General features: G+C 73.5%; 104 protein-coding genes and 1 tRNA gene (2 of these 105 only partly in view). 28 read left to right on the top strand and 77 right to left on the bottom strand.

Features of this window, described 5'->3' with window-relative positions; all coding sequences use genetic code 11:
• Positions 1-664: the 5' portion of a response regulator transcription factor gene (locus ACH436_RS06965; protein ID WP_430559466.1), read on the bottom strand. 53 nt of this gene lie to the left of the window's left edge; 664 of the gene's 717 nt are visible here — the first part of the coding sequence; the start codon lies at positions 662-664; its stop codon lies off the left edge, out of view.
• On the bottom strand, positions 661-1,908 hold the full coding sequence (locus tag ACH436_RS06960) for a sensor histidine kinase (RefSeq protein ID WP_430559465.1): 1,248 nt from the start codon (positions 1,906-1,908) through the stop codon (positions 661-663). The genes ACH436_RS06965 and ACH436_RS06960 overlap by 4 nt, the downstream gene beginning before the upstream one ends.
• A gap of 172 nt (positions 1,909-2,080) precedes the next feature.
• Here ACH436_RS06960 and phoU point away from each other — a divergent pair, with 172 nt between their 5' ends.
• Positions 2,081-2,746 carry a phosphate signaling complex protein PhoU gene (gene phoU, locus ACH436_RS06955; RefSeq protein ID WP_430559464.1) on the top strand — a complete coding sequence of 222 codons (666 nt, stop codon included), beginning with the start codon at positions 2,081-2,083 and terminating at the stop codon, positions 2,744-2,746.
• A gap of 85 nt (positions 2,747-2,831) precedes the next feature.
• Here phoU and ACH436_RS06950 read toward each other — a convergent pair whose 3' ends face one another.
• The 23 genes from ACH436_RS06950 to dacB form a co-directional block, all read right to left on the bottom strand.
• Positions 2,832-3,572, bottom strand: a complete 741-nt coding sequence (locus ACH436_RS06950; RefSeq protein WP_429766794.1) for a phosphoglyceromutase — start codon at positions 3,570-3,572, stop codon at positions 2,832-2,834.
• A 146-nt stretch (positions 3,573-3,718) separates the two neighbouring features.
• A complete protein-coding gene (locus tag ACH436_RS06945) occupies positions 3,719-4,159 on the bottom strand; it encodes a nitroreductase family deazaflavin-dependent oxidoreductase (RefSeq protein ID WP_430559463.1) in 441 nt (146 codons plus the stop codon).
• Positions 4,160-4,334: 175 nt separating this feature from the next.
• Positions 4,335-5,684: a D-inositol-3-phosphate glycosyltransferase gene (gene mshA / locus ACH436_RS06940; RefSeq protein WP_430559462.1), complete on the bottom strand. Its 1,350-nt coding sequence runs from the start codon at positions 5,682-5,684 to the stop codon at positions 4,335-4,337.
• Positions 5,684-6,787 carry a lactonase family protein gene (locus tag ACH436_RS06935; protein WP_430559461.1) on the bottom strand — a complete coding sequence of 368 codons (1,104 nt, stop codon included), beginning with the start codon at positions 6,785-6,787 and terminating at the stop codon, positions 5,684-5,686. The genes mshA and ACH436_RS06935 overlap by 1 nt, the downstream gene beginning before the upstream one ends.
• Positions 6,788-6,882: 95 nt before the next feature.
• Entirely contained in the window at positions 6,883-7,218 is a 336-nt protein-coding gene (locus ACH436_RS06930; protein WP_430559460.1) for an Lsr2 family protein, read from the bottom strand.
• A 100-nt stretch (positions 7,219-7,318) separates the two neighbouring features.
• Positions 7,319-7,489: a hypothetical protein gene (locus ACH436_RS06925; protein ID WP_430559459.1), complete on the bottom strand. Its 171-nt coding sequence runs from the start codon at positions 7,487-7,489 to the stop codon at positions 7,319-7,321.
• A 14-nt stretch (positions 7,490-7,503) separates the two neighbouring features.
• Positions 7,504-9,063: a lysine--tRNA ligase gene (gene lysS, locus ACH436_RS06920; protein WP_430559458.1), complete on the bottom strand. Its 1,560-nt coding sequence runs from the start codon at positions 9,061-9,063 to the stop codon at positions 7,504-7,506.
• Between the two features lie 64 nt (positions 9,064-9,127).
• The gene (gene nadC / locus ACH436_RS06915) at positions 9,128-10,063 is read right to left on the bottom strand and encodes a carboxylating nicotinate-nucleotide diphosphorylase (RefSeq protein ID WP_430559457.1); all 936 of its coding nucleotides are present in this window, start codon (positions 10,061-10,063) and stop codon (positions 9,128-9,130) included.
• Between the two features lie 87 nt (positions 10,064-10,150).
• Entirely contained in the window at positions 10,151-11,845 is a 1,695-nt protein-coding gene (locus ACH436_RS06910) for an L-aspartate oxidase (protein WP_430559456.1), read from the bottom strand.
• A 49-nt stretch (positions 11,846-11,894) separates the two neighbouring features.
• The gene (gene panD, locus ACH436_RS06905) at positions 11,895-12,308 is read right to left on the bottom strand and encodes an aspartate 1-decarboxylase (RefSeq protein WP_429734367.1); all 414 of its coding nucleotides are present in this window, start codon (positions 12,306-12,308) and stop codon (positions 11,895-11,897) included.
• A gap of 34 nt (positions 12,309-12,342) precedes the next feature.
• Positions 12,343-13,287, bottom strand: coding sequence for a pantoate--beta-alanine ligase (panC, locus tag ACH436_RS06900; protein WP_430559455.1), 945 nt, complete (start codon positions 13,285-13,287; stop codon positions 12,343-12,345).
• Positions 13,284-14,276, bottom strand: coding sequence for a Rossmann-like and DUF2520 domain-containing protein (locus ACH436_RS06895; RefSeq protein WP_430559454.1), 993 nt, complete (start codon positions 14,274-14,276; stop codon positions 13,284-13,286). Before ACH436_RS06895 ends, panC begins: the two co-directional genes overlap by 4 nt.
• The gene (locus ACH436_RS06890; RefSeq protein ID WP_430559453.1) at positions 14,273-15,973 is read right to left on the bottom strand and encodes a PH domain-containing protein; all 1,701 of its coding nucleotides are present in this window, start codon (positions 15,971-15,973) and stop codon (positions 14,273-14,275) included. The genes ACH436_RS06895 and ACH436_RS06890 overlap by 4 nt, the downstream gene beginning before the upstream one ends.
• Entirely contained in the window at positions 15,970-16,503 is a 534-nt protein-coding gene (locus ACH436_RS06885; protein ID WP_430559452.1) for a PH domain-containing protein, read from the bottom strand. Before ACH436_RS06885 ends, ACH436_RS06890 begins: the two co-directional genes overlap by 4 nt.
• Before the next feature lie 133 nt (positions 16,504-16,636).
• On the bottom strand, positions 16,637-17,125 hold the full coding sequence (locus ACH436_RS06880) for a DUF3180 domain-containing protein (RefSeq protein WP_430559451.1): 489 nt from the start codon (positions 17,123-17,125) through the stop codon (positions 16,637-16,639).
• Position 17,126: 1 nt separating this feature from the next.
• Positions 17,127-19,163 carry a 2-amino-4-hydroxy-6-hydroxymethyldihydropteridine diphosphokinase gene (gene folK, locus ACH436_RS06875; protein WP_430559450.1) on the bottom strand — a complete coding sequence of 679 codons (2,037 nt, stop codon included), beginning with the start codon at positions 19,161-19,163 and terminating at the stop codon, positions 17,127-17,129.
• A complete protein-coding gene (gene folP, locus ACH436_RS06870) occupies positions 19,160-20,134 on the bottom strand; it encodes a dihydropteroate synthase (RefSeq protein ID WP_430559449.1) in 975 nt (324 codons plus the stop codon). Before folP ends, folK begins: the two co-directional genes overlap by 4 nt.
• Positions 20,135-20,141: 7 nt before the next feature.
• Positions 20,142-20,729 (bottom strand): GTP cyclohydrolase I FolE, encoded by a 588-nt coding sequence (gene folE, locus ACH436_RS06865; protein WP_430559881.1) that lies wholly within the window; start codon positions 20,727-20,729, stop codon positions 20,142-20,144.
• 23 nt (positions 20,730-20,752) lie between these two features.
• A complete protein-coding gene (gene ftsH, locus ACH436_RS06860; RefSeq protein WP_430559448.1) occupies positions 20,753-22,825 on the bottom strand; it encodes an ATP-dependent zinc metalloprotease FtsH in 2,073 nt (690 codons plus the stop codon).
• Between the two features lie 136 nt (positions 22,826-22,961).
• Complete coding sequence (gene hpt, locus ACH436_RS06855) at positions 22,962-23,513, bottom strand: hypoxanthine phosphoribosyltransferase (RefSeq protein ID WP_430559447.1); 552 nt, start codon at positions 23,511-23,513, stop codon at positions 22,962-22,964.
• A 2-nt stretch (positions 23,514-23,515) separates the two neighbouring features.
• A complete protein-coding gene (tilS, locus tag ACH436_RS06850; RefSeq protein ID WP_430559446.1) occupies positions 23,516-24,736 on the bottom strand; it encodes a tRNA lysidine(34) synthetase TilS in 1,221 nt (406 codons plus the stop codon).
• 15 nt (positions 24,737-24,751) lie between these two features.
• Positions 24,752-25,846, bottom strand: a complete 1,095-nt coding sequence (locus ACH436_RS06845; RefSeq protein WP_430559445.1) for a zinc-dependent metalloprotease — start codon at positions 25,844-25,846, stop codon at positions 24,752-24,754.
• Between the two features lie 51 nt (positions 25,847-25,897).
• Positions 25,898-27,310 carry a D-alanyl-D-alanine carboxypeptidase/D-alanyl-D-alanine-endopeptidase gene (gene dacB / locus ACH436_RS06840; RefSeq protein WP_430559444.1) on the bottom strand — a complete coding sequence of 471 codons (1,413 nt, stop codon included), beginning with the start codon at positions 27,308-27,310 and terminating at the stop codon, positions 25,898-25,900.
• 244 nt (positions 27,311-27,554) lie between these two features.
• Between dacB and ACH436_RS06835 the strand changes: the two genes are divergently transcribed.
• Positions 27,555-28,055, top strand: a complete 501-nt coding sequence (locus ACH436_RS06835) for an inorganic diphosphatase (RefSeq protein ID WP_416344998.1) — start codon at positions 27,555-27,557, stop codon at positions 28,053-28,055.
• A gap of 135 nt (positions 28,056-28,190) precedes the next feature.
• Here ACH436_RS06835 and ACH436_RS06830 read toward each other — a convergent pair whose 3' ends face one another.
• A complete protein-coding gene (locus ACH436_RS06830; RefSeq protein WP_430559443.1) occupies positions 28,191-29,723 on the bottom strand; it encodes a hypothetical protein in 1,533 nt (510 codons plus the stop codon).
• A gap of 140 nt (positions 29,724-29,863) precedes the next feature.
• On the opposite strand from ACH436_RS06830, the gene ACH436_RS06825 reads away from it, so the two are divergent.
• Positions 29,864-30,925, top strand: a complete 1,062-nt coding sequence (locus tag ACH436_RS06825; RefSeq protein WP_430559442.1) for a zinc-binding dehydrogenase — start codon at positions 29,864-29,866, stop codon at positions 30,923-30,925.
• Positions 30,926-31,008: 83 nt separating this feature from the next.
• On the opposite strand, the gene ACH436_RS06820 is transcribed toward ACH436_RS06825, so the two are convergent.
• Positions 31,009-32,445, bottom strand: coding sequence for an NlpC/P60 family protein (locus ACH436_RS06820; RefSeq protein ID WP_430559441.1), 1,437 nt, complete (start codon positions 32,443-32,445; stop codon positions 31,009-31,011).
• 396 nt (positions 32,446-32,841) lie between these two features.
• On the opposite strand from ACH436_RS06820, the gene ACH436_RS06815 reads away from it, so the two are divergent.
• The 3 genes from ACH436_RS06815 (at position 32,842) to ACH436_RS06805 (ending at position 36,058) form a co-directional block, all read left to right on the top strand.
• Complete coding sequence (locus ACH436_RS06815; RefSeq protein ID WP_430559440.1) at positions 32,842-34,221, top strand: bifunctional o-acetylhomoserine/o-acetylserine sulfhydrylase; 1,380 nt, start codon at positions 32,842-32,844, stop codon at positions 34,219-34,221.
• Positions 34,218-35,510 (top strand): homoserine O-acetyltransferase, encoded by a 1,293-nt coding sequence (locus ACH436_RS06810; RefSeq protein ID WP_430559439.1) that lies wholly within the window; start codon positions 34,218-34,220, stop codon positions 35,508-35,510. Before ACH436_RS06815 ends, ACH436_RS06810 begins: the two co-directional genes overlap by 4 nt.
• A gap of 119 nt (positions 35,511-35,629) precedes the next feature.
• Complete coding sequence (locus ACH436_RS06805; protein WP_430559438.1) at positions 35,630-36,058, top strand: VOC family protein; 429 nt, start codon at positions 35,630-35,632, stop codon at positions 36,056-36,058.
• A 3-nt stretch (positions 36,059-36,061) separates the two neighbouring features.
• Here the strand turns inward: ACH436_RS06805 and ACH436_RS06800 are convergent, their stop codons facing one another.
• A complete protein-coding gene (locus ACH436_RS06800; protein WP_430559437.1) occupies positions 36,062-37,003 on the bottom strand; it encodes a hypothetical protein in 942 nt (313 codons plus the stop codon).
• Between the two features lie 77 nt (positions 37,004-37,080).
• On the opposite strand from ACH436_RS06800, the gene ACH436_RS06795 reads away from it, so the two are divergent.
• Positions 37,081-38,040 carry a zinc-binding dehydrogenase gene (locus ACH436_RS06795; protein WP_430559436.1) on the top strand — a complete coding sequence of 320 codons (960 nt, stop codon included), beginning with the start codon at positions 37,081-37,083 and terminating at the stop codon, positions 38,038-38,040.
• 19 nt (positions 38,041-38,059) lie between these two features.
• Here the strand turns inward: ACH436_RS06795 and ACH436_RS06790 are convergent, their stop codons facing one another.
• Complete coding sequence (locus tag ACH436_RS06790; RefSeq protein ID WP_430559435.1) at positions 38,060-39,430, bottom strand: flavin monoamine oxidase family protein; 1,371 nt, start codon at positions 39,428-39,430, stop codon at positions 38,060-38,062.
• A 121-nt stretch (positions 39,431-39,551) separates the two neighbouring features.
• Here ACH436_RS06790 and ACH436_RS06785 point away from each other — a divergent pair, with 121 nt between their 5' ends.
• Both ACH436_RS06785 and ACH436_RS06780 read left to right on the top strand, forming a co-directional pair.
• Positions 39,552-41,108, top strand: coding sequence for an MFS transporter (locus ACH436_RS06785; RefSeq protein WP_430559434.1), 1,557 nt, complete (start codon positions 39,552-39,554; stop codon positions 41,106-41,108).
• Between the two features lie 96 nt (positions 41,109-41,204).
• Complete coding sequence (locus tag ACH436_RS06780) at positions 41,205-42,032, top strand: hypothetical protein (RefSeq protein ID WP_430559433.1); 828 nt, start codon at positions 41,205-41,207, stop codon at positions 42,030-42,032.
• Here ACH436_RS06780 and ACH436_RS06775 read toward each other — a convergent pair.
• From ACH436_RS06775 to ACH436_RS06755, 5 genes are all read right to left on the bottom strand, one after another.
• Positions 41,963-42,880, bottom strand: coding sequence for an ABC transporter six-transmembrane domain-containing protein (locus ACH436_RS06775; RefSeq protein WP_430559432.1), 918 nt, complete (start codon positions 42,878-42,880; stop codon positions 41,963-41,965). The genes ACH436_RS06780 and ACH436_RS06775 overlap by 70 nt on opposite strands.
• A gap of 48 nt (positions 42,881-42,928) precedes the next feature.
• Complete coding sequence (locus ACH436_RS06770; RefSeq protein ID WP_430559431.1) at positions 42,929-43,483, bottom strand: TetR/AcrR family transcriptional regulator; 555 nt, start codon at positions 43,481-43,483, stop codon at positions 42,929-42,931.
• Positions 43,484-43,592: 109 nt separating this feature from the next.
• Positions 43,593-44,777, bottom strand: a complete 1,185-nt coding sequence (locus ACH436_RS06765; protein ID WP_430559430.1) for an FAD-dependent oxidoreductase — start codon at positions 44,775-44,777, stop codon at positions 43,593-43,595.
• Positions 44,778-44,912: 135 nt separating this feature from the next.
• Positions 44,913-46,529: a hypothetical protein gene (locus ACH436_RS06760; RefSeq protein ID WP_430559429.1), complete on the bottom strand. Its 1,617-nt coding sequence runs from the start codon at positions 46,527-46,529 to the stop codon at positions 44,913-44,915.
• 162 nt (positions 46,530-46,691) lie between these two features.
• Positions 46,692-47,009, bottom strand: a complete 318-nt coding sequence (locus tag ACH436_RS06755; protein ID WP_429733876.1) for an MTH1187 family thiamine-binding protein — start codon at positions 47,007-47,009, stop codon at positions 46,692-46,694.
• Between the two features lie 122 nt (positions 47,010-47,131).
• Between ACH436_RS06755 and cofD the strand changes: the two genes are divergently transcribed.
• A complete protein-coding gene (gene cofD / locus ACH436_RS06750; RefSeq protein WP_430559428.1) occupies positions 47,132-48,082 on the top strand; it encodes a 2-phospho-L-lactate transferase in 951 nt (316 codons plus the stop codon).
• On the top strand, positions 48,079-48,828 hold the full coding sequence (gene cofC, locus ACH436_RS06745) for a 2-phospho-L-lactate guanylyltransferase (RefSeq protein ID WP_430559427.1): 750 nt from the start codon (positions 48,079-48,081) through the stop codon (positions 48,826-48,828). The genes cofD and cofC overlap by 4 nt, the downstream gene beginning before the upstream one ends.
• A gap of 13 nt (positions 48,829-48,841) precedes the next feature.
• Here cofC and ACH436_RS06740 read toward each other — a convergent pair whose 3' ends face one another.
• The 3 genes from ACH436_RS06740 to ACH436_RS06730 all read right to left on the bottom strand — a co-directional run bounded on the left by ACH436_RS06740 (position 48,842) and on the right by ACH436_RS06730 (position 51,044).
• Positions 48,842-49,222: a MerR family transcriptional regulator gene (locus tag ACH436_RS06740; protein WP_430559426.1), complete on the bottom strand. Its 381-nt coding sequence runs from the start codon at positions 49,220-49,222 to the stop codon at positions 48,842-48,844.
• Positions 49,223-49,238: 16 nt separating this feature from the next.
• On the bottom strand, positions 49,239-49,973 hold the full coding sequence (locus ACH436_RS06735) for an SDR family oxidoreductase (protein WP_430559425.1): 735 nt from the start codon (positions 49,971-49,973) through the stop codon (positions 49,239-49,241).
• Between the two features lie 90 nt (positions 49,974-50,063).
• A complete protein-coding gene (locus ACH436_RS06730; RefSeq protein ID WP_430559424.1) occupies positions 50,064-51,044 on the bottom strand; it encodes an aldo/keto reductase in 981 nt (326 codons plus the stop codon).
• Positions 51,045-51,141: 97 nt separating this feature from the next.
• Between ACH436_RS06730 and ACH436_RS06725 the strand changes: the two genes are divergently transcribed.
• A complete protein-coding gene (locus ACH436_RS06725) occupies positions 51,142-52,584 on the top strand; it encodes a PLP-dependent aminotransferase family protein (RefSeq protein WP_430559423.1) in 1,443 nt (480 codons plus the stop codon).
• 10 nt (positions 52,585-52,594) lie between these two features.
• Here the strand turns inward: ACH436_RS06725 and ACH436_RS06720 are convergent, their stop codons facing one another.
• The 3 genes from ACH436_RS06720 to ACH436_RS06710 all read right to left on the bottom strand — a co-directional run bounded on the left by ACH436_RS06720 (position 52,595) and on the right by ACH436_RS06710 (position 56,525).
• The gene (locus ACH436_RS06720; RefSeq protein WP_430559422.1) at positions 52,595-53,200 is read right to left on the bottom strand and encodes a nitroreductase family protein; all 606 of its coding nucleotides are present in this window, start codon (positions 53,198-53,200) and stop codon (positions 52,595-52,597) included.
• 104 nt (positions 53,201-53,304) lie between these two features.
• On the bottom strand, positions 53,305-55,485 hold the full coding sequence (locus ACH436_RS06715; RefSeq protein ID WP_430559421.1) for a YhgE/Pip family protein: 2,181 nt from the start codon (positions 55,483-55,485) through the stop codon (positions 53,305-53,307).
• Complete coding sequence (locus ACH436_RS06710) at positions 55,482-56,525, bottom strand: hypothetical protein (RefSeq protein WP_430559420.1); 1,044 nt, start codon at positions 56,523-56,525, stop codon at positions 55,482-55,484. Before ACH436_RS06710 ends, ACH436_RS06715 begins: the two co-directional genes overlap by 4 nt.
• Before the next feature lie 93 nt (positions 56,526-56,618).
• Here ACH436_RS06710 and ACH436_RS06705 point away from each other — a divergent pair, with 93 nt between their 5' ends.
• Positions 56,619-57,263, top strand: coding sequence for a TetR family transcriptional regulator (locus tag ACH436_RS06705; protein ID WP_430559419.1), 645 nt, complete (start codon positions 56,619-56,621; stop codon positions 57,261-57,263).
• 144 nt (positions 57,264-57,407) lie between these two features.
• On the opposite strand, the gene ACH436_RS06700 is transcribed toward ACH436_RS06705, so the two are convergent.
• From ACH436_RS06700 to ACH436_RS06685, 4 genes are all read right to left on the bottom strand, one after another.
• Positions 57,408-60,455 carry an FAD-binding and (Fe-S)-binding domain-containing protein gene (locus tag ACH436_RS06700; RefSeq protein ID WP_430559418.1) on the bottom strand — a complete coding sequence of 1,016 codons (3,048 nt, stop codon included), beginning with the start codon at positions 60,453-60,455 and terminating at the stop codon, positions 57,408-57,410.
• A gap of 132 nt (positions 60,456-60,587) precedes the next feature.
• Positions 60,588-61,658, bottom strand: coding sequence for a TetR/AcrR family transcriptional regulator (locus ACH436_RS06695; RefSeq protein ID WP_430559417.1), 1,071 nt, complete (start codon positions 61,656-61,658; stop codon positions 60,588-60,590).
• A gap of 104 nt (positions 61,659-61,762) precedes the next feature.
• Positions 61,763-62,584 (bottom strand): ABC transporter permease, encoded by an 822-nt coding sequence (locus ACH436_RS06690; protein ID WP_430559416.1) that lies wholly within the window; start codon positions 62,582-62,584, stop codon positions 61,763-61,765.
• Complete coding sequence (locus ACH436_RS06685; protein WP_430559415.1) at positions 62,581-63,573, bottom strand: ATP-binding cassette domain-containing protein; 993 nt, start codon at positions 63,571-63,573, stop codon at positions 62,581-62,583. The genes ACH436_RS06690 and ACH436_RS06685 overlap by 4 nt, the downstream gene beginning before the upstream one ends.
• 137 nt (positions 63,574-63,710) lie before the next feature.
• Here ACH436_RS06685 and ACH436_RS06680 point away from each other — a divergent pair, with 137 nt between their 5' ends.
• The gene (locus tag ACH436_RS06680) at positions 63,711-64,772 is read left to right on the top strand and encodes an NAD-dependent epimerase/dehydratase family protein (RefSeq protein ID WP_430559414.1); all 1,062 of its coding nucleotides are present in this window, start codon (positions 63,711-63,713) and stop codon (positions 64,770-64,772) included.
• On the opposite strand, the gene ACH436_RS06675 is transcribed toward ACH436_RS06680, so the two are convergent.
• On the bottom strand, positions 64,752-65,309 hold the full coding sequence (locus ACH436_RS06675) for a MarR family winged helix-turn-helix transcriptional regulator (RefSeq protein WP_430559413.1): 558 nt from the start codon (positions 65,307-65,309) through the stop codon (positions 64,752-64,754). The genes ACH436_RS06680 and ACH436_RS06675 overlap by 21 nt on opposite strands.
• A gap of 119 nt (positions 65,310-65,428) precedes the next feature.
• Between ACH436_RS06675 and ACH436_RS06670 the strand changes: the two genes are divergently transcribed.
• Positions 65,429-66,061, top strand: a complete 633-nt coding sequence (locus tag ACH436_RS06670) for an FMN-dependent NADH-azoreductase (protein ID WP_430559412.1) — start codon at positions 65,429-65,431, stop codon at positions 66,059-66,061.
• Between the two features lie 91 nt (positions 66,062-66,152).
• Here ACH436_RS06670 and ACH436_RS06665 read toward each other — a convergent pair whose 3' ends face one another.
• The 4 genes from ACH436_RS06665 to ACH436_RS06650 all read right to left on the bottom strand — a co-directional run bounded on the left by ACH436_RS06665 (position 66,153) and on the right by ACH436_RS06650 (position 69,516).
• A complete protein-coding gene (locus ACH436_RS06665) occupies positions 66,153-66,596 on the bottom strand; it encodes an OsmC family peroxiredoxin (protein WP_430559411.1) in 444 nt (147 codons plus the stop codon).
• A 106-nt stretch (positions 66,597-66,702) separates the two neighbouring features.
• On the bottom strand, positions 66,703-67,404 hold the full coding sequence (locus ACH436_RS06660; protein ID WP_430559410.1) for a hypothetical protein: 702 nt from the start codon (positions 67,402-67,404) through the stop codon (positions 66,703-66,705).
• Positions 67,401-68,861, bottom strand: coding sequence for a hypothetical protein (locus ACH436_RS06655; RefSeq protein WP_430559409.1), 1,461 nt, complete (start codon positions 68,859-68,861; stop codon positions 67,401-67,403). Before ACH436_RS06655 ends, ACH436_RS06660 begins: the two co-directional genes overlap by 4 nt.
• Positions 68,862-68,922: 61 nt before the next feature.
• Positions 68,923-69,516 carry a sigma-70 family RNA polymerase sigma factor gene (locus tag ACH436_RS06650; RefSeq protein ID WP_430559408.1) on the bottom strand — a complete coding sequence of 198 codons (594 nt, stop codon included), beginning with the start codon at positions 69,514-69,516 and terminating at the stop codon, positions 68,923-68,925.
• A gap of 149 nt (positions 69,517-69,665) precedes the next feature.
• Here ACH436_RS06650 and ACH436_RS06645 point away from each other — a divergent pair, with 149 nt between their 5' ends.
• Both ACH436_RS06645 and ACH436_RS06640 read left to right on the top strand, forming a co-directional pair.
• On the top strand, positions 69,666-71,552 hold the full coding sequence (locus ACH436_RS06645; RefSeq protein ID WP_430559407.1) for a DUF4012 domain-containing protein: 1,887 nt from the start codon (positions 69,666-69,668) through the stop codon (positions 71,550-71,552).
• Between the two features lie 125 nt (positions 71,553-71,677).
• On the top strand, positions 71,678-72,430 hold the full coding sequence (locus ACH436_RS06640) for an LPXTG cell wall anchor domain-containing protein (protein ID WP_430559406.1): 753 nt from the start codon (positions 71,678-71,680) through the stop codon (positions 72,428-72,430).
• Between the two features lie 62 nt (positions 72,431-72,492).
• Here ACH436_RS06640 and dtd read toward each other — a convergent pair whose 3' ends face one another.
• From dtd to ACH436_RS06605, 7 genes are all read right to left on the bottom strand, one after another.
• Positions 72,493-72,918, bottom strand: coding sequence for a D-aminoacyl-tRNA deacylase (gene dtd, locus ACH436_RS06635; protein WP_430559405.1), 426 nt, complete (start codon positions 72,916-72,918; stop codon positions 72,493-72,495).
• Positions 72,915-73,949 (bottom strand): asparaginase, encoded by a 1,035-nt coding sequence (locus tag ACH436_RS06630; RefSeq protein ID WP_430559404.1) that lies wholly within the window; start codon positions 73,947-73,949, stop codon positions 72,915-72,917. Before ACH436_RS06630 ends, dtd begins: the two co-directional genes overlap by 4 nt.
• Position 73,950: 1 nt before the next feature.
• Complete coding sequence (locus ACH436_RS06625) at positions 73,951-74,295, bottom strand: DUF2516 family protein (RefSeq protein ID WP_430559403.1); 345 nt, start codon at positions 74,293-74,295, stop codon at positions 73,951-73,953.
• A 10-nt stretch (positions 74,296-74,305) separates the two neighbouring features.
• The gene (locus ACH436_RS06620) at positions 74,306-74,731 is read right to left on the bottom strand and encodes a type II toxin-antitoxin system VapC family toxin (protein WP_430559402.1); all 426 of its coding nucleotides are present in this window, start codon (positions 74,729-74,731) and stop codon (positions 74,306-74,308) included.
• A 46-nt stretch (positions 74,732-74,777) separates the two neighbouring features.
• Positions 74,778-75,074: a type II toxin-antitoxin system Phd/YefM family antitoxin gene (locus ACH436_RS06615; RefSeq protein WP_430559401.1), complete on the bottom strand. Its 297-nt coding sequence runs from the start codon at positions 75,072-75,074 to the stop codon at positions 74,778-74,780.
• Positions 75,075-75,343: 269 nt separating this feature from the next.
• A complete protein-coding gene (locus ACH436_RS06610) occupies positions 75,344-76,285 on the bottom strand; it encodes a permease prefix domain 1-containing protein (RefSeq protein WP_430559400.1) in 942 nt (313 codons plus the stop codon).
• Complete coding sequence (locus tag ACH436_RS06605; RefSeq protein WP_430559399.1) at positions 76,282-76,683, bottom strand: PadR family transcriptional regulator; 402 nt, start codon at positions 76,681-76,683, stop codon at positions 76,282-76,284. The genes ACH436_RS06610 and ACH436_RS06605 overlap by 4 nt, the downstream gene beginning before the upstream one ends.
• 149 nt (positions 76,684-76,832) lie before the next feature.
• Here ACH436_RS06605 and ACH436_RS06600 point away from each other — a divergent pair, with 149 nt between their 5' ends.
• Positions 76,833-78,839, top strand: a complete 2,007-nt coding sequence (locus ACH436_RS06600) for a DHA2 family efflux MFS transporter permease subunit (RefSeq protein WP_430559398.1) — start codon at positions 76,833-76,835, stop codon at positions 78,837-78,839.
• A gap of 77 nt (positions 78,840-78,916) precedes the next feature.
• Here ACH436_RS06600 and ACH436_RS06595 read toward each other — a convergent pair whose 3' ends face one another.
• The 3 genes from ACH436_RS06595 to ACH436_RS06585 are packed head-to-tail and all read right to left on the bottom strand — an operon-like array spanning position 78,917 to position 81,896.
• Positions 78,917-80,146, bottom strand: a complete 1,230-nt coding sequence (locus ACH436_RS06595; protein ID WP_430559397.1) for an aromatic acid exporter family protein — start codon at positions 80,144-80,146, stop codon at positions 78,917-78,919.
• Positions 80,147-80,170: 24 nt separating this feature from the next.
• A complete protein-coding gene (locus ACH436_RS06590; protein WP_430559396.1) occupies positions 80,171-81,322 on the bottom strand; it encodes a YgfZ/GcvT domain-containing protein in 1,152 nt (383 codons plus the stop codon).
• A gap of 10 nt (positions 81,323-81,332) precedes the next feature.
• A complete protein-coding gene (locus ACH436_RS06585; RefSeq protein ID WP_430559395.1) occupies positions 81,333-81,896 on the bottom strand; it encodes an FABP family protein in 564 nt (187 codons plus the stop codon).
• A 194-nt stretch (positions 81,897-82,090) separates the two neighbouring features.
• Here ACH436_RS06585 and ACH436_RS06580 point away from each other — a divergent pair, with 194 nt between their 5' ends.
• A complete protein-coding gene (locus ACH436_RS06580) occupies positions 82,091-82,474 on the top strand; it encodes a DsrE family protein (protein WP_430559394.1) in 384 nt (127 codons plus the stop codon).
• Between the two features lie 211 nt (positions 82,475-82,685).
• The gene (locus ACH436_RS06575; protein ID WP_430559393.1) at positions 82,686-83,363 is read left to right on the top strand and encodes a YceI family protein; all 678 of its coding nucleotides are present in this window, start codon (positions 82,686-82,688) and stop codon (positions 83,361-83,363) included.
• Positions 83,364-83,370: 7 nt separating this feature from the next.
• On the opposite strand, the gene ACH436_RS06570 is transcribed toward ACH436_RS06575, so the two are convergent.
• Positions 83,371-84,117: a hypothetical protein gene (locus ACH436_RS06570; protein ID WP_430559392.1), complete on the bottom strand. Its 747-nt coding sequence runs from the start codon at positions 84,115-84,117 to the stop codon at positions 83,371-83,373.
• 230 nt (positions 84,118-84,347) lie between these two features.
• Here ACH436_RS06570 and ACH436_RS06565 point away from each other — a divergent pair, with 230 nt between their 5' ends.
• Together ACH436_RS06565 and ACH436_RS06560 are read left to right on the top strand one after the other, a co-directional pair.
• Entirely contained in the window at positions 84,348-85,106 is a 759-nt protein-coding gene (locus tag ACH436_RS06565) for a winged-helix domain-containing protein (protein ID WP_430559391.1), read from the top strand.
• Positions 85,107-85,165: 59 nt separating this feature from the next.
• Positions 85,166-86,098 (top strand): alpha/beta fold hydrolase, encoded by a 933-nt coding sequence (locus tag ACH436_RS06560; RefSeq protein WP_430559880.1) that lies wholly within the window; start codon positions 85,166-85,168, stop codon positions 86,096-86,098.
• Positions 86,099-86,114: 16 nt separating this feature from the next.
• Here the strand turns inward: ACH436_RS06560 and nth are convergent, their stop codons facing one another.
• Positions 86,115-86,864 carry an endonuclease III gene (nth, locus tag ACH436_RS06555; RefSeq protein ID WP_430559390.1) on the bottom strand — a complete coding sequence of 250 codons (750 nt, stop codon included), beginning with the start codon at positions 86,862-86,864 and terminating at the stop codon, positions 86,115-86,117.
• A gap of 175 nt (positions 86,865-87,039) precedes the next feature.
• Here nth and ACH436_RS06550 point away from each other — a divergent pair, with 175 nt between their 5' ends.
• Positions 87,040-87,717 (top strand): Crp/Fnr family transcriptional regulator, encoded by a 678-nt coding sequence (locus tag ACH436_RS06550; RefSeq protein ID WP_416345052.1) that lies wholly within the window; start codon positions 87,040-87,042, stop codon positions 87,715-87,717.
• A 679-nt stretch (positions 87,718-88,396) separates the two neighbouring features.
• Here the strand turns inward: ACH436_RS06550 and ACH436_RS06545 are convergent.
• Together ACH436_RS06545 and ACH436_RS06540 are read right to left on the bottom strand one after the other, a co-directional pair.
• Positions 88,397-88,879, bottom strand: coding sequence for a RidA family protein (locus ACH436_RS06545; RefSeq protein ID WP_430559389.1), 483 nt, complete (start codon positions 88,877-88,879; stop codon positions 88,397-88,399).
• A complete protein-coding gene (locus ACH436_RS06540; RefSeq protein ID WP_139820690.1) occupies positions 88,879-89,043 on the bottom strand; it encodes a DUF4177 domain-containing protein in 165 nt (54 codons plus the stop codon). Before ACH436_RS06540 ends, ACH436_RS06545 begins: the two co-directional genes overlap by 1 nt.
• A 131-nt stretch (positions 89,044-89,174) precedes the next feature.
• Here ACH436_RS06540 and ACH436_RS06535 point away from each other — a divergent pair, with 131 nt between their 5' ends.
• From ACH436_RS06535 to ACH436_RS06525, 3 genes are all read left to right on the top strand, one after another.
• A complete protein-coding gene (locus tag ACH436_RS06535) occupies positions 89,175-91,601 on the top strand; it encodes a transglycosylase domain-containing protein (protein WP_430559388.1) in 2,427 nt (808 codons plus the stop codon).
• Positions 91,586-92,536, top strand: a complete 951-nt coding sequence (locus ACH436_RS06530; protein ID WP_430559387.1) for a metallophosphoesterase — start codon at positions 91,586-91,588, stop codon at positions 92,534-92,536. Before ACH436_RS06535 ends, ACH436_RS06530 begins: the two co-directional genes overlap by 16 nt.
• A gap of 93 nt (positions 92,537-92,629) precedes the next feature.
• Positions 92,630-92,706 (top strand) — tRNA-Pro (locus tag ACH436_RS06525).
• Between the two features lie 97 nt (positions 92,707-92,803).
• Here the strand turns inward: ACH436_RS06525 and xerC are convergent.
• The 6 genes from xerC to ACH436_RS06495 are packed head-to-tail and all read right to left on the bottom strand — an operon-like array spanning position 92,804 to position 98,066.
• Positions 92,804-94,024 carry a tyrosine recombinase XerC gene (gene xerC / locus ACH436_RS06520; RefSeq protein WP_430559386.1) on the bottom strand — a complete coding sequence of 407 codons (1,221 nt, stop codon included), beginning with the start codon at positions 94,022-94,024 and terminating at the stop codon, positions 92,804-92,806.
• The gene (locus tag ACH436_RS06515) at positions 94,021-94,230 is read right to left on the bottom strand and encodes a helix-turn-helix domain-containing protein (RefSeq protein ID WP_430559385.1); all 210 of its coding nucleotides are present in this window, start codon (positions 94,228-94,230) and stop codon (positions 94,021-94,023) included. Before ACH436_RS06515 ends, xerC begins: the two co-directional genes overlap by 4 nt.
• Positions 94,231-94,262: 32 nt before the next feature.
• On the bottom strand, positions 94,263-95,777 hold the full coding sequence (locus ACH436_RS06510) for a replication initiator (protein ID WP_430559384.1): 1,515 nt from the start codon (positions 95,775-95,777) through the stop codon (positions 94,263-94,265).
• Positions 95,777-97,252, bottom strand: a complete 1,476-nt coding sequence (locus tag ACH436_RS06505; protein ID WP_430559383.1) for an FtsK/SpoIIIE domain-containing protein — start codon at positions 97,250-97,252, stop codon at positions 95,777-95,779. Before ACH436_RS06505 ends, ACH436_RS06510 begins: the two co-directional genes overlap by 1 nt.
• Positions 97,252-97,638 (bottom strand): hypothetical protein, encoded by a 387-nt coding sequence (locus ACH436_RS06500; RefSeq protein ID WP_430559382.1) that lies wholly within the window; start codon positions 97,636-97,638, stop codon positions 97,252-97,254. The genes ACH436_RS06505 and ACH436_RS06500 overlap by 1 nt, the downstream gene beginning before the upstream one ends.
• Positions 97,638-98,066: a plasmid replication, integration and excision activator gene (locus ACH436_RS06495; RefSeq protein WP_430559381.1), complete on the bottom strand. Its 429-nt coding sequence runs from the start codon at positions 98,064-98,066 to the stop codon at positions 97,638-97,640. Before ACH436_RS06495 ends, ACH436_RS06500 begins: the two co-directional genes overlap by 1 nt.
• A 184-nt stretch (positions 98,067-98,250) precedes the next feature.
• Here ACH436_RS06495 and ACH436_RS06490 point away from each other — a divergent pair, with 184 nt between their 5' ends.
• Positions 98,251-98,997: an XRE family transcriptional regulator gene (locus ACH436_RS06490; protein ID WP_430559380.1), complete on the top strand. Its 747-nt coding sequence runs from the start codon at positions 98,251-98,253 to the stop codon at positions 98,995-98,997.
• A 222-nt stretch (positions 98,998-99,219) separates the two neighbouring features.
• On the opposite strand, the gene ACH436_RS06485 is transcribed toward ACH436_RS06490, so the two are convergent.
• The 3 genes from ACH436_RS06485 to ACH436_RS06475 all read right to left on the bottom strand — a co-directional run bounded on the left by ACH436_RS06485 (position 99,220) and on the right by ACH436_RS06475 (position 109,579).
• Entirely contained in the window at positions 99,220-99,651 is a 432-nt protein-coding gene (locus tag ACH436_RS06485; protein ID WP_430559379.1) for an SUKH-3 domain-containing protein, read from the bottom strand.
• Positions 99,648-106,250 (bottom strand): RHS repeat-associated core domain-containing protein, encoded by a 6,603-nt coding sequence (locus ACH436_RS06480; protein WP_430559378.1) that lies wholly within the window; start codon positions 106,248-106,250, stop codon positions 99,648-99,650. The genes ACH436_RS06485 and ACH436_RS06480 overlap by 4 nt, the downstream gene beginning before the upstream one ends.
• A 140-nt stretch (positions 106,251-106,390) precedes the next feature.
• Entirely contained in the window at positions 106,391-109,579 is a 3,189-nt protein-coding gene (locus ACH436_RS06475) for a DNRLRE domain-containing protein (RefSeq protein ID WP_430559377.1), read from the bottom strand.
• A gap of 224 nt (positions 109,580-109,803) precedes the next feature.
• On the opposite strand from ACH436_RS06475, the gene ACH436_RS06470 reads away from it, so the two are divergent.
• Positions 109,804-110,274, top strand: a complete 471-nt coding sequence (locus tag ACH436_RS06470) for an NUDIX hydrolase (protein ID WP_430559376.1) — start codon at positions 109,804-109,806, stop codon at positions 110,272-110,274.
• Here the strand turns inward: ACH436_RS06470 and ACH436_RS06465 are convergent.
• From ACH436_RS06465 to ACH436_RS06445, 5 genes are all read right to left on the bottom strand, one after another.
• Positions 110,224-110,802 (bottom strand): HD domain-containing protein, encoded by a 579-nt coding sequence (locus ACH436_RS06465; RefSeq protein WP_430559375.1) that lies wholly within the window; start codon positions 110,800-110,802, stop codon positions 110,224-110,226. The two genes, ACH436_RS06470 and ACH436_RS06465, sit on opposite strands and share 51 nt — an antisense overlap.
• A gap of 67 nt (positions 110,803-110,869) precedes the next feature.
• A complete protein-coding gene (locus ACH436_RS06460; RefSeq protein WP_430559374.1) occupies positions 110,870-111,205 on the bottom strand; it encodes a hypothetical protein in 336 nt (111 codons plus the stop codon).
• 9 nt (positions 111,206-111,214) lie between these two features.
• Positions 111,215-111,880, bottom strand: a complete 666-nt coding sequence (locus tag ACH436_RS06455) for a hypothetical protein (protein ID WP_430559373.1) — start codon at positions 111,878-111,880, stop codon at positions 111,215-111,217.
• A complete protein-coding gene (locus ACH436_RS06450; RefSeq protein WP_430559372.1) occupies positions 111,880-113,199 on the bottom strand; it encodes a M23 family metallopeptidase in 1,320 nt (439 codons plus the stop codon). Before ACH436_RS06450 ends, ACH436_RS06455 begins: the two co-directional genes overlap by 1 nt.
• A gap of 16 nt (positions 113,200-113,215) precedes the next feature.
• Positions 113,216-113,307: the 3' end of a hypothetical protein gene (locus ACH436_RS06445; RefSeq protein WP_430559371.1), read on the bottom strand. It continues 508 nt past the right edge of the window; only the last 92 of its 600 coding nucleotides appear in the window; the start codon falls outside the window, past its right edge; its stop codon occupies positions 113,216-113,218.

Raw genomic sequence — 113,307 nt, 5'->3', positions numbered from 1 at the left:
GCTGCGGGGAGCCGGGGTCGGCCTCGATCTTCGACCGGATGCGCTTCACGTGAACGTCGAGCGTCTTGGTGTCGCCGACGTAGTCCGCTCCCCAGACCCGGTCGATGAGCTGCCCGCGGGTGAGCACGCGGCCGGCGTTGCGCAGCAGCAGCTCCAGCAGGTCGAACTCCTTGAGCGGCAGCGAGACCGTGTCACCGCCCACGGTCACGGTGTGACGCTCCACGTCCATGCGCACGGGCCCGACCTCGAGCACGGGCTCGCCGTCGTCGTCGTGCCCGTTCGACGACACCTCCGACGCCACCGGGCTGCGCCGGCGCATCACCGCGCGCATGCGCGCCAGCAGCTCGCGGAACGAGTACGGCTTGGTGACGTAGTCGTCGGCGCCGAGCTCGAGCCCCACGACCTTGTCGATCTCCGAGTCCTTCGCCGTGAGCATGATGACCGGCACGTCGCCGCGCTGACGCAGCTCCCGGCACACCTCCGTGCCGGACAGCCCGGGCAGCATGAGGTCGAGCAGCACCAGGTCGGCGCCGCCGTCGTCGTAGGCGGCCAGCGCGTCGACCCCGTTCGAGGCCTCCACGACCTCGAAGCCCTCGCGGGTGAGCTGATACGTCAGGGGGTCCCGGTAGGACTCCTCGTCCTCGACCACCAGGATGCGCGTCACGCACCTACCTCCTCGTCCGTCGTGCCATGGGTGTGCTGCTTGGTCTGCTGCTGGGTGTGCTGATGGTGGTGCTGCGGGGCGTCCTCCGGGGCCTCCCGCGGCAGCTCCTGCGGTACGTCGGCCGCCGGGATGCGCAGGGTGAACGTCGACCCCTTGCCGGGCTCGGACCAGATCTGCACGTCGCCGCCGTGGTCGGCCGCCACGTGCTTGACGATGCTCAGGCCGAGCCCCGTGCCGCCCGTGTCGCGGGAGCGCGCCGGGTCGACGCGGTAGAAGCGCTCGAAGACGCGGTCCTGCTCGTCGGCGGCGATGCCCACGCCCTGGTCGACCACGTCGATCTCGACCAGCCCCCGGCGCACGCGCACCCCGACGCCCACCCGGGTGTGCTCCGGGGAGTACGCGACGGCGTTGTCGAGCAGGTTGCGCACCGCGGTGACGAGCAGGTTGTGGTCGCCGAACACGAGGACGTCGGTCGACCCGCCCACCGTGATGGCGATGTTCTTGGCCTGCGCCGTGGTCCGCGCGCGGTCCACCGCCTCGGCGACGACGTCGCGCACCGGGATGGTCGTGACCTCCTGCAGCGCGCCCGCCACCTGCAGCCGGGACAGCTCGATGATCTCGTGCACCAGGGCGGACAGGCGCTGCGCCTCTGCCTGCATCCGCTGGGTGAACCGCCGCACCGCGACGGGGTCGTCCGCGGCGTCCTGCACCGTCTCCGCCAGCAGGGCGAGCGCCCCGACCGGCGTCTTGAGCTCGTGCGAGACGTTGACGACGAAGTCGCGACGGATGGCCTCCACCCGCCGGGCCTCCGTGCGGTCCTCGGCCAGGACGAGCAGCTTGTCCGGCCCGACCGGTGCCACCCGGACCTGCAGCAGCACCGTGCCGGACCCGATCGGCCCGCGCGGCAGCTCCAGCTCCTTCTCGCGGATGACCCCGTCGCGCCGGACCTCGCGCACCAGGTCGACGATCGCGGGATGCTGCAGCGCGTCGTTGCGCACCACCCCCAGCGCGTAGGCCGGCGGCGACGCCCGCACGACGTCGTCCTCCTCGTCCAGGACGACCGCGGCGGACCGCAGCACCGCGAGCACGCGGACGAGGCCCTCGTCCAGCTCGGCGGGGGCTGCCTCGGGCGACCGGCGCTGGACACGCTCGGAGAAGCGGAAGGCGACGGTCGCGACCACGCCCACCACGACGCCGAAGATGCCCGCGACGATCGCGGTCACGCCCTGGATGATTCCGTCCACGGGGCCAGCGTAGGTCGCGACGCCCCGGGAATCCGTCGCGGAGCGGAACTGCTCAGCGAGCCGTCGCCCACTGTTCACCTGCGACCCGCCCGGAGTTCACCTGGGCGCCCCCGGACCGTCCACGTGCCGTGTCAGGCTGGCAGCAGACCACATTTGACCCGAGAGGACAGCGATGCGAGAGATCTTCGAGGCCGAGCTGCGCCAGGTCGGTGACGACCTCATCGAGATGAGCCGGCTCGTCGAGTCCGCCATCCGACGTGCGGGCGACGCCCTGCTCGAGGCCGACCACCAGCTGGCGCAGGAGGTGATCGCCTCCGACCACGCGATCGACCGGCTCGAGAGCGAGCTCGACGAGCGCTGCGTGCACCTGCTCGCGCAGCAGGCCCCCGTCGCCACCGACCTGCGGGTCGTCATCTCGGCGCTGCGCATCAGCGCCTCGCTCGAGCGCATGGGCGACCTCGCCCGGCACGTCGCCGAGATCGCCCGTGGCCGGTACCCGGCGGAGGCCGTCCCCGCGCCGGCGCGCGAGACGTTCGTCAAGATGCACGGCGCGGCGGTGCACGTCGCCCAGCGCACGACGGCGCTCCTCGCCACGCGCGACGTCGCCCTCGCCGCCGAGGTGCAGCAGGACGACGACCTCCTCGACGCCCTGCACCAGGACACGTTCGCCGCGACGCTCGACCCCGAGTGGCCCGGCACGACCCAGCAGACCGTCGACGTCACGCTGCTCGGCCGCTACTACGAGCGGTTCGGCGACCACGGCGTCTCCGTCGCCCGCCGCATCACCTTCCTCGTCACCGGCAACTTCGACGACGAGCACGCGCGCACCGACGCCTGACCCGCCGCGACGACCGCGCCCGCGGGAACGACGAACCCCCGGCCCCTTGCGGGACCGGGGGTTCGTCGTCGTCAGCGGACGGGCGTCACTTGCCCTGGTTCGCGACCGCGGCGATGGCGTCCTTCGCGGCCTCGGGGTCGAGGTACGTGCCGCCCGGGTTGGTGGGCTTCAGCGTCTCCTCGTCGAGCTCGTACACCAGCGGGATGCCGGTCGGGATGTTCAGCCCGGCGATGGTCTGGTCGTCGACGCCGTCGAGGTGCTTGACGATGGCGCGCAGCGAGTTGCCGTGGGCCGCGACGAGGACGGTCTTGCCGGCCTGGAGGTCCGGCACGATCTCGCCGTCCCAGTACGGCAGGGCCCGGTCGAGCACCTGCTTGAGGGCCTCGGCGCGCGGGATCGGCTCGCCGGCGTAACGCACGTCGGAGTCCTGCGAGAACTCCGAGCCCAGCTCGATCTCGGGCGGCGGCACGTCGTACGAGCGGCGCCAGAGCATGAACTGCTCCTCGCCGTACTGGTCGCGCACCTGCTTCTTGTCCTTGCCCTGCAGGTCGCCGTAGTGGCGCTCGTTGAGACGCCAGTTGCGCTTGACCGGGATCCAGTGGCGGTCGGCGGCGTCGAGCGCCAGGTTCGCCGTGTTGATGGCGCGGCGCAGCAGCGACGTGTGCACGACGTCGGGGGTGACGCCGGACTCCTTGAGCAGCTCGCCGCCGCGCTTCGCCTCCGCGGTGCCCTTCTCCGAGAGCGGCACGTCCACCCAGCCGGTGAAGAGGTTCTTCGCGTTCCACTCGCTCTCGCCATGGCGGAGCAGCACGAGGGTGTAGGTCATGGGTCCATCCTGCCTTCTCCCCCGCGGGGGCCGCACCGCGGGCCGGATCCCGGACTCGCACCGTCCGGATCTGGAGGCCGGATCTGGAGGCCGGATCTGGAGGCCGGACCGTGAGGCCGGACCGTGAGGCCGGACCGTGAGGCCGGTCAGGAGTCCGCGCGCTCCAGCACGAAGACGGGGATCTCGCGGTCCGTCTTGCGCTGGTAGTCGGCGTAGTCCGGGTACGCGGCCACGGACCGCTCCCACCACAGCGCCTTCTCGTCCCCGGTGACCTCGCGCGCGACGTACTCGTGCTTCTCGGGGCCGTCCTGCAGCTCCACGCGCGGGTTCGCCAGCACGTTGTAGTACCAGACCGGGTGCTTCGGGGCACCGCCCAGCGACGCGACGACCGCGTACGCGCCGTCGTGCTCCACGCGCATCAGCGGCGTCTTGCGCAGCTTGCCGCTCCTGGCCCCCACCGTGGTGAGGATGACGACGGGCATGCCGCGCATCGTGGTGCCCTTCGTCCCGCCCGAGCTCTCGTACTGCTCGACCTGCTTCGCGGCGTGGGCGGACGGGCTGGGGACGTACTCTCCGGTGATCGGCATGCCACGTGCAATCCCTCGCCCGGGCGATCCATTCCCGGCCCCCGCGGGTCGCCGGACCATCTCGTGGGGCCCGAACTACCTCGCCGAGTCTCGAACTACCTCGCGGGGTTTCGCACTACCTCGGCGGGTGCTGAACTACCTCGCCGGGTGCTGAACTACCTCGCGGGGTCTCGCACTACCTCGGCGAGCGGGCGCGGTGCACCTTCGCCGCCTGGGCGTACACGTCGAGCATGGCGGCGGCGGCGCGGTCCCAGCTGAACCGCTCGCTGGCGCGACGCGCCCCGGCGGCCAGGCGGGCGCGGCGGTCGTCGTCGGCGAGCAGGTCGCCGAGCTCGCGCGCCCAGGTCCACGGGCTGTGGTCGGGCACGAGGACGCCGGAGGTGCCGTCCACGACGACGGTCTGCAGGCCGCCCACCGCGGCGGCGACCACCGGCGTGCCCGCGGCCTGCGCCTCGGCGGCCACCAGCCCGAACGACTCGTTGTGCGACGGCACCGCCACGACGTCCGCCGCACGCAGGTAGTCGACCAGCTCCTCGCGGGGCACCGGCGGGCGCACGTCCAGGTGGTCGGTGACGCCCACCTGGTGGGCCAGCGCCTCGAGCTCGCGCACCGCGGTCGCCCGACCGCTCGCCCCGCCCAGGACGACGAGCGTCGGCACGCGCGACCCGCCGCCGTCGCACCACGCCTCGGGCTCGCCGGCGGCGGCGGAGCTGGCGTGGTCGGCCAGCACGCCGAGGGCGCGGACCAGGACGTCCGGGCCCTTGAGGAGCTGGACGCGCCCGGCGAACAGCACGATCTTCCGGTCGGTGGGCAGGCCGAGCCGCTCGCGCAGGGCGCGCCGGGCGGCGTCGGTGTCCTGCCCGGGAGCGGGCTCGAGCGGGCGGAAGACGTCGAGGTCGACGCCGGGCGCGACGACGTGCACCCGGTCCGGGTCGGCCCGGTACTCCTGCTCGAGGTCGCGGGCCTCCTCGCGGGTCGAGGCGACGAGCCCGTCGGAGGCCTCGACCACCTGCTCCTCCCCCACGACCCGGCCCACGGGCTCCGGCGTGTCCCCGGGGGCGAGCGCCGCGTTCTTCACCCGCGCCATCGTGTGCATGGTGTGCACGAGCGGGACGTCCCACCGCTCGGCGGCCAGCCACCCGACCTGCCCCGACAGCCAGTAGTGGCTGTGCACGACGTCGTACCAGTGCGGCGGGCGGTGCGCCTCCGCGCGCAGCACCCCGGCGGTGAACGCGCAGAGCTGCCCCGGCAGGTCGTTCTTGTCCAGGCCCTCGTACGGGCCGGCGGACACGTGCACCACGCGGATCCCCGGCTCGACGTCGACGCATCGCGGCTGCGCGGACGCCGTCGCCCGCGTGAAGATCTCGACCTCCGCGCCCCGGCGGGCCAGCGCGCGGGCCAGCTCCATGACGTAGACGTTCATGCCGCCCGCGTCACCGGTCCCGGGCTGGTCGAGGGGCGACGTGTGCACCGACAGCATCGCCACCCGCGGCCCGGGGCGTGCGCCGTCGCCGGAGGTGGTCATCAGGACTCCAGCACGCAGGCGGGAGGCGTCGGCAGCGCGTGGCGCGCGACCACCTCGCCCGCGCCCGTCGCCGGGTCGAGGCGCACCGTCGCGAGCTCGCTGCGGCCCTGCAGCGCGACGACGACGCGCTCGGCGTCGTCGGCTCCGCCCGTCAGCACGGCGTGGTGGCGCGGCCAGGCCCCGTCGCCGAGCGGGACGTCGCCGAGGTGCTCCAGGACCGGCGCCGCGCCGTCGGACCCCACCGCGAGCACCGCGAGCACGTCGGCGCCCCGGAGCCCGACGTGCAGGCGTGCGCCGTCAGCGCTCAGCGTGACGTGCGCCGGGAAGTCACGACCCGCCTGCGCCGACGGGGAGACGGGCACCGCCGCCGCCGGCGCCCAGCCCGCGCCGTCCCGCACCAGCACGTGCGCCCGGGCGTCGAGCTCACCGACCACGACGAGCGACCCGTCCGGGAGCGCGACGAGGTGGCGGGGGCCGGTCCCGGGCGGCAGGACGGCGGCCACGTCGGCCGCGGCACCGGGCTCGGCGCCCGCCGCGGGGTACCGCCGGACGACGTCGGCGCCGAGGTCGCAGACCAGCACGTCGTCGCCGACCTGGGCCAGGAAGTGGGCGTGCGGGCCGGCCTGCCGCTCGACGACGGGACCGCTCCCCACGCCCGGGTGCGCGACCACGCCCTCGGCGACGAGGTCACCGGTCGCCGGGTCGACGTCGACGCAGGCGGCGACGCCGTCGCCGTAGTTGGCGAGCCACACGGTGTCCTCGAGGGCCAGCACGTGGCACGGGTCGTCACCCCCGGACGCGAGCGAGCCGGACGGCGCGAGCCGCACGTCGCCCGGGCCCGCGGCGGCGCCGTCGCGCGGTGCCTCCACCCGGAACGCGGTGACGGTGCCGGCGGGCGTCTCCCCCACGGCGTAGAGCGTGCTCCCGCTCGGGTGCAGCGCCAGGAACGAGGGCGACGTCGCGGCCACGGCCGGCACCGCCGACTCCACCGCGCCGTCCGGCCCCAGGGCGACCCGCCAGATGCTCTCGCCGCTGCCCGGCGCGCCGCCGGGCTGCGGGTAGGTGCCGACCCAGAGCTGCGTCCGCGTGTCCCGTTCCGTCATGGACTCAGCCTATGACCGCGCCCGGCGCGGCCCGGAACGCGCACGACCCCCGACCGGAGTCCGGTCGGGGGTCGTGCAGGAGGCTCACGCCGTCGTCAGTGCGCGGCCTCGTAGGCCTCGAGGACGGAGCTGGGGATGCGGCCGCGGTCGCTGACCTTGTGGCCGTTGTCGCGGGCCCACTCGCGGATCTTGGCGAGCTGCGCACGGTCGGTGCTGGTCCGGCGCGCGGCGCTCCGCGTGCCGCCGCCGAGCCGCGTCGTGGTCTTGCGACCATGACCGATCCAGGTGGCGAACGCGTCCCGGAGCTCGGCCGCGTGCTTGGCCGTGAGGTCGATCTCGTAAGAGACCCCGTCGAGCGCGAACGTGACGGTCTCGTCAGCGTCGCCCCCGTCGATATCGTCGATCAGGACGATCTGCTGCTTCTGGACCACGTGGATTCCCCTCGGTCACGATATGCGGACAGAAGTGAGAATGCCCCCGGCGTCGACCGAATGTCAATTCGAATCGCGCAACGGAATCAGCAGAAAGAGTTCACCGGGATTCCGACTCCGCCGCCGCGGCCGCCTCTTCGGCGTCCATCCGCTCGAGCGCAAGGCGTTCGTTCCGGTCGGCGTGGAGGATCTTGCGCATCGCCAGCCAGAACAGCAGGCCCACGCCGACGGACGGGGCGAGCCCGGTCATGATCGCGATAAAGGTGTCCATGAGTTGACTTCCGTTCAGACCGTCGGCTTGACGAGCGGGAAAAGGATGGTCTCGCGGATCCCGAGGCCGGTGAGCGCCATGAGGAGCCGGTCGACGCCCATCCCCATGCCTCCCGCCGGGGGCATCGCGTGCTCCATCGCGGTGAGGAAGTCCTCGTCGAGCGCCATGGCCTCGTCGTCGCCGGCGGCCGCGAGGCGCGCCTGGTCCTCGAAGCGCTGCCGCTGCACGACGGGGTCGACGAGCTCCGAGTATCCCGTCGCCAGCTCGAAACCGCGCACGTACAGGTCCCACTTCTCCACGACCCCGGGCGTGGTGCGGTGCGCGCGGACCAGGGGCGAGGTCTCGACCGGGAAGTCGCGCACGAAGGTCGGCGCGTGCAGGCCGTCACCCACGTGGTGCTCCCACAGCTCCTCGACGAGCTTGCCGTGGTTCACCTTCTTCGGGTCGACCGAGATCTCCGCCTTCTCGGCGAGCGCGGAAAGGTGCTCGACGGTCGTCTCGGGCGTGATCTCCTCACCGACCGCCTCCGAGAGCGAGCCGTACATCGTGATCTGCGCCCATTCACCGCCGAGGTCGTACTCCTCGCCGTCCGGAAGGGTCACCGTCGTGGTCCCGAGAACGTCGAGCGCGGCCTTCTGCACGAGATCCTGGGTGAGGGCCCCGATGGTGTTGTAGTCGCCGTACGCCTCGTACGCCTCGAGCATCGCAAACTCGGGAGAGTGCGTGGAGTCCGCGCCCTCGTTGCGGAAGTTGCGGTTGATCTCGAAAACCTTCTCCACGCCACCCACCACGGCACGCTTGAGGAAGAGCTCCGGGGCGATGCGCAGGAAAAGGTCGATGTCGTACGCGTTCATGTGCGTCTGGAACGGCCGCGCCGAGGCCCCCGACGCGATCGTCTGCAGCATCGGCGTCTCGATCTCGAGGAAGCCGCGGCCGTGGAAGTTGTCGCGCATCGAGCGCACGACGCCGGCACGGGTGCGGACCATCTCGCGGGCCGCGGGCCGCGCGATGAGGTCGACGTACCGCTGGCGGACCCGCGCCTCCTCCGACAGGTCCTTGTGCAGCACCGGCAGGGGGCGCAGGGCCTTGGCCGCGAGCGCCCAGGTGTCGGCGAACACGCTCAGCTCACCGCGCCGCGAGGAGCCCACCCGGCCGTGGACGAACAGGTGGTCGCCCAGGTCGACGTCGGACTTGAACGACGCCAGCGACTCCTCGCCGACCTCCTTGAGGCTGAGCATCGCCTGCAGGCGCCGCCCCTCCCCGTCCTGCAGCGTGACGAAGCACAGCTTGCCCGTGTTGCGCAGGAACACGACGCGGCCGGCGACGCCGACGACGTCGTCCGTCTCCTGCCCCGCCTCGAGGTGCTCGTAGCCCGCGCGCACCTCGGCGATCGAGTGGCTGATCGGCAGGCCGACCGGGTAGGGCTCCACGCCCTGCTCCAGCAGCCGGTCGCGCTTCTCCCGGCGCACGCGCATCTGCTCCGGGAGGTCGTCCGTGGCCGCTGAGTCGATCCCCGAGTCGAGCGTGGGGTCGACGGCGGGCACGGCGGAGGCGGGGTTCTGCGGGGAGGTCACCCGTCGATTCTACGGGCGACGCACCTCACACCTGCCCGCCGGGCTCAGGCCTCCGCTGCCGGGCTCACGGGCGCAGGTCGAGTGCCAGGTCGAGGATCGGGGCGGAGTGCGTCAGGGCGCCGACGGACAGGTGGTCGACGCCCGTGCCGGCCACCTCGCGGGCGCGGTCGAGGGTGAGGTTGCCCGTGGCCTCCAGCTCGACGTGCGCGGGCACGCCGTCGCGCCCCTGCCGCTCGCGGACCGCGGCGACCGTCGCGGCGAGGACCGGCGTGGGCATGTTGTCGAGCAGCAGGAAGTCCGCGCCGGCGTCGAGCGCCTCCATCGCCTGGTCCGTGGTGTCGGCCTCGACCTGGACCAGCACGTCGGGGAACGTGCGCCGGACGGCGTCGATCGCGCCGCGCACGGAGCCGGCCGCGACCACGTGGTTGTCCTTGACCATCGCGACGTCGTGCAGGCCCATGCGCTTGTTGGTGCCGCCGCCGGCACGGACGGCGTACTTCTCCAGGGCGCGCAGGCCCGGCGTCGTCTTGCGGGTGTCGAGCACCTGGGCGCCCGTGCCCGCGAGCTCGCGCGACCAGGCCGCCGTCGCCGTCGCGACGCCGGAGGCTCGGGAGGCGAGGTTCAGCAGGGTCCGCTCCGCGACGAGCAGCACCTGCACGCGCCCCACGAGCGCGGCGAGCACCTGGCCGGGCGCGACGGCGTCGCCGTCCTGCGCGTGGAAGGTCACGTCGGGTGCCGGGAGCCCGAGGCGGCCGGCGACCTGTCGCAGCACCTCCGCCACCACGACGAGCCCCGCGACCGTCCCCGCGGACCGGGCCACGAGGTCGGCGGTCCCGACGGCCGACGCGGGCACCGTGGCCTGCGTCGTGACGTCGCGACCGGGCGCCTCGCCGAGGTCCTCGTCCAGCGCGGTCTCGACGACGCGGGCGACCCACGCGGCGTCCAGCCCGGGCTGGACGGCGGACGGCTGGTCGTGCACGGGCAGGCTCAGGTCGGTCACGCTGCGCAACGCTACCGCCCGTCCCGCCGAGGTAGTCCCGAGCCTGCCGAGGTAGTGGTCTGGACCACTACCTCGGCAGGCTCGGAACTACCTCGCGGAGACGGGGACCACCTCGCGGAGGGTGGCGTCCTCGTCGAGGGCGAGCGTGACGCGGCGCGCCCACGCCGGGTCCGGCGCGGGGAAGTCGGCGCGGAAGTGCCCGCCTCGGGACTCCTCGCGCAGCAGTGCGGCGTGCACCAGCGCGCTGGCGACCTGGTGCACGGTGGTGGTCTCCCACTCGGCGACCTGCGGGTCGGCGACGACGTCGGTCGCGCGGTGCGCGTCGGTCCGGACCCCGGCCAGGAGGTCCGCCGCGCGCTCCAGCGACCCGGCCGACCGCACCGGCCCCGCGCCGTCCGACGTCGCGCGCTGCACGCGCGACCGGGCCGCGGCCGCCACGAGCGCGGCGCCCCCGGGCCGCTCCTCGGGCTCCGGCGCGCGGCGCGACCCGCCCTCGGCCACCTGGCGGGCGACGTCGCGGGCGGCGCGGTGCGCGAAGACCAGGCCCTCGAGCAGCGAGTTGGAGGCGAGCCGGTTGGCGCCGTGCACGCCGGTGCACGCCACCTCCCCGACCGCGTACAGGCCGGGCACGGAGGTGCGGCCGTGGGGGTCGGTCACGACGCCGCCCGAGTGGTAGTGCTGCGCGGGCGCCACCGGTACGGGTTCCTCGGTCCAGTCGATCCCCTGGTCGAGCAGGCGCGCGGTGATCGTGGGGAACCGGCGGCGCAGGAAGCCCGCCCCGAGGTGCCGGGCGTCGAGCAGCACGTGGTCGGCCGACGTCGCCGTCATGCGGCGCACGATGGCGTGCGCGACGACGTCCCGCGGCGCCAGCTCGGCCAGCTCGTGCTCGCCCGGCATGAAGCGGAACCCGTCGACGTCGAGCAGCAGCGCGCCCTCGCCCCGCACGGCCTCGCTGATGAGCGGAAGCTGCCCCTTGGCGCCCATCCCCTGCCAGAGCACGGTCGGGTGGAACTGGACGAACTCCAGGTCGCCGACGGACGCGCCCGCGCGCAGCGCCGCGGCGATGCCGTCCCCGGTCGCGCCCGGCGGGTTGGTCGACGAGCGGAACACCTGTCCGATGCCGCCCGTCGCGAGCACCACCACCGGCGCCAGCGCGGCGCCCACGCCGTCCCGGCTGCCGGCGCCGCGCACGTGCAGCGTGACCCCCGCGACCGGACGACGCCGGTCCGCACCCGGCGCACCCGTGAGGACGTCGAGCACGAGCGCGTTCTCGAGCACCTCGATGCCCGGGTCGTCGCGCACCGCCTCGATCTGCGCGACGAGCGCGCGGGAGATCTCGGCCCCCGTGGCGTCACCGCCGGCGTGCGCGATCCGGTCGGCGCGGTGCCCGCCCTCGCGGGTGAGCGCGATGCCGCCGTCGGGGCCGACGTCGAACGCGGTGCCGCGGGTCACGAGCTCGCGCACCCGGTCCGGGCCCTCGTCGACCAGCACCCGCACCGCGGCGGGGTCGCTCAGCCCCCCGCCTGCGGCGAGCGTGTCCGTGAGGTGCGCGTCGGGGGTGTCGTCGGGGTGCAGGGCCGCGGCGATCCCGCCCTGCGCCCACACCGTGGAGCCGGACGACAGCGCCCCCTTGGTCACGAGCAGCACCCGCGGCACGCGCGAGCGCAGCTCCAGCGCCGCGGTCAGGCCGGCGATGCCGGTGCCGACGACGATCGCGTCGGCGGTGGTGGTCCAGCCGGGGGCCGGGGCGGCGAGGGCGCGGGCGAGCCGCGGCCCGTTCACCGGGTCGTCACCGCGCCGTCGGGGCTGCGGTCGCAGGTGCGCGCGGCGGTCACCGGACGGCCGCGAAGGGCACGCCGCTGGACTCCAGGCCGAAGCCGTCCGGCACCTGGCCGGGGTCGTCGTCGAGCTCGACGATCCGGTTCTCCGGGTCGACGAAGACGACCGCGGGCGAGTACGTGCGCGCGTCGGCGTCCGACATCGTGCCGTAGGCGATGACGATGACGGTGTCGCCCGGGTGGACCAGGTGCGCGGCCGCGCCGTTGATGCTCACCTGGCGGCCGCCGCGCTCGCCCGGGATGACGTAGGTCGTGAGGCGGGCGCCGTTCGTGACGTCCACCACGTCGACCTGCTGGCCCGGGTAGAGGTCGGCCGCGTCCAGCAGGTCGGCGTCGATGGTGATCGAGCCGACGTAGTGCAGGTCCGCCTGCGTCACCGTGGCGCGGTGGATCTTGCCGATCATCATCGGCCGCTGCAGGGAGGCGGGGCGGTTCGCGTGCTCAGTCACGGGCGTTCTCCTGGGGGTCCTCACGGGTAGCAGGGCCGCTGGCGGGGCTGCCGGCGAGGTCCACGGCCTGGTTGTCGATCAGTCGGGTGGCGCCCACACGGGCCGCCACGAGGAGGAGGGCGGGGCCGCGGAAGTCCGCGGGCACCGGGTCCACGGTAGTCGGGTCGACGAGTGCGAGGTAATCACGTTCAACGCCGGCCCCCGCCCCGAGGATTCCCGACGCCGCCGCCAGCACCGCCTCGGGCCCCTGGTCCGCCGCGTCCGCGCCCGCGCGCATCGCCCTCGAGAGCACCAGGGCGGCGGCCCGCTCGTCGGCGGAGAGGTAGGCGTTGCGCGACGACATCGCGAGACCGTCCGGGTCGCGCACGATCGGGACCCCGAGCACCTCGACGTCGACGTCCAGGTCGCGCACCATGCGGCGCACGGCCAGCAGCTGCTGGGCGTCCTTCTCCCCGAACAGGGCGACGTCGGGGCGGGTGAGGTGCATGAGCTTGAGCACCACCGTGAGCGCGCCGTCGAGGTGCCCGGGGCGCGACTCGCCCTCCAGCACCTCGCCGATCCGGCCCGCCGACACCCGCACGATCGGGTCGCCGTCCGGGTATACGACGTCGGGCGTGGGGGCGAACACCAGGTCCGCGCCCACGCTCGCGAGCTTCGCGACGTCCCCCTCCAGGTCGCGGGGGTACCGGTCCAGGTCCTCCCCCGCCCCGAACTGCAGCGGGTTGACGAAGATCGTCACGATCACCTGGCCGGTGGGGCCGGCGGCCTCCCGGGCCCGTCGCACCAGCTCCAGGTGGCCGTCGTGCAGCGCCCCCATCGTCATCACGACGGCGCGCCGGTCCGTGGGCTCCGGGCCGGACAGCGTCCACGCCGCCAGCGCGTCGTGCAGGTCGGTCCGGGAGCTGACGACGGCGGGCGTGCTCGGGGTGGTGGTCATCGGGGCTCCTGCGGGTCGTCGGGGTGGGACGCGGGCGGCGGGGCGAGCGCGTCGAGCAGCTCGCGGGCCGCGCGGTCGCCGATGCGGTGGGCGGCGAGCGCGCGCTGCGTGGCCCCGCGCGCCAGCTCCGTGTACGACGCGGGCACGTCGGTGGCGCCCGTGTCGGCCGCGAGCGTGCGCAGGGCGTCGAGGTGCGTGCGCACCGTGCCCACGTCGCCGCGCGACACCGGGCCGGTGAGCGCCGTGACCGCGCCGGCGCCGTCGGCCACGTCGGCGGCACGGGTCGCGCCGTCGAGCGCGGCGGACAGGAGCGGCGCGAGGGCACGGCCCGGCTGCTCGACGCCGGCCGCCTCCAGCGCCTGGGCGGCCTGGGCCACCAGCACCACGAGGTGGTTCGCACCGTGGGCGAGGGCCGCGTGATAGAGGCCGCGGGCCTCCTCGGCGACGATCACCGGCTCCCCGCCCACCTCGACGACGAGCGCCTGCCCGATCGGCTGCACGGCCGCCGGGGCGGTGACGGCGAAGGTGCACCCCTCCAGCCGGTGCAGGTCCAGCGACGTGCCCGTGAACGTCATCGCCGGGTGCAGCGCCACCGGGATGGCGCCGGCCTGGCGCGCCGGGTCCAGCACGCCCACGCCGTAGCGGCCCGACGTGTGCACGACGAGCTGTCCGGGCTGCCAGGCGCCGAGCGCGGCGAGGCCGCTGACGACCTCCGCCAACGCGTCGTCGGGCACCGCGAGGAGCACCATCTCCGCGCGCTCCACGACGTCGGTCACCTCGAGGTGCGGCACCCCGGGCAGGAGGGTCGCGATCCGCTCCCGCGACTCCTCGCTCACCCCGCTCGCGCCGACCACCGTGTGCCCCGCGGCGCGCAGGGCGCTGCCGAGGACGGCGCCCACGCGGCCGGCGCCGACCACGCCCACGCCGAGGCGGCCCGGCCTGGCGGACGGGGGCGCCGGGGCCTGGCGGCCGCCGTCGGGCTCGCTCATCTTCGCCCCTCCATCTGCCCCTCCGTCTGCCCCTGCACCTGCCCCTGCACCTGCCCCTGCGTCTGCCCCTGGATCTGACCCTCCATCCAGCGCTCCGGCCCCGCGTGGGCCCGGGCCTCGCGGGCGCGCGCGGACTGCTCGCCGAGCAGGCGCGCCGCCTCGTCCTCGGCGAGGTGATGGACGGCCGGGCTGATCGGCCCGGGCGTCGAGTGCAGCGTGAACGACGCGAGCCCGCGCCGCCGCTGCCACGGCCCCTGCACCAGCCCGAGGGACTGGGTGCGCTCGTGCGGCACCACCTCGAGCGTGCGCACGAAGCGGCCGCCGCGCGCCAGCAGGGCCCGGCCGGTGACCGCGTAGCCGTTGCGCCGCCAGCTCCACGGGTCGAGCAGCCGGGCGCTGCGGGGGCTGGTGACGAACCAGCGGTCCGTGCGGGCGTCGCCGGTGAGCGCCTCGTCGAGCAGCGCCAGCGTGTCGTCGGGGTCGGCGACCTCGAGGTCGGGCAGCACGAGCCACAGCGCCGTGAGCGCCTCCTCGCGCGGGCCGACCGGCAGCAGCACGTGCTGCTGCTCCCCCGCCTGCTCCCCGCCGCCGCCGTAGCCCGCCACGTTGACCTTGACGCGCCACCAGTCGGGCCCGCGCCACAGCGGGCCCTGCGTGAGGGACACCGCCTGCACCCGGCCCGGCGGGATCGTCTGCGCCCGCGTCTCCAGCAGGCCGTGGCGCAGCCGGATGCCGTCCGGCGACAGCGCGGCCCGGAAGCCGAACTCCCCCGCGAACCGCTGGAAGATGTACCCGCCGACGCCCAGGACGGCCGGCAGCGCGGAGAACAGGATGCTCACCTCGCGGGTGACGGCGACCGCCACCCCGACGCCGACCAGCGACAGGACGCCGACCCACACCCCCGGCATCCGCAGCAGCGACAGCAGCAGACGGGTGGCCGGCACCTCGTACACCTGGTGCTCCGGCGCCTCGGGGGCGGCGACCTCCTGCCCGTCGTCCGGGGCGGGGGCCGCTCCGGGGAGCCGGCCGTCCGCCAGGTCCGCGGGCGTCGCCGGGTCGTCGGACGCCGGGCCTACCGTGGTCGGCTGGCCGTCGGACCGGTCGGTGCGGCGGGCGGCTTTGACCCCCGCCGCGCGGGCGAGCAGGTCCGCGCGCAGTCGCTGCGCGTCCGCCTCCTTGAGGAAGCCGATCGCCACCCCCGAGTCGGAACCGCCGGCCACCTCCAGCCGCAGCTCCGCCAGCCCGAACAGCCGCGCGAGCAGCGGCTGGCGCACGTCGATCGCCTGCAGGCGGTCGAGGCGGGCGTGCCGCTGCTGGCGGAACAGGATGCCCTTGCGCAGGCGCACCGCGTCGTCGTCGACGGCATAGGCCGTCATGCGCCACGCCAGGGCGGCGTACCCGAAGATGATCCCGACGAGCACCACCAGCGCGAGGAGCACCACCCACCACAGGCTGCGGATCGAGTCGACCGCCCTGACCGCGTTCGCCACGTCGTCGAGCACCTGCTGGCCACCGATGACCAGGATCGCCACCACCGCCGCCCAGCCCCGCACGAACGGCGTGACCGGGTGCACGCGGCGCCACTCCTGCTCGCTGCGCGCGGGCTCGGGGCTCGGCGCGGGAGCAGGCTCGTGGGCCGGCACCCCGACCGGCTCGGGAGTCGGCGTCGCGGCCGGCTCGGGGATCGGCCCGCTCACAGGCCCGCCAGCCTCGCCTCGCCGCGCGCGGTGAGCCGGTCGCGCAGGCGCTCGGCCTCGTCGGGCACCAGGCCGGGGATGTCCGCGTCCGTGCTCGCCGACGCCGTGTGCAGCTGCACCTTGGCGATGCCGAGCTTGCGGTCGAGCGGACCCGCCTCGACGTCCACGTACTGCATCCGCCCGTAGGGCACGACGACGAGCGTGCGGAACATGATCCCCTTGCGGATCAGCAGGTCGTCGTCACGCTCCGCGTACCCGATCGCGCGGACCTGGCGCGGCACGAGCAGCACGGCCCACACCAGCAGGGCGGCCGGCACCCCGGCCAGGAGCCAGAACCACGGCGAGACGAGGACGGCGAGCACCACGCCCGCGACGATCGGCACGGCCAGGGTCACCGCCGTCGAGACGAGCCGCGCCGGGACGAGCCGGGACGACACGCCCTGCCACGCGACTCCGGGCGGGTCGAAGGGCCCGGACGGCCGCGTGGTCGGCGTCGTCGACGGGTCGGCGCCCGTGGGGATGCTGGTCATGGGTCCATCCTTCCATCGGGCGCCGTCGGCCACATCGTCCGACCGGACCGTGCCCGCCGTCCCGTGTCCGCCGTCCGGACGATGCCGCCGGGTGCCTCGTGCCTGGTGCCGGATGCCGGGTGCCGGGTGCGGGTCAGGACGGCAGCGGGTCCGCGTGCTCCTCGGCGTCCCCGCCGTCGGGGTCGTCGGACGGGGGCAGCTGGCAGAACTTCTCGACGACCAGCCCCACCACGCACAGCACGACCGCGCACGCCGCCGCGATGCCTGCCGCCACCGCCTGGTCGCGGCGCGCCTCGATCTGCAGCTGCCCCAGGACGACGAGCACGCTCGCGACGTAGCGTCCGGCCAGCAGCGCTCCGGTCAGCGCCCCGGCCTTGGCCAGCACGAACGTGCGGGCCGCGCGCAGCGGGTCCAGGTCGGGCCGGTCGCCCTTCTGGTAGGCGCGCACCGCCCAGCCCATCCAGAAGATGATGCCCGCCAGCCCGAGCATCGCGACGTCCTCCACCCACGCGACGGTCGGCAGGTAGATCCCGCGCGACTCCAGCAGGCGGAGCAGCCCGGCGCCGCCGACCGCCACCACGGTGGCGACGGCGGCGAGGAGGCGGACGGAGGTGCGGCGCATCTCAGCGGCCGTCCTCCCCGAACCGCTCCTGGTGGCCGGGCACGCCGGGGTGCGTCTCCGGGAAGGGGGCGAACGGGCCCGGGGCGGCCGCAGGCTCGGCGGCGGGCGCGGGAGCCGGGGGCACCGGCTCGTGCTGCGGGGCCGGCGGCGCGAACGACGACACCGGCGGCGTCGCCGGTCCGGACGGCGCCTCCGGTTGACCGGCGGGCGCGGGGAACGGGCTCGCCGGGGCCGGGGGCACTGGCGCGTGCGGGCTCGGCGGCGGTCCGTCGACGCGGGGCTCCGCGGGGGCCGCGGGCGACCCGACGGGGGCGAACGGCCGCGGCATCACCGGCTGGTCCGCGTCGGACCCGAACGGGTCGGGCACGACGGCGCGCGCGTCCGGGGCGGGCGGGTCCGCGCGCCGCGGCTCCGGGGCGGCCGGCGGCTCCACCACCGGCGGCGCGGGCGTGTACTGGTCCGGCGCGTACTGCTCCGGCGCGTAGGGCTCGACGGCCGGGCTGCCGTCCGACGACGGCGCGGGCGCGGCGTAGCTCTCCTGCGCGTACTGCTCCGGCGCCCAGGCCTCCGGCGGGTACTGCTCCGGCGTGTGCTGCCCCGCGGTCGACGCGTCCGGCGTCGACGACTCGGGGGCGTACTGCTCCGGTTCGTACTGCTCCGGGGCGTACCGCTCAGGGGTGTGCTGCTCGGGGGCGTACTGCTCCGGGGTCGGCGCGGCCGGCGTCGCGGACTCGGTCGCGTACGCCTCGCCCGCCCAGGCCTCCGGGGCGTACGACGCCTGGGCGCCGTCGGCCGCCCCCTGGGACGACTGGTCGGAGGACTGGTGCGGGGGCTCCGCCGGCGCGGACTGCGGCACCGGCGCGGACGGTGCGGCGTCGGCCGCCACGGCGGAGACCTGGCCGGTGGTCTGCGTCGGCCCGGTGAGCCAGTCGAGCGCGAGCCAGCGGATCCCCCCGCGGTCGGGGGCGGTCACGGCGAGCTGGCCCACCGGACCGCCGCCGGGCCCGCCGAGCAGGGCGTCGGGCGCCACCTCGGCCCACGGCACGAGCACGAAGGCCCGCTCCTTCGCGCGGGGGTGCGGCAGCTCGAGGTCCGGCGCGCTCGCGACGAGCGCGCCGTACTGCACGATGTCGACGTCGAGCGTGCGAGGCCCCCAGCGCTCCTCGCGGACACGGCCGTGCTGGGCCTCGACCTGCTGGGTGCTGCGCAGGAGGTCGCGCGGCGACAGCGTGGTGCGCACGACGAGCACGGCGTTGAGGTAGTCCGGCTGCTCCGGCCCGCCGACGGCGGCCGTGCGGGCCAGCGGCGAGACGTCCATGACCTGCACGCCCGGCAGGCGGTCGACGTCCGTCACGGCCTGCCGCAGCGTCACCTGCGCGTCGCCGAGGTTCGCCCCGAGCGCCAGCACGGCGTCGACCGGCTCGGCGGGCGTGACGTCCAGCGGGTCGGCGGGGGGCTGGGGCGCGGGCGCCTCGGCCGGGACGGCCGCGACGGGCGCCGGCGGGACGGGGGCGTGGACCGCCCCGGCAGGCTCGGCCGGGACGTCCGGCTCGGGCGGGACGACGGGCGCCACCGGCGGGGCCGGCACCGCGGTCTCCTCCGGCTCGTCCGCCGGGGCCGCCTCGACCACGGGCGGCCGCGCGCGGTCACGGCGCACGACGATCGCGACGTCGTCGAACGGCACGGGGATGGGGGCCTGCGGCTTGTGCACGCGGACGTCCACGGCCTGCACCGCGTCGTGGCTCAGCACCACGGCGGCGATCCGCTCCGCGACGGTCTCCACGAGGTCGGCCGGGGAGCCCGCGAGCACGTCGTGGACGTCCTGGGCGACGTCGGCGTAGCTCACGGTCCGCCCGAGGTCGTCCGAGGACGCGGCGGCACGGGTGTCCAGGTGCAGCACCACGTCGGCGCTGAAGACCTGACCGTCCGCGCGCTCGTGCGCGAGCACCCCGTGGTGCCCGGTGGCGGTGACCCCGGCGAGGCGGATCTGGTCGAGCGGCTGTCCGTCCGGTCCCGGTACGGCTGCGGCGAACGTCACGAGGGGCCCTCCTCATCAACGGCGGTTCCTGCTCCGCCCACGGCTTCGGTGCGGTGCGCCGGTGCGGTCATCCCGGCATCCTCCACGCCGCGGGACGCCGACGTCCAGGCGTCCGCGACCCGGACGGCGTCCGCGCTGGCGCGCACGGCGTGCACGCGCACCGCCCACGCACCGGCGGCGGCGGACAGCGCGGAGACGGCGGCGGTGGCGTCGTCTCGCTCCAGGGGCGGTGCGGGCCGGTCGGCGGGCAGGCCCCGCGTCCCCTCCAGCAGGTGCCCCAGGAACCGCTTGCGCGACGCCCCCACGAGCACCGGACGGCCGAGCGTGTGCAGCGCGTCCAGGTGCGCGAGGATCGGCCAGTTCAGCACGCCGGCCTTCGAGAAGCCCAGCCCCGGGTCGAGCACCAGCTGCTCCGGGTCCACGCCCACCGCGACGAGCGAGTCCATGCGGGCCGCGAGCTCGTCGCGCACCTCCGCGACGACGTCGTCGTACACCTCGAGGCTGTCCATGACGTCCGCGTGGCCGCGCCAGTGCATCGCGACGTACGCCACGCCGGTGTCCGCGACCACGTGGCCCATGCGCGGGTCGGCGTAGCTGCCCGAGACGTCGTTGACGATCCGGGCGCCCGCCGCGACCGCCGCCTCGGCGACCGACGCCCGGGTCGTGTCCACCGACACGACCGCGCCGTGCGCCGCGAGCCGCTCGATGACGGGAACCACGCGCCGCAGCTCCTCCGCCTCGTCGACACGCGCCGAGCCCGGCCGGGTGGACTCGCCGCCCACGTCGAGGATCTCCGCGCCCTCGGCCATCAGGTCGAGACCGTGCTGCACCCCGGCGTCGGCGTCGAACCAGCGGCCGCCGTCGGAGAAGGAGTCGGGCGTGATGTTCACGACGCCCATGACGAGGCACCGGCCCACACCGGACAGCTCCGGCAGCCCGGCGACCACCGCGTCGCGCGGGTGCACCGTCATGCCCGGGTCACCGTCCCGTGATGAGGCTCATGGCCTCGGCCCGCGTGGACGCGTTCTGCATGATGCCGCGCACCGCGGAGGTCACGGTCCGCGAGCCGGGCTTGCGCACCCCCCGCATCGACATGCACAGGTGCTCGCACTCCACCACGACGAGGACGCCGCGCGGCTCGAGGATGCGCACCAGCGCGTCCGCGACCTGCGTCGTCAGCCGCTCCTGCACCTGCGGGCGGCGGGCGTACACCTCGACGAGCCGGGCCAGCTTCGACAGGCCGGTGATGCGCCCGTCGGTGTTCGGGATGTACCCCACGTGCGCGACGCCGTGGAACGGCACGAGGTGGTGCTCGCACGTCGAGTACACCTCGATGTCGCGCACCAGCACCATCTCCTCGTGGCCGAGGTCGAAGGTGGTGGTCAGGACGTCCTCGGGCTCCTGGCGCAGCCCCGCGAAGATCTCCTGGTAGGCGCGCGCCACGCGGGCCGGCGTCTCCTTGAGACCCTCGCGGTCCGGGTCCTCGCCGACCGCGAGCAGCAGCTCACGGACGGCTGCCTCCGCGCGGACGGCGTCGTACGGCGGCACGTCCGCGGCCGCGCGCATGCCCAGGTCGGTCACCGGGTCGGTCACCGGTTGTCCCCCGCCGCCGGCGGCTCGCTGTCGGTGCCGACGCCCGGGCCGGCCTCCTGGAGGTCGCCCTCGCTGCCCACGATGGCGGCCTCGTCCTGCGGCACGACGGCCTGCCCGTTGCCGTTCGACGCGGCACGCTCGGCATCCGTCATGATCGGCCCGCGCGTGTGCACGGTGCGCTGGTCGCTGGACAGCCACACGTCGCGCGGCTCGCGCTTGACCACGGGGGCGAAGACCTCGGCGAGCTCCGCCTGGTTCAGCGTCTCCTTCTCCAGCAGCCGCAGCACCAGGTCGTCGAGCACGTCGCGGTACTGGGTGAGCACCTCCCACGCCTCGTCGTGCGCCGCCTCGACCAGCTTGCGCACCTCGTGGTCCACGGTGCCGGCGACGGCCTCGGAGTAGTCGCGCTGGTGCCCCATGTCGCGGCCCAGGAACGGCTCGCCGGACCCGCTGCCGAGCTTGATCGCGCCGACCTTCTCGCTCATGCCGTACTCGGTGACCATCTTGCGCGCGGTCGCCGTGGCCTTCTCGATGTCGTTGCTCGCGCCCGTGGTCGGGTCGTGGAAGACGATCTCCTCGGCCACACGACCGCCCATCGCGTACGCGAGCTGGTCGAGCAGCTCGTTGCGGGTGGTGGAGTACTTGTCCTCCATCGGCATCACCATCGTGTAGCCGAGGGCCCGGCCGCGCGGCAGGATCGTCACCTTGGTGACGGGGTCCGTGTAGCGCATCGCCGCCGCGACCAGGGCGTGCCCGCCCTCGTGGTACGCGGTGATCTTCTGCTCCTTGACCTTCATCACGCGGGTGCGCTTCTGCGGGCCGGCGATGACGCGGTCGATCGCCTCGTCCAGCGCGCGGTCGTCGATGAGCTGGGCGCCGCTGCGCGCGGTGAGCAGCGCGGCCTCGTTGAGGACGTTCGCCAGGTCCGCACCCGTGAAGCCGGGCGTGCGGCGCGCGACGACGGCCAGGTCGATGCTCTCGACCATCGGCTTGCCCTGCGCGTGCACCTTGAGGATGTGCTCGCGGCCCTTGAGGTCCGGGGCCTCGACGGCCACCTGGCGGTCGAAGCGGCCGGGCCGCAGCAACGCCGGGTCGAGGATGTCGGGCCGGTTGGTGGCCGCGATGAGGATGACGTTCGTCTTGACGTCGAAGCCGTCCATCTCGACGAGCATCTGGTTCAGGGTCTGCTCGCGCTCGTCGTGCCCGCCGCCCATGCCGGCGCCGCGGTGACGGCCCACGGCGTCGATCTCGTCGACGAAGATGATCGCGGGCGAGTTGTTCTTCGCCTGCTCGAACAGGTCGCGCACGCGGGAGGCACCGACGCCGACGAACATCTCGACGAAGTCCGAGCCGGAGATCGAGTAGAACGGCACCCCGGCCTCGCCGGCGACGGCGCGCGCGAGCAGGGTCTTGCCGGTTCCCGGCGGGCCGTACAGCAGCACGCCCTTGGGGATCTTGGCGCCGACGGCCTGGAACTTGGCCGGGTCCTCGAGGAACTCCTTGATCTCGTGGAGCTCCTCGACCGCCTCGTCCACGCCCGCGACGTCGGCGAACGTCACCTGCGGCATGTCCTTGCTGATCAGCTTGGCCTTGGACTTGCCGAAGCCCATGACGCCGTTGCGGCCGCCGCCCTGCGCCCTCGACAGGATGAACCAGAAGACGACGCCGATGAGCAGGAACGGGATGAGGAACCCGAGGATCGAGCTCCAGAAGCTGGGCTGCGGGTTCTCGGAGTCGAAGCCCTGCGAGGGGTCCGCCTTCTCGACGGCCGTCGCGACGGCGTCGCCCTGCGGCTCGACGTAGAAGAACTCGACCTTCGTGCCGTGGTCCTGCTCGTCGTCGGAGTTCTCACCCGTGACGTACTTCTCGCTCAGCTCGAGCTCGACGCGCTGCTCCCCGTCCACGATCAGGGCGTGGGTCACCGTGTCCCCGGCGAGCAGCTCGAGACCCTGCGAGGTCTCGATCCGCGACACCCGTTCGGTGTTGAAGGCGCTGAAGGCCAGCGACACGAGCAGCAGGCCGACCACGATCCAGATGATCGGGCCGCTCAGGATCTTCTTGATGTTCATCGGCGACGGGGACGGCGCCCCGCTTCCCTTCCGTCGGGCAACGTGTGGTTCACGACGCTACACGCCGAGTGTGGACGAACCGTGGGTGTTCGCCCAGGGCGCGACGGCGTCCTCGGAGCGGCACCTCGGCAGGGAGTCAGCTGTAGACGTGCGGTGCGAGCGTGCCGACGAACGGCAGGTTGCGGTACTTCTCGGCGTAGTCGAGGCCGTAGCCGACGACGAACTCGTTCGGGATGTCGAACCCGACGTAGCGCACGTCGACGTCCACCTTCGCCGCGTCGGGCTTGCGGAGCATGGTCGCGATCTCCACCGACGCCGGGCCGCGGGAGCGCAGGTTCGCGACGAGCCACGAGAGCGTGAGCCCGGAGTCGATGACGTCCTCGACGATGAGCACGTTCCGGTCGGTGAGGTCGGCGTCGAGGTCCTTGAGGATCCGCACGACGCCCGACGACTTGGTGCCCGACCCGTACGACGAGACCGCCATCCAGTCCATCTGCACCGGGTGGTGCAGGCGCCGCGCGAGGTCCGCCATGACCATGACGGCGCCCTTGAGGACGCCGACGAGCAGCAGGTCCTGGCCCGCGTAGTCCGCGTCGATCCGTGCGGCGATCTCGTCGAGCTTGCTGCCGATCTGCTCCTCGGTGAGCAGGATGTTGGCGAGGTCGCCTTCGACGTCCGACTGGTCCACGGTCACTCCTCGAGGGGCGGGGTTGGGGCTGGGGGGTGCGCCGCCCGGGCGGGTTCGGGCTCGGCGGGGCGCAGGTAGAGCCTGCCACACGCGCGGAGCGCTCGGGCGTCGCCCGGCAGGTGGACGGCTCCCTGCCCACGCCACGAGACGACCAGCGCGTCGAGGGCGTCCACGTGCCGTGCCGTCGTCGCGCCGGGCGGGCAGCCGACGGCCAGCGCCGCCGACCGCAGGGCACGCCGGCGCACGGCGGCCGGGGCCGCGGCGAGGGGACCGGCGTCGAGCACCAGCCCGCTGTCAGAAGCCGGGCGTGCCCCGGTGAGCTGGACGTCTGACAGCTCGCCGCGGTCTCTTGTGCTGTCAGACGCAGGTCGTACCCCGGTGGGCTGTGTGTCTGACAGCGCGACGGTGGCGGCGGCGAGCAGCTCGGCGGCCAGGGCGTCGAGCACGTCGGCGTCGTCGCGCAGCTGGTCGGCGGTGCGGGCGAGCGCCTCGACGACGCCCGGCCCGAGCTCCGCCTCCAGCACGGGGACGACGGCGCCCCGCACCCGGGTGCGGGCGGGCACACCGCCCCCGGGGGCGGCGCCGTCGTCGGGCAGCAGGTTGGTGGGGTCGGTCCAGTACGGCACTCCGACGGCGGCGCACACGGCCTCGGTCTGCGCGCGGCGCAGGCCGAGGAACGGCCGGACGTAGCGACCGCGGCGGCGGGGCATCCCCGCCAGCGACCGCGCCCCGCTCCCCCGGGCCAGCCCGAGCAGCACGGACTCCGCCTGGTCGTCGAGCGTGTGGCCGAGCAGGACGGCGACGGCCCCGGTCTCCTCCGCCGCGCCGTCGAGCGCGGCGTACCGCGCGGCGCGGGCGGCACCCTCCGGCCCGGTCGACCCGGGACCGGCGTCGACCCGGACGCCCCGCACGAGCACGGGGTCGAGGCCGAGGTCGCGGCACCGCGCGGCGGCCTGCGCCGCGACGTCGGCCGACCCGGCCTGCATCCCGTGGTCCACGACGACCGCCCCGACCCGCACCGCGAACCCCGGCGCACGCACCGACCGGCCCACGCGGGTCCGCTCGAGCGCGGCCGCGGCCGCGAGCGCGAGGCTGTCCGCTCCCCCGGAGCACGCGACGAGCACCAGGCCCCCCGGCGACAGCTCCCCGCTCCGCGCGAGGTCGCCCAGCTCAGCCCGCACGGCCGCGCGGGCCGCCGCGAGCGCCGGGTCGACGCGCGCCATGTCGTCCGCCCGTCCTCAGCCGTGCACGCGGCGCACCCAGGCGCGCGGGTCGGCGATCTCGCGGGCGGAGGGCAGGTGGCCGGGCTCGGACCAGACGGCGTTGAGGCCGTCGCGCCCCACCCGCTCCTCGACGGCCCGCACGAACGCGGCGCCGTCGCGGTACTGCGCCAGCTTGGCGTCCATGCCGAGCACGCGCCGGAGCACGACGTCGAGCGCGGGGGCGCCCTCGCCGTCGCGCCGCTTCTCGAACCGGGCGCGGATGGTGCGCACCGAGCGCACGACCCGGGGGCCGACGGCGTCCATCATCACGTCGGCGTGCCCCTCCAGCAGGGCCATGACGGCGGTGATCTCCTCCAGCTCGCGGCGCTGCTCGGGGCCGAGGATCCCGTCGAGCGGCGTGACGAGCTCGCCGCGCACCGCGCGCAGCACGGTGCGGCCCACCACGGCGACCTTCTCCCGCAGCGGGGCGCGCGCCATCGCGACCGAGCCGCGGGTGACGCCGCTCATGAGGTCGCCGACGCGCCCCACCAGGTGGTCGGCGAGCCACGGCGCGGCGGCGAACTGGAGGGCGTGCGTCTGCTCGTGCAGGCACACCCACAGCCGGAAGTCACGCGGGCGCAGCCCCAGCGCGCGCTCCACCTGGAGCACGTTGGGGGCCACGAGCAGCAGACGGCCGAACCCCGGCGCGTGGCCGGCGCCGTACGGGTCGAACTGGCCGAGCACCCGTCCCGACAGCAGGGCGAGGAGGCCGCCGACCTCCGCCGCGCCGGCCAGCCGCGCGGCGGCCGACGGGGGCGGCACGTCCGCCGCGATCTCCGCCATCACCGGGTCGGTCATGGCCCGCATCGACTGCGTGTTCGCGCGGGTCCAGCCCGCCCGGTCCACGACGTGGACGTCCCCGAGCAGGCCTGCCGCGCGCGCCGTCACCGGCGTCATGCCCGTGACCTCCAGCACGTGCCCGACGGCGTCGGCGGCCGCGGTGCGCAGCCCGGCGACGAGCGTGTCGAGGTCCTCGCGGGGGGCCGTGGCGCCCGGGCGGGCGAGCCGCGCGGCGATCTGCGCCGCCGCCGTCCAGTCCAGCAGGGGCTCGGCGGGGCCTGTCGTGGTCACGGGACCACGGTAACCACCGTCCGTCGCGCCCCTCGCCGGCACCCGTGCCTGCTACCTGCAGCCGCAGTCGGCCAGGTCGCCGGCGAAGTCGTCGAAGATCACCCTGGCGCCGGCGGACCCGCCCTCGGGGACCCGGTCCGCCAGCGTGACGAACACGAGCAGCCGGTCGTCGGCCGTGACGACGGTGCCGGCCAGGCCGGTGACCTTCGGCAGGCTCCCCGTCTTGCCGTTGACGTACCCGCGACCCGGGTTCGACGCCGGGTAGCGGTCGTGCAGGGTGCCGTTCAGGCCCGCGACGGCGAGCCCGTCGGCGACGTCGCGCAGCTCGGGGTGGTCGGGGTCGACGGCGAGCGTCAGCACCTGGGCGAGCTGGCTCGGCGTCGCCCTCGACCCGCGGCCCAGCCCGGACAGGTCGACGAGCGTCGCGCCGTCCATGTCGACGCCGAGCTCCTCGACCTGCGCGGTCACGGCCCGGATCGCGGCCGCTCCGGTGCCGGGCTCCCCGGCGTCGATCGCCACGATCCGCCCCAGCACCTCCGTGATGGCGTTGTCCGACCGGCGCAGCATGTCCCCGACGACGTCGCGCAGCGGCGCGGACTCGACGCGGCCGACCTCCGTCGCCGACGACGGCGCCTCCTCGCGCGCGACCTCGCCCCGCACGGTGACGCCCCGCTTCTCCAGCGCCGTGACGAACGTGCGGGCGGCGGCGGCCGCAGGGTCCTTCTGCCGCGGCGCGTACTCCTCGTCCGTCGTGCGCGCGACGTCCACCGCGAGGGCGGCGACCGGCGCCGTGTAGCCGTCCTCGACGTCCGCGGCGGGCACGTCGGCGGGCACGGCCGGGCCGGAGAACAGCGTGTCGTCGAGGCCGAGGGTCACCGTGTCCTGCCCGGCGTCCAGCACCTGCGCGGCCACCTGGTCCGCGAGGTCGCCGAGGCCCGCGTGCCCGTTCACCGCGTCGGGGTCGCCCGCGCCGGCCGCGAGCATCATGTCGCCGCCGCCCACGAGCACGAGGTGCGACTCGTCGTCGAGCACCACCGTCGTCGGCAGCGTCGCGTCGCCGCCCGGGCCGGCGAGCGCGGCCGCCGCCGTGAAGAGCTTCTGCGTGGAGGCGGGGACCATCGGCCGGTTCGCGGCGGCCGCGCCGAGCCGCTCCCCGGACGCCCCGTCGACGACGACCGCGCCGACCCGCTTGCCCAGGCGGTCGTCCTCGGCCAGCCCGGTGACGAGCTTGCCGACCGCCGACGCCTCGGGCTCGGGCGCGTCGGAGGGCAGGTCCGGGAGCGACCGCTCGGGGGTCGGGCCGGTGGTGGCGCCGGGCGCCGACGGGAAGGGTGCCGCCGGCGAGGGCGGCGGCGCGGTGGTGAGCATGCCCGGGACGACGTCGAGGGCGTCCGCCACGAGATAGCCGCTGAAGAGCACGACGACCGTCGTGACGGTGGCGCCGACGCTGGCCCGCCACCCCATCTCGTCCTCCCGCGCCCGTGAGCTTCCGTGAGCATCCGTGCCGCCCCGTGAGCGACGTCACAGCCGGGTCCCGTGGCGCGCTCCGTGCGTATCCTCCCACGTCCGCCTGCGGTTCGACGCCGCGGCACGGCACCGGGGACGCGCGCTCACGCATGGCACACTTTGACAGGGCGTCCGCACCGAGCATGCCCGCACCGAGCATGTCCGAAGCATCTCCCGAGCACGTCCCGAGCATGGAGGAACAGTGGAGTTCGACGTCACGATCGAGATCCCGAAGGGCCAGCGGAACAAGTACGAGGTCGACCACGAGACCGGTCGCATCCGCCTCGACCGCATGCTCTTCACCTCGACCCGCTACCCGGACGACTACGGGTTCATCGAGGGCACCCTCGGCGAGGACGGCGACCCGCTGGACGCGCTCGTGCTGCTGGAGGAGCCCACGTTCCCCGGCTGCCTGATCCGCTGCCGCGCGCTCGGCATGTTCCGCATGCGCGACGAGGCCGGCGGCGACGACAAGGTGCTCTGCGTGCCCCTGGGCGACCAGCGCGCCGCGTGGCGCCAGGACATCGACGACGTCTCCGACTTCCACCGCCTCGAGATCCAGCACTTCTTCGAGGTCTACAAGGACCTCGAGCCCGGCAAGTCGGTCGAGGGCGCCCACTGGGTGGGCCGCGCCGACGCCGAGGCGGAGATCGAGCGCTCGTTCCAGCGCGCCAAGGACACGGGCTACTACGACGGCCACTGACACGACAGCTACTGACACGACGGCTACTGGCACGACGGCCGCCCACCCGAGGGCGGCCCTGCCGGAGCCCGGCACGACGACGGCGCCACGCCCCCCGGGGGTGCGGCGCCGTCGTCGTCCCCGCGCGGCACCGGGTCAGGGCGCGATGGCGCGCCCGTAGCGCGCGCCGGGCGCCGCGCCGAGGTCGAGGCGCACCACCGACCCCTCGGCGAGCAGCCCGGTGAGCACGGCGCCCGTGCCGCCGTTCTCCCCCGGCACGCCCACGTCCGGGGCCCGGCCCGCCACGACCTCCGGGTCGGCGCCGAGCGTCGCGCCCATGAGGTCGCCCGCCTCGGCGCCGCCCGGCACCGCCGGCGAGTCCTGCGTCCAGCCCTGCCACGTGCCGAGCGCCTGGACCATGCCGGCGTCCCGGACGGACCCGACGTCCTCCCCCGGCGTCCCGACGACCACCCGCCACGCACCGCGCAGGAAGGCCGCCGAGACGGCGCTGCCGAAGCGGTCGCCGTCCTCCGCCGTGCCCGCCGCGCCGGACGAGTCCTGGTGCCGGCTGCGGAAGTCCAGCAGCGGCTGCGTGAGGCCCGGGTGCACCCGGCCGACCGACACCATGCCGGCGTCGACGTCGGGCCCCAGGTCCTCGCCGGGCGACCCGACCGCGAGGTCGACCACCTGCGGGTCGCCGGCCACGGGGAACACGTGCACGGCAGCGCCGAACCGGTCGCCCGCCTCGGCCTCCCCTGGCACGCGGGCGAGCGCCTGGTGCACGAGCACCGGCGGGTGCTGCGTCCCGGGCTCCGGCGGCGGGCCACCCGGGTCCCCCGGGGGCGCGAACCACAGCGCGACCCCGCCGGCACCGGCCGCGCCCGCCACCCGCAGGCCCGGCGCGCCGGCCGCCATGACCTGCCCCCGCACGCTCAGCGACGAGCCCAGCGCGGCCCCGGCCGCCGCCGACCCTCGCACCCCGACGTCGGCGAGGTCGAACACCTCCCCGCCGCGCGTCGTCGTGTCCGTCGCGCCGACGACGAACGACGTCACCCGGCCGGAGTCCGGGGCGCTCGCCCCGTCGTGCCCGGGCGACCCGACCCACAGCAGCTGCGGCTTCGGGTCGATCGTCTCCTCGGCGGCCGACGCCGAGGCGAGCGCCGCGCCGAACCGTGCGCCCGCCTGCGGGGTGCCGAGCACGCTCTCCGAGTCGGCCGTGATGCGCTCGCGCCGCACGAACGTCCCCGCCGCGGCGTCGTACTCGTACAGGTGGACGGCCCCCGCGCGCGGCATGCCGTACACCGTCTCCTCCGGGCTGCCCACCACCAGCTGGCTGCAGAAGCGGTCGTCGCCCTCCTGCTCGTACGAGCGCAGCTGGGCCACGGCCGTGCCGAACCCGACCGGCCCGCGCAGCACCACCGTGCGCGGCTCGCCGTCGCCGGAGAGGCGGACCTCCACGGTGCCGGGCCGGCCCGTGCCGCCCGGGGCGCCCACGGCGGCGTCCGGCACGCGGTCGCCGTCGAAGTCGTAGCTCGGGCCGAGGCACTCCGGCTCGGCGAACGCGGCCGGCGCGGCCACGACGCCGGCCCCCGCCAGCACCGCGGAGGCCAGGGCGACCGCCGCCGGCCGGCCGATCGACGGACGTCGTCCGGGGGCCGGCGTGCGGGCGGGCTGGGCGTGGCCGGTCATCGTGACCTCCCGGGTGGCCGGCCCGCGCACCGTCGCGCGGGCGGAGTGCTCCGACGGTACGCCCGGGCCGCTCCGCTCGACAGCCCGCCGGCCGCCCCCTGCGGGCGAAACGGGGGCGCGGGGACGTCTACCGTGGCCTCATGCGAGCAGCAGTCATCCACGGGGCCCGCGACGTGCGCGTCGAGGACCGTCCGGACCCGAAGATCCTCACCCCCGGCGACGCGGTGGTCCGCGTCGTGGCCGCCTGCGTGTGCGGCTCCGACCTGTGGCCGTACCGCGGCGTCACCGCCGTGAAGAGGCCCCGACCGATCGGTCACGAGCTGGTGGGCGTCGTGGAGGAGCTGGGCGGTGACGTGACCTCGGCGCAGGTCGGCGACTTCGTCGTCCTGCCGTTCACGATGAGCTGCGGCGAGTGCCAGGCGTGCCGGGCCGGCTACCCCGCGGCGTGCGACCTCGTCACCGGCTTCGGCTCCACGGACCGCTGGGGGAACCCGGTGGACGGCGCGCAGGGCGAGCGGGTGCGGATCCCGCTCGCGCAGCACTCCCTGTTCCCGGTGGGCCGGCCCGAGGCCGAGCTCGAGGCCGCGGGCCTCGTCCCGCACCTGCTCACCCTCGCCGACGTCATGTCGACCGGGTACCACGCGGCGTTCTCCGCCGGGGTGTCGCAGGGCGACACGGTGGTCGTGGTCGGCGACGGCGCCGTCGGGCTGTCCGGCGTGATCGGCGCCCGCCTGCTCGGCGCGGAGCGCGTGATCGCGATGAGCCGGCACGAGGACCGCGCGGCGCTGGCCCGCGAGTTCGGCGCCACCGATGTCGTCGCCGAGCGCGGCGAGGAGGGCCTCGCGGCCGTGCGCGACCTGCTCGACGGGGACCTGGCCGACGCCGCGCTCGAGTGCGTCGGCACCAAGCAGTCCATGGACACGGCGCTGGACGTCGTGCGGGGCGGCGGCCGCGTCGGCTTCGTCGGCGTCCCCAACGGCGGGCCCGAGCTGAGCGTGCGGCGCCTGTTCGACCGCAACGTCACCATCGGCGGCGGCATGGCCTCCGCCCGCCGCTACATGGAGACCCTGCTGCCGGACGTGCTGTCCGGGGCGATCGTGCCCGGCAAGGTGTTCGACCTGGAGCTGCCCCTCGACGACGTCGCGGAGGCGTACGCCGCGATGGACGAGCGCCGCGCGACCAAGGTGCTGCTGCGCCCCTGACCTTCCCGGCCCCCTGAGCGTTGTGAGCGCGATTCCGGGGACAATTCGGTCGCGAATTGTCCCCGGAATCGCGCTCACAACGCTCAGGGGCGGCCGGCGTACGGCATGACCTCGTCCCAGCGGACGGGCGTCTCCCGGACGTCGACGCCGGGGCGCGGCGCCTCGACCATCCTCCCGCCGCCGGCGTAGATCGCCACGTGCCGGATGGTCGACGGGTCGGACGTGTCGTTGGCGTAGAAGATGAGGTCGCCCGGGCGCATCTGGTCGTAGGGGACCTTCCCCACCGTGAGGTACTGCGACCGGGACGTGCGGGTGATCCACACGCCCGCGGCGTTCCACGCCCCCGAGGTGAGCCCCGAGCAGTCGTAACCCGGGTCGCCGTCGCCGCCCCACTGGTAGGCGGTGCCGATCTTCGACCGTGCCCACGCCAGCGCCTCGCGGCCCTGCGCGGCGCTGCCCTGGCCGACGCCGCTGACCGGCGGCGGGTCAGGCTTCGGGTCGGGCTCGGGCTCGGGCTCCGGTGCGGGGCGCGGAGCCGGGTCCGGCGCCGGCTCGCGGGTGCGCGTGGGCCGCGGCTCCGGCGCGTCCGCCCGCTCGTCACCGCCGGAGGCCGAGTCGCCGCCGCGCTCACGGTCGTGGGACGCCGCGCCGGACGCCCCCGACCCGGCGCCGGAGCCCTCGCGCGACTCCCCCGGCGTCGGGTCCGCCGACGCCTGGGCCGGCGCGGCGCCCTCGGCGCGCTCCCGCGCGGCGGACTCGCGGGCGGCCGCGGCCTGCGCCTGGCGGTCCGCCTCCCGCCGGCGCTCGAGCTCGACGCTGGTGCTGCGCAGGTCGGCGAGGCGGGTGAACAGCCGGTCCCGCTCGTCCTCGGCCGCGGCGGTGCGGGCGGTGAGCTCGTCCGCCGTGCGCTGCGCGGTGGCGAACGCGGCCTCGGCCGCCGTGCTGGCCTCCTGCTGGGCGGCCCGGGCGGCCTGCCAGCGGGCGTCGGCGTTGCGCGCGGCGGAGCGGACGTCCGCCTGCCGGGCGAGCGCCCCCGCGACCTTCCGGTCCACCGCGCGCTGCGCGGCCTCCGTCGACACGACGTCACCGACGTCGCGCGCCCCGGCCACGACGTCGAGCGGACCGAGACCGTTCTCGTTCGCACGCGCCGTGGTGCGGTACGCCTCGGCGAGCATCCCGCGGGCGTCGTCCTCGGCACGCTGGGCGCGGTCGGCCCGCGCGCTCGCCTCGACCGTCTCGCGCTTCGCCTCCGCGAGCGCCTCCCGGGCCTCGGCGTAGTCCTCGGCGGCGGTCTGGACGGCGGCCTCGGCGCGCCCGAGCTCGACGCGGATCGCGTCCAGCCGCGCCTGGGCACCGGCGACGTCGAGCGCGGCCGCGTCCGCCGCGGCGTGCGCGGCGGTGACGTCGTCGTCGGACGGCGGCTGCGCCCACGCGGTGCCGCCGGCGAGGGCGGGCACGCCGGCGAGCAGCGCGACACCGAGCCACGATGCGGCCCTGCCGGCGCGACGGGTGCGACGCATGGTCTGCTCCTCCCTGGGCTGACGTCCCGGCCGCCGTGCTCCGGGCAACCTCGCCCAGGCTCACCCCACCCGCGCGGGACCGCCACCCGAGAGTCGGATCCGGCAGCGTCCCGCAAGCCGACACGCCGTCCAAATCCTGGTCCCGAATGGCGAGACATGGGTGTCGCGCGCGACGCCGCCGGGCTACGGTCGTCCGCATGACCCGTCGAATGTGCCGCTGACCACCGCGCACGTTCGCCTGCCTGCGGCCGCTCGTCGACCCAGCCATCCGCTCCGCGTGCGCAGCCGACCGCCGCGGCCCGCCCCAGACGCGCAGGCCTCCTGGTTCCCGCCGCGGCCCGATCACCGCCGACCGAGCCCGAACAGCGCCCGACACCGAGCCACCAGGAGCACGTCATGACCTCCAGCTGGACCTTCGAGACCCGCCAGATCCACGCCGGCCAGACCCCCGACCCGACCACCGGGGCCCGCGCGCTGCCGATCTACCAGACCACGTCGTTCGAGTTCCCCAGCGCCGACGTCGCCGCCGACCGGTTCGCGCTGGCCGACCTCGGCCCCATCTACACGCGCATCGGCAACCCCACCCAGGAGGCCGTCGAGGCGCGGGTCGCCGACCTCGAGGGCGGCGTCGGCGCGCTGCTCGTCGCGTCCGGCCAGGCGGCCGAGACGCTCGCGATCCTCAACGTCGCGCAGGCCGGCGACCACGTCGTGGCCAGCCCCAGCCTGTACGGCGGCACCTACAACCTGCTGCGCCACACGCTGCCGAAGCTGGGCATCGAGACCACGTTCGTCGACGACCCGCACGACCCCGCGTCGTGGCGCGCCGCGGCCCGGCCGAACACCAAGGCGTTCTTCGCCGAGACCATCCCCAACCCGCGCGCCGACGTGCTCGACATCGCGGGCGTCGCGGCCGCGGCCCACGAGGTGGGCGTGCCGCTCATCGTGGACAACACGATCGCCACCCCGTACCTCGTGCGCCCGATCGAGCACGGCGCGGACGTCGTGGTGCACTCGGCCACCAAGTACCTCGGCGGGCACGGCGCGGCCATCGGCGGCGTCATCGTCGACGGCGGCACGTTCGACTACGCCGCGCACCCCGACCGCTTCCCCGGCTTCAACCAGCCGGACGACAGCTACCACGGCCTCGTCTACGCCCGTGACCTCGGGGTCGGCTCCGCCCTCGGCGCCAACCTCGCGTTCGTGCTCAAGGCCCGCGTCCAGCTGCTGCGCGACCTCGGCCCCGCCGTCGCCCCGTTCAACGCCTTCCTGCTCGCGCAGGGCCTCGAGACGCTGTCGCTGCGCGTCGAGAGGCACGTCGCCAACGCGCAGCACGTGGCCGAGTGGCTCGAGGAGCGCGCCGACGTGCGCCTCGTGCACTACGCCGGCCTCCCCTCGTCGCCGTGGCACGACAACGCCCGGAAGTACGCGCCGAAGGGCGCCGGCGCGGTCGTCGCGTTCGAGCTCGACGTCGCCGACCCGGAGCTGGCGAACGCCGCCGGCCGCGCCTTCGTCTCCGCGCTGCGGCTGCACTCGCACGTGGCGAACATCGGCGACGTGCGCTCGCTCGTCATCCACCCGGCGTCGACCACGCACTCGCAGCTCACCCCCGAGGCGCAGGCGCAGTCCGGCGTGACCCCCGCCCTGGTGCGGCTCGCGGTCGGCCTCGAGGGGATCCAGGACATCCTCGCCGACCTCGAGCTCGGCTTCACCGCGGCGGCCGACGTCGTGGCGGGCGCGCCGGACGCCTCGACGTCGGACGACGAGGCCGCGGCGTGACCGCGGTGCCCGGCCCGTCCGCACGGTGCGACGGCGGCGTCGCCGCCACCGTGCCGTCGGTGGGCGGGCGCCGCTCCGGCACCGCACCGACCGTCCGCCCGACGCCCGCCTCGCGGGCCCAGGTCAAGCCGCCGGTGCCCGCCACCGGTGCGTGGCGAGAGGGCGACCCGGCCGCGGCGCGGAAGTTCGTCGACGTCGGCGCGGTCGAGCTCGAGGCGGGCGGGGTGCTGCCCGACGTGCGGGTCGCCTACGAGACGTGGGGCGAGCTCGCGCCCGACGGCTCCAACGCCGTCCTCGTGCTGCACGCGCTGACCGGCGACGCGCACGTCACCGGGCCGGCCGGGCCCGGGCAGCCGACCGCCGGCTGGTGGGCGGACATGATCGGCCCCGGCGCGCCGATCGACACCGACCGCTGGTTCGTCGTCGCGCCCAACGTGCTGGGCGGCTGCCAGGGCACCACGGGCCCGGCGTCCGAGGCCCCCGACGGCCGCCCCTGGGGCGCCCGTTTCCCCCGCATCACGACGCGCGACCAGGTCGCCGCCGAGATCGAGCTGGCCCGGCAGCTCGGCGTCGAGCGCTGGTCGCTCGTCGTCGGGGCGTCGATGGGCGGGCTGCGCGTGCTGGAGTGGGCGCTGCTCGGCCCCGAGTCCGGGATCGCGGTGGACGGGATCGCCGCCATCGCGACGACGGCGCAGACGTCGGGCGACCAGATCGCCTGGGCCCACCCGCAGCTCGGCGCCATCCGTGCCGACCCGCGCTGGCGCGGCGGCGACTACTACGACGCGCCCGACGGCGACGGCCCGGGCACGGGGCTCGCCATCGCCCGGCAGATCGCGCACACCACGTACCGCACGGCGGCGGAGCTGGACGTCCGGTTCGGCCGCCTGCCGCAGGGCGGCGAGGACCCGCTGGGGGACGGCCGGTACGCCGTCCAGTCGTACCTCGACCACCACGGGGACAAGCTCGCGCGGCGGTTCGACGCCAACTCGTACCTGGTGCTCACCGAGTCGATGCTCAGCCACGACCTGGGGCGCGACCGGGGCGGCGTCGAGTCGGCCCTGTCGCAGATCACGGCCCGCGCGCTGGTCGTGGCCGTGGACTCCGACCGGCTGTTCCCGCCGGAGCAGGCGAGCCGCATCGCGGCCTGGGTGCCGGGCGCGGAGCCGCTGCGCATCATCACGTCCGACTTCGGGCACGACGGCTTCCTCATCGAGTTCGACCAGCTCGGGCCCATCGTCGAGGAGTTCCTCGCCGACGTGCGGCTCGGGTCGGAGAGCACGCCGGACTGAGGGTCTGGGCACGGTGGGCGGCCTCGCCGCCCGCCCAGCCGCGCGAACCCCGGCGAACCGCTCTAGCGTGGTGCCGTCGCCACCGGTGGCGGCGGCTCCCACCCGCGAGGAGGCGACCGATGGTCCGGCTCAACCCGTATCTCAGCTTCAGGAACCAGGCGGCCGAGGCCCTGGAGTTCTACCGGTCGGTGCTCGGCGGCGAGCTCGACGTCAGCCGGTTCGGCGACATGCCCGCGGACTCCGGCATGCCGATCGAGGACTCCGACCGGGACCTCGTGATGCACGGCCAGCTCGATACGCCGTCCGGCCTCACGCTGATGGCCGCCGACACCGGCTCGATGATGCCGTACGTCGCCCCCACCAGCGGCGTGACCGTCGCGCTGACCGGCGGGCCGGAGGACTACGACTACGTCGCGAGCGCGTACGCGAAGCTGGCCGAGGGCGGCACCGACGCGATGCCCTTCGACAAGGCGCCGTGGGGCGACTTCTACGGCCAGGTGACCGACCGGTACGGCGTCACCTGGATGTTCGACGTCGGCGCGCCCTGACGGTCAACCCACCAGCAGGGACTCCCGCCGGGCGGCGAGCGCGGCCAGCTCCGCGTCGGCGGCGGCGGACCGCTCGGCGAGGCGCTGCCGCACGCCCTCGACGGCGCGGATCGCCGCCGCGACGCGGTCGCGCGCCTCGGCGATCCGGTTCCGCACCGACCAGTCGGTGAAGATGTTGTCGAACCAGACGTCGAGCGTGCGGGTGAGGCCGTCGACGCCGACCCCGCCGACGCCCTGCTCGCCGAGGTCGCCCAGCTCGACGGTGAGGTGCCGCAGCGCGGCGTCGGCCTCCCGCAGCAGGCCCGCGGCGCGGTCCATCCGGTCGTGCTTGGCCATGCTCGCGAGCATGCCGCCATCGAAGAACGTGTCGTAGGTGGACCAGCCGTCGGCGCTGCGCAGCTCGTCCGCCGCCGCACCCAGGGCGCCGAGGGCCTGCTCGGCCGCGGCCTGTGCCTGGGCGACCTCGACCTGCTGGGCGCGCCACCCGCCCGCCTGCTCGGCCACCGTGCCCAGCTCGGCCGCCGCCGGGCCGCCGGCGCCGCGCACCCACTCCTCCTTCGCCGCGAGCGCGGCGTGCCACCGGGCCTGCACGTCGCCCAGGGCGGCCAGTGCAGCGTCGACGACGCGCACCTCGCGCTCCGCGGCGTCGCGGCGTGCCTGCGCCGTCGCGGCGACGTACTCGGCCGCCTGCTGCTCGGCCCGCTCGGCGTCGAGCCGCTGCGCTCGGTCACCACGCAGCCCCGCCCACACCCGCGCGAGGCTCAGGGACTCCAGCCGCGCGACGTCGGCCGTCTCGTCCGCGAGCGCGGCACGGGCCGCCGCGAGGGCCTCCTCGGCGGCCGCGAGCTCGCGCCCCGCGACCTGACGCCGCGCCGCGTGCTGCGCGTGCTCGACGACCGCGGCGCGCGCCGCGGTCAGCTCTTCCTCGACCTCACCGGTGGGCATGGCGGACAACCTAGGGCATCTCCAGGTCCTGCCTCCAGGTCCGTCCGGGAGGCCCGACCACCAGTAGGTTGGGACGCATGCTCGCCGCCACCGTCGCCCGGTTCTCGCCCGACTCCCCCCTCGACGGCCTGGAGGTGGGTGAACGCCCCGAACCAGAGCCCCGCGAGAACTGGACCACGGTGCAGGTGCGTGCCGCGACGCTCAACCACCACGACCTGTGGTCGCTGCGGGGCGTGGGGCTGCGGCCGGAACAGCTCCCGATGATCCTCGGCACCGACGCCGCGGGCACCGCCGCCGACGGCACACCGGTGCTGCTGCACGGCGTGATCGGCGCCGACGGGCACGGCGTCGGGCCCACGGAGCGGCGCACGCTGCTCTCGGAGCACTACCCGGGCACCCTCGCCGAGCACGTCGCGGTGCCGACCCACAACCTGGTGCCCCTGCCCGACGACCTGTCGTTCGAGGAGGCCGCGTGCCTCCCCACGGCCTGGCTCACCGCCTACCGGATGCTGTTCGGGGCGGCCGGTCTCGCCCCCGGCGACCGGGTGCTGGTGCAGGGCGCGGGCGGCGGCGTCGCCTCCGCCGCGATCGTGCTGGGGGCCGCGGCGGGCCTGGAGGTGACGGTGACGTCGCGGTCCGCGGAGCGCCGGGAGCGCGCGCTGGAGCTGGGCGCCGCGCACGCCGTCGAGAGCGGAGGCCGGGTGCCCGCCCGCGTGGACGCCGTGATCGAGTCCGTCGGCCAGGCCACCTGGGCGCACTCCGTGCGCTCCGTGCGGCCGGGCGGCACGATCGTCGTCTGCGGCGCGACGTCGGGCGACGCCCCGCCCGCCGAGCTCACCCGCGTCTTCTTCAACGAGATCCGCGTGCAGGGCGTGACGATGGGCTCCCGCGACGACCTGGCCGCGCTGGTGCGGTTCGTCGCACGCACCGGCGTCCGCCCGGTCATCGACTCCGAGGTGCGGCTCGCGGACGTGCGCGACGGCATGGCGCGCCTCGCCGCGGGCGAGCAGACCGGCAAGATCGTCGTCCGGCCCTGATCGCCCGCGGCGAGGCCGCTCACGACTCGTCGGCGAGCCGGGCGGCCACCTCGGTGGCGGCGCGCTGACCGGAGAGGATGGCGCCGTTCATGGTTCCGGAGGTCTCGTCGGCGGTCTCGGTGCCGGCCCAGTGGATGCGCCCGACGGGCTCGCGCAGGTGTGGGCCGAAGGTGGTCCAGGTCTTCGGGGCGGGGGCCGGGTTGGGTCCGCCGGGGGCGAAGGTGTCGTTGCCCCAGGAGAAGTCGGTGTAGTCGGTGGCCTGACCGGCGCGCTGCCCGAAGAGATGGACGAGGTGCTTGAGGACACGTCGGCGGCGCTCCTCGGGGTCGTAGGCGTCGAAGCCGCGGGCGTCGCAGAAGACCATCAGGATGCCGGGGCCGTCGGGGTGGGGGCTGACGTCGAAGGTGAGGAAGACGGTCTCGTCGTCCGACACACCCTCTCCGGAGAGGCCCTCGTGCCGCCAGAAGGGCCGGTCGTAGGCGACGAACGCCTTGCTCAGCGCGCCGAGCCGCCAGGCGCGGGCGAGTCCGTAGTGATGGTCCGGCAGGGCCGGCGTGAACTCGATGGTCGAGCGGTGGGGCGGCGCCGCGGTGACGATGACGTAGCGCGCGTCGACGACGTGGGTGGAGGTCTCGACGGTGACGCGGTCGCCGGCGGTGGCGATCCGTTCGACGGGTGAGCCCAGGAGCACCCGGTGCTCGAGGGTGTCGGCGAGCCTGGTGACGAGGGTGTGGGTCGTGTCCAGCAGCCGGTCCTGCTGGTCCCCGCCCTCGACGGAGAGCATGTGCTCGATTCCGCCCAGGGTCCTGATGTAGCGCATGACGTTGAACAGGGAGACGTCCCCGACGGGTGCGCCCCAGTGCACCAGGCTGAACATGTTCATGAACTTCCGGGTGTCCTTGAGCGCGCACTTGGAGGTGAGCCACTCACCGAACGACATGGCGTCCAGTCGCGCCGCGTGCGGGTGGGTCCAGGGCTCGGAGACGGGCAGGTCGTCGACCATCTTCTGCAGGGTGTTCATGATGCGCGCGAGGTCGGCCATCGCCCAGGGCGTCATGGCGGTGATGCTCTCGACCTTGCGTCGCCCACCGAAGGAGATGACGCCCTTGCCCTGGTGGAACTGGGGCACGAGCTCGCAGCCGAGGCGGGCAGCGAGTTCGCGGACGGCGGCGTGGCCCGGTGCCACCCAGGTGGCTCCGGCGTCGACGGCCACGCCTGCGACCTCAGCCTGACGGATCCGGCCGCCGACGCGGTCGCGCCCTTCCAGCACGACGACGTCGTGGCCGGCCCGCGTGAGCTCGTCGGCCGCGGTGAGGCCTGCCAGGCCCGCTCCGACGACGACGACGTCCGCGGTCCGGGTGGTGCGGGTGGCGGTCTTGGCACTCTTCATCTGGCGCTCCGTTCACGTGTGGCCTGCCGGGCCGGGTGTCCCACTTGGCAACTGTACTGACTCGTCAGTACAGTATCAGGAGTTCGGGGGACTCCCCGGGAACGGACGATGCGGAGAACCCATGACGAAGATCGACCAGAGGACCAGCCTGTCGCCCGCGGCGGGCATGTCGTCGCGGCGGCGGTGGACGGCCGTCGCGGTGCTGAGCGCGAGCCTGCTGATGCTCACGATGGACATGACGATCCTCAACATCGCGCTGCCCGAGATGGCCGCGGAGCTGCACCCCACCTCGGACCAGCAGCTGTGGATCGTGGACGTGTACTCCCTGGTGCTGGCCGGTCTGCTGGTGTCGTTCGCGGCGATCGGTGACCGTTGGGGCCGCAAGCGGATGCTCCTGCTCGGCTACGGGATCTTCGGGGCGGCGTCGCTGATGGTCCTGTTCACGACCAGCGCCGAGGCGGTCATCGCGATCCGTGCGCTCCTCGGTCTGGGCGGCGCGATGATCATGCCGACCACGCTGTCGCTGATCCGCGTCATCTTCACCGACCCCGCCGAGCGCGCCAAGGCACTGAGCATCTGGGCCGCGGTCTCCGGGCTCGGGGCCGCCGTCGGGCCGCTCGTGGGCGGCGTGCTGCTCGAGCACTTCTCCTGGCACGCCGCGTTCCTGATCAACGTGCCCCTGATCGCGATCGCCATCGCCGCGGGCCTGGCCATCCTGCCCGAGTCGCGCGTGCGCGTCGCCGGGCGCTGGGACGCGCTGGCCGCCGTGCTGTCCCTGGTCGGGATGACGGCGCTGGTCTGGGGCATCAAGCATTTCGGCAAGGAGGCCACGCTGGCCCTGCCCGAGGCCTGGGCCGCCCTCGCCCTGGCCGCCGCCACCCTCACCTGGTTCGCGGTCCGCAGCATCCGCAGCAAGCACCCCCTGCTGGAGCTTCGCCTGTTCCGCAACCGCACGTTCTCCGCCGGGATGGTCGCCGCCCTCGGCACGACCTTCTCGATGGTCGCCGCCCTGCTCCTGCTCGCGCAGTGGCTCCAGCTCGTGCGCGGCGTCTCCCCCATCCAGGCCGGGCTGCTGCTGACCCCCGAGGCCCTCGCCGCGGCCGTCGCCGCGATCGCCGCGCCACCGCTGTCCAGGGTCTTCGGCGCCCGGGCCGTGCTCGCCACCGGCCTCGCCACCGCCGGCGTCGGCATGCTCCTGCTCGGCCTGGGGCCGGGCGGCGAGCTCGGCCTGCCCCTCGTGATCACCGTGCTCGTCCTGGTGGGCGCCGGCACCGGCTCGCTGGCCATCGGGTCCGCCATGATCATGCTCGGCTCCCCGGAGGACAAGGCGGGCAACGCCGGCGCCCTCGAGGAGACCTCCTACGAACTCGGCGCCGTGCTCGGCGTCGCCATCCTGGGCAGCATCTCCGCGCTGATCTACCGCGCCCAGTACGCCACCGACCCCGCGCTGCAGGCCATCGACCCCACCCTGGCCGCCCAGGCGGAGGAGTCCCTCGGCGCCGCCGTCGCGATCTCCGACCAGCTCGCCCTCCCCGAGCTCGCCAGCGCCGCCAGCGCCGCGTTCACCCACTCCATGCAGGTCGCCAGCCTCGCCGGGGGCGTGATCATGCTCGCCGTCGCCACCCTCGTGTTCCTCATGACCCCCAAGGGCACGAGCATCACCGGCGCCTCGCACTAGACCCCGGGGCGCCCAGCCCCTCACGAAGGTCCCCGACGACCAGCCCCGGTACGACGCACAGCAACCTCAACGACCGTCCTTGGACAGGAGCACGACGTGCCGCTCTTCCCGTTCTCGTTCTTCGCGGTCGACCGCCTGCGCCAGCAGGTCGGACGGGCCCTGAAGTACCTGACCAGCACTGTCGACGCCGGCGAGCACGACGTGCACCGAGGCCTGGAGGGGGTCGGTCCACGGCTGTGGGTCGCGTCGCTCGCCGGAGAGGCGCTGTGGCTCGGCAGCTACCAGAGCACCTACGACCTCAGCGACGCCCAGTGGTCCGCCGTCGCCGCCCATCTCAGCGGCTACGGGAACCTGCCTCTGATGCGGCCCCTCGACGTCGCCCCCTCCCAGCGCGCCGACGACGCACGACTGCGCGACGATCGGCCCCTCGTCGACGCCGTCCTGCAGCTCTCACAGCGCCGCCGGATCGACGACCTCACCCTCGACGACGTCGCTGCCGCCAGCGGGTGCACCACCACCCATCTGCGGGCCACGTTCGGCGACATCGACCAGGTGCTCATCGCCGTCGTGCGCCAGGTCCACGACGACGGCGCCGCCGAGGCCTCTCCCCTGCAGCTGCACCTCGACCGGCACACCCTGACCATGTCGCTGCAGGGCCTGGAGGACGAACGCACGATCACCGCGGTCCAACGCCTCTACGCGCTCGCGGGCGTCTCGCCCCTCCCCCGCCCGGACGTCCGCGCCCGAGCACGTGCCCTGCGCGGGATCAACCCTCGCTCCTTCGACCACCTCGAGCTCGCGACGGCGGCCCTCGCCCTGGACGGCTGGCACGGCGCGCGGGACGTGCCGGCGTTCTACCCGCGGTCCCTGCCCCGCGCCGTGGTGCGGGAGCTGGGGCGCGTGGCGCGCGTCCCCTCGTCCTGACCTTCGCGTCGTCCGGGCGGAACGCCCCCCGCGGGTGCCCCGCGCAACCGTCCACGGATGTCGCGCAGTCGCAGGAACCCCTGCCACGAGACGGGGAGGAGCGTCGCCGAGGCGGCGAACTCGAACACGTAGAGCACGACCGAGAGCATCGTCCCGTCGTCCATGCCCGCTCGCGCGCAAGCCACGATCGCGAATACCTGCAACGCGACGGTGAGGACCATCGACAGGGCGTAGTTGATCGCGTCCAGGTCGGACAGTCTGGTCAGCCAGGTGTTGAGCAGGCCGAGGTGTCGGCGCGTCAGGGCGCCGTCGCCTCGTCGCAGGACGTCGACCTGGCGTTCGTACTCGTCGTTGTAGCCGCGATTGGCCGCCATGGTCTGCCGGGTCGAGGCCGCATAGATCGTCACGACCAGGGCCGCCATCACCAGGGCGCCGGTGAACACGGGCACCGACAGGGCAGCGAGGAACGCCAGGATGCCGACGAACGCGAGCACGCCCCCGACGACCTCGGGCACGGTGTGCTCGAGGAAGTCGACCGCCTCGCGCAGCAGGTTCAGGCGCCCGGCCTGCTGCGAGAGGCCGGCACCCGGCGCCGGCACGCTCGCACCGACGCGCTCGTAGAGCCGGGAGTACAGCCGGGCGTCGTGCAGCCGGCGGGCCGTGGACACCATCACTGTCGCCAGGCCGACCCCGACCAGCCAGGCCAGCCCGCGGATCGATCCGTCGAGGTAGTCGTCCACGGCGACGCCGATCACGAACGGCACGACGACCACCCCGGCGCTCTCCGCGACGACGAGGAGTACCGAGAGCGCGATCCGGGCGCGGTAGCCGCCCATCAGCGAGGCCATGCAAGCATCCTGCGCCGGGCGCCCCCGTGGCGCGCGTGCTCCGAGGAGCTACCGGTCGGTGGCAGTGAGGTTCTCCAGCTCGGTGCGCAGGGCAAGAAGCTCGTCACGTTCGGGCTTGAGCCCCCACCCGGTCATCAGGCCTGCCCCGTCGACGGCATTGAGAATGACGGTGCGGGCACCCACCGACAGCCCGTCCTCGGCGATCTCCGCCTTCCAGCGGGCCCCGTCCTCGGCCACGAGCTCGGCCACCCCGGGGGCGGCCGCGAGCGCCGACAGGAGGAAGAGGCGCTGCCCGACGCCGTCGATGTTGTCCCCCTCCAGCGAGGCGCGGACGAACGCCCGGGCCAGGCGCCCGGGCGCGTCGCCGCCCTCCAGGAGGCCCTCCACGTCCCGGCGGAACTGGTCCGTCACGTCATGCGCCAGCGCCAGCCACAGCGCGTTCTTCGAGCTGTAGTGGTAGATGACCGCCCCGCGCGTCAGCCCGGCGGCGACCGCGACGTCGTCCAGGGTCGCGCGGGCGCCCTGCTCCACGACGACCCCCTTCGCGGCGTCCAGGATCAACCTCTTGGTGTCCTCGGGCCCTCGACCTGCTGTGCGTCCCATCGATCTCTCTCTCACGTGCGGGTGGCGGCATCGCTCGGCGACCAGTGTGCCCGGTCACCGCACGACCCGGTGACCGGCCACGACGGGGCCGCGTTCTACCGGGCGGCGCTCATGGCCTGGCTCCGGCGATCGCCCTGGCGCGCCGGCGGACGGCGGACCGCGTCAGCGTGGCCGGGACGGTGGCGAGCAGGTCGCCCGCCATCCCTGCCACCGACGCTGCTCGGCTGCGCCCCTGGGTACCGGTGCTGAACTCCACGGCCCGCGCGGTGATGGTCTGCGCCGTCCGGGCGAAGGGCCGCATCTCGGCCTCGAACCGGGCGAACGCGGCCGTGACGTCGTCGGTGTCCCGCAGCGCCTCGGCGAGCGCCTTCGCGCCGGGCAGCGACGCGTGCGCACCCATCCCCGACAGCGGGTCGATGCAGTGCGCGGCGTCACCGAGGAGCACCACGCGCCGGGTGTACCAGCGCGGCAGGCGGGTCTGGGAGAACCGGGTCAGCTTCGTGTCCTCGGACTTGCGCGCCGCCACCGCGACCGCCCGCATCTCCGGACCGAGTCGCTCGACGGCGTCGCACACCCGATCCTTCAGCATCCCCATGTCCGGCCGGGCCGCCCCGGGCACGGGAACGGCCGCGCAGATCGATGTCTGGTCGGTGTCCAGGAAGGGGTAGATCAGCATCAGCATCCCCTCGCGGGCCGCGATCACCGCCCGCCCGTCGGGCAGCGGCACGTCGGCGTTGATCCACACGTGGGACAGGCCGTTGCGGTACACGCTCTGCTCCTCGGACGCCAGCGTCAGCCGGCGCACCGTCGAGTGCAGCCCGTCCGCCCCGACCACGATGTCGAAGGACCCGCTCGACCCGTCGGCGAACCTGGCCTGCACGTCCTCGCTCCGGTGCTCCAGCGCCTCGAGTTCCATGCCCATCCGCACCTCGACGGCGGCGGGCACGTGCTCGAACAACCGCGACAGCAGGACGGAACGACGGGCAAGCCGCCACCCCTCGCCCATGTCGAACCGGACCTCGCGGACCTTGCGCGTGCCCCACCGCAACGACGTCTCCGGCGCGGCATAGGTCGCCTCGTCCAGGATCTGCTGCCCGCCCATCAACCGCAGCACCCGGATGGCTTCGGCGTCCAGCTGGATCAGGTAGCTGCTCGGGAAGGGTTCGACCTTCTTGTCGACGAGGACGACCTCCCACCCCTCGCGATCCAGCCACCACGCCGCCGCGCACCCCGCCATCCCCGAACCCACCACCAGGGCTCGCCGCCGCACCGACCCGACCGCCGTTCCCACCATCTCGGCCCGCCTCCCACAAACTAGTCTGACTCGTCAGTACAGTATTGATGCGACGACTGGGCCTGTCAAAGCGCGCCGTGCGGCGCGAGGACGCGAGTCAGCCGGGGCGCGCTAGCCCCGCGCGGCCGGCACCGCTCAGGCGAAGCGGTGCCGGAAGGCGTCCAGCAGCGTGGGCCCCTCGGCGCCGAGGCGCCAGACGCTCCAGCCGTCGGCGGTGGGCGAGCCCGAGGCGGCGGACGCCGCGTGGTCGGGGTGCCAGTAGCGGGAACCGTCGGCGAGCTGGATGGCGCCGTCCTGGTGCAGCACGGCCTCGAAGTACTGGCGGCGACGCGGGCGCGACCACACGATCGTCGTCGGGTGCACCAGCGTGCCGGCCAGCGCGACGAGGTCCGGGTCCACCTCGTCGTCGGTCGCGGCGGGCGGCGGCGCCCACGGCGCGGGAGCCGCGAACGGCTCCGGCGGGGGCGGGACGGGCGAGGTCAGCGGGTCGTAACCGTGGTCGTGCGGCGCGGGCGTCCAGCGCGGCTCCAGCGGGTCGTCCGGCGGGGTGCGCAGGCGCGGCGGCTCGAGCGGCGGCACCTGCAGGCGGGGCAGGTCGTCCTCGACCCCGGACCAGCGCGGCTCCGGCACCGGCAGGTCGAACGCGGGCGCCGCGGCCTGCGCGAACGCGTCCCCGTAGCCCGCCGGGCGCTCGGGCTCCGGCGCCGCAGCGTCGAGCTCCGGCCGCGACGTGAAGCGGTCCGACCGCGAGCGGCGGCGCGGGGCCGACCCGGGCAGCGGCGGCCGCTCGCGGGTCAGGTCGAGGTCGTCGTCGAGCCCGGCGGCAGGGCTCGGGAGCGGTGTGGGCCTCGGCGCGGGGGCCGGCGGCGCCGGCACCGGCGGGACGGGCAGCCCCCCGTCCGGACCCGCCCCCGCGGACGGGCCGTCGCCGTCGGTCCGCGGGCGAGCGGCACGGCGCCGGGTCCGCGACGGCGGGGCCGACTCCGCCCGCTCGCGGGGCGCCTGCACGGAGGCTGGCATCTTGCCGCCCAGCGCGAGGCCGACGGCGACGCCCTCCGCGAAGGTCTCGGGGTCCACGCCGTCGCGCGCGCCCGGCGAGGGCTCGTCGCCGTCGGCGATCGTGTCGCGCGACAGCGCCGGGGCCGCGGCGGGCGCGGACAGGCTCGGGGCCGACGGCGCGGACGCCGGGTGGATCACCAGCGGCGAGACGTCCACGAACCGGCGCCCGTCGGCGCTGTGCACGACGCCCATCTTCAGCACCTCGACGGGCATGGTGGGCTGGCGCAGGAAGTCGACGGCGTTGAGGATCTCCTCGCTCGCCTCCTGGCAGATGACGATCAGGCGCGCGCTGCTGCGACCCGGCTGCGAGCGGGTGATCGGCACGCTGTCGTAGAACGCGGCGACGTCGCGATGGAACGCCGCAGGGCCGCCGTGGTACCGCTCGGCCAGGGCGCCGCGCGTCAGCCGGCCCGCCGCGCCGGCGTGGTCGAGCGCCCGCGTGAGGGCGGCGCGGTCCAGGTCGGCGACCAGCTCGACGACGACCGGCGACCCGGTGGCGTCGAGGGCCAGCAGGTGCGGCTCGTCCGGGCCGGTGCCGGGACTGACCGGGAAGATCTGCTCGCCGAGCAGACCGTCGATGTGACTGTCCACCACCCGGTGGGCGGTGGTCCCGACGCCGGGGGCGCTTGCCGCGGGCGACCGGTCGGACTGGACGAGGAGGGGCCTCTGGGCATCGACCTCGAACAGGGGCATTGCACACCACTCCTGGATCGGATCCGACCCCGGCGGCCGGATCCCGGGGCAAGCCTACGGCCCCCGCGCCGTGGCGTGTACCACAGCGGGCTCCCAGCCGCGCGCCGGAGCGTGAGGCCGCCCGCGGCGAGGTCCGGCGAGGTCTCGCGGGGCGCCGCGAGGCTACGCGTGCCCGGTGCCGCCGTCGTCGGCGAGGCGCTCCTCGACCCGTGCCACCTTCGCGTCGAGCTGGCCGGTGTAGCCGGGGCGGATGTCCGCCTTGAGCACCAGCGACACGCGGTGCCCGCCGGCGCCCACGGCCTCCGTGGCGCGCTGGATCACCGGCATCACCTCGTCCCAGTCCCCCTCGATCTCGGTAAACATGGCGGTGGTCCGGGTCGGGAGCCCCGACTCGCGGACGATGCGGACGGCGGCGGCGACGGAGTCCGCCACGGACTCGCCTGCGCCGAGCGGGGCGACGGAGAAAGCGAAGACGGCCATGTGCTCATTCTGCGTGCCGAACAGGCGGTTGACACCGTTATCGCGGCCGTGCTGCCGCGATAACGGTGTCAACCGCCTGTTCGGCGCCTCGGGGTGGGTGGCGAGGACCGTAGGCTCGTCGGGTGAGCACACGCGTCACCCTTCTCGCCGGCGGGGTCGGCGGCGCCCGCCTGGCGCACGGCTTCGCCCTCGCCCTGCCCGACGACGGCGCCCCGGCGCCCGACGGCGGCCTCACCGTCGTCGTCAACGTCGGCGACGACACCGAGCGGCACGGCCTGCTGGTCTCCCCCGACCTCGACACGGTCATGTACACGCTCGCCGGGCTGAACGACGAGACCCGCGGCTGGGGGCTGACCGACGAGACGTACACGACCCTCGACCAGCTCGCCCGGCTCGGCGAGGACACGTGGTTCACGCTGGGCGACCGGGACCTGGCGACCCACGTCGTGCGGACGGCCGCGCTGCGCGAGGGGCAGCCGCTGCACGCGGTGACGGCGCGGCTCGCGACGTCGCTCGGCGTGCGGGCCCGCCTGCTGCCGGTGACCGACGACCGGCTGCGCACGCTCGTCGACACGCCGTCCGGGCGGGTCGCGTTCCAGGAGTACTTCGTGCGCCGGCAGCACGCCGACGCCGTGCTGGGGATCGAGCTCGACGGCGTCACCGCCGCCCGGCCCGCGCCCGGCGTGCTCGACGCCGTCGCGGGCGCCGACCTGCTCGTCGTCGCGCCGTCCAACCCGTTCCTGTCGGTGGAGCCGGTGCTGGCCGTGCCCGGGGTGCGGGACGCCGTGCTCGCGTCGCCGGCGCGGCGCGTGGCGGTGAGCCCGATCGTCGGCGGGCAGGCGATCAAGGGCCCGGCGGCGCAGATCCTGGAGACGCTGGGGCACGAGGTGTCCGCGCTGGGCGTCGCCCGCCTCTACGCGGACCTCGTGGACGTCATGGTCGTGGACGACGCCGACGCCGCCCTCGCCGGCCCGATCCGCGACCTCGGCCTCGAGGTGGTCGTCACCGACACGATCATGGGCGGCGCCGCCGGACGCGAGCGCCTGGCCCGCGACCTGCTCGCCCTCGGATGAGCGCACCGGGTCGCGACGTCGGCGGGACCGTCGCGCTGGTGCCCCTGCGCGACGGCGTCTCGGGCAAGTCGCGGCTGGCGTCCTCCCTCGACCCGGCCGCGCGACGGCGGCTGGTCGCGGCGCTCGCCCGGCATGTCGTCGCCGTCCTCCTCGCGTCGGACGGCGTGGACCGCGTGCTCGTGGTGACCGCCGACGTGCCGTTCGCCGCCGAGACCCTCGGCTCCCGCGCTCACGACGGCAGTTCGGGCTCGGGGCGGCAGTCCGAACTGCCGGTCCGAACCCGAACTGCCGCGCCGAGCGTCGAGGTGATCGCGCAGCCGCCGGACCGCCCGGGACTGAACGCGGCGCTGGACGTCGGCCGGGAGGCCGCGCTCGCGCGCGGTGCGGGACGGCTGCTCGTCGCGCACGCGGACCTGCCGCTCCTCGCGCCCGACGACGTCGCGGCCCTGCTCGCCGCGGGGACCAGCGCGACGGCCGACGACGCGCCGCCCGTCGTCGTCGCGACCGACCGGCACCTGGCGGGCACGAACCTGCTGGTGCTGCCCGCCAGCGTGCCGTTCGTGTTCCGCTTCGGCGAGGGGTCGCGCGCGGCGCACGTCGGCGAGGCCCAGCGCACCGGACTGCGGCCGGTCGTCGTGCACCGGTCGGGCACCGCCGTCGATCTCGACACGGTCGACGACTGGGGCGAGCTGCCCCGCGGCGTCCGCGACCGGCTGCGGCACGGGCTCGACCTGCCCCTCCCCTGAGGTCCCGGACCGCTCAGGAGCGCGCGTCGGCCTCGGCGATCACCGTGTCCAGGCGGGCGATCGCCGCGGCGAGGTCGTCCATCCGGTCCCGGAGCAGCGCGCGCTGCTGGTGCAGCATCGCGCGCTGCTCGTGGTCGGTGTGACCCGAGTCGACGCAGGGCAGCAGCTGGGCGATGTTGCCGCTGGTCAGGCCGGCCGCATAGAGCTGCTGGTAGAACCGGACCCGCTCGACGGCCGTCTCGTCGTAGAGGCGGTGCCCGGCGGAGGAGCGCACCGTCTCCAGCAGCCCCTGCTCCTCGTAGTAGCGCAGCGCGCGCACGCTCACGCCGGCGCGTCGCGCGACCTCGCCGATCTTCAGCACACCGTCGTCAACGACGCTCCCGGCGCTCCGCATCCCGGCGGCCCGTCGATCAGTGCTGACCCGCCGGCTGGGGCGCCGCCTGCGGGTACAGCGCCTCGGCCGGCTCGCCGAGCCGGGACCGCCACTCGCGGGTCAGCTCGTCGCCGAGCACCTCGAAGGCGCCGGCCTCGAAGCCGTCGAGCGCCTGGCGCACGATGTCGCCCGGCTCGGCGAGCTCCCAGGTGCCCTCCGCCCTGGCCCAGTCCGACATGTCCGTGTCGACGAGAGCCATGGCCAGCCCGGTGACCTGCGTGCCCTGGCCGGCCAGCTCGAGCCGGGCACCGTTGGTCAGCTGCCAGGCCGCGGCCTTCGCCGCCCCGTAGGTGTCCGCGAACCCGAACGCCCGGAAGGCGCTCTGGGACAGGACGTCGAGGATCCCGCCGCCGCCGTTGCGCCCGAGGACCGGCGCGAACGCACGGACCATCCGCAGCGCGCCCCAGTAGTTGACCTCCATCTCCTGGCGGGCGCCCGCGAGGTCCCCGCCGAGGAACGGGCTGAGCGTCGCCACCCCCGCGTTGTTGACGAGGATCGTGACGTCCTGCGCGCGCTCGGCGACCGCGGCCACCGAGGCGTCGTCGGTCACGTCCAGGCGCAGCGGCGTCGCGCCCGGGACGTCGACCTCCTCCGGCCGTCGTGCCGCGGCGTAGACCTTCGCGGCCCCACGCTCCAGCAGCTCGGTGACGAAGTGGCGGCCCAGCCCCCTGTTGGCCCCGGTGACCAGGGCGATCTGATCGGTGATCTCCATGAGCTGGACGCTAGGACCTGACGCCGGCGTCAGGGTCAAGGGCGGCGCGTGCACGCCGCCGGTCACACGCCGCCGGTCACACGGAGTCGGTCACACGGAGTCGAGGCGCGCCCGCAGCTCGTCGTCGAGGTCGAGCTCGGCGGCGCCGAGGATCTCCTCGAGCTGGGCGAGGCTGCCGGCCCCGACGACCGGGACCACCGGCACCGGGCCGCCCAGCAGCCAGGCGAGCACCACCTGGTTCGGCGTGGCGCCGACCTCGTCCGCGACCTCGCGCAGCACGCGCAGCCGCTCGTGCGTCGTCGGGTGGTCGAAGCCGTCCCACAGCGGCCGGTCGTCGCGCACCAGCGCCCCCTGCATGAGCGGGGAGTACGCGACGACGGCGAGCGGGCTGCCCGCCTCGGACGACGCGCGGGCGTAGTCCAGCAGCTCGTACGACGCCCAGTTGTGCCGGCCGACGTCGGGCCGCGGGTAGGGGTAGGTGAGCTGCTGCTGCACCAGGCCGTACGGCGCGACGCCCTGGCGGCGGGCCTCCTCGCGCGCCTCGACCACGCGGTGCAGGGCCACGTTGGAGATGCCGGTGATCCCGACCAGGCCCTCGGCCTGGAGCTTGCCGAACGCGCCGACCGTCTCGGCGAGCGGGGTGTCGTAGTCGTCGACGTGGCCGTAGTAGGCGTCGACGTGGTCGACGCCGAGGTGCCGGAGGCTCTCGCGCGCCTCCCACGCGATCGTCTCGGCGCCGAGGCCCTGGTAGTTCGTGGGCGGCACCTGCTGCAGCGGCAGGTTCGGGTCCTTCTTGGCGGCGCCCACCTTGGTGGCGAGGCGCACCTGGTCGCGGCTGCCCCGGGAAGCGAGCCAGCGTCCGAGGACGTCCTCGCTGTCGCGGCCGGTGCCGCCGATCCACGAGCTGTAGTTGTTGGCGGTGTCGAGGAAGGTGCCGCCGGCCTCGACGAAGCGGTCGAGGATCGCGAAGGACGTCTCCTCGTCCGTCCGGGTGCCGAACCACATGGTGCCGAGGCACAGCGTGCTGACCTCGAAGGACGTGGTGCCGTCGCCGATCGTGCGGTAGCGCATGGGTGCTCCTGTCCGGGTTTCCGGTCGTGCGGGGCGGGACGCCCGCCGACACCCACGACGCTACGAACGGATCGGCCCGGGTGTACCGTCCAATTCCATGGCACCGGCCCAGACCAATCCCGTCTTGGCGTGGGACACCGTGCTCGACCTCGGGGACGACGACGCCCCGCTGGTCGCGCGGCTCGAGCGGGCCGTCCGGGACGCCGTGCACGCCGGACGTGTCCCGGGCGGTGCCGCGCTCCCGCCGTCGCGCGCCCTCGCGGAGACGCTCGGGGTGTCACGGTGGGTCGTGACGGAGGTGTACGGCCAGCTCGTCGCCGAGGGGTTCTGCGAGGCCCGCGTCGGGTCCGGCACGCGGATCGCCGCCGGGGCGGCCGCGCACGCCACGCCGAAGCACGCGACGTCGCACCCGACGTCCGGCGCGACCCCCGCGCGCCGCGCCCACCTGGACCTCGCGCCCGGCGTCCCCGACCTGCGGCACGTCCCGCGGGCGGCCTGGCTGCGGGCGCTCCGCGACGCGCTGGCCGACACCCCCGACGCCGAGCTGGGCGCCCCCGACCCCGCGGGCCACCTCGGGGCACGCACCGCCGTCGTCGAGTACCTGGCGCGCGCCCGGTCCACGTGCGCCGGCCCCGACGACGTCCTCGTGACCCACGGGGCCACCGACGGGATGGCACGCCTGGCCCGCGCGCTGCGGTCCGCCGGCCACCGCACGCTCCTGGTGGAGGACCCGAGCTGGGGGCGGCTGCGGGACGTCGCCCGCGACGCCGGACTGGTCGCCGTGCCGGTGCCCGTGGACGGCCGCGGGGTGGACGTCGACGCGCTCGCCGCGGCGGCCGCACGGACCGGCGCCAGGGCGGCGCTGGTGGCGCCGGCGCACCAGTTCCCCACTGGCGTGGCCCTCGCGCCCGCGCGGCGCGACGCGCTCGTGTCGTGGGCGCGCGCCGTCGACGGCCTCGTGGTGGAGGACGACTACGACGCCGAGTTCCGCTACGACCGCCGCCCGGTCGCGGCGCTCCAGGGTCACGACCCCGGCCGCGTGGCCCTGCTCGGCTCGCTCAGCAAGACGGTCTCCCCCGCCTTCGGCCTGGGCTGGCTGGTGCTGCCGCCGCGCTGGCGGGAGCGGCTGGGCGCGGACGCGGGCGGTCCCGCCCCGTCGACGCTCGACCAGCTCGCGCTCGCCCGGTTCCTCACCGACGGCGGCTACGAGCGGCACCTGCGCGCCTCCCGGGGCCGGTTCCGCCACCGTCGTGCGGCGCTGCTCGACGCCCTCGGCACCGCGCTGCCCGACCTGCCCGTGAGCGGGCTCGCGGCGGGGCTGCACGTGGTGCTCGGGCTGCCCGACGGCGTGCCCGCCGCCGCGGTCGTCCGCGCGGCCGCCGCGCGCGACGTCGGCGTCGCGGACCTCCGCCGCTACCGCGTGTCGGCCGCGGCGACGGGAGCAGAGGCCCTCGTCGTCGGGTACGGCAACCTCGCCGACGCGCGGGTGGACGACGCGGTGGCGGCGCTCGCCGCAGCGGTGCGCTCCGTCAGCGCATGACCGGTGAGGGTCACCACCGCCCGCGGTGCACGACGTCCTCCAGCGGCTTGCGGCGACGGCGCGTCGGGGAGCCCTTCGCCCCGCCGTCGGCGGGGTGCCCGACGGCGACGACGCCCGTCTGCACCCACGTGTCGGGGATGCCGAAGGCCTCGCGGAAGGCCGGCATCTCGCCCGCGCCGATCCCGAAGAAGCAGGCGCCGAGCCCCTCGTCGACCGCCGTCTGCAGCATGAGCAGGGACGCCATGCCCGCGTCGACGTGCCAGTACGGCACCGGCCAGCGCGCCTCGTCGCGGTCGGTCCACCCCTTGTCCGCCTCGGCGTACCGCCCGAGGTAGGCGTCCTTCGAGCACAGCGCGACGACGAGCACCGGCGCGGTGCGCATGCCCGTGAGCCAGGCCGACATGTCGCGCTCGGAGGCGGCCGGCGTCGCCGCCGTCCAGAACCGCTCGCGGTCCTCCGGCTCGGTCAGCACGAGGAAGGACCACCCCTGCGAGAACCCCGCGCTGGGCGCGCGCACCGCGTTGCGCACCAGCCGGTCCACCGTCTCGGGCGGCACGGGCTCGTCCGTGAACCGCCGCACCATCCGCCGTCTGCGCACCACGTCCTGGAACTCCACGGGCCCATCCTGCCGCCTTGCCGAACAGGCGGTTGACACCGTTATCGCGTGCTCGGGACCGCGATAACGGTGTCAACCGCCTGTTCGGCGGGCCCGTGAAGAGGTCAGAGGACGAGCTCCGGCTGCAGCTTGGTCACGGTCCACACCCGCTGCCTGCGGGCCGCGAGCGTGGTGAGCGCCAGCGCGACGACGAGCACGCCGAGCAGCACGGTGACGTCACGCACGACGGTGGCGAGGTTGCCGCCGTACAGGAGCTGGCGCAGCCCCTCGACGGCGTACGTCATCGGCATGAACTGGTGCATCGCCTTGAGCGGCTGCGGGATCGTCTGCCACGGGAACGTGCCGCCCGCGGTGACGAGCTGCACCAGCATCAGCACCAGGCCCAGGAACTGGCCCGCCGCGCCCAGCCAGACGTTCAACGCCTGGAGGATCGCGACGAACGTGCCCGACACGAGGACGAGGAACAGCGCCGTGAACAGCCCGTACGACGGTTGGATGTCGAGCGCGAACTTCGTCACCGCGAACATCGCCGCCACCTGCACGACGCCGATCGCGGCCGGCGTCGCCCACCCGCCCAGCGCCGTGGCGAACGCCGAGCGGCCCGCCGCCAGCGCCCGCGTCGACAGCGGCCGCACCAGCAGGAACAGCACGTACGCGCCGATCCACGTGGCCAGCGACAGGAAGAACGGGGCGAGGCCCGCACCGTAGGTGCCCGCCGACGACAGGGCGTCGTTGCGCACCTCCAGCGGGTTGCCGATGGTCGACGCCGTGTCCTCGCGCGTCTGGTCGTCGAGATCGGGGACCTTGCCGAGGCCCTCGGCGAGCCCGTCGTGCAGCTCCTGCACGCCGTTCTTCAGCTCCCCCGAGCCGTCCGCGAGCTTCGCCGTGCCGGAGGCGAGCGTCGTGGCCCCGTCCGAGACCTGACCGGTGCCGTCGGCGAGCCGGTGCACGCCGTCGACCAGCGCGGGCGTGGCGGCGGCGAGCTGACCCGTGCCGTCGGCGAGGCGGTCCGCGCCGTCCGCCGCCGACGCGATGCCGGCGGTGAGCTGCGGCGTCGCGCCGGCGAGCGTGGCGGCACCGTCGGCCACCTGCCGGGAGCCGTCGGCGAGCTGGTCGAGCTTCTCGGACGCGCCCTCGACCGTCGTCACCGCCGACTGCACGTCCTTGCGCTGCGTGTCGAGGGCGCCGTCGACGTCGGCGCGCGTGGCGTCGAGGCGGTCGAGCGCCTGCGTGCGCAGGTCGGCGCACTGCGCGGCGAGGTCTGCGGCGTCGTCCGGCACCTGCGCGCAGAGGTCGGCGAGCTGCTGGTCCAGTTCCGCGCGCCCCTGGTCCAGGGCGTCGGCGGCGTCGGAGCGCGCGGCGTCGAGGGTCGGCAGCACCTGCCCCGCCGCGTCCGCGGCCTCCTGCCCGTACTGCGCCACCTGCGCGTTGCCGTCGGCGACCTGGGCCGCGCCGTCGGCGAGCTTCTGCGTCTGGGCGGGCAGGTCCGCCGTCCTGTCCTCCAGCGTGCCGAGCCCGGACGCGAGCTCGCCCGCGCCGTCGTCGAGCTGACCGACCGCCGACGCCAGCGTGCCGACCTTGCCGTCCAGGGTGGCGGCGCCGTCGGCCGCCTGCGCCGCGCCGTCGGCGAGGGTGTGCGCGCCGTCGTCCGCGTCCGCGAGGCCGTCGTCGAGCGACGTCGCCCCCTTCAGCAGCTTCTTCGCACCGTCCACCGCGTCCGCGAGGTTGGTGTGGATCGACGCGAACCCGCGCAGGAACGTGTCGGCCGCCTCCGTGCCGACCTCCTCCGCGATGGAGTCGCGCACCTTGCCCACGATCGTGTCCGAGATCGTGCGCGCGAGGTAGTTGTTCGCGTCGTTCGTGATGAGCGTGAGGCTGGCCTGCTGCGGCTCGAACTCGCCCGCCGAGGCCAGGTCGGCCGAGAACGTCGGGCCGATGACCAGCGCGGCGTCGTAGCGCCCAGAGCGCACGCCCGCCTCGGCGTCGGCCTGGCTGGTCTCGACCCAGCCGAACCCGCCGTCGTCGAGCAGCTGGTCGGCGACCTTCCGCCCGAAGTCCCGCTCCGTCGTCTCCCCGGTCTCGGCGTCGGTCGTCGTCGTGCCCTCGTCCTGCACGACGACGGCGGCCGGCACCTGCTCGAGCTGCCCGTACGGGTCGTGGTTGGCGAAGAGGTACAGCCCTGCGTACAGCGTGGGGATCAGGGCCATGGCGAGGATCGCGAGCTTGGGGAGGCGCCCGGCGGCGAGGCGCCTGAGCTCCGAGAGGGCGAGCCGGACCGCGGTCATCGGGCCTCCTCCTGCAGGTCGTCGGCCGGTGTCGCGGCCAGGCTGTCGTGGATCGGGGTGTCGTGCACCGGGGTGTGGTCCGCACCGTCGGCCGGGACGTCGGACGAGCTGTCGGCCGGGCCGTCGGACGGACTGCCCTCGGGGGGAGCGGCGTCGAGCGGGTCGAGCTCCTCCTCGGCGCGGGCCTCGGGTTCAGGTGACGGGTCCAGCTCGTCCTCGATCTCCAGCCCGTCCTCGGCCTCGGGACCCGGCTCGGGCGCGGCGGCCACGGCCACCGGTACGGGATCCTGGTCGGTCGGCCGCTCGGGCTCCGTCGCCGGGGGTCCGGACGGCACCGCGACCGGGAGGACGGCGGTCGCGCCCGTCTCCTCGACGGGCGCGCCGGGCTGCTCGCGCCGCACCACCTGCGGCGGCTCGTGCAGGGTGGCGCCGCGCGCCGGCGGCAGGTCGACGCCCAGGTCGCGCGCGGACGACCGCGTGGACTGCACGAGGACGCCGAGCCCGGACGCCGCCAGCGTGCGCGCCGTCTCCCACCAGCCGGACGGCTCGCCGCCGTGCCGGTCGGGCAGCGTCAGCACGACGAACCGCACGTCCGGGTTCTCCGTGGCCAGCGCGGCCAGCACGGCGGTCCGCACGACGCCGGGCAGCTGGTCCACCCGGCGCCCGCGCTCGTCGGTGAGCGACCGCTCCTCGAGCCACCGCGACACGTCGCGCGGCAGCGACCGCCGTCCGGCCAGGGCCAGCCCCTCCGCGACGATGTCGGCGAGGGACAGCGCGTCGTCGGGCTCGCTGATGCCGGGCACGTCGACGACGGCGGTGCGGGCGCGCAGCGCGGACGGGGGCACGACCGCGCCGTCGAGCCGCACCGTGCCGGACGACGGGACGAAGCGCCCGGTCGCGACGAGGGCGAGGGCGGTGTGCCCGTGCCCGGGCTCACCCGCGACGAGAAGGCACTCCCCCGTCGACCAGGTGAGGTCCGTGGACTCCAGCATCGGGTCGCGACGTCCCTCGACCCGCACCCCGCTCAGCGTGATCTGCACCCTGCCCCCGTCCCCCGACGTCCTGTTGACTTGCGGTCAACGACTCTACGACCGGTGTTGACTGGTGGTCAATAAAGCCGTAGAACGGTCCCCATGACCTCCGCCACGCCCCGCCCCCGCACGCGCCACGAGCCGTCGGACCGGCGTCGCCAGCTCCTCGAGGCGGCCGTCGCCGAGGCGGAGACGGCGGGCCTGGAGGCGCTGACGCCGGCGACGGCCGCCGCCCGCGCGGGGGCGTCGAAGGCGCTCGTCTTCCACTACTTCGGCTCCACCACCGCGCTGCGCCGCACGGTCGCCCTCGAGGCGGTGTCCGACCTGGAGCAGACTCTGCTGGCACCCGACGATCGTCCCCTCGCCGACCGTCCGGCGCACGCGATGTCGCAGTTCCTGGGCTCCGTCACGGCCCACCGCCGCGTCTGGGAGGACGTCTGGCGCGGTGCGCTCGCCGGCGACGACGCCACCGAGGAGGCGCTGCAGCGCGTGCGGACGGCGCTCGTGGGGCGGATGACCGCCACGGCGGGGCTGATCGGCTTCACCCCGAGCAGCCGGCTGCAGCTCCTGGCGCGCGGGTGGGTGGCGCTCGTCGAGAACGTCACCGCGGCCTGGCTCGGCGGCAGCGGCATCTCGCGCGACGAGCTGGAGCAGCTGCTCCTCGAGTCGCTCGTCGTCCTCGTGCCGGAGCTCCCCGAGCCCGCCCGCTCCGGCGTGCTCGCCCTCGTCCGCCGCCCCGCGAGGTAGTCCAGATCTCCGCGAGGTAGTCCGAAAATTGCCGAGGTAGTTCGAAAATCGGTGAGGTAGTTCACTACCTCACGAGATCTCGAACTACCTCGGCAATTCTCGGACTACCTCGCGGGTTCGGGGACTACCTCGCGGGTTCGGGGACTACCTCGCGGTGTCGAGGCGCTCGGCGATGACCTCCACGAGCGCCTTGCCCTGCGTGCCCTCCAGCTGCACGGCCTGGGTGCGGCACGAGAAGCCGTCGGCGATGTACTCCGTGCCCTCGGCCCGCTCGCGCAGCGCGGGCAGCAGCGCGTTCTCGGCCACGGCGACCGACACGTCGTAGTGCCCCTTCTGCATGCCAAAGTTGCCGGCGAGCCCGCAGCAGCCCGCCAGCACCTTGATCTCGGCGCCCGCGGCGCGCAGCAGGGCCTCGTCGGCGTCGAAGCCCATCACCGAGTGCTGGTGGCAGTGCGGCTGCACGACGGCGGTGAGGTCCGACAGGTCCGGCATCTCCCAGCCCGACCCTGCGGCCGGGGCGGTCTCGGGCGAGGTGAGCAGCTCCGCGAGCGTGCGGGTCGCGTCGGCGACCGCCTGGGCGCGCGGGTCGTCGGGGAACAGGTCCAGCAGGTCCGAGCGCAGCACCGCCGTGCACGACGGCTCCAGCCCGAGGATCGGGATGCCGTTGACGGCGTACGGGCCGAGCACGGACAACAGCTGCGACAGCCTCCGCCGCGCGCCGTCGAGCTGACCGGTCGAGATCCAGGTGAGGCCGCAGCACGCCTGCTGGTCGGGCACGACGACGTCGTACCCGGCCTCCGTGAGCACCTTCACCGCGGCCTGCGGCACGGACGGCGCGAGCGCGTCGCTGAACGAGTCCGCCCACAGCACGACCTTCGGCCGCTCCCCGGCGGGGCGGTCGTGCGGCGTCTTGCCCGCACCCAGACCGGGCACGCCGTGCGACGCCCAGCCCCGCTTCCACCAGGTGCGGAACGGGATCTCGGCGAACTGCGGCATCTGGCGGCGGGTGTCCATGCCGCCCGCCCACAGCACCGCCTTGGCAATCCACCGCACGCCGAGCACCTTGTTGACGAACCGCGGCATCCCGCCCGCGAGCCGCGCCCAGCGGGGCAGCCAGCCGAGGGCGTAGTGGTCGACGGGGCGCAGCTTCCCCTTGTAGGTACGGTGCAGCACCTCGGACTTGTACTGCGCCATGTCGACGCCCGCCGGGCAGTCGGACGAGCATGCCTTGCAGCTGAGGCACAGGTCGAGCGACTCGCGCACCTCCGGTGCCGTGAGCCCGCCCACGAGGGTGCCGTTGACGGCCTCCTGCAGCACGCGCGCCCGCCCGCGGGTCACGTCCTTCTCGTCCTTCGTCGCCTGGTAGCTGGGGCACATGAACCCGCCGGAGGCGTGGTTGTCGGCCCGGCACTTGCCGACGCCGACGCAGCGGTGCACGGCGGTCGTGAGGTCGTGGTGGTCGTGCGCGAAGGAGAAGCCGGAGTGTCCCGCCTTCTTCGCGATGCCGCGCAACGAGCCCGAGCCCACGAGCCCCCGGTCCCCCACGGGCAGGGTCGAGAGCACGGCCTTCGCCGCGGGACGGCGCAGGTCGGCGTCGACGGCCGCGGGGCGCACGACGACGCCGGGGTTGAGCAGGTCGTCCGGGTCGAAGAGCGCCTTGAACTGCTCCATGAGCCGGATCGCCTCCGGCGAGTACATCAGCGGCAGCAGCTCGGAGCGGGCGCGGCCGTCGCCGTGCTCCCCCGACAGCGAGCCGCCGTGGTACGCCACCAGCCGGGCGGCGTCGGTCATGAAGGTGCGCAGCACCGAGCCCGACGTCTCCATCGGGATGTCGATCCGCAGGTGCACGCACCCGTCGCCGAAGTGCCCGTAGGGCAGCCCGTCGACGCCGTAGCGCTCCATGAGCTGCTCGAGGTCGCGCAGGTACGCGCCCAGGCGCTCGGGCGGGACGGCGGAGTCCTCCCAGCCCGGCCACGCCTGCTCGCCCGCGGGCGTGCGGCCCGCGAGCCCCGCGCCGTCGGCGCGGATCTGCCACATCTTGGTGGCGTCCGGCCCCGCGGGCAGCACCAGCGAGGACAGGGCGGACGACGACGTCACGATCGCCTCGGCGCGCGCGCTCGCCTCGTCCTGGCTCGCGCCGCCGACCTCGATCATCAGCCAGCCCGCGCCGTCGGGCAGGGCCGGTACGGACGCCTCGCCCTTGGCCTTGCGCACGACGTCGACCAGGCGGGCGTCGAGGCCCTCGATCGCGAGCGGCTGGTGGCCGAGCAGGTGCGGGACGTCGTCGGCCGCCGCCGGCATGTCCGGGTAGCCGAGGACGACCAGCGTGGGCGCCGTCGGCACCGGCACCATGCGCAGCGTGGCGCCGAGCACGGTGACGAGCGTGCCCTCGGTGCCGACCAGCGCCTTGGCCAGGTCGGAGCCGTTCTCCGGCAGCAGGTGCTCCAGCGAGTAGCCCGAGACCTGGCGGCCGAACCGGCCGAACTGCGTGCGGATCAGCGCGAGGTTCTCGCGCACGAGCTCCGCCAGGCCCGGCACGGCGGCGAACGTCGCGTCGCCGCGGCCGGCGGTGAAGCGCCTGCCGCGCCCGTCGACGACGTCGAGCTCCACCACGTTGTCGGCCGTGCGCCCGTAGGCCACGGCGTGCGGGCCGCACGCGTTGTTGCCGATCATCCCGCCGAGCGTGGCGCGGTTCTGGGTGGACGGGTCCGGGCCGAAGCGCAGGCCGTGGGCGGCGCCCGCGCGCTGCAGGGACGACATCACGGTGCCCGGCTCGACGACCGCCGTCCCGGCCTCCGCGTCGACCGAGACCACCTGGTTCAGGTGGCGGGAGAAGTCGAGCACCACGCCCGGCCCCACGGCGTTGCCGGCCACCGAGGTGCCGGCACCTCGGGCCGTCACCGGGATCTTGAGCTCCCGCAGCACCTCGAGGCCGCGGACCACGTCGCGCGAGCTGCGCGGGAAGGCCACGACGTCGGGCACGACACGGTAGTTCGAGGCGTCGGTGGAGTACTCCGCGCGCCGCCGCGAGGAGGAGTCGACGTCGCCCGCGATCACGGTCCGCAGCGCGGAGACGACGGCCGCGCGGGCCTCGTCGGCGGCCCGCCTGGCCGCGCTCTCCGCCTCGACGCGGGTGGGCGCGAGGTCCACGTCACCGTCCGGGGTCGGGGTGGTCGGTGTCTGGGCTGGCACGCGCCGATTCTGCCATTCACCCCCGCGGGCCGCCGACGCGTCCACGCCACCGGCGCCCCGCCCACGCTCGTCCAGCAGGCGATCTGTCGCGGGAACCGGGGGTTTCCCGCGGAAGATCGCCTGCTCGAAGGGTCAGCGGTCGCGCCCGGCCCGCTCCCGCGCCGCCCGCACGGCCTCGGCCTCCGCCTTGCGCGCCTCGCGCAGCGCCTTCTCCCGCTCGCGCAGCCTCTTCTGCTCCTCGCGGAGCCCCCGCTCGGCGTCCTTGCGCCTGCCGGCGGCCTTCTTCACCTTGGGGTCGGAGGCGTACCGCTGCGCGACGGCGAGCGCCTCGGCCACGTCGACGTCCGCCGGGGCGTCGCCGGGCGTCTCCGCGGCGGACCCACCGGCGGGCTCACCGGCGGACTCACCGGCCGGCCCCCGCGCGGCGACGTACGCGGCGACGCCGTCGAGGGTGCGCTCGAGGCCCCACGCGACGTCGTGGGTGTCGTCCAGCTCGGGGACCTCGGGCACGTACGTCCCCCGTTCCACGAGCGGCCGCAGGTAGGGGAACCGCACCTCGTCGACGAGCGAGCGCAGGGTGCCGGTGATGCCGTCCGCGTCGTAGGCGCCGTCGTTCTGGTCCGCCGCACGTTGCAGGTCGCGGCCGAGCTGGGCGGAGTTCCGGGTGTACCCGTTCACGAGCAGGATCGTGGCGACCTTCTCGGTGTCGCCGAGCGGCGCCGAGCGCAGGGCCCGCAGCCCCGCGTCCGCCGCGCGCAGGTTGCTGGGCGTCATGGGAGCACCCGTGATCGGGATGTCCAGCACCCACGAGTGCCGGCGGTACATCTCCAGCGTCATGAGGGCCCACTCGCGCAGCTCGGCCCGCCAGTCGGCGGGCTCGTGGGCCGGCGGGAACTCGACGTCGAAGGCGGCCTCCTGCATGAGCAGCAGCAGGTCGTCCTTGCTGGTGACGTACCGGTACAGCGACATCGTGGTGAAGCCGAGGCTCTTGGCGACGCGCGCCATGGACACGCCGGTGAGCCCCTCGGCGTCGGCGATCTCGACGGCGGCCTCGACGATCCGCTCGATGCTCAGCTCGCGGCGGGGCACGCGCTCCGGCCGCTCGGCGACGCCCCACGCGAGCGCGAGGCGCGGCGGGAGCTCCGGCACGTCGGGCCCGGGCGGGTCGGTCTCCGGCAGGTCCTTCTCCGGCGTGTCCGTCATGGTGTCATCATCCCTGATCGCCCCCGGCTCGTGGTGAGCGGGCGTTCGGCCCTTCTCGCGGGGAGAACAGGGCCGGACGCCCGCTCACAGCAGGGTCCGGAGGGTCAGCGGGCGGTGCGACGGCGGTACAGGACGCCGCCGACGACGATGCTCGCCGCGAGGAAGCCCACCAGCCACACGCACGCCGTGACGATCGTGCCGGCGTCGGGCGCTCCGGCGAGGAGACCGCGCACCGACTCGATGATCGGGGTGAACGGCTGGTGCTCGGCGAAGCCGTGCAGCCAGTCCGGCATGGTGTCGACCGGCACGAAGCCCGAGCTGAGGTAGGGGACGAAGAGGAAGATCATGCTCACGGACATCGACGCCTCGACGCTCAGCACCAGCCCGAGCACGACGCAGAGCCAGGTGAAGGTCACCACGGCGAGCACCGCGAACCCCACGAAGCCGAGCCACTGGCCGAGGTCGGCGTCGGGCCGGAACCCGTACGCGAGCGACACCAGCATCACCACGACCACGGAGGCGAGGTTGCGCACGACGCTCGCGATGACGTGCCCCCACAGCGCCGACGAGGAGAAGATGGGCAGCGTCTTGAAGCGGTCGATCGTGCCCGTGGTCATGTCCTGGGCCACGCCCGTGGCGGCCGTGGCCGAGTTCATGCCCAGGCACATGACGAGCACGCCGGGCACGACGTAGTCGATGTACTCGCCCCCGGTGCCGCCGGAGATGGCGCCGCCGAAGACGATCACGAACGCCGACATGATGAGCACGGGCAGCGCGAACGCGGTGATGAGCCCGTCGATCGAGCGCAGGGAGCGGCGCGCCTCGCGCCGGGTCATGGTGGCGACGTCGCGCAGGGGCGCGTGGACGGACGCGGGGCGGACCGCGCCGTGCGCGGTGCGCGCGGGCGGGGCCAGGGTGGTGGTCATCGCAGGGCCTCCTCAGGGGTGGTCTGGTCGGTGGTGCCGGACGTGCTGGGGGTGGCGGCGCTGCCGGTGAGCGCCAGGAAGACGTCGTCGAGGGTCGGCTTGACCACGCTCACGCCCGCGACGGCGAGGCCGCGCGACTCGGCGCGGTCGAGGACGTCCCGGATGGCGCGGACGGGCTCGGCGCTCGGGAAGGTCAGCGCGAGCGCCCGGAGGTCCTCCTCCGCGGCGTCGAGGCCGGCGACGCCGAGCCCGCGGGCGGTGGCGAGGCTCGCGGCGTCGTCGAAGGTGACGCGCACGTGGTCCCCGGCGACGAGCGCCTTGAGCTCCTCGGCGGTGCCGCGCGCCGCGATGGCCCCCTCGGCGAGGACGGCGATCGTGTCGGCGAGGCGGTCGGCCTCCTCCAGGTACTGGGTGGTGAGGAGGATGGTGGTGCCGTCCGCGGCGAGCCCGCGCACCACCTCCCACAGCTGGGAGCGGGACGCCGGGTCGAGGCCCGTGGTGGGCTCGTCGAGCACGAGCACGTCCGGGTCGGCGACGAGGCTGATCGCCAGGTCGAGGCGCCGGCGCATGCCCCCGGAGTAGGTGGCGACCCGGCGGCGGGCGGCGTGGGTGAGGTCGAAGCGCTCCAGGAGCTCGTGGGCCCGCCGGCGCACGGCGCGCTTCGGCAGGTGCGCGAGGTCGGCCATCATGACGAGGTTCTCCTCGCCCGTCTGGAACTCGTCGACGCTCGCGTACTGGCCGGTGAGCGCGATGCTGCGCCGCACCACGGCGGGCTGCTTCACGACGTCGGCGCCGGCGATGGTCGCCGTGCCGCCGTCGGGGTGGATCAGCGTGGTGAGGATGTTGACGGTGGTGGTCTTGCCCGCGCCGTTCGGCCCGAGCAGCGCGAAGATCTCGCCGCGCCGGACGGTGAGGTCGACGCCGCGCAGCACGGCGGTGCGTCCGTAGGACTTGCGCAGCCCCCGTACCGCGATCATCGGGTCGTTCATGGCCGTTCCCCTCGGTCGTCTGTGTATGGCATACACGAGCGTACGGCATACACACCGTGTTGGCTATACACCTGGTGTGCGCACTACACGCCCGGGCTCCCCGCGCGGCCCGCGACGCACCCGGCTACGGTCGGACCGTGCGCGTCGTCGTCGTGGGAGCCAGCGGAAACGTCGGGACGGCCGTGCTCGGCGCACTGGCCCGCGAACCGGCCGTCACCTCGGTCGTCGGGGTCGCCCGCCGGGTGCCCCGGGCCGACGGCAGCAGCACCGTCGCCTTCCCGCACAGCGCCGCCGAGTGGGTCCGCGTCGACCTCACCGACACCGCGGACGCCGTCGTGCGCGGCCTCGACCGGGCCTTCCTCGGGGCGGACGCCGTCATCCACCTCGCCTGGGCGCCGCCGTCGGCCCGCAACTCCGGCCAGGCCCGACGCCTCAACCTCGACGGCTCACGAGCCGTCGCCGACGCTGTGGTGCGCGGCGGCGTGCCCCACCTCGTGCTCGGCTCGACCTCGGGCGTCTACTCCCCCGGCCCCGCGGGCGGCGGCCTCGTGCGCGAGGACTGGCCGCGGCGCGGTGTGCGGACGTCGTCGTACTCCGTACAGAAGACCGCCGTCGAGCGGATGCTCGACGAGATCGCCGAGCGCCACCCCCGGCTGGTCGTCACGCGGGTGCGGCCCGCCCTCATGCTGCAGCGGGAGGCGGGCGCGGAGCTCGGACGCTACTTCCTCGGGCCGCTCGGCACCCGCGCGCTGCGGCTCGCCGCCAAGCGCGCCCCCGAGGGGGCGCTCCTGCCGGTCGTGCCCGCGCTGCCCGGGCTCCGCCTGCAGGTGATGCACGTCGACGACGCCGCCGACGCCTACCGCGCCGTCGTCGTCGGCCGCCACCCCGGGGCATTCAACCTCGCCCCCGAGGGATGGCTGACGTCGGCGGACCTCGCGGACACGCTCTCCGGGGGCCGCAGCGTCGAGGTCTCGCCCGACCTCGCGCGGACCGGCCTGTCGGTCGCCTCCCGACTGCGCCTGACGCCGATCGACGTGGGCTGGTTCGACATGGCCCGCGCCGACGTCGTCCTCGACGCGACGCGCGCCCGCGAGCTGCTGCGCTGGGCCCCCGCCCACGACCCGCGCGACGTGCTGCGCGAGACCGTCGAGGGCGTCATCGCCGGCACCGGCGCCGGCTCACCGCCCCTGCTGAGCTGACACCTCCGCCCGGCCGTCGGGCAGCGGCCCGCAGCCGGTGCCGCCGGCACGCTCGCCGCACGCGAGCGCCGGGTCGATCGTCCGCACGACGACGTCGGCGGCGGCGCCGAGCGCCTCGAGCTGGCCGTCGCTCAGCGCGTCCACCACCAGGCGCCGCACCTCCCGGACGTGCCCCGGGGCGGCGGCGGCAAGCTTGTCCCACCCCGCGTCGGTGAGGCGCGCCTCCATCCGCCGGCGACCTTCCGAGCAGGCGCTGCGCTCCACCAGGCCGGAGCGCTCGAGGCGCCCGACGGCGTGCGACAGGCGGGAGAGCGAGCCGCGGGACAGCGCCGCCAGGTCGGACATGCCGAGGGTGCGGCCGGGAGCCTCCCCGAGGGCGACGAGCACGTGGTACTCGAAGAGGTTGAGGCCGGCGTCGGTACGCAGCTGCGCGTCCAGGGTGGCCGGCAGGGTCATGAGCATCGCGGCCACGGACGACCAGCTGCGCTGCTGGTCGTCGGTGAGCCACGCCGGTGCGTCGGTCTGTGCGGACGGCATACCTCATCGTAGGCGGCTTGAACGATCAAGTTCGCGACGGTACGTTCGTGTTGAACGTTCAAGACGACCGTCGCCCGTGCCCGGCGGCGCCGCCCCCCACACCGGAGGATCACCACCCCATGACGCTTCTTCGCCTCGACGCCAGCATCCAGGGCGACCTGTCCGCCAGCTCCGCCCTCGCGGACACGGTCGTGGCCGAGCTCACGGCCGTCCGGCCCGACACGACCGTCGTGACGCGGCACCTGGGTCAGGCCCCGCTGCCCGCCGACGCGTGGGCGCTCGCGACCTCGGCGGGCTTCGTCGCGGACGCGGAGCGCACCGCCGAGCAGCGCGCCGCCCTCGACCTCGCCGTCGCGCTGGCCGACGAGATCCGCGCCGCCGACGCTCTGGTGCTCGCCCTGCCCCTGTACAACTACGGGGTGTCGCAGCACGCGAAGGCGTGGATCGACCTCGTCACCGTCGGTTTCGGCACCGGGGTGCCGGCGCTCGAGGGCAAGCCCACCGTGCTCGTCACGACGCGCGGCGGCGCCTTCGGCGAGGGCACGCCGCGCGAGGGCTGGGACCACAACACCGCCTACCTGCGCCGCATCCTCGCCGACCTCTGGCTGGCCGACCTCACCGTCGTCGAGCGCGAGTTCACCCTGGTCGGCGTCAACCCCGCGCTCGACCAGTTCGCCGACCTGGCCGCCGTCATGGCCAAGCAGGCCGAGGAGGACGCCGTCGCGGCCGGGCGGGCGCTCGCCGCGCGCTGACCGCCCACCCGAACATGCAACGTGCGTGCTGACTTGTTCCTCAAACCCGAGGTTTGAGGAACAAGTCGGCACGCACGTTGCCGCCTGAGGGTCAGCCCTCGAAGGTGACGTCCAGCGTGATCTCGCCGACGCCCGCGAGCGCCTTCGAGACCGGGCAGCCGGCCTTCGCGGCCTCGGCGGCGGCGCGGTACGCGTCCGCGTCGATGCCCTCGGCCGAGCCGACGACGGTGAGCTTGATGGTCGAGATCTCGAAGCCACCGCCGGCGGCCGGGCGCAGCGTGACGTCGGCGGTCACGTCCGTCTTGCCCGGCGTGCCGCCCGCGTTCGCGACCTCGAGCGAGAACGCCATCGCGAAGCAGGACGAGTGCGCCGCCGCGATGAGCTCCTCCGGGCTGGTGACGCCCTCGGCCTCGTCGGCGGCGCGGCGCGGGAACGAGACGTCGAACGCCGCGGCGCCCGAGCTGGCGAGCTCGACCCGGCCGGAGCCCTGCTGGATGTCGCCGTTCCAGGCGGTGCGTGCGGTACGGGTGGGCATGGGAGTTCTCCTTCGTGCTCCGGGACAGGTCACGACGACCGTAACCCGCACCCGCACCTCGCGTCAGGGACCGCCCGCGTGGTGGCCGTCACGTCCACGCCCGACGTCAGCCGTAGCCCTCACGCGGCCCCGGGGTCGTGCGGTCGAGCACCGCGGCGAGGTCAGCGGCCGACCGGCCGGCCATGGCGTCCTCGAACGAGTGCTGGAGGTCGTCCGCCGGCACCCGCAGCGGCTCGGCGCGCACCGAGCCCTCGAGCTCGCCGACGCCGATCGTGCCCTCGTCGTAGGGCAGCAGGGCGTCCGAGCCGAGCCAGGTCCAGTGCGCCGGCGACGGCGTGGTCGGGTCCTCGACCGCGGGGCTCCGGACGAGCGCGACCACGTAGGTGTGCCCCACCTCGACGCGCGGCGTGTCCTCGATCGCGACGCGCGTGCGCACGTCGTCCCGGGCGATCGTCCGGGGCGCCGGCAGGACGAACGTCTCGGCCGGGGCCGCGTGCCGCGGGTCGGCGGACGACCACACCAGCTCGTCCACCCGCAGCGTCACGTCGCGGCCGAACGACCGCATGCCCGGCGGGTCCCCCTCCTCCACCGGGAGCAGGGTCTCCACCTCGTCGACGGCGCTCGCGACCACCACGTGGTCGGCCCAGGTCACCCAGTCCCGGGCGGTCCGGCTCGGGAACGTCTCCTCCGCCATCGCGACCACCACCTCCCCGGGTGCGGCGACGTCGTGCGGCGAGGCGCAGGCGGCGAGCACCGCCACCGCCAGGGCGCCGGCGACGGCACCGCCCCGCACGCCCGAGCGCCTCATCGGGGCGCCGAGAAATCCATCGCGTCGTCCGCGACGGCGACGACGGACCACGCGTTGCCGTCGGCGTCGGACAGCTCGTACGCGGGCACGAGGACGACGGAGCCGTCGCCCTGCGTCTGTTGCGCCAGGCCGAGCCGGGCACCGGTGATCTCGACGTCGGAGACCGGCCAGTCGATCGGGTCGCCGGCCGCGGGCGGCGCAGGGGCCTTCGTCGGCTCGTCCGCCTCGGGCTCGGACGCGGCCCACATCCCCTCGTCGTCGGCGTACACGACCGGCCAGGCGGACCCGGAGAACCGTGGGTCCTCGAGCCGTTCCACCGCCTCGGCCGGGCTGATCACGGGGTACTCGCCGAGGTCGACCGTGCTGGCGAGGAAGCCGTCGAGCCAGGCGATGCCCTCGTCGTCCACGGTCGCGCTCCACTGCGCGCCCGTGCGGCTGCCGCCGACCACCTGAAAGGCGGTCACCCAGCGGCTCGGGTCGCCCTTCGTCTTCTCGGCCACCTCGATGTCGAAGGTGTCCGGGTCGACGCCGAGGCTCCGCATGGCGTCGGCCAGCATCCGCCGCGCCTCGCGGTCGCCGACCGTCGAGGTGCCCGGGTCCTCGCAGACGGCCTCCTCCCCGCTGCCCTCCTGGACGGCGCGTCCCTCGGCGTCCGTGCAGCGCCACGGGTCGTGGTTCGGGTCGCTGTAGCTGAACGAGGCGCTGCCGTCGGCAGACAACCAGACGTGCGGGCCGCTGCCGTCCTGGGGGCCCACGGACCAGCCGTACTCCCAGCGTGCCTTCCCCTCGACGCCGAGCGCCCGTGCGAGACGACCGGCCCCGTCGCGCGTCACGGCGCCCGTGGCGTCGAGGGCGTACGCCGACGCCGCGCCTCCCTCGGTGGACAGCCCCGCCGCGTGGAACGACGCCCGGCCGGAGGTGAACCAGCTCGGCAGGGCGGACAGGCTCGCCGACGACCCGGCGGCATCGCCCGCCCTCGCGCTGTCCTCCGCGGCGCCCAACGCCGCTCCGCCGGCGGCGTCGTCGCCGGCCGCCCCGCCCCGAACCCCGCTGTTCAGGACGACCGGGGCGTCGGCGGCGCCCGTGGTGCCCTCCGACGCCGCCCCGCCCAGCGCGTACCCGCCCCCTCCCACGACCGCGAGGGCCGCAACGCTCGCGGCGAGGAGCCACGGCCGGCGACGCCGGCGGGCCGCGAGGTCGTCGCCGGCGTCCTCCTCGACACCGACCTCGTCGACCGCGGGTCTCTCCCCCGCCGCCGGGAGGCCGTCCCCGGCCAGCCTTGCGTCGACCCGCGCCCGAAGCCCCGCACCGATGGCGTCGACCCCTGCGGCCGGGTCCGCCGCCCGGAGGCGGGCGAACGCCTCGTCGTCACGCTCGGCACGCGGCGCGCCCGGGCTGGCGGGCTCCCCCTCCGGCGCGGCGTCGTGCCCTTCGTCCCGGCCCTCGTCCCGGCTCATGCTGCCCTCCCGGCCCCGCGGCCCGCCGGCCCGGCGGGCGTCTCGCACCCCGTCTGTGTCCTCACCGTGCGCCCGCTTGCGCCGCGGCGTCGTCCTCGCCCGCGCTCGCCCCGCCTCCGGTCACGTCGCCGTGCCTCGTCTCGGAGTCCCACGCGGCGCGCAGCCGCGCCCGGGCGCGGGACAGCGCGGCATCGGCTCCCCCGCGGGAGATGCCGAGCACCTGCGCCAGCGCGTCGCCGCCGAGGCCGTCCCACGCGACGAGGAGGAGCACCTGCCGATCGCGTGACGAGAGCCGGCCGAGGACGGTGCACACGCGGTCGTCGTCGACGGCGACCGCCGCCGGGTCGACGTCGTCGGGCACCTCCGGCACCACGGCGACCGGTGTCGGACGGGCCTTGCGCCGGTGGTTGGCCAGGACGAAGCCGGCCGTCCGGTAGAGCCACGGCAGCTCGGCGCCGCGCGGCACGTCCGCCCGACGGCGCCACGCCGTGGCCAGGACGTCCGCGGCCAGGTCCTCCGCCTCCGCCCCGCCCGCGGGCAGGCGCCGCACGAGATAGCGGTGCACGGCCCCTGCGTGCTGGGCGAACAGCTCGTCGAACCACGCCGCGTCGTCGCCGTCGTCGCCGTCGGCACGCGCCGTCTCGTCCGGGTCCACCGGGCCTCCTGCGGTCCTGGGCGCGCGAGGGCGCGCGCCACCCCTCGACGCGACTGTGTCGCCGCGCCCCGTCCTCTTGCACCCGTGCGCGCCGACATCACCCGCACATTCATCCCTCCGACCTGCCCGGACGGACCTACCGTGCGGGCATGACCGTCGACACGGGCGCCGCGCCCGCCCGCACCACCCCCGTGGCGGCGCCCCGCCGTCGACGCCGGTGGCGGTGGGTGCTGCTCGGCACGCTCGCGGCCCTGGTCGTGGTCGCCGTCTGCGCGGTGCTGCTGGTCCGCGACGCGCTCGTCGCGCGCGGCGCCCTCACACGGGCCGCCGCCCAGGTGCCCGCGGTGACGGAGGAGCTGCGCGCGGGCGCCCGGTCCGACGGCGTGACCTCCGCGACGCTCGCGTCCTCCCCCGCGCTGGCCGAGCTGCGCCACCAGACGACGGTGGCCCGCGACGCCACCGACGGCCCGCTGTGGTGGCTCGCCGCCCGCGCGCCGGTGATCGGCCCGTCGGCGGGAGCGGCCGCCGACGTCGCCGTCGTCCTGGACGACGTCACCGACGAGGTGCTGCCCGCCCTCGCGGACCTGGCCGACGCCGTCGCCGCCACGGGCCGCACCCCGGACGGCGGGCTCGACCTCGCACCGCTGCGCTCGGCCGCCCCGGGGATGGCGTCGGCGCAGGCGGCCGTGGACGCGTCCCGCGCCCGCCTCGACGCCCTCGACCCGGACGCCCTGCTGCCCCAGCTCTCCGGACCGGTCGCGATGCTGCGGGACAGGGTCGACGAGATCGCCGGCGCCGTCGCGACCGGCGACCGTGCGGCCGCGCTCGGCCCCGCGATGCTCGGTGCGGACGGGCCGCGCACCTACCTCGTGCTCGGCATGAGCAGCGCGGAGCTGCGCCAGGGCGGCGGGATCCCGGGCGCGCTGCTCCTGCTGCGCGTCGACGCGGGGCGGGTCGAGGTGGTGCGTCAGGTCGCGTCCTCCCAGGTCGGGCCGTTCCGCTCGCCCGTGCTCCCGCTGACGGCCGACGACGACGCCGCGTACACGGGGCGGCTCGGCATGTTCGTGCAGGACGTGACGGGCACGCCCGACTTCCCGACCTCCGCAACGCTGGCCGCCGAGATGTGGGCCCGTGCGCAGGGCGAGCAGGTCGACGGCGTCCTGGCCACCGACCCGGTCGCGCTCTCCCAGCTCCTCGCCGCGACGGGCCCCGTCCAGGTGCCCGTCTCCCCGCCGGTGGCCGCCGCCCTGGGCCGCGACACCGTCGAGCTGACCGCCGAGAACGCCGTCGACGTCCTGCTGCGCCGCGCCTACGACGTGCTGGACCCCGAGACCGCGGACCGGTTCTTCGCCGAGGCCGCCGCCGCGGTCCTCGGCCGGGCGACGTCCCAGGACGTCCCCCCGGCCGCGCTGCTCGCCGGGCTCCAGCGCGCCGCCGGCGAGCACCGGGTGCGCGTCTGGTCGGCCGACCCCGCCGAGGAGGCCCGGCTGGAGGGCACGCTGATCGCCGGCTCGTGGGCCACCGCCCCGCGGGCCGCGGACGCCGTCGGCGTGTTCCTCGCGGACCACGTGGCCGGGAAGATGTCGGCCTACCTCGCCTCGTCGCTGCAGGTCGTGGGCAGCGAGTGCACCCCGGGAGGCCGGGTGGACACGCTCGAGCTGACCCTCGCGTCCACGGCGCCCGCCGACGCCGCCACGTCGCTGCCCTGGTACGTCGCCGGGCTGCCCGGTCGGGCGCACCCGCCGGGCACGCTCAGCCTCGGCGTGACGGTCTCGGGGCCCCGGGACGCCGCGGCGCCCCGCGTCGAACGGGACGGGTCCGCCGTGGGCGGTGACGCCCGCAGCACGCACGAACGGCCCACCCAGACGGTCACGGTGGTGCTGGCCCCGGGCGAGAGCACCACGCTGCGGCTCGTGGTCCCCGCCGCCGCGACCCCCGCCGCGGACAGCACTCCGGCCGGACGGCTCGAGCTCTGGTCGACGCCCACGACGACGGCCGGCGGCCTGCTCGACGCCGAGGTGCCGTCCTGCGGGTGAAGATGCCCCGCGGCCTGCGCTTTCACCCGGGTGAGACGGGCCCCCGGGACGGCACGCGCGGCTAGCGTGAGGCCCCCAGGCAGCACCCAGGACGCACGGCGAGCACCGCCCCCCGAGGAGTCGAGATGGCCCACGCACGCACCGCCGCCGGCATCACCGTCGGCCTGCTCCTGAGCGGCGCCGTCGCGCTCGCGGCCGCCGTTCCCGCGGCCGCCGACACGGACCCGACCGGCAGCCCGAGCCCGAGCAGCAGCCCGAGCGGCACCGAGTACCCGCCGCCGGAGGTCCCCACGCTCACCGCGCAGATCTTCCAGCCCGAGTGCGACGGCGACGTGCCCTACCTCCGCTACGCGGTCACCGCCACGGGCACCGAGAACGACACCGTGACCATCACGTGGCTCAACCCGTCCGGCGACGACGTCGTGCAGGCGGGCCTGCCCATGAGCGGCCGGGTGCTGTGGCCGGGGGCCGCGGTCGACGCGTCGGGCACCCCGACCGACTGGCCCGGCTGGCGCCTCGAGGACGGCGTCTGGGTGGAGGGCGACGAGTTCGACTGGGTGCGCCCGTCCGTCGACGTGAAGCTCCAGGTGAACCCCGAGCTCACCCTCACCGCGGCCTACCCGCCGTCCTCCCCGAGCTGCGCGACGAACCCGCCCGGCACCGTACCGCCCGAGGAGCCCGGCGAGCCGGACCCCGGCACCACCGAGCCAGCCGCCGTGCCCGCGGACGGCGCACCGCCCGCGGCCGCGCCGCCGGCGTCGGGCTTCCTGCCGCAGACCGGGGCCGGCGTCGCGGGGCTCGCCGTCGCGGCCGCCGCGCTCGTGGCCGCCGGCGGCCTCGCCGTCGGGGCGGCTCGCAGGCGTCGCGCCGACGGCTGACCCGGTCGCCGCCCGGCTCTCGACCGGCCGGCGGTGCCGCGCGAACGCGCGGCGGCGGCCCGTCAGGTCTCGACGAGGAGGGTGACGGGGCCGTCGTTCACCAGCGCGACCTCCATGTCGGCCCCGAACCTGCCGGTCGCGACCTCGAGCCCTCGGGCCCTCAGGTCGGCGACCACCGCCTCCACGAGCGGCTCGGCCACCGGTCCCGGCGCGGCCGCGCTCCAGGTCGGCCGGCGGCCCTTGCGCGCGTCCCCGTAGAGGGTGAACTGGCTGACCACCAGCACCGGGGCCCCGGCGTCGGTGACCGACCGCTCGTCGCGCAGGATCCGCAGCTCGGCGATCTTGCGGGCCACGGTCGCGACCTCGGCCGGGCCGTCGTCGTGCGTCACCCCGACGAGCGCGAGCACGCCGGGCCGGTCGATCGCGCCCACGACCTCGCCGTCCACGCTCACGCTGGCCCGCGTGACGCGCTGCAGCACGGCCCTCATGCGACGTCCGCCGCGAAGGCCGCCCGCACCGCTCCGACCGGGGCGCCGCCGCCGAGCACCGGCGTGACGCCCACGGCGTCGAGCGCCGCGCCGTCCGCCCCCGCGACGCCGGCCGCCCCCGCGGCGCGCATCGCGGCGGCGAGGATCGCGGGGCGCGGCCGGTCGCCGCCGTCGAGGATCTTGAACGCCACCGCCGAGCCGTCGGGCAGGCCTGCGGCGCACACGCCGTCGGCGCCGATCTTGGCGATCGCCCCGGGCACGGCGGCCATGACGAGGGTGTCCTCGCGTCCGCGCCCCGCCACCATCTCGGGGTGGCCGGCCATCGCCCGCGCCACGCGGCCGCCGTCGTCGGTGCCGGCGGCACCGGCCGCCGCGAGCCGCCCGAACGCACGGGCCAGGCCGAGCACGGTGGTGGAGACCAGCGGGGCGCCGCAGCCGTCCACGGTGACGTGCGGGTCCGCGTCGCCCGTGACCTCGACGACGACGGCGCGCACCGCGCGCTGCAGCGGGTGGTCGACGTCGAGGTAGGTCGCGGTGTCCCAGCCGGCCGCGACGCAGGTCGCGAGCATCGCGGCGTGCTTGCCCGAGCAGTTCTGCGCGACCCGCTCCGGCCCGTGTCCCGCCCCCTGCCACGCGAGCGCCTCGGCGCGGCCGAGCGGCAGGTCGGGCGTGTTGCGCAGCGCGGACTCGTCGAGCCCGGCGCCCGCGAGGATCTCGCGCACGCCGGCGAGGTGCTCCGGGGCGCCGCTGTGGCTGGCCGCCGCCAGCGCGAGCAGCCGGCCGGGCAGGTCGAGACCGGAGCGCAGCATGGCCAGCGCCTGCAGCGGCTTGACCGACGAGCGGGGCCAGATCGTCGTCGTCGGGTCCCCCAGGGCGAGGCGCACGGCGCCGTCCGGCCCGAGCACGACGAGGTGCCCCAGGTGCACCGACTCGACGAGGTCGCCGCGCACCACCTCGGCCAGCGGGACCGCTCCCCGGGCCACGGGCGCGGCGGGCGCCTGCGAGGGCTCCGCGGTCAGCTCGCCCGCCACGTCACCAGCCGCCCGTCGGGCCCTGGGGACGACGCCCCCCGCCCGTCCCGTACGGCTGGATCCGGGGGCGCACGTCCACCCAGTAGATGATCGCGGGCGCCACCGCGATGACGTTGAAGAACGACCCGGCCGTCATCATCATGGGCGGCAGGCCGAACAGCCCGATGAGCCCTGCGACGCCGAGGATGATCAGCCAGATGTTCTTCTTCAGCTTCCCCTCGGACACGTAGGCGTTCGCCGGCCGGCGGGCGGCGTCGAGGAACGCGACGAGCTGCACCACGAACACCACGACGGCGAGCACGACGAGCACGATGTACTGGAAGGATCCGAAGGCGGCGGAGATCACCCGCCAGAGCCTACGGGAGGACGCGCAGGCGGCGGGAGCGTGCGGCGCCCGCGACGTGCTCGTCCCACGCGGCGACGAGGGTGTCCTCGTGCGCGACGGCGAGGGCGCTCGCGACGTGCAGCGCGTCGGCGCCGCGCAGCGGGACGGGGCACGACGCGACCAGCTCGGCGGCTCGCCGCGACACCTCCGGCGTCACCTCGAGCGTGTGCAGCCCGGCGCTCAGCTCGTCCCAGAGCGCCGTCCCGCGGCGGCGCGCCAGCGGGTCGAGGACGCCCGCCCGCTCGCCGGCGGCGAGCGCCGCCCGCACCTCGGCGTCGGCGATGCGCGACGTGACGACGACGTCGGCGCGGTTCCACAGCGCGCTCGCCAGGGCCGAGCCGGGCTCGGGCACGCACAGCTTCACCAGGGCGCTGGCGTCGAAGTAGACGAGGGCCATCCTGCTCCGTTCTCGATGACGGCGGTCGGGCGGGTCGAGAACGGCGTCAGCGCCGGATGCGCCGCACCAGGTCGGACATGCGCGACGCCGGGCGTGCGGCGGGGCGCGCGACCGGTCGTGCGCCGGTGGCGTCGTCGTCGGGCACCGCGTGCACCGGGCGCTCCGTCGCCGCGGGCGTGAGCAGGCCGTCGCGCACCAGCCCGGCGAGGAGATCCGCCGTCTGCACCCCGGACAGGCGGGCGACCGGCACCCCCCGCTCGGTGATGACGACCTCCTCGCCCGCCCGCGCCTTCTCGATCCACGACTTGAGCTCGGCGCGCAGCGCGCTGACGGAGACCTCCATGACCGACGACCGTACCGTCCGCAGCCCGGCCGGAACAGACGCCCCGTGCCGGGGCCCCCACCGCCGAGGTAGTTCAAGATCTGCCGAGGTAGTTCAAGACCGGCCGAGGTAGTTCAAGACCGGCCGAGGTAGTTCAAGACCGGCCGAGGTAGTTCTGAACCTCGTGAGGTAGTTCTGAATCGCGCGAGGTAGTCCGAAACCCCGCGAGGTAGTCCGGAACGTGCCGAGGTCAGCTCCCGCGACCGTGGTCGCCCAGGACCGCTCTCGTCTCAGTGCCGCGGTGAGTCCGTGTCGTCGTCCTTCCGCTCGCCGAAGAGCATCTTCGCCAGCAGCAGCATGAAGACGATCCAGCCGCCCACGAGAGCGAGCCACGACCACGCCCAGCCGACCGCGAAGCCCAGGACGGCGAAGACGACGAACGACGTCGTCCAGATCACCGTCGTGAAGATGCCGAACCGCGCCGCCGCGTCCGGGTCGCGGTCGAACCGGTCGCCGACGGCGCCGTGCTCGCGGGCGACCTCGCGGAACCACGCCTTCTTCCGGTTCGTCTGCGTGACGCCGAGGCCGACGAACGCGAGCCCGCCGGCGATGCCGAGAGCGCCCGCGACGGCGTAGACCCACGGCTCGAACGTGCCGAACGCCGTGAAGATCGCCAGCAGGACGCCGAACAGGGCCAGGCCCGTGGCGAGGTAGTAGCCGCCGGCGCGGCGCGACGGCACCGGGTGGTTCGTCGTCGTCTCCCGCGAGAGCGAGCTGCCGACGACGAAGCCGACGGCGCTGGACGCGGTCAGCAGGATTCCCGCGGTCGCGATCGGGGGCAGCGTGAGCACCCCTGCCGCACCGAGGCCCGCGACGACGACCAGCGCGACGAAGAGCAGCGCCGCGATCACGACCCCGAGCACGAAGCGGGGCCGGGGGCGCACCTTGTTCGCGAGCACGGCCTCGGCGGTCGACACGTACCCGACAGGGGCTGTGCCTCCGGCCGCCCGCCCCGGCCGCGGCGAGCCTGCGGCGTCGTCGACGAGCGCACTCAGGTCCCCGAGCTCGTCGAACGCACGGCGGGCGGCATGGTCGGGGGTGGCACCGCCGGCCTGCAGCTCGGCGGCGCGGGCCTCGAGGTTCGCCCGGATCTCCTCCTTGAGGTCCTGGACCTCGGGGGACGGCTCGACGCCGGCGAACGCGGCGTCGAGGAGGCGGTGGACCGTGGTCATCGGGAGGTGTCCTTGTCTGTGCTGGGGTGCGTGCCGGCGCCGTCGGTACGCAGGAGGGAGTCGATGACGTCGCGGGTGGCGACCCACGCGGCGACGTTGCGCCGGAACACGGCCCGCCCGGCGTCCGTGATCCGGTAGTACTTGCGGCGCCCGCCCTGGGACTCGTCGCCCCAGTAGGCCTCGACCAGCCCGTCCTTGGTGAGACGGCGGTACGTCGCGTAGAGCGTGGCCTCCTTGATCTCGTGCGCGCCGCCCGTGGCGTCGCGGATCGCCTTGTAGATCTCGAAGCCGTAGCGGTCCCCGCGACGCAGCGTCGCGAGCACGATCGTGTCGGTGTGACCGCGCAGCAGGTCGGCGGAGAACGCGTCGTCCGCCGTCGAGGATTCATCTCGCTGCATCACGACAAGTACTGTATGTCATCCACTACTGGACGACAACAACCCCGCGAGGTAGTTCGCCGCGCCGTCGGCGAGAGACCGTGCCAGCCTGCGAAGCGGGACGCTCCACCGCACGGACGTCGTCGTCCGACCGAGACAGGAGGCACGGGATGGCTGCCCCACCGACCGGCGAGGCACTGCCCCAGCGCCGGGTCCTGGCGATCTTCGGCGGGCTCATGCTCGCGATGCTGCTCGCCGCGCTCGACCAGACCATCGTCGCGACGGCGCTGCCCACCATCGTGTCCGACCTCGGCGGCGCGGAGCACCTGTCGTGGGTCGTGACGGCGTACATGCTGGCGAGCACGGCCACCACGGTGCTGTGGGGCAAGCTCGGCGACCTCTACGGGCGCAAGGCGCTGTTCATCGCCTGCATCGTCATCTTCCTCGTCGGGTCGGTCCTGTCCGGCACGTCCCAGACGATGGCGCAGCTCATCGCGTGGCGCGCCGTGCAGGGCGTGGGCGGCGGCGGGCTCATGGTGCTGTCGCAGGCGATCATCGGCGACGTCGTCCCGCCGCGGGAGCGCGGCAAGTATCAGGGCTTCTTCGGCGCCGTCTTCGGTGTCTCGTCGGTCGCGGGCCCGCTGCTGGGCGGCTTCTTCGTGGACAACCTCGACTGGCGCTGGGTCTTCTACATCAACGTCCCCATCGGGATCGTCGCGCTGCTCGTCGTCGCCTCCGTGCTGCCGCACATCGACGCCGGCAAGAAGCCCCGCATCGACTACGCCGGCATCATCCTGCTGGGCCTGCTCTCCACGTCCGTCGTGCTGGTCACCAGCCTGGGCGGCACCACCTGGGAGTGGGCCTCCTGGCCCGTCTACGGGATGATCGCGCTCGCCGTCGTGTCGCTGGTGGCGTTCGTCCTGGTCGAGCAGCGCACCCCCGAGCCCGTGCTGCCCCTGCACCTGTTCCGCAGCAAGGTGTTCTCCGTCGCCGCCGGCGTCGGGTTCGTCGTCGGGTTCGCGATGTTCGGCGCCATCACCTACCTGCCGCTGTACCTGCAGACCGTCAAGGGGTCCACGCCCACCGAGTCGGGGCTCGAGATGACGCCGATGATGCTCGGCATGCTGCTCACGTCCATCGGGTCGGGGCAGCTCATCTCCCGCACCGGGCGGTACAAGGTCTACCCCGTCGTCGGCACGGCGATCACGGCCTGCGGGCTGTACCTGCTGTCGCTCATGGGCCGGGACACGACGACGCTCCAGGCAGGGCTCAGCATGTTCGTGCTCGGCGCCGGGCTGGGCATGGTCACCCAGGTGCTCGTCATCGCCGTGCAGAACGCCGTCAGCTACAAGGACCTGGGCACCGCGACGTCGGGCGCCACGTACTTCCGCACCATCGGCTCGTCCGTGGGGGTCGCCGTCTTCGGCACGGTCTTCGCGAACCGCCTCGCCCAGGAGCTCGTGGCCGGCGTCCCGGCGACGGCCCAGGGACCGTGCGAGCCCGGGGCGCTGGCGGCCTCGACCCAGACCCTCGCGCAGTGCCCGCCCGAGGTGCAGGACTGGTTCCTCGACGCGTACGCGGGCGCCCTGCACGTCGTCTTCCTGTGGGCGGTGCCGGTCGCCGTGCTCGCCTTCGCGCTCACGTGGCTGCTGCCGGAGGTCGAGCTGCGCTCCGCCACGCGCGGCGACGCCGCCACCACCGCCGGGCAGGCGGCCGGCGAGTCGTTCGCGCTCGGTTCCGCCCGCACGTCGCTCGACGAGCTGCGCCTCATCCTGTGGCGCCGCGTCGGCAGGCTGGACCCGCTCAAGGTGTACGGCACGATCGCGCGCGACGACGACCTCGCCGCCGAGGAGGCGTGGATGGTCACCCGCGTCTCGCTCAAGCGGAGGCGCTCGGTGCAGCTCATGGCCGAGCGCACGGAGGTCTCCCCCGACCGGGTGCGGCAGGTCGCCCAGTCCTTGGAGGCGCGCGGCCTCGTCGAGGTGGACGGCGACGCCGTCCTGGCCACGCCCGACGGCGACGCCGCGGCCGAGCGGATCCGCGAGGCGGAGCGGCAGCGCCTGCGCCGGTACGTCGCCGAGTGGCCCGGCGGGGACGAGCCCGAGGTCGACCAGCTCGTGGAGCAGCTCACGCACCAGCTCCTCGCCGACGACACGGACGTCGTCGAGCACCGCTGACCCGAACTACCTCGGCACGATCCGGACTACCTCGGCACGGCCCGAACTACCTCGGCACGACCCGAACTACCTTGGCGTCACATCTCCGGGAGGGCGCCGCGGGCCTCGTCGGGCGGCAGGCCCGCGGCCTCGAGCAGGTCGACGACGGGCGAGCGCAGCAGCAGCACCAGCGACTGCACCTGCCAGTGCCCCTCGCCGACGGTGCGCGGGTCGACGTCGCGCGCGACGTCGAGGAGGGCGTCGCGCGCCTGCGCCAGTCCGGTGCCCGAGCCGAGGGCGGCGGCGAGCAGCCGCACGCCGTGCCCGAGCCGGACGACGAGGTCCGCCACCGGGTCGGCCGTCGGGTCGACCTCGGGCGGAGGGGGCAGCCCGCCCGACAGCGGTGCCGCGGTCACCCCGCGCCCGCCCTCCTCGGCGAGCTCGCCGAGCGAGCGGAGCGTGGCGGGCGCGCGCCGGGCCAGCACGCGCACGCTGCGCATCGCCCGGTCGACCAGCACCGCCTGGGCGGTCAGCCGCGTGATCTCCGAGCGCAGCACGCGGTTCACGCTCACCCGGGCGATCTCGCCCGACTTCGTCGCGACGTCGTGCCACTCCTCGAGCGTCTTCTCGGCGGCGCGTCCGCGGACCAGGGCGGCGGCGAGCTCGTCGGCGTCGCCGTCGCGCAGGCCCAGCGCGACGGACTCGAGCGTGAGGGCCAGCTCCCGGGTGGCGTTCTGCGCCAGGTCGCGGATGCGACGTCGCGGGTCGCCGGGGGTGAGGAGGGCGACGACCAGCGCGACGCCGCCCCCGATCAGCGCGTCCGTCCACCGGCCGAACGCCCCGTTCGTCGCGACCGACGCGGGCAGGCCGACGACGACGCCCGCCTGCACACCGGCCTGGATGGTGACGAGGGCTCCCCGGTCGATGAACCGCGCGACGAGGGCGGAGAGGCCCATGACGAGCGCGATCTGCCACCAGCCCGACCCGATGAGGTGCACCATGACGTCGCCGAGCGCGACGCCGAGCGCCACGCCCGCGGCCACCTCGGCCACCTTGCGCAGCTCGCGGTCGAAGCTGAACCCGAGGCACACCCATGCCGCGATCGCCGCGAAGAACGGCTGCGTGTGCCCGAGCACCACGACCGCCAGCCCGTAGGCCACGCCCGCGGCCAGCGCCGCCTGCACGATCGGCCAGAAGGACACCCGCACGCGCGCGATGCCCTGCCGCAGCCGGATGCGGCGGGGCAGGGTGCGCAGGGCGGCGCGTGCGGCAGCGCCCGCGCGCCGGGACATCTCGCCCGCGGGACGGGCCGCCGGCTCGTCGCTCACGGGCGCCCGCTCACAGCAGGCCCCTCACAGCAGACTCTGCGGGGCGTCGGGCCCGCGCGGGGTGAGGCCCCGGGTCAGCGGCCCGTGCGCCTCGGGGCGGTCGGCCGAGACGCCGTCGCCCGGCACCACGACCTCCTGCGCCGCCGCGACCTGCAGCTCCTGGCCCCCGACGTCGCCCACCACGGTGAGCTCGGCGTCCTCGGGCGTGGAGCGCTTGACCACCGCGAGGGCGACCGGCCCGAGCTCGTGGTGCCGCGCGACCGTGGTCACGGTGCCGACGGCGCGACCCTCCGCCCCGCCCACGAACACCTGCGCCCCCGCCTCGGGCACCACGTGCTGGGAGCCGTCGAGGTGCAGCATCACCAGGCGCCGCGGCGGACGGCCCAGGTTGTGCACGCGCGCGATCGTCTCCTGGCCGCGGTAGCAGCCCTTGTGCAGGTGGACGGCGGTGCGCAGCCAGTCCAGCTCGTGCGGCACGCTGCGGTGGTCGACCTCGTGCGCCAGCCGGGGACGCCACGCCTCGACCCGCAGCGCCTCGGTGGCCCACGTGCCCGCGAGGCGCCAGCCGGCCGCCTCGCGCTCGGCGACGGCCTGCTCCAGCTCGGCGCGCGGCACGAGCACCAGCCGCCAGGGGCGGTCCGCCCCGGGGTGCTCCGTCTCGGGCAGGCCGTACCGGGTGCCGCCCTGCGCGACGCGCGGCCAGGTGTCCCACCAGGTCACGGGCTCGCCCTCGGCGCCCTCCGCGGCGACGGGCTCCCCGATCGCGGCGTACTCGGCGGAGACGTCGTCGATCTCGACGCGCATCATGAACTTCATGCGCTCGAGCCAGGCGGCGAGCGGCGCGGCGTGGTCCCCCTCGGTGATCAGCCAGGTGGCCTCGCCGTCGTCGACGACGCCCGCGGCGTGCTCGACGTGACCCTGCGGGGAGAGCACGAACAGCTCGCTGGAGGTGCGCGGCGCCAGCGCCTGCACGTCCTGCGAGGTGATCGAGTGGAGCCACGACAGCCGGTCCGGGCCGGCGACGCGCACGACGCCGAGGTGCGACTGGTCGACGACGCCACCGCCGCGCGCGAGCGCACGCTGCTCGGCCACCGGGTCGCCGTAGTGCCAGGCCACGCCCGCGTCGGCGCCCGTGGCGGCCACGGCACCCTGTCGGGTCAGGAGCGGCGAGTCCATCGGGGTCCCCTCAGTCGTTGTCGACGCGGTCGAGCTGGGCGGAGGCGTAGGAGCCGAGCGGGTGCCCGAACGCGGCGAGCTCCTCGACCCACATCAGGCGCCCCTCGACCAGGCCGTACAGGCGCTTGGCCGCGGTGACCTCCGCGGCGGTCGACGTGCGGGCCACGAAGTCCGTGGCCAGGTCGATGCGGCCGTTGCCCGCGACGCCGAGGAACAGCGACAGCCGGCCCGACGCGTCGGTGACGAGGACCTCGAGCGCGTGGCGGTCGTCCTCGAGCCCGTCAGGCCGGTCGGTGGACACGCGCCAGTACCCGGTCTCCGTCGACCAGACGGTGTCGGGGGCGTCACCCGCCTCGTCGGTGCCCTCTCCGTCGGCGGCCGCGGCCGAGCGCACGCGCAGCGTGGACTCGAAGCGCAGGTAGGGGCCGCCGTCGTGGTCGAAGACGAGGTCGTGCACGAACGGCGTCTCGTCGACGCCGGTGTACTCGATCACGCCCTCGCCCCGCCAGCGGCCCACGAGCCACGCGAGCGGGTAGACCTCGGGCGCGAGGCCCTCGGGGAAGGCGAAGGGCATCAGCGCTGACCCTGGAACAGCTTGTAGACGACGTACCCGGCGAACCAGAGGATCGTGATCGACACGACGACCAGCAGACCGGTGAACACTGCCTCGAGAGCATGGATCGACATGCCGCGATCCTACCCAGGCACCCGGGAGTCGTTCAGCGTGGGTGCCGGCGCGGGCCCTCCGCGTGAGTAAGGTCGCCGCCCATGAGCACCCCCCACGCGGCGCCCGCGCGCTCGCTCGTGATCAAGACCACGTCCGGGACGGACCGGGCCGAGGCCGCCAACCAGGCCCTCACCGTCGCTGCCGCGGCCGTCGCGGCGGGCGCAGAGGTCAGCCTCTGGCTCACGGGCGAGGCGGCGTGGTTCGCCGTCCCCGGGCGCGTGGCGGAGCTCGACCTCGAGCACGCGGCGCCCGCGACCGACCTGCTCGACGCCGTCCTCGCGGCCGGGTCGGTCACCCTCTGCACGCAGTGCGCCGCGCGGCGCGGCCTCGGGCCCGACGACGTGCTGCCGGGCGTCCGCATCGCCGGCGCGGCCGTCTTCGCCGAGGAGGTGCTGCGGCCGGGCGCCCAGGCGCTCGTCTACTGACGCCTCCGGTGCCGCGCACGCCCTCCCGCGCCGTCTTCCACCCTGCTGTGAGGCACGCCACCCGCCTGCGGCACCCCCTCCCGCCGGGCACCCCCCGTGCCGTAGATTGAACGTTGAAGCATCCGTGCCCGGCACGGAGCACCTCCCCCGCACCTTCCCCGCCGTCGGGCGGGCGCCCGTCCACCGCCGTCCTGATCCCGGAGAACGCCCCATGACCTCGCCCACGCGGACCTGGAACGACCTCGTCATCCCGGCGGCGGGGACGTATCTGCTCGACGAGGCGCACAAGCGGCTGGGCTTCCTCGCGATGCACATGATGGTCAGCCCCGTCCGCGGGGAGTTCCCGGTGGGCACCGCGACGATCCACGTCGGCGAGGACCCCCTGCAGTCGGCGGTGGCGGCCACCCTGGAGACCGCGACCCTCACCACGCACAACCCGGACCGCGACACCCACCTGCGCAGCCCCGACTTCCTCGACGTCGAGAACTACCCGACCATCGAGTTCCGCAGCACCGGCGTGGACTGGCGCACGCAGGAGGACCCGATGTTCTCCTGGGCCCGGCTCAAGGGCCGCACCCCCGGTCGCGCCCCTGCCCCGCAGCAGGCCATGCGGACGTCCGCGAAGTTCGTGCTGCACGGCGAGCTCACGATCCGCGGCATCACCCACCCGATCGCGCTCGACGCCGAGTTCGGCGGGGCGCGCCGCGACCCGTACGGCAACGACATCTTCGGCTTCAACGCCACGGCGGAGTTCGAGCGTGAGAAGTACGGGCTCACCTGGAACGTCGCGCTCGAGGCGGGCGGCGTGCTCGTCGCCAAGACCGTGCGGATCGAGCTCGCGGGCGAGGCCATCCGGCAGTCGGTCCCCGAGCCCGCGCCCGCCTACTGAACCCGCGCTACGCGAGGACCAGGCGCCCGACGACGAACACCAGGATGCCGCCGACGGCGACCGGTGCCGTCACCGCGGCCAGCACCGCCCGGCGTCCGGTGAGGGCGGGCTGACGCTCGAACAGCAGCCGCAGGACGGCGACCACCAGGCCGGTCACGGCGCCTGCGACCAGGCCGCTCACCGGGTCGAGCGACGGCAGGAGCGTCGCCACCCCGCCCGCCGCGACGGCGCCCAGCGCCACGCCCACGAGGGACCCCGCCCAGCCGCGTGCGACCGGCGTCGCCGACACCGCCGCCGCGACCGCGAGCCCGAGCGCGCTCACGACCACGAGCGACGCACCCGCCTCCGAGCGCCCCGCGGCCACCCAGCCGGAGCAGCACACCGCGACGACCGCACCGGTCACCGTGCCGCTCACGGACTCCACGAGCCGGGGCCGCCCGCCGCGGCGCAGCATCTCCGCGACGAACGCGAGCACCAGCGCCATCGCGAGCACGAGCGGCACGTGGCGCAGCACCGGCTCGCCCTGCGTGGCCCCGGCCACGGCGACGGCACCCAGCCCGGCGACCGCCACGACGACCGTCGTGCCGCCCTGGGCCGGCAGCCGCAGCAGCGGCGCCCAGCCGGCCGCGACGAGCAGCGCGAGCACACCGGCCACGGCGGTCAGGGGCAGGGTCCCGTAGGCGTCGAGGGCGGCGGCCGCCGCGACGACGGCGGAGAGGACGGCCGTCCAGACGGCACGGGTGGTCACGGTCACGACGACGAGTGTCGCAGACGGCGGCCCCTCGCCCGCCGCCCCCGGGCACGCCCGTCACAGTCCGGTCGTCGATCGGAAACGCGCCCGCAACACGGTTCGGGGCAGACTGCGGGGACCGGTCGCACGGCCGGGACGAGTGCGGTGTGATCCACGCCGCACCGCGGTACGTTGGCGGACGCACCTGTCGGACGCTGTCGAACGGACCGTCCGACGACCGGGAGGAGGTGCCGGTGGCCGAGCTGCTCATCCTCACGCCCGCGTCCGGCGGGTCGGTCGAGGTGCTGCCCGCACTGGGCCTGCTGAACCACCGGATCCGGGTGCTGCCCATGGAGCCGTCCGCCCTGGTGGACGCCCCGGACTCCGACGTGGTGCTGCTCGACGCGCGCCGGGACCTCGTCGCCGCCCGCACCACGTGCCGGCTGCTGCACGCCACCGGCCTCACGGTGCCGCTCGTGCTCGTGCTCACCGAGGGCGGCCTCACCGTCGTCACGCACGAGTGGGGCGCCGACGACCTGCTGCTCGAGAACGCGTCACCCGCCGAGGTCGAGGCGCGCCTGCGCCTCGTCGTCGAGCGGTCCGAGCGGGGCCCCGTCGACGACGGCCCGCAGGAGATCTCGGCGGGCGACCTCGCGATCGACGCCGGCGGGTACACCGCACGGCTGCGCGGGCGCCCCATCGACCTCACCTACAAGGAGTTCGAGCTCCTCAAGTACCTCGTGCAGCACCCGGGCCGCGTCTTCACGCGGGCTCAGCTGCTGCAGGAGGTGTGGGGCTACGACTACTACGGCGGCACCCGCACCGTGGACGTGCACGTGCGGCGCCTGCGCGCGAAGCTCGGCCCCGAGCACGAGCAGCTCATCGGCACCGTCCGCAACGTCGGCTACCGGTTCGACCCGCCCAAGGAGCCCCGCCCCGTCGAGGGCGAGGACCCGGACGCCGCGACGGCCGACGGCCCGAGCGCGGCCGGCCGGCCGGCGCCCACCCGCTGACCCGCGCGCCCTCGCGGGCCGCGGCGCACCGCAACGGGTAGGTTCGACCGGTGACCGCGATGTCGGACTCCAGCGACTTCTCCAGCGCCCTGGTCGACGGACCCTGGCGGCACGAGCTCGTGCCCGCGAACGGCGCCCGCTTCCACGTCGCGCTGGCCGGGCCCGACCGGACGAACGGCGGCCGCAGCCCGCTCGTCGTGCTGCTGCACGGCTTCCCGCAGTTCTGGTGGGCGTGGCGCCACCAGGTCGAGCAGCTCGCCGACGCCGGGTACCGCGTCGCGGCGATGGACCTGCGCGGCGTCGGCGCCTCCGACAAGCCCCCGTCCGGCTACGACGTCCCCACCGGCACCCAGGACGTCGCCGGGGTGGTGCGCTCCCTCGGCCACGACCGCGCCGTCGTCGTCGGGCACGGCACCGGCGGCATCACCGCCTGGTCGATGGCGCGGCTGCAACCCGCCGTGACCGCGGCCGTGGCCGCCGTCGCGGCACCGCACCCGGCCCGCCTGCACGTCTCGGGCCGCCAGCTGCTCACCCCGCTGGCGCGTCGCCAGCTCGCCGCCTACCAGCTGCCGACGCTGCCCGAGCGCCGGCTGACCGACGGCGACCAGGTCGCGCGCGTGCTGCGCGACGGCGCCGTCCGCCCGCTCGGCACCGACGCCTACGACCTGTACCGCACCGTCATGCGGATCCCGTTCGCCGCGCACACCGTCATGGAGTCGCTGCGCTGGATGGTCCGCTCGACGCCGCGACCCGACGGCCGCCGCTTCCTCGCCGCGCTGCGGGAGCCCGTGGACGTCCCCGTGCTGCAGGTGCAGGGCGAGCTGGACGGCTTCCTCGACCCGCGGTACGCCCCCGTCGACGGCGCCGCCCTCGCGCGCGACTTCCGCTACGAGACCGTCGACGGCGCCGGCCACTTCCTGCCCGAGGAGGCCCCCGACGAGGTGGGCAAGCTGCTCGTCGACTGGCTCCAGCACGTGCACGCCGCACGCTGAGCCGGACCGGGCCGGCTCAGCCCCGCGGCCCCGGCTTCACCAGCTTGGCGGCGGCGACCGGGTCCGTCTCCCCGACGCCGAACGACGGGCACCAGCGCGCCACCGGGCACGCCCCGCACGCCGGCCGCCGCGCGTGGCACCGCCGCCGTCCGTGCCACACCAGGTGGTGGCTCAGCATGGTCCAGTCCTTCTTCGGGAACAGCGCCCCCACCTCGTGCTCGACCTTGACCGGGTCCTCCTGGTCGGTCCAGCCGAACCGGCGCGCCAGCCGGCCGAAGTGCGTGTCCACCGTGATCCCCGGGACGCCGAACGCGTTGCCCAGCACCACGTTCGCCGTCTTGCGGCCCACGCCCGGCAGCGTCACCAGGTCGTCGAGCCGGCCGGGCACCTCGCCGTCGAACCGCTCGACCAGCGCCTGCCCCAGCCCGATGATCGAGCGCGTCTTGGCCCGGAAGAAGCCCAGCGGCTTGAACAGCTCCTCCATCTCCGCGGGGTCCGCGCCCGCGTACGCCGCCGCGTCGGGGTACCGCGCGAAGATCGCCGGCGTCGTCGCGTTCACCCGCACGTCCGTGGTCTGCGCCGACAGCACCGTCGCCACCAGCAGCTCCAGCGGCGTCGTGAAGTCCAGCTCCGCGCGCGCGTCCGGGTAGGTCGACGCCAGCTCACGGTCGATGCGACGCGCACGCCGCACCAGCGCGACGCGCGACTCCCCCGTGGGGGTCTCGTCGGACGAACGAGCGGTCGAGGAGGCAGGCGTCGTCGGCACGATGCGAGCGTAGCCACGCCCGCCCACACGAGCGCGGTCACCGCCCCACGGCGCTTCGTCGCGCCGCGATTTGGTGGGGTGAGGCAGACTGAGAACCGGAACACACCCTCTTGACAACCTCCGGACGGCCGCACCCGACCCGGGACGGCCGCCCCCGAACCAGGTGAGGAATCCTGTGGACGACACCGTCGTGCTCTCCGCCCCTCTCTTCGCGGACATGGAATCCGAGGAGACGAAGGCGCTCTTCGAGTCCATGGTCCCGGTCGAGCTGACCCGCGGGGACGTCCTCTTCCGCGAGGGCGAGCCCGGCGACCGGCTCTACGTCATCGCCCAGGGCAAGATCAAGCTCGGCCGCCGGTCGAGCGACGGCCGGGAGAACCTGCTGTCGATCCTCGGCCCCGGCGAGATGTTCGGCGAGCTGTCCCTGTTCGACCCGGGCCCCCGCACCGCGACGGCCTCGTCCGTGTCCGACGCGCTCGTCTACGAGCTGCGCCACCAGGCCCTCGTGCAGTGGATCGCCGCGCACCCCAGCGTCGCCACCACCCTGCTCGGCGCCCTGGCCCGCCGCCTGCGCCGCACCAACGAGACCCTCGCCGACCTCGTCTTCTCCGACGTCCCCGGCCGCGTCGCCAAGGCCCTCCTCGACCTGTCCGCCCGCTTCGGCGAGCCCAACGACGACGGCATCCGCGTGGCGCACGACCTCACGCAGGAGGAGCTCGCCCAGCTCGTCGGCGCCTCGCGCGAGACTGTCAACAAGGCGCTGGCGGACTTCGCGACGCGCGGTTGGGTGCGCCGGGAGGGTCGCGCGGTCGTCCTGCTCGACATCGACCGTCTGGAGCGGCGGGCTCGCTAGTTCCTTGCGGCCGCGTGGGTTGCGGCCGTCACCTCGCTCGCTTCCGTCACCAGCTTGCTGACGCAGGCGGGAGGGGCATTCTTCGCCGGGTCGCGTTCACGGGCGCCAGGGCGCCCTCCACTTCGGGACTTCTTACGACCCGGCGAAGAACGCCCCTCCCGCCTGCTCTGCTGTCGTCTCACCGCCTCTTTTGCACGACGGCGGTACTTGCGTCGCCTGCACGCCTCTCCCGCGCCACGTGGCCTGGCCTGCGCGACGTCGCGCATGGCCGGTGGGCGGCGCGCTCGCTCGCCGTGGGGGGTCTGCCGGTGCTGTACCCCGGCCGGGAGCCGTGCCCGACACGAGCCGCCCCCGGAGCCGAAGTGTGCGCGGTGAGCCTCCGCCTGGCCACCTCACCCTCGCGCCTCTGGGCCGCGGCACGCCGCGAGCCGACCCTGGTGCGGAGGCGCCGCGGTCTTCGCTGCGCGACTCGGGCCGTTCGTCGCGCGACGGCCGCAAGTACCGACGTCGAGCGCGATCGAGACGAAGCGCGCGAGCCGGTGCAGGAGCGGGTGGGGACGAGGTCCTTCGCCAGGTCGTAGAAGTCCCGAAGTGGAGGGCCCCCTGGGGCCCGTGAACGCGACCTGGCGAAGGACCTCGTCCCCACCCGCGTCCGCAACCAGAAGCAGCGGACCGAAACTCAAGAAAGCTCGACGACCAGCTCCACCTCGACCGGAGAGTCGAGCGGAAGCACCGCGACCCCCACGGCAGAGCGCGCGTGCACGCCCGCGTCGCCGAAGATCTCGCCGAGGACGTTCGACGCGCCGTTGATGACGCCGGGCTGGCCGGTGAACGACGGGTCGGAGGCGACGAAGCCCGTCACCTTGACGATCCGCGCGCCGTCGAGCGTGCCCACGAGGGAGCGCACGGCGGCGAGGGCGTTGAGGGCGCAGGTGCGCGCCAGGTCGGCGGCGGTGTCGGGGGCGACGAGGCCGTCACCCTCCCCCACCTTGCCGGTCACCGGCAGCGCGCCGTCGACGAACGGCAGCTGGCCGGCCGTGTAGACGTAGCTCCCGGAGCGGACGGCGGGAACGTAGGCCGCGACGGGCGCTGCGACGTCGGGGAGGGAGATGCCGAGCTCGGCGAGGCGGGCCTCGGGCGAGGCACCGCCGGTCGTGCTCATCACTGGCCGCCGGAGGGGCGCTTGAGGTAGGCGACCAGGTTGGTGCTGTCGGGGCCGGGGACGACCTGGACGAGCTCCCACCCGTCGGCCCCCCATTGGTCGAGGATCGCCTTGGTGTTGTGGATCAGCAGGGGGATGGTCGCGTACTCCCACGTGGTAGCCATGCCGCGATCGTAACCAGCGACCGCGCCCGCCGCCGACGTCCCGGCGCTCCCACGACGGGTCCACACGATCTGCACAGCGCGGCCGGCGTCGTGGCCGTGCCGCCTCGGGTGCAGCCCGTACCCTGGTGGGCATGGCCAAATCCGACCCTCGCCGCATCACGCGCACGATGCCGGCGACGCAGCTCGTCGCCCTGCTGCTCGCGTTCGTCCTCGCGGCCGGTGTCGGCGGCGTGCTCGCCGCCGGGCTGGTCATCCCCGCGGTCGCGGGCGTGAACGCAGCCGCGGACAGCACCGTCGAGATCTACGACGAGGTGCCGGCGGAGCTGGAGCCGCGGCCGATGTCGCAGCAGTCGCGCATCTATGCCGCGAACGGGAAGCTGCTCGCCACGTTCTACGCGCAGAACCGCATCGTGGTGCCGCTGGACGAGATCTCCGAGCCGATGCAGCACGCCGTGATCTCCATCGAGGACGAGCGCTTCTACGAGCACGGCGGCATCGACGTGCAGGGCATGACGCGAGCGCTGGCCAACAACGTGGCCGGCCACGCCACGCAGGGCGCGTCCACGCTGACGCAGCAGTACGTGAAGAACATGCTCATCGACCAGGCGCTGCAGGACGGCGACCAGTTCGCCGTCATCAAGGCCAGCGAGGACTCGGTCGCCCGCAAGCTCACCGAGGCGAAGATGGCCATCTCCCTCGAGAAGACGATGAGCAAGGACGAGGTACTGCAGGGCTACCTCAACGCCGCCCAGTTCGGCTCGCGGAGCATCTACGGCGTCGAGGCCGCGGCCCGCTACTACTTCGACAAGCACGCCTCCGAGCTCAGCATCGTCGAGGCGGCCACGATCGCCGGCATCACGAAGTCGCCGAGCCGCTTCGACCCCACGGTGAACCCGGAGGAGGCGAAGGCGCGCCGCGACCTCGTGCTGCAGAACATGTGGAAGCTCGGCTACATCTCCACCGAGGAGCGCGACGAGGCGAAGGCGACGTCGATCAAGAAGTCGCTCGACGTCAACCCGACCGAGATCGGGTGCGCCGCCGCCGGCGACTCCGCGTTCTTCTGCGACTACGTCACCAAGGAGATCGTCACCAACCCGGTGTTCGGCGAGACGAAGGCCGAGCGGCAGCAGCTGCTGTACCGCGGCGGCCTCGAGATCCACACCACGCTGGACCCGAAGAAGCAGAAGGCTGCGGCGGCTGCCGCCAAGAACGCCGTGAACCCCGGCGACTCCAGCGGTCTGCAGTCCGCGATCGCGTCGGTCGAGCCCGGCACGGGCAAGATCCTGGCGATGGCGCAGAACATCCCGTACACCCCGTCCGAGGGCGGCGAGAACACCACCCGCGTGAACTACTCGGCGGACCCGACGCACGGCGCGTCCGGCGGCTTCCAGGTCGGCTCGAACTTCAAGCCGTTCGTGCTGGCCGAGTGGCTGAAGGAGGGCCACACGCTGAGCGAGCGGGTGAACGCCACGAAGACCGCGCGCTGGCCCCAGGACTTCCAGACCCCCTGCGTCGGCAACCTCGCGGCCGCGGAGCCGTGGGCGCCCGCGAACTCCGAGGGCGTCGAGGTGGGGTACATCTCCGCCCTCGAGGCCACGTACGAGTCGGTCAACACCGCGTACGCGGCGATGGGCTACCAGCTCGACCTGTGCAAGCTGCGCAGCACGGCGTGGGACATCGGCTTCCGCCCCACGCGGTCCGTCCAGGACGGCGGGCGTGTCGTGACCGCCCCCAAGGAGTCGGACATCGACATCCAGGCGCCGATGATCATCGGCACGCAGGAGTCGACGCCGCTGTACCAGGCTGCCGCCTACGCGACGCTGGCCAGCGGTGGTACCTACTGCTCGCCGATCGCCATGACGAGCATCACCGGCCCCGGGGGCAAGGAGTACGACGTCCCCGACGCGGAGTGCAACAAGGACGCCCTGCCGGAGGACGTGGCCAACACCGTCGTGTACGCCATGGAGCGGGTGTTCTCGGGCACCGGTACGGCACGTGCCCTCGGCGGGCTCTCCGACGGCCGCCCGGTGGCGGGCAAGACGGGTACCTCCCAGCTGTCCGCGCAGACCTGGTTCACCGGCTTCACGCCCAACCTGTCCACGTCCGTGTGGGTCGGAAACGCCGACCGGCCGAACGAGGACCACACCAGCGGCAACGTCGTGAACGGTCAGTACCACCGCATCCTGTACGGCTCGACGATCGCCGCGCCGGCCTGGAAGGAGTACATGGACCAGGCCGTCGCCGACCTGGAGGTCAAGGACTTCGGCAGCCCGGACCCCGACATGATCGGGGTCGGCGCGATCCGGCCGTCCACGCCCGACGACGGCGGGGACAGCTCCGCCGACGAGGGTGACGGCGGCAGTGACGACGGCGGCGGCGAGGCGCCCCAGGGCGACGAGGGCAACGACCGGGGCCGGAACGGCAACGGGAACGGCAACGGGAACGGCAACGGGAACGGCAACGGGAACGGGAACGGCAACGGCAACGCCGCGGCCGCCTGGGACGCCGTCCAGGACGGCGACTGGGAGTCGCTCGGCGACGCGTGGGGCGACAACTGACCGCCGGCTGGCAGGTCGCGGGCGGGCTCGTCGCCGCCGGCGTCGCGGGTCTCGGCTACGCCCACCTGGAGACCAAGCTCTTCACGGTGCGCCGGGCGACCGTCCCGGTGCTGCCCGCGGGCGAGCCCGACCTGCGCGTGCTGCACGTGTCGGACCTGCACCTCACGCCGTCGCAGAGCCGCAAGATCGCCTGGGTGCAGTCGCTGGCCGAGTACGAGCCGCACCTGGTGGTGAACACCGGGGACAACCTGGCGCACCGCGACGCACTCGGGCCGCTGCTGGAGGCGCTCACCCCCCTGCTCACCACCGCGCCCGGCGCGTTCGTCATGGGCTCGAACGACTACTACGCGCCCGTGCCGAAGAACCCCGCGCGGTACCTACGGCGCGACACCCGGATCGTGCACACACGACCGGCCGAGCTGCCGTCCGAGGAGCTGGCCGGCGCAATGGTCGCCGCGGGCTGGCGGGACCTCACCAACCGTCGTGACACGGTCGAGGCCGACGGGCGTCTGCTGTCCCTCGTGGGCGTGGACGACCCGCACCTGGACCGCGACGACTTCCCGCCGGCGTCGGCGACGACCGACGAAGCGCAGGCGGACGCCGACAGCGCTGTGCTGCACCTCGGCGTCACGCACGCCCCGTACCGGCGCGTGCTCGACCGGATGCACGCCGACGGCGCGGACGTCGTCCTCGCCGGCCACACGCACGGCGGCCAGCTACGGCTGCCCGGATTCGGCGCGCTCGTCACCAACTGCGACATCGACCGCCGACGGGCCAGCGGCCTGCACGGATGGCCCGGTCCGCGCCCCGACGAGACGGGCGGCGGGGGCTCCGCGTGGCTGCACGTGTCGGCCGGTGCGGGCACCTCGCCGTACGCCCCGGTGCGCTTCGCGTGCCGCCCGGAGGCGACGTTGCTCACGTTCACCGCCCGGTAGCCGGATCTCGTTTTCGTCCAGGCGCGATCGTCGGCTATTCTGGGCAGGCTTCCGCACGAGGACGTAGGTCCCGAGGCGTGGGAGCAAGTCCTTCGGGGTGTGGCGCAGCTTGGTAGCGCGCTTCGTTCGGGACGAAGAGGTCGCAGGTTCAAATCCTGTCACCCCGACCAGCCGAGAGGCCCTCTGAACAGCGGAAACGCTGATCAGAGGGCCTCTTGCTTTGCCCGCTGGCACCCCGGAACGGCCGCTGGGGGCTTAACTGGGGGCTTACGCCTGCGAAGTACGTCCGTCTCCCGGCATCTTGAACAGCGGTTCCATGTGCCAGTCGGGGGCGACGACCTCGATGGTGGCGAACGAGTTCATGAACGTCGCGCCGTCCTGGATCACAGGTCGCAGCTCGTGCCGGTAGATCCGTTCCGTGGTCGACGTGTCCGAGTGCCCGACGACGTCGGAGATCTTCTCGACCGCCGCGCCGCCCAGAGACATCAGCGAGACGAACGAGTGCCGTAGCTCGCGCGGCGTCCACTCGGCAGGGTCGATCCCGGGCACCAGCTTGAGAGCTGACCGGAACCCACGGCGCACGTTGGCTGCGTCCAGCGCTGTGCCGAGTGTCGTCGTGAACACGAGGCCGTGCTCCGTCCACGAGCTTCCAGCCTTCACCTTGTCGGCAGCTTGGTCGCGATGTCGCCGACGGAGGACGTCGGCAACGAGCTCGGGCATCGCGAGGGTGCGCCGCGACTTCTCTGTCTTCGTGTCTCCGGACTTCCGCACCGAGCGCCAGGCGGCGATTGTCGGCGGCTCACCCTCGAGGTCGACCCGGTCCCACGTCAGCGCGCGCATCTCCTCGGTCCGGATCCCGACGAGCATCGAGACGACGATGTACGGGTACATCCAATGACCCTTGGTGAGCATGAGGACGTCGAGCGCCTGTCTGTCGGAAAGAGACTTCGACTTCCTGCCGGTCACACCCCGGGGCGTCACCACGAGCTCGACGACGTTCCGCTCCAGGAGGTCGCGCGCCATCGCCCGCTTCACGACGGCGTTGAGGCACGCCTTCACGTCAGTGATGGTCCGGGTCGAGTGGGTCGCGACCAGAGACTCCAGCAGCTTCTCGACGTGCTTGGCCGTGAGCTTGCGGAGGAGGACATCGCCGATTCCTGCCTCGATGTGCGCACACATGTACTCGTGCTTCCTGACGGTCGCGTCGTCGACCTGGCCCTGCCCGTAGAGCAGCCAGTCCTTGACGGAGTCTGCGACGGTCAGCCTGTCCGACCCGGCAGCGAGCCCAGCTTCGTAGTCTCGGACCCGACGCTTGAGCGCCTCCGTCGCGGCCGACCGGGACTTGCCCGAGCCCTTCCTCCGGATCTCCTTGCCGCGGTCGTCGTAGCCGACGATCCGGGTCGCGACGAACCGCTGCAGCCGCTTGTCCCAGTAGACGGTGCCTTCCCCGCGCGCCCGTCTCGGCTTCTTCTCCTCCGGCTCGGTCATGTCGCACCGTCCAGGCTCGCCACGTACTCGGCCACGGCCTCCACCGGCACCAGACGCCGCGTGCCGACTTTCACCGTGCGGAGCCTGCCGCAGCGGATCAGCTCGTAGACGACGGTCCGGCCGATCCTCAGTGCCTCAGCCGCTTCCTCCACCCGGTAGAGCACCGGGGCGATCTCGCTCATGACGAGCGTCTCGTGCTTGGTCATCGCTCCCCCTCGAGTCCTCGGTTGGCCGGCGATCAGGCCGGGCGGTCGTTGCGCTGGTCGGCTCGCCACGTGGCGTACTCGCGGGCCCGGGCGGCAGCGGCGTCGGCGAGTGCCTTGTCCCCCGTGCGAGGCCAGCCTGACCCCTCGTAGGCCCAGCTACCGATCACGATGGTGGCCTCCTCGTCGTCGGCCATGAGCTGTTCCTCGAGCTCGCGGACGTCGAGCACGTCTCCCGTATGGGGCTGCTCCGCCGTCATGCGCTGGAAGCGGCGACGAGCACGTCGCAGCGCCCCGAGGGTGACGGAGTAGCGACGCGACTTGGTCGAGAAGTGACCACGGAACCCGAGCATGAGCGCCCAGCGGCCGAGCAGGGCGTACGGGTTCCGGGAGCAGTCCCCACAGATACTCGCGTTACGGTCGTTGACCCGCTCGCCGCACTCGAACTCGCAGCCGGCGAGGGCTCGGGTCGCGAGAGCTCTGCAGGTGTCGATGATCCGCTCGAGGTGCGGGGCCGGGCGTCGGGGATCGACACCGGTCGACTTGGTCGAGTACTTCGCGAGGTACGCGGCAACCTGCTCGGTAGTGATCTGCTCCCTCGCCGCAGGTCCGTCCCGCACGACCCGTACGTCGGTCTGGGTGCCGAAGCACAGGAGACGCTCGACGTCGACGTCGTCGACCGGCGGGGCAGGGCAGGAGACGCCGGCCGCAGCCTCACGGATCGCGTCCTGCAACCCGGAGGCACCCACGGGAGCCGGGGATCCTGGACCATCAGGTCCGTCGATCCGCACGAGCGCATGGAAGTGGACCAGGCCGCGTGCCTGGAACTCGGCGACCTTGGCGTACTCGAGCCGCGCATGGTCCTTCAGGTCGCGTTCCCTCACGCCGAGCTCCACGGCGAGCTGCCGCCGCAGCGCGATGGTGAATCGGCGCCACAGCTCGGGCGCGTGCCACTGCCAGACGGCGGCAGTCTCGACGTCGTAGCAGTCCCGGCACAACGGGGCACCGACACTAGGCTCGCCGGCGTCGTGGTGGGCCCAGCAGGTCAACGGGAGACCGTGCGGGCACACGCCGTGGCGAGCACGGGGGCGGCAGGGCTGCTTGCCGTCGCGGGCACGGTGCACGGCCCCGAACGACGGTGCGGTCAGAGTCACGAACAGCAGCGGGTTGCTTCTGACTTCTGTCGGGACGCCCTTGCCGCCGTGCAGGCCGGTCGAGATGAGCTCGAAGGTGTCTCGCGCGTAGATGCGCGAGCACGAGGGGCACACCTCCTCGCGCCGGTTGCCGCAGGGCTTGAACAGCATCCCCATCGGTTCGTCGGCCGACCGAAAGGTGCTGAGCTCGCCCGTCCGAGTGTCGACGGTGTCCGAGCTGCCGACGAGGCGGACGGGATGGGCGCAGTTGCCGACCTTGGCGAGCGTGGCGGCGAGGGCGGGCATAGTGCCGTCGGCGAGGCGGCCCACGATGGACTCCGCATCGGCCAGAGCGAGGTCGCCCAGGTCGAGTGGTGCCTCCGGCCCGAAGCCGGGGAAGCCTGCCGCCGCCGTCATCACGCCGCCTCAGGATCCCTGGGGCCACGCGGCGTGCGGGGTGAGGGGCGGTCAGAAGGCGGTTCGACGATCGAGACGAGCTCCCCCATTTCCTGTGCCTCATCAGCCTCAGAGCCCGCTTGTTCCTGGTCCTCCGACGCACGCTCGACCACAGCCGGGAAGGTGCCCGCGACCAGCCGGATGACGTCGTCGGGCCAGAAGTCGGCGCGCACCCGCTCGACTTCACCGTCGTTGCGCACGACGTAGCCGACCCCGGGCATGGTCCGGTCGATGCGGTGCGCCGGTGCGAGGTCGCCGTACCCGTCACCGAGGACCATGCGGGTCTCCGACGTCGAGGCGAGCCGCAGGGCGATCGTCTGGGTGAAGAGCTCGCGCATGCCCACGGTCTCCTTGCGCGGGTCCTGCACGAAGGCCACGACCATCACGCCGAGTGCGCGTCCCTGGGTGAGGATCCGTTTGAGCAGCGTCGTCGCCTCGTTGACGACGTCACGCGAGGCGTAGCCGGTCAGCACTGCGAGCTCGTCGATCAGCAGCACATGCGCCGGGTCGCCCGATGACGGCTCGAACTGCCGAGTTCGCCCGCGCATGGTCGCCTGCCGTTCGCCGATCACACCGTGCAGCGAGTTGAGGAGCTCGAGCGCCGCCCGTTCGTCCATCGCGACGGAAGTGAACATCCCCGCGCCCACCGCGACCTCGACGCCGCCCTTGAGATCGATCCCCCAGAGCCGGACCAGGCCAGCGTTCGCCGCTGGAGCGAGGTTCCCGGCGATGCCCCAGAAGATCGAGCCCTTGCCTGCACCGGAACGTCCGACGACGAGGGTGTGCCGCCCTGCGAGCTCGAGCCGCCACGGCGAACCGTCCGAACGCCGGCCCAGCGTGACGGCACCGGTCTCGATGCTCTCGGGAAGGGAAGGTGTTGACGGCTCGTGCAGCAGCTCCCGCATCATCAGCACGATCTCGACGACACCCGGAGCGATCCGGCGCGATTCAGCCGACTCCGCCTCGAACGCGGTAGCGATCGCCTCGACAGCTCCGTCGACGTCCTCGACGGTCTGCCCGACGGCGGCGCGAACCCGAAGTGTCAGCGTGTTCCCGCTCGTGCGGACGTCGAGCAGGCGAGGAACACGTTGCGATTCGTCGTTCTCCCACGGCCAAGCGAGCCCGCACCGCTCGGCGACCCGAGCCCACTCCCTGCGGACCCGACGGCGCCAGGCTCGACGACGCACCGGCCCGCCGAGGACCGCCTCGTAGGTCAACGGGCTAATGGCGTCCCAGGCCGCCCGGAGGGTGCTCCACACCGGGACGAGCAGGAGCACCGCGATCCCGATTGCCTCGTGGTCGGCAATCATCAGAAGGTCACCGACCACGAGGCAGACGAGGATCACCCGCCACGACTGAACCGTCCAGGTCACGGAGCTCCAGAACGCGTGACCGACCCGTCCGAGCACGAGACCGGTGACGCCCACGCCGGACATCACGTCGCACCGTTCACGATGGCGGTGTCCGCGGAGGTGCGACCTTCACCTCGTGGGAAGGCTCGCAAGGGCCGTACCGGCTCGGCGTCGCAGAACACGCGGAAATGCGCCTCAGGCCACCGGCCGCCCTTCCACACCGCGAAGACGTGGTCAGCGTGGGAGGTTGCGAGGTCGAGCACCTGGTCCAGTCCGAGGCGCCACGCGAGGTACTCCGCGGCGGTCTGGGAGGCGACGTGCAACAGGACTCCTCCGTGGCCCACCTGGACGGTGGTGACCCCGCCATCGACCATTCCGACGATGTCCGCCGCCATGGTCAGCAGTTCCGGGACAGTCGGCCCGATCTCGACCGATGTGTCGAGGGCCTGCCCGACGCCTCCCGTGGACATCAGGCAGCCGCCTTCTGGTCTCCGGGCTTGGCCTGCTCCTGTCCTGCCGGTGCGAAGCCCTGTGCGCGGAATGACCACGCGATCCGGGGCCGGTTCCCGGAGTCGTCAACGTACGGGAGCGCCGTCAGCCCCACGAACGTCACCGGGGTCCACGGCATCGGCGAGGTGTTCTTCGGCGGCACTGGCTGAACCTGGGCGGCGAACTTGATCGACACGCCGAGCTCACGCCGGTTGGCGTCGTCATCGCCGTCGATGACCGTGCACTGCCACAGCAGGAGGCCGGTCTCCTTGTCGCGCTGCTGGGGCCGCGAGCCGTCCGGCCGCTTCTCGGCCTGAAAGTCGGCGACGGGCTCCACATCCCCGCGCAGGTAGGCGCCCTGGGGGAACACCGCCTCGTGCGCGATCTCGAACCGCTTGGCGATTGCCATGATCTCGTCTCCTTGGTGGTTCCGTGTTCATTCCAGTTCGGGCTGGATGCCCACTCACCACGAGACCGGCTACAGCGGGGACGACACCACCACCTAGCGGGACGTCTTGGGACGTCCTACGATGAGCAAGACGTCCCGCAACGCCCCTCGCAGTGCACGGCTACTCCTCGCCTCTGGAGGCGTCATGACGAACGAACGACTGCGCGCAGCCATCACCGACGCCGGCTTCTCGCTCCAGGAGTTCAGCGACCAGCTCGGTGTCGATCCCAAGACCGTCGAACGCTGGATCACCAAGGACCGGATGCCGTACCTGTCCCACCGCATGAACGCGGCGCGGATCGTCGGCAAGACGCCCGGGTATCTCTGGCCATCGACCGAGGCCGATCCACGAACGAAGTCAGCCACCCGCGCAGAGCTCGTCGACGTCTACCCGAGTCGCGGCGCCCTCCCCATCTCCATGTGGGAGGAGCTCATCGACACCGCCACCGAGGCGATCGATATCCTCGCGTTCGCCGGGTCCTTCCTGCACGACGGGATCCCCGAGTTCGGTGAACGCATCGAGACGCGCGCCGCGGCCGGTGTACGAATCCGGCTGCTGTTCGGCGACCCGGACAGCCGAGCAGTCGAGCTACGCGGCAAGGAGGAGGGCATCGGCGACCTCATGGCTGCCCGGTGCCGACTGACCTGGAACTACCTTGCACCACTTCTCGACGGAGTCGCGGGCATTCAAGCGCGCCAGCACGACAGCACCGTCTACGCCTCGCTCTTCCGGTTCGATAACACGCTCCTGGTCAACCCGCACGCCCTCGGCGCCCCAGCCGGACACTCACCGATCCTGCACCTTCAGCGCATTGCTGGAGGCAAGCTCTTCGACCATTACTTGGAGTCGTTCGACCGCACGTGGCATTCGTCAAGTCCGGGAACGGGCTGACCTAGTCGACAAGCTCTTGCCGCCGCACCAGCAGTGCGATCGATGCAATGAGAGCACCTGAAGCGACGAAACCGTGCGTAGCCACCACCGCCGCCTCTTATGGTTGAGCTCATTGGCCCCAGGCTGATCGCGATTGTGGCCCAACGCCGTCGATCTTCCGTACCGAAGGTCCTTCGCCATTTAGGCAGCAACCATGGCCTGGAACATCCGTCGAACTGACCACTAGTCGTGGACCAGATGATCGAGTTGCCGTGATCCTGGATCGATCAGCAACGCCTGAATGACCTCGGTGATGGTCTCACCCATGAGCCCGTAATTCGCGTCGAAGCCACCCCAGAAGGCGCCAGACTCGTCAATGACAAGGGTCATGTGTGAGTACTCGCCAACTGGCGTCACTGCTCGGCCAATACCTTCCGCATACGCCTCGCACCAATCAGGATCTGCATGGAGCGCAGCTTTGTTCCCGTCGATGCGCAGAGCACTTCGACCTTCCTGATACGCGATAACGAGCCCTGAGAACTCGGCGAGGAACACCCTAGCCGTCGGGATCACGAGGTGACCCGCCGCTTTCAACTTCGCGGCCATGCCTTCCACATCAACGTGTCGGTTAGGCGTCCATCCGGAGCGAAGTAGCAAATCCTGCGCGCTCGTCATTGCCCCGGCACCCAGGTTGCGCAGTTACCACATGGCGGGAAGAACTCACCCGTCTTTGTGCGAACCGTGTAGATCTGCAAGCGATCAAGCATCGCAGCCTGCTCTCCAATTTCGGTGATTCCCTCAAGCATCCGCGTACAGGCGGCGGCCTCAGCGCAGTTGTTCACAGCCCACGGTTCCAAAGACGGATCTGGCAAACGGGAGTTCAACGCAGCCGGCGGTGCCAGCTTCTCTCCAGAGAACCCTACCGCGACGCGACCGGTCACTGGATCAACCGCCACCGCGGTAGCCGTCGGAATCCGACGACCACCCGCAGCGACACGTGCGGCCGCGGCCGCCTCTGCCGTCGACTTCGCGGTATTTGCGGCACTAATGACAGCGCTAGTGCCCTTGAAAGTATACTTCCCCACCATGGCCACGTCGCCGACTATCGGGATCGCGGCCCCGCAGGAGAATGCCGCGTTCCCCGCGTCTCCACTGGCCCCGTACCAGGCGCAGTTGACCAGGTCAGGTACGAAGCCCAGCGCGGGGATCAAGCCTAGAGCGTCAAGACCGACGTGACCAGCATCAGCAATGCTGAACTTACTCGATTCCGCGGGTTCCGCGGTCGCGCCCGGAGAACTGCTAGATCCATTCCCTCCAGTGGAACCGGCACTTGTACTGACGCCTGGGTTGGGCGGGCCATACTTGACGGGCGGCAGGGAACCCCAACCGCCACCCTTGGTGGTATGGGCGACCGCTTTTTTGGCATCTTCCGATGAGTCGTTGTTCAACCCGTCATTCGCAACCTCGCGCAGACCACTGGGGTCTGACCAGGTTGTCGGGTTGTTGGAGGAGTAGGCGTACCCGTGCCATTGCTGAGTTTTGGCCAGGTCCATGATCGGGTCAACGCTGACGAATGCGCCGAGGACCGGATCATAGTAGCGAGCACCAACCTGCGTTAGTCCGGAAGTGTCTTGTGGTTTGTCAAGGAACCCGTGGTCGCCAACCCAGGTTGTCTCGGTTCCGCTGGTTTCGTCGTGGGTGCCGGCTGCGCTGGCGCGGTCGGCTCCGAACGGATCTTGGTATCGCCGCAAGACCGTTCCCGAGACATTCCGCACCTGCAGGGCACCCGTGTTCTGCGGATCGGCGATCACTGACCACACGTCGTCGAACCATGATCCCGTCCGTACGGCGACCGTTCGCCCGGCGAAGGTGTAGTACCGCGTCGCGGACACGGTCCCGGCGGCCGAGACAGTGAGTTCCTGTCCCGGCAGGTACACCGTGGTTGTGCCGCCCTGATGACGCACCAGCCGGTCGCCATCGGCGGAGTACAGGTACTCGTCCGACTCGGCGGGCTCGACTGTGCCGTCGGTGTCCTGGTCCGCCGCGACGCTGGCTAGCTCGCCCTCGGCGTCCCAAGTCAGGGTCTGCGGTGCTTCGCCGGCGACGGTGCGGCCGGTCATGTTGCCGGCCGGGTCGTAGGTGAAGGACGAGGTCCCCAGGGTCTGGTCGGTCGTCTTGGCGGTGACCGAGGTGACTGCGTGCGGGCGGGTCGAGGAGTCGCCGGAGGCCGGCCGGGTGTAGGTGCTGGTCAGGTCGCCGCCGGCGGATGTCGGGCGGTGCAGGACGGTGCTGGTGCGGTTACCGATCACGTCGTAGCTGTACGACTTCCAGTACGCCTGCGCGCCACCCAACCCGGCGACTGACGGTGCCGCAGTGCAGTCTCCGTTTGCGGGCGTCCACGCGTCGGTCAGGCGGCGTGTCCAGTCGTAGTCGAAGCACTGCTGATCGGTCGGCTGTCCACCCAGTTCAGGCGTGTCCTTCACCGACAGGACGTTCCCTGCGTCGTCGTAGGAGTACGCCAGGTGCTGCAGCTCGTGCAGCTGGTCGTCGGGGTTTCCGGTCTCCTGGGTCGTCGTCACCCCGGTGAGGCGCCGGGTTCCGGTCTGGTAATACATTGCCTGTTGGTAGGCGTATGTGGTGCCCAGGTCGAGGTAGGACACCTCGCCGGTGGGCAGGTAGTCCGCCTCAGCCACGTAGACGCCGAAGTCCGCACCACCGGACAAGCCGCTGGCCGCGTTGGTGCCCGCAACAGCTGAGTAGTAGACGGTCATCCTCTCTTCCTTCAAACCGCCAGCTGCGGGAATGGACTGGCCACGCAGGCGGCCGTCCTGCGTGTAGATGAACTGACTGGTGTAGGTCCCCGAGACCGCGCCCAGCGATGCGGGCAGCGTCACGGTCTGCGAGGTCGGGAGGTACTGGTCGTTGTACCCGCCGATCGTCGTCGTGTACTCGTCTGTGCTGTCTACACGGGTGCTGGAGGTCAGCTGCCCCTTGGCCTTTGTGTCGTACACCCACCGGGAACGCACCGTCCCGGTGGCGCTGGAGTCGCGCAGGGTGGTCTTCCGGCCCAGTGCGTCGTAGGTGTAGGCGAGGGTCTTGCCCCGCGCGTCGGTGGTGGTGACGACGTTCCCCAGGTCGTCATATGTGCTGGTCGAGTCACCCTTGTCGGGGTCGGAGGCGCCGATCTGGCGCCCGCGCAGGTCGTAGGTGTAGGTCCAGGCGTTGCCCTTGGGGTCGCTGACCGACGTCAGCCGATCGGCGGTGTCGTACCGGTAGGTCGTGACATGGTTGGTGCCGCTTGGCGCCGACCCGGTGTACTGGCGCAGCTCGGTCGTGTTCCCGCGCGCGTCGCTGATCGTGGTTGTCGGCGTCCCGCCGGCTGGGGGGTCGACGTGCACGCGGTCGCCCTCATATGCCGTGCTGGTGGACCACTTGGGCAGGTAGCTGGTGTTGTCGTCGGGCTTCTCACCGCCGCCGACCTGGAATGTCTCCTTGATCGGTCGTCCGGCACCGTCGTACTGGGTGACGGTGCGTGAGTCGACGGCCCCGTTGGCGATGACGAGACTCGCGCCCGCTGCTCCGGTGGTCGCCCATCCGTCCCGCACGACCGTCGCTAGTCCGCGCGCGTCGTACATGGTGTCGGTGATGACCCTGCCCGCGGCTGACGCAGACGCAGACGGGGCCTGGGTCTGGCGGGAACGAAGGAGCCCGTCGTAGATCACCGACGAGCTCACGTACGCCGAGGCGTCCCAATTCTGTGTCTTGGTCACCACAGCGTTAGCACCGCTGCTCGACACCGTGTACGCGTACGTGGTGGTAGCCGTGTGCGTGCCCTGGACTCGGCCCGGTTCCCACACGGCGGTCAGGCGGCCGAGGCCGTCGTAGGTGCCGGTGGTGATCTTGCCGTTGGCGTCGGTGACCTTGGTCGGCACGCTGAGCACGGGGTCCAGGACCGTGGTGGTCACATGTGCGGTCAGGGAGCCTGTACCGTCCGGGTCGGGACTGGTGGTCTTGACCGCAGTCGTCAGACCCTCCGTCGTGGTGTATGCGGTGCTGGTGGTTCCACCCATCGCGTCGACCGAGGTGAGCTGCTGGCCATAGGCGTTGTACGTCGATCTCTCGACGTTCACATACCGCGGTGCCCCGGACACGTAGGTGCCGACCTCCTGACGCAATGTTGCGCGGCCGATCGTAGGTGCGGTGCCGACTGCCGCGCCGTCGTACCCGAACCGTTGGTCAGAAACGACATCGTCGGGCTTGGTCGCGCTGGCGCTGTCGGCGCAGCTGGCCGCGAGGGTCTCGACGCGCTGAACGGTGGTAAGGATGTTCTTGCCGGTGTTGCGGAGGTACGTCGTTGTGGTGCAACGCTCGTCGCCCGACCTGGCCGTGTCGCCTGCGTCAGAGACCTTGATGGGCATGCCGTAGGAGTCGAATTCGGTGGTCACCTTGGTGGTGCGCTGCCCACCGGGCAGGGCGGGCGCTGCGGTGCGGGTCACCATCTCCTGGATACCGATGTGGAACGCCTTGCGGTCCGCGTCTTCAGGATCGGTCGCGGTGACATCTGAGCGCCATGGAGTCGACGTTGTTGACGACACTTCGACGCTGCCGTCGAACGTGATCTCCTCTCGCAGCGACCCAGCGAACTGATCGAGATCGTTGATGCCGTCGACCTGCACCGAACGCGTGCCGCCAGAGCCGTTCTTGTCCCCGTGCAGGCCGCGGAAGTAGCGGTATTGCGAGTGCAGCCGCGGCGCCTCAGCGTTGCCTGTCTCGCCGGTGCGCACGTCCACAGTCGAGTACCCGCGCAGCTGCCCCCAGGTGCGGTACTTCGGGCGCACCAGCGGGTTATCGTCGTAGTGCCACGCAGGCCCACCTGTGTAGGTGTACTGGGTCTCGATGGGGGCGGTGTTCGCTAGGCGCGGGTCCTCAACCACGGACGCGACGCGGTAATGGTGGAAATACTCCAGGGTCGGTCCAGCGTCGCCCCGCGGGGACCAGTAGACCGGCTGGCAGCGCATCGTGTTCGTCTCTGGCGCGGACGGCAGGTTTGAAGGGCTGCACTCGCGCCCCGAATACGCCACCGTGGTGCGGGCGCCGGACTCTGACAGGACCGTGGTCAGCCTGTACCGGTTCATCGCCGGCCCGAGATCGGTGCTGCTGTTGACCCGGTTCTCATACTGGTCGTACCCGAACGTCACCGCCGGCAAAGCCTTGTCGGCCACTGCACCGTTGCGGCCCGTGTGCAGAACCTGTTCCAGGCGCACCGTCGCGTTGGACCCGTCCCCAGGGTCTGGCATGGACTGAGTCAGGTCCCACGTGTCCGCGTTGACATATGCCCCGCCGACACGCACCTGGGTGGTGACGTTCGTCAGTCGCTTGCGGTCGAAGAAGACGGGCGAGGTCACGTTCGCGCACGACGTGCTCGAGGTACAGAGCAGGTCCTGGGGGACGTCCGGCCAGTGCGCCGCGTTCGTCGCGGTCAGCTTGGAGTCCGCGCAGTCGAACGAGCTCGTGGGGAGGCACCGTTCGGCATAGCCAAAGGTGACCTTAGCCGGCGCAGCCGTGGTCAGGTCTCCGGCCCGGGTGCCGTACTCGATCGACGACAGCCATCCGCTACGGGTATAGGCGACCGCGCCGGTGTTGTTGTTGTAGCCATAGTTGTTGTTCTGCTTGGAGTACCGGTAGGTCATCGTGTTTCCTGAGGTGTCTTCGACGTAGTCGAGGTTCCACCGCCAGGTCTGCTTGCACGCGGATGCAGCGAACGTGGCCTGGTAGCACGGTTCGCCGGGATGGTTGCCGTACACCTGCGTCACCCATGACGAGCCGAGGGCCGTGTCAGAGGCGCTGCGCTTGTCCCGGCCGAACCAGTACTTGGTCCCGTCAGTGGTGGTCAGCGTCCAGTACTCGGTGTCGTTGTCGGTGTTCCAGCCGCCAGTGGCGTGGGTGACGATCGAGTTGTTGTCGTTCTTCGGGCGCCACGTTTCCGTGTTGCCGTCACGCACGAGCTCGGTCGAGCTGCCGTTGAAGACCAGGGTTGCGTTGTTCGACTTCCAGCACAGGTCCCCGGAATCGTGGCTCGCGTTGTTGGCGGCCTTCCCGTCGACGGCCGCCTGGTCGTCCGCACACGGGACGTACTTTCGCTCGATGTACCCGGAGAAGCTGCCCTCCCAACCGTCGCCGATCAACGAGGACTGGTTGTTCGTGGTTGCCACCCGCCCGTCCAGCGAGGCGCTGTTGTACGAGAGTGACAGGTCCGGGGACAGGCCGCCTGGGACGGAGGGGGTGCGCATCGGGTACGCCCAAGAGAAGGCCCCGGTCTGTGTGGAGACGTTCCAGCTCGACGACGGCGCGAGCGAGGTCGCACCCCAATCTCCGGTCTTGCCGGCGGTGTCGGCGACGACCGCCACCACCAGGCTTGCTTCGCTGGCCTGCGAGCTGGCCACACTGATGTCGGAGGCCTTCTCGATCCCTGCATCAGCATCGCCGGCCACCGGTGCGGTGGCGGGCAGGGTCACCTTGCCCGAGATCGTCAGCGTCTCGGGGTCATACTGCACGTCGCGTGCCAGGGTGCCCGTCTGACACGAGCCCTGCTGGTCCCGTGTGGCTTTGTCGGTGCTGACGCCCGGCCCCTCGGTGTTGGTTGTGCAACCCGGGAACGTCGTGAGCGTTGCGCGCTGCAGCAGGTCCCCAGCACCAGCCAAGTGCGAAACATCGATCGACACCTCTACCGACCCGCCCGTGCCGGTCTCAGGTACGGGTGCCGCACCCGCATCACTGGTCGCGCTGCCCCGCGTCGCCGCAGACTCCCCCGAACGGGCGCCTGTCCCGGGCTCGCCCGACTCCGGTACGAGCTCGACCACCGGGCCGACCGCTCCGAGGCGATCGGCTGCGCCCCGATCCAGGTGATGCACCTTCACCTGCCCCTGCGCGGCGTCCTTCCCGACTGCGCGCAGGGCGACCGGCAACCCACCGGCCTTCCCCGACACCGCCGCGGACTTGCCGGTAGCGAGCTCCATCACGGTCGTCCCCGGCGCCGGTTCCTCGACGGGCTCAGCCGTGGACGAGGCGTCCACCACTGCATCGGCTGTGTTCTCTGTCGGGCGAGCACCTGTCGACTCGTGTGACGGCGTCAGGTCGACTTCCTGAGACTCAATGCCCAGCGTGTCGCGGTACTTGCGCATCTCGTCGATCGACCACGACTGTCGTTCTTCGACGCTGGGGACTTCGTCCGCCCAGGCCGGGGCCGCTGTCGGCCCCACCAGCGTCAGGACCACCCCTAGTCCGACGATGCGCTTGCCTCGCCGAGACCACCCACCCGCGGACTCGCCCCGTCGTCGAAATGTCAGCACACTCGTGCCCTTCGTATAGACCGGAAACTGGCGCCGATTGCGGGCGACTCCGCCCTGGGCACGTGTCACGAGATCGGAGCTTCGCTGCACAGCCGCGTCATGTCCGCAGCGTCGATCACTTGGCCCTTGTAAACGCGGACCTCGTCAATTGCGCCTTCGAAGGGCCACTTCGGGTTCCCGTTATGGTCGATACCCGAGCCAAGGCGCAGCGGGCCAGCCGCAGTCCATGGCTTCCAGTCCGGGTCGGTGTCAGCGATCTTGACCTGGGTGCTGGCCTGCGGATCTTCTGGCCAAGCGTCCAGGGAGCATGCGAAGACCTGAAGCGTGGAGTTCTTACCGTCTCCAGCCTTGGCACCGTCCTGGAAGCGGTACACGCCGACTACACGCACCCATTGGCCAGCAACGGCCGGGATGACGCTTCGCGCGATGGCATTGTCCGGGCCGTCGTCCTCGGACAGCACGTGCCAGAAGGCCCAGCACGGAGCCACGTCCTCGGTAGGGCAGTCAGCGCTCGCGCTGAGCCCGAGGTGGAAGCTGGAGTACACGTTCCCATCCGCGGTCGTGGCGCCAGGAGTTGGCTCCTGCGACACAGCGGCCGACGAATGGCTCACGTCGTCCGCATTGAGCACGGCCGTCACGGTGAACGACTCTGAGCCGTCCACGGCGGCAGCGGCCGCGCGGGCCACACCGGTACCGGTCGCCGGGAAGTGGAGCGCCCCGTTCGGCACCACGGGATCGCCGTATCCGGGCGAGCGGCTGGGCTCCCACGTCACCCCACCCGACAACGTCAACGGCCCCGTCTTGGCGCCTGCAACGGTGTTGGCGGCACTCGTGAGCCCTCCGTTCTGCCAGCCGGTGTCGTTGAACTGCCAATGTCCGTCCGCGAAGGGGAAACCGACGTAGAACTCGTACCGGGTCACATCGGACACCAGGTTCACGCGGTCCCTGGAGCGCACCAAGACATAGTTCAGGCCGGCGCGAGTGACAGGAATCGTCACGGACGCGGCCCCGTTCGAGGCAGCGACGGGCTTGTAGCTCGTGTTGTTGTACGCGTACTCGAACTTCTCGACGTCAGAGGACCCGTTCGCACCAAAGCTGAGCTTGATCGCTGTGCCCACGGCCCCGGCCACCTGGCGCGACGGATAGTTCGAGCTCGTCACCGTCGGCGGGTTCGGGTACGTCGTGTCAACGCCGAAGTAGCAGGTCGGAGAGTCTCCCCACTCCGTGGTCAACGCCTTGCCCGTGACCGAGTCCGTCGAACTGACCTGAACCTGCCACCGGTAGGCCTTGCTGGACTGCAGGCTCTCGGTGACGGTCCGCTGGCCCGATGTGCTCGCGCTGGCCGCGGTCGTCCACGTCGAGTACCAGATCGCAGCACCGCTCGAGTGTTCCAGGACGCGGAAGCGCAGCCGTACCTGCGAGGTGCCATCCGGCTCTGTGCCGCGGGCACGCAGGATCGGCCGGGCGGTATCCACGATCACCCGAGCGGCATACGAGGTCGGACAAGTCGTCTTGGGGACATCGGCCCCCGTGATGTTTGTGTATGAGCTGGTCGGAGGAAGCGGCGGCCGGTCGAAAATGATACTCAGCTTCGCCGTGCTTGAGTCGTACCGCTTCCACCACGTCATTGAGCTCTCGCTGCCAGCCCGCATGCCCAGCGAAATGTTCGACACGTCGGCGTTAGCTGCAGTCTGCACGCGTGTGGTCACGTCAAACTTGATGTACCTGCGGTTGTCGCAGTCAGCCTTGTGCGAAACTGCCTGGGTGTCCTGAAGGGACCGCCACCCGGGCTGGTCATTCCACGAGACCGTCTCCACCAGCTCGTAGGTGCCATATACGTCGACATCCCGGGCGGAGCAATCCCACGAGTGAGCGCCGTAGACGCTGAACGTCGCGTCCTTGATGTCCGACCCCTTCAGGTCCTCGAGGTACACCCCGTCGGAGCCCTGCCGCAGCAATCGGAAGTGCCAGAACAGTCGGTCGGTGGTGTCTCCCCCGCACTCGGCGGCCCGAGAGACATCACAGAAGCCCACCGCCTGCGACCCGCTCGGCTTCCAATAGGTGCTTGACGCCCACCTTGAGCGCACCGTCGCCCATCGAGCCGGTGCACTCGACCCGATGCTGGGGTCCAGATGCAACGGGTACTCAAGTTCGGGATCGGCCAGCACTTGCGGGTCCGGGGCGACAGTCACTACGTCATCGGCAACGGACACATCCATCAGGTGCACTGCGTCACCCACAACCGGTGCCGCCAGCCGATCCGCGGCCACACCCTCGCCGGCGGGAGCACCGCCAGTCTCCGCGTCCCCACTCGCCGCGCGCGCCATTGCGGTATCGCCGCCCCCAGGACCAACTTTGTCCCAGTTCAAAACATCGGCGGAGGAGTCCCACATCTGTACTGGTCCGGACTCGAAAACCGCCTGACCATCGGCATCCCTGACCTGAAACCCGACCTCAGTAGGCGCCACCCGGAGACCGACCGAGACATCCAAGGGGAAGGACAACCGCAGCGCCGTGGGCGCGACGGCACCGGCGGACAAAAGGTCATTGCGCAGATACTCCAGGGCGGCCTCGTCCTCGACACGCACCACGGGCGTCACCATCGACCCCTCGGCGTTGACCGTGACGACCATCGTCACGCCGCCACCCAAGTCGTACGAGACACGCTCGTCCTCGATCGTCACCGGACCAGTGACCGGGAGCGACTGCGAGTACATCGTGACCCGCTCGCTACTGCCCCCCATGACCGCCAGCGGAAGAGATGCGCCCTCCTCACCACCCGGGTTCAGCCAGATCGGTTCCACCCCACCAGTCACCGCATGCATCCCCGCAGGCACACCATCCACGACATCCGTCGTCGGCACGTCCGAGACCGCGACGTCCACGGCACCCCACTGGCCGTCACCGTCAGAGTCCTGACGCACCGCCGTCGCCGTGTAGTCGACCTGGAGGTCTCCCGACGCGGTGACGTAGGAGGTCGACCACTCCGTCAACTCGGCCGCAACCAGCGTTTCCTGATCGCACGCAACGGAGACCTCCGCGGCCTCGTCGACCGTCTCCGCCTCGGACACACAGTCCACCTGCGCACCTGCAAGGCCCCCGGCACTCTCCACAGGGTCTGCCGACGCCGGCACTAGATTTGAGACCAAGACCAGCGACAACGCCAGCCCGCAGCCAAGCGTCCGTACCCGCACCGCACTGCGCGTCACGCCAACCTCGATTCGTTTGCCAAAACAACTGGCAGAAATCTCCACGGAACCTGGAACCTCGGCAAGCGCTCTCACGATTCGTTATCAAAACGTCACCTAGAAGCGGTTTGGTTCGTAGCCCTAAAGTGCTAAAAGCGCAATAATCGGCGCGGGTGAAATCTTGCGAGCCGCGACTGACAGCGCGGCTCGCATGGTCCCTTGAGCAGTCGAAGGCGCGGTGTCCCCGTCATCGCGCACCCCAGCGGAGAAGCCCCCGTAGGCTGGAGGACATGGCCCGCATCGACTACATCGATGACCCCAACGCTCCCGCGATCAACGCCGTGGTGCCCTCAGTTGTCGCGATCGTCCAGGACGACCTGGGACGCGTACTGATGATCCACAAGACCGACAACGACAGGTGGGCCCTCCCCGGTGGCGGTCACGAGCTGGGCGAGAGCATCGCCGACACCGTGATCCGCGAGGTCAAGGAAGAGACGGGCTACGACGTCGAGGTCGAAGCGATCACCGGGACCTACACCAACCCGAAACACGTCATGCAGTACGACGACGGTGAGGTACGCCAGCAGTTCTCGATCGCGTTCCGCGCGCGACTCACTGGTGGTGAGCGACAGACGAGCTCCGAGAGCGATGAGGTCGAGTGGCTCACGCCTGAGCAGATCGCGGACCTGGACCTGCACCCGTCGATGCGGCTACGACTTGAGCACGCTCTCAGCAGGTCCAGCGGGCCATTCATCGGCTAGCCCGAGTCGCTCGCGCGCGCGCCTGGCGGACACAAGGAGAGAGTCCCGCGAGCGGGCGACTGCGCGATGAACCGGACTAAATGTCGGATACCTGCTCAGGATCTCCGCGACCCTGGTCTCTGGGTCGGTCGCGGTCCCGTCCGGTGCGGTGACGAGGTCCAACAGGGTGAGCACGTCGAGCTCGTCCAGATCTGGCACAGGCAGCTCCGCGAGACGCCCACTCAGCCCGCGCTCGACTGCCTCATAGTCGGCACCCGTGTGGTGGGCGACGAGGGCCACGATCTCCGCTGGAACGCCCTCGGTCATGAGAAAGGTCGCTCCATCGAGCGGGTGCAAACCTGTCGTCGAGAGCTCCTCGGCGTATCCCAGGTCATGCAACCAAGCCGCCGCAACCACGTCAGGCGAGACCGTGCCGGCTGCCGCGAGGCCCTCAGCAAGTCGCCCTACAGCCTGGACGTGGTCCCAGCGACGGCCGAGAACCGACAGATACTCGGACGCCAGTTTCGGCGCTACCTCTGCGCTCCACATGGTCCCATCGTGCCCCTGCCCGGCCACATCGCCTAGTTCGTCCCCGACAGTCAGTTTCGAGGTCCGATCAGCGCCAATGGGTGCCGGAGCGCGCCGCAGATCGCCGCTTGGTGGCCGAACTGTGGGCCATCCGACGCCGCTTCCTGAAGGCGGAGGCAACCACGACGAATATGGCGAGAAGTAGCACAACGAGGACGCCAACACCGACGACGTCCGCCTGGTCGAGCCGGCCGACCACCGGCAGATCAGCGACCTCACCTGACTGGATCTCGCCCCATACCTGCTCGAACCAGGGCCGCAGCTTCGCGGTCCACAGCTGCCTGATTGCGACGAGGCTCACGAGGGCGAGGACCCAGTAGAAGACCTGCTGAATCTCACCTTCACCTTGACGGTCGTTGCTCACGGCTCCCCCCTAGACGTAGGCGAACAGACGATGCAGCGGGATCGTCCGGACCTTGTCCTGCAGCTCCGGGTAGTAGCCCACCTGGTGGAGCCACCAGTGGGACTGCGGGACGGCGCGGACGCAGAAGTCGCCGTCGACGTCGAGCGGCTCGGAGACGCCGACGAACCAGAACCACTCCCCCTCCGCGTTGCGGGAGCGCAGTGTCCGCCCAGTGAGGGCGCCGGCCTCCCTGGCGCCGATCGGCTTGAGCACCGGAGGCTGCTTCAGGTCGGCACGCACGCGGTCCAACCACGACGGCGCCTCCGTCGTGGGCTCGTCAGTCACCGAGCGCCCCGACCTCTCCGCAGGCAGCGCATCCCGGTAGAGCCACGCGTGCTCGATCGGCCACCACTGCATCACCGGGTTTCGGCTCGGCGCGACCCGCCAGGTCCAGTAGTGCATCGGCGCACAGACGGCCAGCGCCTCGTGCAGCTCGCCGTCGTCGGGGAACTCGACGCTCGACCGTTCCGTTCGCAGCAGGATCTGGCCGTCGATGAAGTAGCGGCCCGGGATACCGATCGTCAGTTCGGACCCGACATCGAGGTCACGCACGAACGCAGCCGGGATCGGGTGGCGGGACGGTGGAGGCACCGTCTGCCACGTCATGTCCTCGAACGCGAAGAACTCGGCGTCCATCATGACCAGGCTCGCAGGTTGACTCCGTGCTGGCGCATGAAGGACTCCGGGTCGACGGGCTCTCCGTCGACGTGCACCTCGAAGTGGTAGTGCGCGCCCGTGCCGACACCACTGTCGCCGGACAGGGCGATGGTCTGCCCTCCCTGGACCTCCTCACCCGGCTTCACGAGCGCCTCGGACAGGTGCAGGTGGCGCGTCGTCACGCCACCGGCGTGCTCGATGGCCACGTTCAGCCCTCCGCCCGAGCTCCATCCCACCGACTCGACCACCCCCGTCGTTGGCGAGGCGATCGGCGTCCCGACGACGGCGTGAAAGTCGGTGCCGGCATGCAGCCGCGCCTCGTGGTAGATCGGGTGGAATCGCGTGCCGAACGGCGAGGTGACCTTCGAGTGGATCGGCGCTGTCCACTCCCCTGTCGGGATGAGCTGACCCGACGCCGCTGCGACCGGGCTCTTGGCCGACGCCAGCTCGAATTCGCTCGAGCAGAAGCTGTCGATGTCGACGCCGCTCGCACGGTAGTCGGCAGCCGACACGACGGCTTGCTGGCTGTCGCTCGTCTGGTCGCCCTCCGAGGATGCCGTGGCGATCGGTGCCGTCGAGGCCGCGTCGCCCGCGAGGGCGTCGACGATCACGATGGCGCGCTCTTCGTGCTTGGCATACGCGCTCGGGAAAGCAGAACGCTGAACGCTCTGCGCGGCGACGGTAATCGGCAGGTCGGCCCAGCCCGACACTTCGAGGAGTCCACCGGGCGATGCTCTCCCCGACTTGGCGTCGAAGTGCGGCGACGTCCGGCCACCGAAGAAGGCGAGGGCAGCAAACTTCGGGTCGCGAACTTGCTTCTCGCGCCCCCACCCCTGCGACGGACGCTGCTGGAACAGGCCGAGGGAGTCGCGATCGCCGTAGTCGACGTTCTCGAGCCCAGACTCCTGTAGCGCGGTAGCGATCGCGACGATCATGCCTCGCCGTCCGACGCCGGCCGCAGCACCGGCCGCGATGATCACCTGGGCGCTGGCAATCTTGGCGTCGTCGCCGGGGCCGAAGCCGGGGACCGAACCACCCGCAGGGATGCTCGGGGCCCGGTCGAGCGGCGGCGGCTGGTACGCAGCCTGATCGACGGCGTACCCCAGCTCGGTGCAGGCGTTCGCTGCTTCGGTGACCTGTCCGTTGCTCGAGACCAGGCTCACCGCGGTCACCGCCAGGAAGGTTGCGACGCCGACAAGGGCGAGACCAGCCGCGACGAGCTTGCCCCAGTTGCGGGCCAGCCAGCCGATCGCCTGGGTCTTGGCCCACAGGACGAGCGCGGCGATGGCGGCTTCCATCGGGTCCTCACCATCCTCAGCTCACGGGCTCGACACGGGAGACGAGCCAGGTCGCGTCGTCCGGGCTGGGGACGACGCGAACGCGGACCCAGTCGCCCGTCGTCGGGA

Source organism: Isoptericola sp. NPDC019693 (assembly GCF_044389085.1).
Classification (GTDB): Bacteria; Actinomycetota; Actinomycetes; order Actinomycetales; family Cellulomonadaceae; genus Isoptericola.
The sequence above is the reverse complement of the archived record's forward strand: the minus strand, read 5'-3'. Positions and strand labels throughout refer to the sequence as shown.

Bases quoted from the DNA above. Each gene is read 5' to 3' on its own strand.
- phoU (WP_430559464.1), top strand. From the start codon at position 2,081: ATGCGAGAGATCTTCGAGGCCGAGCTGCGCCAGGTCGGTGACGACCTC.
- ACH436_RS06950 (WP_429766794.1), bottom strand. From the start codon at position 3,572: ATGACCTACACCCTCGTGCTGCTCCGCCATGGCGAGAGCGAGTGGAAC.
- ACH436_RS06945 (WP_430559463.1), bottom strand. From the start codon at position 4,159: ATGCCGATCACCGGAGAGTACGTCCCCAGCCCGTCCGCCCACGCCGCG.
- mshA (WP_430559462.1), bottom strand. From the start codon at position 5,684: ATGACCACCTCCGGCGACGGCGCACGCCCCGGGCCGCGGGTGGCGATG.
- ACH436_RS06935 (WP_430559461.1), bottom strand. From the start codon at position 6,787: ATGACGGAACGGGACACGCGGACGCAGCTCTGGGTCGGCACCTACCCG.
- ACH436_RS06925 (WP_430559459.1), bottom strand. From the start codon at position 7,489: ATGGACACCTTTATCGCGATCATGACCGGGCTCGCCCCGTCCGTCGGC.
- panD (WP_429734367.1), bottom strand. From the start codon at position 12,308: ATGATGATCGGCAAGATCCACCGCGCCACGGTGACGCAGGCGGACCTG.
- panC (WP_430559455.1), bottom strand. From the start codon at position 13,287: ATGACCACCACCCCGAGCACGCCCGCCGTCGTCAGCTCCCGGACCGAC.
- ACH436_RS06895 (WP_430559454.1), bottom strand. From the start codon at position 14,276: ATGAGCGAGCCCGACGGCGGCCGCCAGGCCCCGGCGCCCCCGTCCGCC.
- ACH436_RS06885 (WP_430559452.1), bottom strand. From the start codon at position 16,503: ATGACCAGCATCCCCACGGGCGCCGACCCGTCGACGACGCCGACCACG.
- ACH436_RS06880 (WP_430559451.1), bottom strand. From the start codon at position 17,125: ATGCGCCGCACCTCCGTCCGCCTCCTCGCCGCCGTCGCCACCGTGGTG.
- folP (WP_430559449.1), bottom strand. From the start codon at position 20,134: ATGACGGTGCACCCGCGCGACGCGGTGGTCGCCGGGCTGCCGGAGCTG.
- folE (WP_430559881.1), bottom strand. From the start codon at position 20,729: ATGCGCGCGGCCGCGGACGTGCCGCCGTACGACGCCGTCCGCGCGGAG.
- ftsH (WP_430559448.1), bottom strand. From the start codon at position 22,825: ATGAACATCAAGAAGATCCTGAGCGGCCCGATCATCTGGATCGTGGTC.
- tilS (WP_430559446.1), bottom strand. From the start codon at position 24,736: ATGGCGCGCGTCGACCCGGCGCTCGCGGCGGCCCGCGCGGCCGTGCGG.
- dacB (WP_430559444.1), bottom strand. From the start codon at position 27,310: ATGGGGTGGCGGGCCAGCGTCGGCGCCACCGTCACGACGGTCGTCGTG.
- ACH436_RS06830 (WP_430559443.1), bottom strand. From the start codon at position 29,723: ATGACCGGCCACGCCCAGCCCGCCCGCACGCCGGCCCCCGGACGACGT.
- ACH436_RS06825 (WP_430559442.1), top strand. From the start codon at position 29,864: ATGCGAGCAGCAGTCATCCACGGGGCCCGCGACGTGCGCGTCGAGGAC.
- ACH436_RS06820 (WP_430559441.1), bottom strand. From the start codon at position 32,445: ATGCGTCGCACCCGTCGCGCCGGCAGGGCCGCATCGTGGCTCGGTGTC.
- ACH436_RS06815 (WP_430559440.1), top strand. From the start codon at position 32,842: ATGACCTCCAGCTGGACCTTCGAGACCCGCCAGATCCACGCCGGCCAG.
- ACH436_RS06805 (WP_430559438.1), top strand. From the start codon at position 35,630: ATGGTCCGGCTCAACCCGTATCTCAGCTTCAGGAACCAGGCGGCCGAG.
- ACH436_RS06800 (WP_430559437.1), bottom strand. From the start codon at position 37,003: ATGCCCACCGGTGAGGTCGAGGAAGAGCTGACCGCGGCGCGCGCCGCG.
- ACH436_RS06795 (WP_430559436.1), top strand. From the start codon at position 37,081: ATGCTCGCCGCCACCGTCGCCCGGTTCTCGCCCGACTCCCCCCTCGAC.
- ACH436_RS06790 (WP_430559435.1), bottom strand. From the start codon at position 39,430: ATGAAGAGTGCCAAGACCGCCACCCGCACCACCCGGACCGCGGACGTC.
- ACH436_RS06785 (WP_430559434.1), top strand. From the start codon at position 39,552: ATGACGAAGATCGACCAGAGGACCAGCCTGTCGCCCGCGGCGGGCATG.
- ACH436_RS06775 (WP_430559432.1), bottom strand. From the start codon at position 42,880: ATGGCCTCGCTGATGGGCGGCTACCGCGCCCGGATCGCGCTCTCGGTA.
- ACH436_RS06770 (WP_430559431.1), bottom strand. From the start codon at position 43,483: ATGGGACGCACAGCAGGTCGAGGGCCCGAGGACACCAAGAGGTTGATC.
- ACH436_RS06765 (WP_430559430.1), bottom strand. From the start codon at position 44,777: ATGGTGGGAACGGCGGTCGGGTCGGTGCGGCGGCGAGCCCTGGTGGTG.
- ACH436_RS06760 (WP_430559429.1), bottom strand. From the start codon at position 46,529: ATGCCCCTGTTCGAGGTCGATGCCCAGAGGCCCCTCCTCGTCCAGTCC.
- ACH436_RS06755 (WP_429733876.1), bottom strand. From the start codon at position 47,009: ATGGCCGTCTTCGCTTTCTCCGTCGCCCCGCTCGGCGCAGGCGAGTCC.
- cofC (WP_430559427.1), top strand. From the start codon at position 48,079: ATGAGCGCACCGGGTCGCGACGTCGGCGGGACCGTCGCGCTGGTGCCC.
- ACH436_RS06740 (WP_430559426.1), bottom strand. From the start codon at position 49,222: ATGCGGAGCGCCGGGAGCGTCGTTGACGACGGTGTGCTGAAGATCGGC.
- ACH436_RS06735 (WP_430559425.1), bottom strand. From the start codon at position 49,973: ATGGAGATCACCGATCAGATCGCCCTGGTCACCGGGGCCAACAGGGGG.
- ACH436_RS06730 (WP_430559424.1), bottom strand. From the start codon at position 51,044: ATGCGCTACCGCACGATCGGCGACGGCACCACGTCCTTCGAGGTCAGC.
- ACH436_RS06725 (WP_430559423.1), top strand. From the start codon at position 51,142: ATGGCACCGGCCCAGACCAATCCCGTCTTGGCGTGGGACACCGTGCTC.
- ACH436_RS06715 (WP_430559421.1), bottom strand. From the start codon at position 55,485: ATGACCGCGGTCCGGCTCGCCCTCTCGGAGCTCAGGCGCCTCGCCGCC.
- ACH436_RS06705 (WP_430559419.1), top strand. From the start codon at position 56,619: ATGACCTCCGCCACGCCCCGCCCCCGCACGCGCCACGAGCCGTCGGAC.
- ACH436_RS06695 (WP_430559417.1), bottom strand. From the start codon at position 61,658: ATGACGGACACGCCGGAGAAGGACCTGCCGGAGACCGACCCGCCCGGG.
- ACH436_RS06690 (WP_430559416.1), bottom strand. From the start codon at position 62,584: ATGACCACCACCCTGGCCCCGCCCGCGCGCACCGCGCACGGCGCGGTC.
- ACH436_RS06685 (WP_430559415.1), bottom strand. From the start codon at position 63,573: ATGAACGACCCGATGATCGCGGTACGGGGGCTGCGCAAGTCCTACGGA.
- ACH436_RS06675 (WP_430559413.1), bottom strand. From the start codon at position 65,309: ATGCCGTCCGCACAGACCGACGCACCGGCGTGGCTCACCGACGACCAG.
- ACH436_RS06670 (WP_430559412.1), top strand. From the start codon at position 65,429: ATGACGCTTCTTCGCCTCGACGCCAGCATCCAGGGCGACCTGTCCGCC.
- ACH436_RS06665 (WP_430559411.1), bottom strand. From the start codon at position 66,596: ATGCCCACCCGTACCGCACGCACCGCCTGGAACGGCGACATCCAGCAG.
- ACH436_RS06660 (WP_430559410.1), bottom strand. From the start codon at position 67,404: ATGAGGCGCTCGGGCGTGCGGGGCGGTGCCGTCGCCGGCGCCCTGGCG.
- ACH436_RS06655 (WP_430559409.1), bottom strand. From the start codon at position 68,861: ATGAGCCGGGACGAGGGCCGGGACGAAGGGCACGACGCCGCGCCGGAG.
- ACH436_RS06645 (WP_430559407.1), top strand. From the start codon at position 69,666: ATGACCGTCGACACGGGCGCCGCGCCCGCCCGCACCACCCCCGTGGCG.
- ACH436_RS06640 (WP_430559406.1), top strand. From the start codon at position 71,678: ATGGCCCACGCACGCACCGCCGCCGGCATCACCGTCGGCCTGCTCCTG.
- dtd (WP_430559405.1), bottom strand. From the start codon at position 72,918: ATGAGGGCCGTGCTGCAGCGCGTCACGCGGGCCAGCGTGAGCGTGGAC.
- ACH436_RS06620 (WP_430559402.1), bottom strand. From the start codon at position 74,731: ATGGCCCTCGTCTACTTCGACGCCAGCGCCCTGGTGAAGCTGTGCGTG.
- ACH436_RS06615 (WP_430559401.1), bottom strand. From the start codon at position 75,074: ATGGAGGTCTCCGTCAGCGCGCTGCGCGCCGAGCTCAAGTCGTGGATC.
- ACH436_RS06610 (WP_430559400.1), bottom strand. From the start codon at position 76,285: ATGACCACGGTCCACCGCCTCCTCGACGCCGCGTTCGCCGGCGTCGAG.
- ACH436_RS06605 (WP_430559399.1), bottom strand. From the start codon at position 76,683: ATGCAGCGAGATGAATCCTCGACGGCGGACGACGCGTTCTCCGCCGAC.
- ACH436_RS06600 (WP_430559398.1), top strand. From the start codon at position 76,833: ATGGCTGCCCCACCGACCGGCGAGGCACTGCCCCAGCGCCGGGTCCTG.
- ACH436_RS06590 (WP_430559396.1), bottom strand. From the start codon at position 81,322: ATGGACTCGCCGCTCCTGACCCGACAGGGTGCCGTGGCCGCCACGGGC.
- ACH436_RS06585 (WP_430559395.1), bottom strand. From the start codon at position 81,896: ATGCCCTTCGCCTTCCCCGAGGGCCTCGCGCCCGAGGTCTACCCGCTC.
- ACH436_RS06580 (WP_430559394.1), top strand. From the start codon at position 82,091: ATGAGCACCCCCCACGCGGCGCCCGCGCGCTCGCTCGTGATCAAGACC.
- ACH436_RS06575 (WP_430559393.1), top strand. From the start codon at position 82,686: ATGACCTCGCCCACGCGGACCTGGAACGACCTCGTCATCCCGGCGGCG.
- ACH436_RS06560 (WP_430559880.1), top strand. From the start codon at position 85,166: ATGTCGGACTCCAGCGACTTCTCCAGCGCCCTGGTCGACGGACCCTGG.
- ACH436_RS06545 (WP_430559389.1), bottom strand. From the start codon at position 88,879: ATGAGCACGACCGGCGGTGCCTCGCCCGAGGCCCGCCTCGCCGAGCTC.
- ACH436_RS06540 (WP_139820690.1), bottom strand. From the start codon at position 89,043: ATGGCTACCACGTGGGAGTACGCGACCATCCCCCTGCTGATCCACAAC.
- ACH436_RS06535 (WP_430559388.1), top strand. From the start codon at position 89,175: ATGGCCAAATCCGACCCTCGCCGCATCACGCGCACGATGCCGGCGACG.
- xerC (WP_430559386.1), bottom strand. From the start codon at position 94,024: ATGACCGAGCCGGAGGAGAAGAAGCCGAGACGGGCGCGCGGGGAAGGC.
- ACH436_RS06515 (WP_430559385.1), bottom strand. From the start codon at position 94,230: ATGACCAAGCACGAGACGCTCGTCATGAGCGAGATCGCCCCGGTGCTC.
- ACH436_RS06510 (WP_430559384.1), bottom strand. From the start codon at position 95,777: ATGACGGCGGCGGCAGGCTTCCCCGGCTTCGGGCCGGAGGCACCACTC.
- ACH436_RS06505 (WP_430559383.1), bottom strand. From the start codon at position 97,252: ATGTCCGGCGTGGGCGTCACCGGTCTCGTGCTCGGACGGGTCGGTCAC.
- ACH436_RS06500 (WP_430559382.1), bottom strand. From the start codon at position 97,638: ATGTCCACGGGAGGCGTCGGGCAGGCCCTCGACACATCGGTCGAGATC.
- ACH436_RS06495 (WP_430559381.1), bottom strand. From the start codon at position 98,066: ATGGCAATCGCCAAGCGGTTCGAGATCGCGCACGAGGCGGTGTTCCCC.
- ACH436_RS06490 (WP_430559380.1), top strand. From the start codon at position 98,251: ATGACGAACGAACGACTGCGCGCAGCCATCACCGACGCCGGCTTCTCG.
- ACH436_RS06485 (WP_430559379.1), bottom strand. From the start codon at position 99,651: ATGACGAGCGCGCAGGATTTGCTACTTCGCTCCGGATGGACGCCTAAC.
- ACH436_RS06470 (WP_430559376.1), top strand. From the start codon at position 109,804: ATGGCCCGCATCGACTACATCGATGACCCCAACGCTCCCGCGATCAAC.
- ACH436_RS06465 (WP_430559375.1), bottom strand. From the start codon at position 110,802: ATGTGGAGCGCAGAGGTAGCGCCGAAACTGGCGTCCGAGTATCTGTCG.
- ACH436_RS06455 (WP_430559373.1), bottom strand. From the start codon at position 111,880: ATGGACGCCGAGTTCTTCGCGTTCGAGGACATGACGTGGCAGACGGTG.
- ACH436_RS06450 (WP_430559372.1), bottom strand. From the start codon at position 113,199: ATGGAAGCCGCCATCGCCGCGCTCGTCCTGTGGGCCAAGACCCAGGCG.